Source organism: Dactylosporangium thailandense, assembly GCF_059739745.1.
Genome location: NZ_AP029195.1, coordinates 4,958,843 through 5,067,636, shown reverse-complemented (window position 1 = coordinate 5,067,636; position 108,794 = coordinate 4,958,843). Strand labels below are relative to the sequence as shown.

115 protein-coding genes, 1 tRNA gene and 3 pseudogenes (1 of these 119 cut by a window edge) are annotated in these 108,794 nt (G+C 72.1%); 69 read left to right on the top strand and 50 right to left on the bottom strand.

All coding sequences use genetic code 11. From position 1 onward, the window contains the following. Positions 1–934: 934 nt before the first annotated feature. A complete protein-coding gene (locus tag AC6JBM_RS22055; protein ID WP_497985463.1) occupies positions 935–2,443 on the bottom strand; it encodes an MFS transporter in 1,509 nt (502 codons plus the stop codon). 199 nt (positions 2,444–2,642) lie between these two features. Between AC6JBM_RS22055 and AC6JBM_RS22050 the strand changes: the two genes are divergently transcribed. Continuing rightward, positions 2,643–3,353 (top strand): sigma factor, encoded by a 711-nt coding sequence (locus AC6JBM_RS22050; protein ID WP_497985462.1) that lies wholly within the window; start codon positions 2,643–2,645, stop codon positions 3,351–3,353. A gap of 34 nt (positions 3,354–3,387) precedes the next feature. Here AC6JBM_RS22050 and AC6JBM_RS22045 read toward each other — a convergent pair whose 3' ends face one another. Both AC6JBM_RS22045 and AC6JBM_RS22040 read right to left on the bottom strand, forming a co-directional pair. Continuing rightward, positions 3,388–4,323, bottom strand: a complete 936-nt coding sequence (locus AC6JBM_RS22045) for a leucine-rich repeat domain-containing protein (RefSeq protein WP_497985461.1) — start codon at positions 4,321–4,323, stop codon at positions 3,388–3,390. Between the two features lie 152 nt (positions 4,324–4,475). Next, positions 4,476–4,847: a hypothetical protein gene (locus AC6JBM_RS22040; RefSeq protein ID WP_497985460.1), complete on the bottom strand. Its 372-nt coding sequence runs from the start codon at positions 4,845–4,847 to the stop codon at positions 4,476–4,478. A 327-nt stretch (positions 4,848–5,174) separates the two neighbouring features. On the opposite strand from AC6JBM_RS22040, the gene AC6JBM_RS22035 reads away from it, so the two are divergent. Next, positions 5,175–5,738, top strand: coding sequence for an ATP/GTP-binding protein (locus AC6JBM_RS22035; RefSeq protein ID WP_497985459.1), 564 nt, complete (start codon positions 5,175–5,177; stop codon positions 5,736–5,738). Positions 5,739–5,835: 97 nt separating this feature from the next. On the opposite strand, the gene AC6JBM_RS22030 is transcribed toward AC6JBM_RS22035, so the two are convergent. From AC6JBM_RS22030 to AC6JBM_RS22020, 3 genes are all read right to left on the bottom strand, one after another. Next, a complete protein-coding gene (locus tag AC6JBM_RS22030; protein ID WP_497985458.1) occupies positions 5,836–7,443 on the bottom strand; it encodes a cellulase family glycosylhydrolase in 1,608 nt (535 codons plus the stop codon). Positions 7,444–7,753: 310 nt separating this feature from the next. Further along, positions 7,754–8,824: a PLP-dependent cysteine synthase family protein gene (locus AC6JBM_RS22025; RefSeq protein WP_497985457.1), complete on the bottom strand. Its 1,071-nt coding sequence runs from the start codon at positions 8,822–8,824 to the stop codon at positions 7,754–7,756. Further along, complete coding sequence (locus tag AC6JBM_RS22020) at positions 8,821–9,393, bottom strand: TetR/AcrR family transcriptional regulator (protein WP_497985456.1); 573 nt, start codon at positions 9,391–9,393, stop codon at positions 8,821–8,823. Before AC6JBM_RS22020 ends, AC6JBM_RS22025 begins: the two co-directional genes overlap by 4 nt. Before the next feature lie 73 nt (positions 9,394–9,466). On the opposite strand from AC6JBM_RS22020, the gene AC6JBM_RS22015 reads away from it, so the two are divergent. From AC6JBM_RS22015 to AC6JBM_RS21995, 5 genes are all read left to right on the top strand, one after another. Further along, on the top strand, positions 9,467–9,871 hold the full coding sequence (locus AC6JBM_RS22015; RefSeq protein ID WP_497985455.1) for a nuclear transport factor 2 family protein: 405 nt from the start codon (positions 9,467–9,469) through the stop codon (positions 9,869–9,871). Positions 9,872–9,958: 87 nt separating this feature from the next. Then, complete coding sequence (locus tag AC6JBM_RS22010) at positions 9,959–10,372, top strand: DUF6069 family protein (protein ID WP_497985454.1); 414 nt, start codon at positions 9,959–9,961, stop codon at positions 10,370–10,372. Between the two features lie 28 nt (positions 10,373–10,400). Next, the gene (locus tag AC6JBM_RS22005) at positions 10,401–10,754 is read left to right on the top strand and encodes a YciI family protein (RefSeq protein ID WP_497985453.1); all 354 of its coding nucleotides are present in this window, start codon (positions 10,401–10,403) and stop codon (positions 10,752–10,754) included. Between the two features lie 6 nt (positions 10,755–10,760). Continuing rightward, positions 10,761–11,939, top strand: coding sequence for an RNA polymerase sigma factor (locus tag AC6JBM_RS22000; RefSeq protein ID WP_497985452.1), 1,179 nt, complete (start codon positions 10,761–10,763; stop codon positions 11,937–11,939). Between the two features lie 13 nt (positions 11,940–11,952). Continuing rightward, entirely contained in the window at positions 11,953–12,303 is a 351-nt protein-coding gene (locus AC6JBM_RS21995; protein ID WP_497985451.1) for an MmcQ/YjbR family DNA-binding protein, read from the top strand. Here AC6JBM_RS21995 and AC6JBM_RS21990 read toward each other — a convergent pair whose 3' ends face one another. Beyond that, positions 12,304–13,386, bottom strand: coding sequence for a cellulose binding domain-containing protein (locus AC6JBM_RS21990; protein WP_497985450.1), 1,083 nt, complete (start codon positions 13,384–13,386; stop codon positions 12,304–12,306). A gap of 150 nt (positions 13,387–13,536) precedes the next feature. Here AC6JBM_RS21990 and AC6JBM_RS21985 point away from each other — a divergent pair, with 150 nt between their 5' ends. The 3 genes and pseudogenes from AC6JBM_RS21985 (at position 13,537) to AC6JBM_RS21975 (ending at position 15,848) form a co-directional block, all read left to right on the top strand. Next, positions 13,537–14,373, top strand: coding sequence for a tetratricopeptide repeat protein (locus tag AC6JBM_RS21985; RefSeq protein ID WP_497985449.1), 837 nt, complete (start codon positions 13,537–13,539; stop codon positions 14,371–14,373). 73 nt (positions 14,374–14,446) lie between these two features. Next, a pseudogene (locus AC6JBM_RS21980) lies at positions 14,447–14,794 on the top strand (ADP-ribosylation/crystallin J1); the annotation flags it as partial. Between the two features lie 397 nt (positions 14,795–15,191). Continuing rightward, the gene (locus AC6JBM_RS21975; protein WP_497985448.1) at positions 15,192–15,848 is read left to right on the top strand and encodes a hypothetical protein; all 657 of its coding nucleotides are present in this window, start codon (positions 15,192–15,194) and stop codon (positions 15,846–15,848) included. Between the two features lie 40 nt (positions 15,849–15,888). Here the strand turns inward: AC6JBM_RS21975 and AC6JBM_RS21970 are convergent, their stop codons facing one another. Next, a complete protein-coding gene (locus tag AC6JBM_RS21970) occupies positions 15,889–16,953 on the bottom strand; it encodes a glycoside hydrolase family 43 protein (protein ID WP_497985447.1) in 1,065 nt (354 codons plus the stop codon). Between the two features lie 97 nt (positions 16,954–17,050). Beyond that, positions 17,051–17,635 carry a dihydrofolate reductase family protein gene (locus AC6JBM_RS21965; RefSeq protein ID WP_497985446.1) on the bottom strand — a complete coding sequence of 195 codons (585 nt, stop codon included), beginning with the start codon at positions 17,633–17,635 and terminating at the stop codon, positions 17,051–17,053. A gap of 98 nt (positions 17,636–17,733) precedes the next feature. Here AC6JBM_RS21965 and AC6JBM_RS21960 point away from each other — a divergent pair, with 98 nt between their 5' ends. Continuing rightward, the gene (locus AC6JBM_RS21960) at positions 17,734–18,666 is read left to right on the top strand and encodes an RNA polymerase subunit sigma-70 (RefSeq protein WP_497985445.1); all 933 of its coding nucleotides are present in this window, start codon (positions 17,734–17,736) and stop codon (positions 18,664–18,666) included. Here AC6JBM_RS21960 and AC6JBM_RS21955 read toward each other — a convergent pair. The 3 genes from AC6JBM_RS21955 to AC6JBM_RS21945 form a co-directional block, all read right to left on the bottom strand. After that, positions 18,626–20,371 (bottom strand): glycoside hydrolase family 15 protein, encoded by a 1,746-nt coding sequence (locus tag AC6JBM_RS21955; RefSeq protein ID WP_497985444.1) that lies wholly within the window; start codon positions 20,369–20,371, stop codon positions 18,626–18,628. The two genes, AC6JBM_RS21960 and AC6JBM_RS21955, sit on opposite strands and share 41 nt — an antisense overlap. A 5-nt stretch (positions 20,372–20,376) precedes the next feature. Beyond that, a complete protein-coding gene (locus AC6JBM_RS21950; RefSeq protein ID WP_497985443.1) occupies positions 20,377–20,736 on the bottom strand; it encodes a hypothetical protein in 360 nt (119 codons plus the stop codon). A 145-nt stretch (positions 20,737–20,881) separates the two neighbouring features. Continuing rightward, positions 20,882–21,304: a YkvA family protein gene (locus AC6JBM_RS21945; protein ID WP_497985442.1), complete on the bottom strand. Its 423-nt coding sequence runs from the start codon at positions 21,302–21,304 to the stop codon at positions 20,882–20,884. Positions 21,305–21,474: 170 nt separating this feature from the next. Here AC6JBM_RS21945 and AC6JBM_RS21940 point away from each other — a divergent pair, with 170 nt between their 5' ends. After that, positions 21,475–22,104, top strand: a complete 630-nt coding sequence (locus AC6JBM_RS21940; protein WP_497985441.1) for an LUD domain-containing protein — start codon at positions 21,475–21,477, stop codon at positions 22,102–22,104. A gap of 393 nt (positions 22,105–22,497) precedes the next feature. Beyond that, positions 22,498–22,701: a cold-shock protein gene (locus AC6JBM_RS21935; protein ID WP_350621643.1), complete on the top strand. Its 204-nt coding sequence runs from the start codon at positions 22,498–22,500 to the stop codon at positions 22,699–22,701. 66 nt (positions 22,702–22,767) lie between these two features. Here the strand turns inward: AC6JBM_RS21935 and AC6JBM_RS21930 are convergent, their stop codons facing one another. From AC6JBM_RS21930 to AC6JBM_RS21920, 3 genes are all read right to left on the bottom strand, one after another. Continuing rightward, positions 22,768–23,226, bottom strand: a complete 459-nt coding sequence (locus tag AC6JBM_RS21930) for a hypothetical protein (RefSeq protein ID WP_497985440.1) — start codon at positions 23,224–23,226, stop codon at positions 22,768–22,770. Continuing rightward, entirely contained in the window at positions 23,223–24,551 is a 1,329-nt protein-coding gene (locus AC6JBM_RS21925) for an ankyrin repeat domain-containing protein (protein ID WP_497985439.1), read from the bottom strand. The genes AC6JBM_RS21930 and AC6JBM_RS21925 overlap by 4 nt, the downstream gene beginning before the upstream one ends. A gap of 25 nt (positions 24,552–24,576) precedes the next feature. Continuing rightward, positions 24,577–24,650, bottom strand: a tRNA-Cys gene (locus AC6JBM_RS21920). Between the two features lie 225 nt (positions 24,651–24,875). On the opposite strand from AC6JBM_RS21920, the gene AC6JBM_RS21915 reads away from it, so the two are divergent. Then, complete coding sequence (locus tag AC6JBM_RS21915; RefSeq protein WP_497985438.1) at positions 24,876–26,000, top strand: alpha/beta hydrolase fold domain-containing protein; 1,125 nt, start codon at positions 24,876–24,878, stop codon at positions 25,998–26,000. 313 nt (positions 26,001–26,313) lie between these two features. Here AC6JBM_RS21915 and AC6JBM_RS21910 read toward each other — a convergent pair whose 3' ends face one another. Then, positions 26,314–28,059: a hypothetical protein gene (locus AC6JBM_RS21910; RefSeq protein WP_497985437.1), complete on the bottom strand. Its 1,746-nt coding sequence runs from the start codon at positions 28,057–28,059 to the stop codon at positions 26,314–26,316. A 431-nt stretch (positions 28,060–28,490) separates the two neighbouring features. On the opposite strand from AC6JBM_RS21910, the gene AC6JBM_RS21905 reads away from it, so the two are divergent. Continuing rightward, the gene (locus tag AC6JBM_RS21905) at positions 28,491–28,841 is read left to right on the top strand and encodes a PadR family transcriptional regulator (RefSeq protein WP_497985436.1); all 351 of its coding nucleotides are present in this window, start codon (positions 28,491–28,493) and stop codon (positions 28,839–28,841) included. Between the two features lie 393 nt (positions 28,842–29,234). Next, positions 29,235–29,888 (top strand): hypothetical protein, encoded by a 654-nt coding sequence (locus AC6JBM_RS21900; protein ID WP_497985435.1) that lies wholly within the window; start codon positions 29,235–29,237, stop codon positions 29,886–29,888. Here AC6JBM_RS21900 and AC6JBM_RS21895 read toward each other — a convergent pair. The 3 genes from AC6JBM_RS21895 to AC6JBM_RS21885 form a co-directional block, all read right to left on the bottom strand. Then, on the bottom strand, positions 29,849–30,124 hold the full coding sequence (locus AC6JBM_RS21895) for an NmrA family NAD(P)-binding protein (RefSeq protein WP_497985434.1): 276 nt from the start codon (positions 30,122–30,124) through the stop codon (positions 29,849–29,851). The two genes, AC6JBM_RS21900 and AC6JBM_RS21895, sit on opposite strands and share 40 nt — an antisense overlap. A 23-nt stretch (positions 30,125–30,147) precedes the next feature. Further along, positions 30,148–31,089: an NADP-dependent oxidoreductase gene (locus AC6JBM_RS21890; protein WP_497985433.1), complete on the bottom strand. Its 942-nt coding sequence runs from the start codon at positions 31,087–31,089 to the stop codon at positions 30,148–30,150. Between the two features lie 240 nt (positions 31,090–31,329). After that, a complete protein-coding gene (locus AC6JBM_RS21885; RefSeq protein WP_497985432.1) occupies positions 31,330–31,842 on the bottom strand; it encodes a MarR family winged helix-turn-helix transcriptional regulator in 513 nt (170 codons plus the stop codon). 115 nt (positions 31,843–31,957) lie between these two features. On the opposite strand from AC6JBM_RS21885, the gene AC6JBM_RS21880 reads away from it, so the two are divergent. Further along, a complete protein-coding gene (locus AC6JBM_RS21880; protein WP_497985431.1) occupies positions 31,958–33,163 on the top strand; it encodes an acyltransferase family protein in 1,206 nt (401 codons plus the stop codon). Between the two features lies 1 nt (position 33,164). Here the strand turns inward: AC6JBM_RS21880 and AC6JBM_RS21875 are convergent, their stop codons facing one another. Genes AC6JBM_RS21875 through AC6JBM_RS21865 form a run of 3 tightly spaced genes read right to left on the bottom strand, consistent with a single transcriptional unit; the run spans position 33,165 to position 35,521 of the window. Next, positions 33,165–33,902 (bottom strand): hypothetical protein, encoded by a 738-nt coding sequence (locus AC6JBM_RS21875; protein ID WP_497985430.1) that lies wholly within the window; start codon positions 33,900–33,902, stop codon positions 33,165–33,167. A gap of 36 nt (positions 33,903–33,938) precedes the next feature. Then, positions 33,939–35,072: an FAD-dependent monooxygenase gene (locus AC6JBM_RS21870; protein ID WP_497985429.1), complete on the bottom strand. Its 1,134-nt coding sequence runs from the start codon at positions 35,070–35,072 to the stop codon at positions 33,939–33,941. After that, on the bottom strand, positions 35,069–35,521 hold the full coding sequence (locus tag AC6JBM_RS21865) for a GbsR/MarR family transcriptional regulator (protein WP_497985428.1): 453 nt from the start codon (positions 35,519–35,521) through the stop codon (positions 35,069–35,071). The genes AC6JBM_RS21870 and AC6JBM_RS21865 overlap by 4 nt, the downstream gene beginning before the upstream one ends. Before the next feature lie 54 nt (positions 35,522–35,575). On the opposite strand from AC6JBM_RS21865, the gene AC6JBM_RS21860 reads away from it, so the two are divergent. The 12 genes from AC6JBM_RS21860 to AC6JBM_RS21805 all read left to right on the top strand — a co-directional run bounded on the left by AC6JBM_RS21860 (position 35,576) and on the right by AC6JBM_RS21805 (position 48,333). Continuing rightward, complete coding sequence (locus tag AC6JBM_RS21860; protein WP_497985427.1) at positions 35,576–36,838, top strand: alpha/beta hydrolase; 1,263 nt, start codon at positions 35,576–35,578, stop codon at positions 36,836–36,838. A gap of 19 nt (positions 36,839–36,857) precedes the next feature. Next, on the top strand, positions 36,858–37,532 hold the full coding sequence (locus tag AC6JBM_RS21855) for a TetR/AcrR family transcriptional regulator (protein WP_497985426.1): 675 nt from the start codon (positions 36,858–36,860) through the stop codon (positions 37,530–37,532). A 221-nt stretch (positions 37,533–37,753) separates the two neighbouring features. Continuing rightward, a complete protein-coding gene (locus AC6JBM_RS21850) occupies positions 37,754–39,697 on the top strand; it encodes a methyl-accepting chemotaxis protein (RefSeq protein WP_497985425.1) in 1,944 nt (647 codons plus the stop codon). A gap of 29 nt (positions 39,698–39,726) precedes the next feature. Then, positions 39,727–41,280, top strand: a complete 1,554-nt coding sequence (locus AC6JBM_RS21845) for a chemotaxis protein CheW (protein WP_497985424.1) — start codon at positions 39,727–39,729, stop codon at positions 41,278–41,280. Positions 41,281–41,290: 10 nt separating this feature from the next. Further along, positions 41,291–42,352, top strand: a complete 1,062-nt coding sequence (gene cheB, locus AC6JBM_RS21840; RefSeq protein ID WP_497985423.1) for a chemotaxis-specific protein-glutamate methyltransferase CheB — start codon at positions 41,291–41,293, stop codon at positions 42,350–42,352. A 21-nt stretch (positions 42,353–42,373) separates the two neighbouring features. Then, a complete protein-coding gene (locus tag AC6JBM_RS21835; protein WP_497985422.1) occupies positions 42,374–42,985 on the top strand; it encodes a HEAT repeat domain-containing protein in 612 nt (203 codons plus the stop codon). Continuing rightward, positions 42,982–43,857 (top strand): CheR family methyltransferase, encoded by an 876-nt coding sequence (locus AC6JBM_RS21830; RefSeq protein WP_497985421.1) that lies wholly within the window; start codon positions 42,982–42,984, stop codon positions 43,855–43,857. Before AC6JBM_RS21835 ends, AC6JBM_RS21830 begins: the two co-directional genes overlap by 4 nt. Next, on the top strand, positions 43,854–44,255 hold the full coding sequence (locus tag AC6JBM_RS21825) for a response regulator (protein ID WP_497985420.1): 402 nt from the start codon (positions 43,854–43,856) through the stop codon (positions 44,253–44,255). Before AC6JBM_RS21830 ends, AC6JBM_RS21825 begins: the two co-directional genes overlap by 4 nt. Then, on the top strand, positions 44,252–46,612 hold the full coding sequence (locus AC6JBM_RS21820; RefSeq protein ID WP_497985419.1) for a chemotaxis protein CheA: 2,361 nt from the start codon (positions 44,252–44,254) through the stop codon (positions 46,610–46,612). The genes AC6JBM_RS21825 and AC6JBM_RS21820 overlap by 4 nt, the downstream gene beginning before the upstream one ends. Then, positions 46,596–46,883 (top strand): hypothetical protein, encoded by a 288-nt coding sequence (locus AC6JBM_RS21815; RefSeq protein WP_497986507.1) that lies wholly within the window; start codon positions 46,596–46,598, stop codon positions 46,881–46,883. The genes AC6JBM_RS21820 and AC6JBM_RS21815 overlap by 17 nt, the downstream gene beginning before the upstream one ends. Further along, positions 46,861–47,232: a response regulator gene (locus AC6JBM_RS21810; RefSeq protein ID WP_497985418.1), complete on the top strand. Its 372-nt coding sequence runs from the start codon at positions 46,861–46,863 to the stop codon at positions 47,230–47,232. The genes AC6JBM_RS21815 and AC6JBM_RS21810 overlap by 23 nt, the downstream gene beginning before the upstream one ends. A 36-nt stretch (positions 47,233–47,268) precedes the next feature. After that, on the top strand, positions 47,269–48,333 hold the full coding sequence (locus AC6JBM_RS21805; RefSeq protein WP_497985417.1) for a methyl-accepting chemotaxis protein: 1,065 nt from the start codon (positions 47,269–47,271) through the stop codon (positions 48,331–48,333). A gap of 7 nt (positions 48,334–48,340) precedes the next feature. Here AC6JBM_RS21805 and AC6JBM_RS21800 read toward each other — a convergent pair whose 3' ends face one another. Genes AC6JBM_RS21800 through AC6JBM_RS21790 form a run of 3 tightly spaced genes read right to left on the bottom strand, consistent with a single transcriptional unit; the run spans position 48,341 to position 49,399 of the window. Then, positions 48,341–48,613 carry a YciI family protein gene (locus AC6JBM_RS21800; RefSeq protein WP_350621582.1) on the bottom strand — a complete coding sequence of 91 codons (273 nt, stop codon included), beginning with the start codon at positions 48,611–48,613 and terminating at the stop codon, positions 48,341–48,343. Then, positions 48,610–49,083: an SRPBCC family protein gene (locus AC6JBM_RS21795; protein WP_497985416.1), complete on the bottom strand. Its 474-nt coding sequence runs from the start codon at positions 49,081–49,083 to the stop codon at positions 48,610–48,612. The genes AC6JBM_RS21800 and AC6JBM_RS21795 overlap by 4 nt, the downstream gene beginning before the upstream one ends. Position 49,084: 1 nt before the next feature. Next, entirely contained in the window at positions 49,085–49,399 is a 315-nt protein-coding gene (locus AC6JBM_RS21790) for an ArsR/SmtB family transcription factor (RefSeq protein WP_497985415.1), read from the bottom strand. 314 nt (positions 49,400–49,713) lie between these two features. On the opposite strand from AC6JBM_RS21790, the gene AC6JBM_RS21785 reads away from it, so the two are divergent. Next, positions 49,714–50,523, top strand: coding sequence for a hypothetical protein (locus tag AC6JBM_RS21785; RefSeq protein ID WP_497985414.1), 810 nt, complete (start codon positions 49,714–49,716; stop codon positions 50,521–50,523). 97 nt (positions 50,524–50,620) lie between these two features. After that, on the top strand, positions 50,621–51,265 hold the full coding sequence (locus tag AC6JBM_RS21780) for a hypothetical protein (protein WP_497985413.1): 645 nt from the start codon (positions 50,621–50,623) through the stop codon (positions 51,263–51,265). A gap of 13 nt (positions 51,266–51,278) precedes the next feature. Here the strand turns inward: AC6JBM_RS21780 and AC6JBM_RS21775 are convergent, their stop codons facing one another. Beyond that, the gene (locus AC6JBM_RS21775) at positions 51,279–51,653 is read right to left on the bottom strand and encodes a hypothetical protein (RefSeq protein ID WP_497985412.1); all 375 of its coding nucleotides are present in this window, start codon (positions 51,651–51,653) and stop codon (positions 51,279–51,281) included. Between the two features lie 117 nt (positions 51,654–51,770). Between AC6JBM_RS21775 and AC6JBM_RS21770 the strand changes: the two genes are divergently transcribed. Both AC6JBM_RS21770 and AC6JBM_RS21765 read left to right on the top strand, forming a co-directional pair. After that, positions 51,771–52,532 carry a polysaccharide deacetylase family protein gene (locus tag AC6JBM_RS21770; protein ID WP_497985411.1) on the top strand — a complete coding sequence of 254 codons (762 nt, stop codon included), beginning with the start codon at positions 51,771–51,773 and terminating at the stop codon, positions 52,530–52,532. Then, entirely contained in the window at positions 52,529–53,761 is a 1,233-nt protein-coding gene (locus AC6JBM_RS21765; protein WP_497985410.1) for a YncE family protein, read from the top strand. The genes AC6JBM_RS21770 and AC6JBM_RS21765 overlap by 4 nt, the downstream gene beginning before the upstream one ends. Before the next feature lie 26 nt (positions 53,762–53,787). Here AC6JBM_RS21765 and AC6JBM_RS21760 read toward each other — a convergent pair whose 3' ends face one another. Then, positions 53,788–54,636: an MmyB family transcriptional regulator gene (locus AC6JBM_RS21760; RefSeq protein ID WP_497985409.1), complete on the bottom strand. Its 849-nt coding sequence runs from the start codon at positions 54,634–54,636 to the stop codon at positions 53,788–53,790. A gap of 101 nt (positions 54,637–54,737) precedes the next feature. Between AC6JBM_RS21760 and AC6JBM_RS21755 the strand changes: the two genes are divergently transcribed. Together AC6JBM_RS21755 and AC6JBM_RS21750 are read left to right on the top strand one after the other, a co-directional pair. Then, positions 54,738–55,481, top strand: a complete 744-nt coding sequence (locus tag AC6JBM_RS21755; protein WP_497985408.1) for an SDR family oxidoreductase — start codon at positions 54,738–54,740, stop codon at positions 55,479–55,481. A 10-nt stretch (positions 55,482–55,491) separates the two neighbouring features. After that, entirely contained in the window at positions 55,492–55,704 is a 213-nt protein-coding gene (locus AC6JBM_RS21750; protein ID WP_497985407.1) for a tautomerase family protein, read from the top strand. Between the two features lie 155 nt (positions 55,705–55,859). On the opposite strand, the gene AC6JBM_RS21745 is transcribed toward AC6JBM_RS21750, so the two are convergent. Together AC6JBM_RS21745 and AC6JBM_RS21740 are read right to left on the bottom strand one after the other, a co-directional pair. Then, a complete protein-coding gene (locus AC6JBM_RS21745; RefSeq protein WP_497985406.1) occupies positions 55,860–56,393 on the bottom strand; it encodes a hypothetical protein in 534 nt (177 codons plus the stop codon). 256 nt (positions 56,394–56,649) lie between these two features. Then, complete coding sequence (locus tag AC6JBM_RS21740; RefSeq protein ID WP_497985405.1) at positions 56,650–57,477, bottom strand: DeoR/GlpR family DNA-binding transcription regulator; 828 nt, start codon at positions 57,475–57,477, stop codon at positions 56,650–56,652. Positions 57,478–57,815: 338 nt separating this feature from the next. On the opposite strand from AC6JBM_RS21740, the gene AC6JBM_RS21735 reads away from it, so the two are divergent. The 11 genes from AC6JBM_RS21735 to AC6JBM_RS21685 all read left to right on the top strand — a co-directional run bounded on the left by AC6JBM_RS21735 (position 57,816) and on the right by AC6JBM_RS21685 (position 69,004). Further along, the gene (locus AC6JBM_RS21735; protein ID WP_497985404.1) at positions 57,816–59,063 is read left to right on the top strand and encodes an ABC transporter substrate-binding protein; all 1,248 of its coding nucleotides are present in this window, start codon (positions 57,816–57,818) and stop codon (positions 59,061–59,063) included. Between the two features lie 64 nt (positions 59,064–59,127). After that, a complete protein-coding gene (locus tag AC6JBM_RS21730; RefSeq protein ID WP_497985403.1) occupies positions 59,128–60,060 on the top strand; it encodes a carbohydrate ABC transporter permease in 933 nt (310 codons plus the stop codon). Positions 60,061–60,071: 11 nt separating this feature from the next. After that, the gene (locus AC6JBM_RS21725; protein WP_497986506.1) at positions 60,072–60,911 is read left to right on the top strand and encodes a carbohydrate ABC transporter permease; all 840 of its coding nucleotides are present in this window, start codon (positions 60,072–60,074) and stop codon (positions 60,909–60,911) included. A 33-nt stretch (positions 60,912–60,944) separates the two neighbouring features. Further along, positions 60,945–61,808, top strand: a complete 864-nt coding sequence (locus AC6JBM_RS21720) for a ketose-bisphosphate aldolase (protein WP_350621550.1) — start codon at positions 60,945–60,947, stop codon at positions 61,806–61,808. Between the two features lies 1 nt (position 61,809). Beyond that, a complete protein-coding gene (locus AC6JBM_RS21715; protein WP_497985402.1) occupies positions 61,810–63,006 on the top strand; it encodes an ADP-dependent glucokinase/phosphofructokinase in 1,197 nt (398 codons plus the stop codon). Further along, entirely contained in the window at positions 63,003–63,953 is a 951-nt protein-coding gene (locus tag AC6JBM_RS21710; protein ID WP_497985401.1) for a class I mannose-6-phosphate isomerase, read from the top strand. Before AC6JBM_RS21715 ends, AC6JBM_RS21710 begins: the two co-directional genes overlap by 4 nt. 208 nt (positions 63,954–64,161) lie before the next feature. Further along, complete coding sequence (locus AC6JBM_RS21705) at positions 64,162–65,340, top strand: PQQ-binding-like beta-propeller repeat protein (protein ID WP_497985400.1); 1,179 nt, start codon at positions 64,162–64,164, stop codon at positions 65,338–65,340. 46 nt (positions 65,341–65,386) lie between these two features. Beyond that, positions 65,387–65,947 (top strand): hypothetical protein, encoded by a 561-nt coding sequence (locus AC6JBM_RS21700; RefSeq protein WP_497985399.1) that lies wholly within the window; start codon positions 65,387–65,389, stop codon positions 65,945–65,947. Between the two features lie 10 nt (positions 65,948–65,957). Further along, positions 65,958–66,830: a diacylglycerol/lipid kinase family protein gene (locus tag AC6JBM_RS21695; protein ID WP_497985398.1), complete on the top strand. Its 873-nt coding sequence runs from the start codon at positions 65,958–65,960 to the stop codon at positions 66,828–66,830. Then, complete coding sequence (locus AC6JBM_RS21690; RefSeq protein ID WP_497985397.1) at positions 66,827–67,630, top strand: metallophosphoesterase family protein; 804 nt, start codon at positions 66,827–66,829, stop codon at positions 67,628–67,630. The genes AC6JBM_RS21695 and AC6JBM_RS21690 overlap by 4 nt, the downstream gene beginning before the upstream one ends. Positions 67,631–67,705: 75 nt before the next feature. Continuing rightward, positions 67,706–69,004, top strand: coding sequence for an ArsB/NhaD family transporter (locus AC6JBM_RS21685; protein ID WP_497985396.1), 1,299 nt, complete (start codon positions 67,706–67,708; stop codon positions 69,002–69,004). A gap of 62 nt (positions 69,005–69,066) precedes the next feature. On the opposite strand, the gene AC6JBM_RS21680 is transcribed toward AC6JBM_RS21685, so the two are convergent. Next, the gene (locus AC6JBM_RS21680) at positions 69,067–69,474 is read right to left on the bottom strand and encodes a VOC family protein (protein ID WP_497985395.1); all 408 of its coding nucleotides are present in this window, start codon (positions 69,472–69,474) and stop codon (positions 69,067–69,069) included. 104 nt (positions 69,475–69,578) lie between these two features. On the opposite strand from AC6JBM_RS21680, the gene AC6JBM_RS21675 reads away from it, so the two are divergent. From AC6JBM_RS21675 to AC6JBM_RS21665, 3 genes are all read left to right on the top strand, one after another. Next, positions 69,579–70,067, top strand: coding sequence for a DivIVA domain-containing protein (locus AC6JBM_RS21675; protein ID WP_497985394.1), 489 nt, complete (start codon positions 69,579–69,581; stop codon positions 70,065–70,067). Between the two features lie 19 nt (positions 70,068–70,086). After that, a complete protein-coding gene (locus tag AC6JBM_RS21670) occupies positions 70,087–70,740 on the top strand; it encodes a DUF6304 family protein (RefSeq protein WP_497985393.1) in 654 nt (217 codons plus the stop codon). A 480-nt stretch (positions 70,741–71,220) separates the two neighbouring features. Next, positions 71,221–72,018, top strand: coding sequence for a hypothetical protein (locus tag AC6JBM_RS21665; RefSeq protein ID WP_497985392.1), 798 nt, complete (start codon positions 71,221–71,223; stop codon positions 72,016–72,018). A gap of 1,257 nt (positions 72,019–73,275) precedes the next feature. On the opposite strand, the gene AC6JBM_RS21660 is transcribed toward AC6JBM_RS21665, so the two are convergent. Next, a complete protein-coding gene (locus tag AC6JBM_RS21660; RefSeq protein WP_497985391.1) occupies positions 73,276–74,295 on the bottom strand; it encodes an NADPH:quinone reductase in 1,020 nt (339 codons plus the stop codon). Positions 74,296–74,393: 98 nt separating this feature from the next. Between AC6JBM_RS21660 and AC6JBM_RS21655 the strand changes: the two genes are divergently transcribed. Then, on the top strand, positions 74,394–74,747 hold the full coding sequence (locus AC6JBM_RS21655; RefSeq protein ID WP_497985390.1) for an ArsR/SmtB family transcription factor: 354 nt from the start codon (positions 74,394–74,396) through the stop codon (positions 74,745–74,747). A gap of 150 nt (positions 74,748–74,897) precedes the next feature. Here the strand turns inward: AC6JBM_RS21655 and AC6JBM_RS21650 are convergent, their stop codons facing one another. Further along, positions 74,898–75,689 carry an SDR family NAD(P)-dependent oxidoreductase gene (locus tag AC6JBM_RS21650; protein ID WP_497985389.1) on the bottom strand — a complete coding sequence of 264 codons (792 nt, stop codon included), beginning with the start codon at positions 75,687–75,689 and terminating at the stop codon, positions 74,898–74,900. Between the two features lie 41 nt (positions 75,690–75,730). On the opposite strand from AC6JBM_RS21650, the pseudogene AC6JBM_RS21645 reads away from it, so the two are divergent. Further along, positions 75,731–75,940, top strand: a pseudogene (locus AC6JBM_RS21645) (NIPSNAP family protein); the annotation flags it as partial. Between the two features lie 181 nt (positions 75,941–76,121). Here the strand turns inward: AC6JBM_RS21645 and AC6JBM_RS21640 are convergent. Together AC6JBM_RS21640 and AC6JBM_RS21635 are read right to left on the bottom strand one after the other, a co-directional pair. Continuing rightward, a complete protein-coding gene (locus tag AC6JBM_RS21640) occupies positions 76,122–76,709 on the bottom strand; it encodes a DUF6892 domain-containing protein (RefSeq protein WP_497985388.1) in 588 nt (195 codons plus the stop codon). Between the two features lie 110 nt (positions 76,710–76,819). Further along, positions 76,820–79,030, bottom strand: a complete 2,211-nt coding sequence (locus tag AC6JBM_RS21635) for an MMPL family transporter (RefSeq protein WP_497985387.1) — start codon at positions 79,028–79,030, stop codon at positions 76,820–76,822. 183 nt (positions 79,031–79,213) lie between these two features. Between AC6JBM_RS21635 and AC6JBM_RS21630 the strand changes: the two genes are divergently transcribed. Together AC6JBM_RS21630 and AC6JBM_RS21625 are read left to right on the top strand one after the other, a co-directional pair. Further along, positions 79,214–80,368: a sensor histidine kinase gene (locus AC6JBM_RS21630; protein ID WP_497985386.1), complete on the top strand. Its 1,155-nt coding sequence runs from the start codon at positions 79,214–79,216 to the stop codon at positions 80,366–80,368. Further along, positions 80,365–81,039, top strand: coding sequence for a response regulator (locus tag AC6JBM_RS21625; protein WP_497985385.1), 675 nt, complete (start codon positions 80,365–80,367; stop codon positions 81,037–81,039). Before AC6JBM_RS21630 ends, AC6JBM_RS21625 begins: the two co-directional genes overlap by 4 nt. 133 nt (positions 81,040–81,172) lie before the next feature. Here the strand turns inward: AC6JBM_RS21625 and AC6JBM_RS21620 are convergent, their stop codons facing one another. The 3 genes from AC6JBM_RS21620 to AC6JBM_RS21610 form a co-directional block, all read right to left on the bottom strand. Further along, positions 81,173–82,066: an aminoglycoside phosphotransferase/kinase family protein gene (locus AC6JBM_RS21620; protein WP_497985384.1), complete on the bottom strand. Its 894-nt coding sequence runs from the start codon at positions 82,064–82,066 to the stop codon at positions 81,173–81,175. After that, entirely contained in the window at positions 82,063–82,230 is a 168-nt protein-coding gene (locus tag AC6JBM_RS21615) for a hypothetical protein (protein ID WP_497985383.1), read from the bottom strand. The genes AC6JBM_RS21620 and AC6JBM_RS21615 overlap by 4 nt, the downstream gene beginning before the upstream one ends. 243 nt (positions 82,231–82,473) lie before the next feature. Next, positions 82,474–82,689: a hypothetical protein gene (locus tag AC6JBM_RS21610; protein WP_497985382.1), complete on the bottom strand. Its 216-nt coding sequence runs from the start codon at positions 82,687–82,689 to the stop codon at positions 82,474–82,476. Between the two features lie 83 nt (positions 82,690–82,772). Between AC6JBM_RS21610 and AC6JBM_RS21605 the strand changes: the two are divergent. Both AC6JBM_RS21605 and AC6JBM_RS21600 read left to right on the top strand, forming a co-directional pair. Then, positions 82,773–82,931 (top strand): annotated as a pseudogene (locus AC6JBM_RS21605) (nitrilase-related carbon-nitrogen hydrolase); the annotation flags it as partial. Next, positions 82,911–83,885 carry a nitrilase-related carbon-nitrogen hydrolase gene (locus tag AC6JBM_RS21600; protein ID WP_497986505.1) on the top strand — a complete coding sequence of 325 codons (975 nt, stop codon included), beginning with the start codon at positions 82,911–82,913 and terminating at the stop codon, positions 83,883–83,885. The pseudogene AC6JBM_RS21605 and the gene AC6JBM_RS21600, both read left to right, overlap by 21 nt. 52 nt (positions 83,886–83,937) lie before the next feature. On the opposite strand, the gene AC6JBM_RS21595 is transcribed toward AC6JBM_RS21600, so the two are convergent. From AC6JBM_RS21595 to phnD, 6 genes are read right to left on the bottom strand one after another with little or no spacing between them, the layout of a single operon-like run. Next, positions 83,938–84,984: a zinc-binding dehydrogenase gene (locus AC6JBM_RS21595; RefSeq protein ID WP_497985381.1), complete on the bottom strand. Its 1,047-nt coding sequence runs from the start codon at positions 84,982–84,984 to the stop codon at positions 83,938–83,940. 13 nt (positions 84,985–84,997) lie between these two features. Next, positions 84,998–85,666 carry an HAD-IA family hydrolase gene (locus AC6JBM_RS21590; RefSeq protein WP_497985380.1) on the bottom strand — a complete coding sequence of 223 codons (669 nt, stop codon included), beginning with the start codon at positions 85,664–85,666 and terminating at the stop codon, positions 84,998–85,000. A 10-nt stretch (positions 85,667–85,676) separates the two neighbouring features. Then, a complete protein-coding gene (locus tag AC6JBM_RS21585) occupies positions 85,677–86,801 on the bottom strand; it encodes a TIGR03364 family FAD-dependent oxidoreductase (protein WP_497985379.1) in 1,125 nt (374 codons plus the stop codon). Further along, positions 86,798–88,522, bottom strand: a complete 1,725-nt coding sequence (phnE, locus tag AC6JBM_RS21580; protein WP_497985378.1) for a phosphonate ABC transporter, permease protein PhnE — start codon at positions 88,520–88,522, stop codon at positions 86,798–86,800. The genes AC6JBM_RS21585 and phnE overlap by 4 nt, the downstream gene beginning before the upstream one ends. After that, complete coding sequence (phnC, locus tag AC6JBM_RS21575) at positions 88,519–89,301, bottom strand: phosphonate ABC transporter ATP-binding protein (RefSeq protein ID WP_497985377.1); 783 nt, start codon at positions 89,299–89,301, stop codon at positions 88,519–88,521. Before phnC ends, phnE begins: the two co-directional genes overlap by 4 nt. A gap of 10 nt (positions 89,302–89,311) precedes the next feature. Next, positions 89,312–90,244, bottom strand: coding sequence for a phosphate/phosphite/phosphonate ABC transporter substrate-binding protein (gene phnD / locus AC6JBM_RS21570; protein WP_497985376.1), 933 nt, complete (start codon positions 90,242–90,244; stop codon positions 89,312–89,314). 158 nt (positions 90,245–90,402) lie between these two features. Here phnD and AC6JBM_RS21565 point away from each other — a divergent pair, with 158 nt between their 5' ends. Beyond that, positions 90,403–91,149, top strand: coding sequence for a GntR family transcriptional regulator (locus tag AC6JBM_RS21565; protein WP_497985375.1), 747 nt, complete (start codon positions 90,403–90,405; stop codon positions 91,147–91,149). Between the two features lie 141 nt (positions 91,150–91,290). After that, on the top strand, positions 91,291–91,776 hold the full coding sequence (locus AC6JBM_RS21560) for a hypothetical protein (protein ID WP_497985374.1): 486 nt from the start codon (positions 91,291–91,293) through the stop codon (positions 91,774–91,776). Here the strand turns inward: AC6JBM_RS21560 and AC6JBM_RS21555 are convergent. Genes AC6JBM_RS21555 through AC6JBM_RS21525 form a run of 7 tightly spaced genes read right to left on the bottom strand, consistent with a single transcriptional unit; the run spans position 91,773 to position 96,248 of the window. Then, positions 91,773–92,033: a hypothetical protein gene (locus AC6JBM_RS21555; RefSeq protein WP_497985373.1), complete on the bottom strand. Its 261-nt coding sequence runs from the start codon at positions 92,031–92,033 to the stop codon at positions 91,773–91,775. The genes AC6JBM_RS21560 and AC6JBM_RS21555 overlap by 4 nt on opposite strands. Further along, entirely contained in the window at positions 91,991–92,464 is a 474-nt protein-coding gene (locus AC6JBM_RS21550) for a hypothetical protein (RefSeq protein ID WP_497985372.1), read from the bottom strand. Before AC6JBM_RS21550 ends, AC6JBM_RS21555 begins: the two co-directional genes overlap by 43 nt. Beyond that, complete coding sequence (locus AC6JBM_RS21545; RefSeq protein ID WP_497985371.1) at positions 92,461–93,114, bottom strand: hypothetical protein; 654 nt, start codon at positions 93,112–93,114, stop codon at positions 92,461–92,463. The genes AC6JBM_RS21550 and AC6JBM_RS21545 overlap by 4 nt, the downstream gene beginning before the upstream one ends. Then, the gene (locus tag AC6JBM_RS21540; RefSeq protein WP_497985370.1) at positions 93,114–94,007 is read right to left on the bottom strand and encodes a hypothetical protein; all 894 of its coding nucleotides are present in this window, start codon (positions 94,005–94,007) and stop codon (positions 93,114–93,116) included. Before AC6JBM_RS21540 ends, AC6JBM_RS21545 begins: the two co-directional genes overlap by 1 nt. Next, on the bottom strand, positions 94,004–94,858 hold the full coding sequence (locus tag AC6JBM_RS21535) for an ABC transporter ATP-binding protein (protein ID WP_497985369.1): 855 nt from the start codon (positions 94,856–94,858) through the stop codon (positions 94,004–94,006). Before AC6JBM_RS21535 ends, AC6JBM_RS21540 begins: the two co-directional genes overlap by 4 nt. Further along, positions 94,855–95,697, bottom strand: a complete 843-nt coding sequence (locus tag AC6JBM_RS21530) for a zf-HC2 domain-containing protein (protein ID WP_497985368.1) — start codon at positions 95,695–95,697, stop codon at positions 94,855–94,857. The genes AC6JBM_RS21535 and AC6JBM_RS21530 overlap by 4 nt, the downstream gene beginning before the upstream one ends. Further along, positions 95,694–96,248, bottom strand: coding sequence for an RNA polymerase sigma factor (locus tag AC6JBM_RS21525; protein ID WP_497985367.1), 555 nt, complete (start codon positions 96,246–96,248; stop codon positions 95,694–95,696). The genes AC6JBM_RS21530 and AC6JBM_RS21525 overlap by 4 nt, the downstream gene beginning before the upstream one ends. Positions 96,249–96,579: 331 nt before the next feature. On the opposite strand from AC6JBM_RS21525, the gene AC6JBM_RS21520 reads away from it, so the two are divergent. The 12 genes from AC6JBM_RS21520 to npdG all read left to right on the top strand — a co-directional run. Beyond that, positions 96,580–97,533 (top strand): ABC transporter permease, encoded by a 954-nt coding sequence (locus tag AC6JBM_RS21520; protein WP_497985366.1) that lies wholly within the window; start codon positions 96,580–96,582, stop codon positions 97,531–97,533. Between the two features lie 177 nt (positions 97,534–97,710). Next, the gene (locus AC6JBM_RS21515) at positions 97,711–98,502 is read left to right on the top strand and encodes an ABC transporter ATP-binding protein (protein WP_497985365.1); all 792 of its coding nucleotides are present in this window, start codon (positions 97,711–97,713) and stop codon (positions 98,500–98,502) included. Beyond that, positions 98,502–99,311 carry an ABC transporter permease gene (locus AC6JBM_RS21510; RefSeq protein ID WP_497985364.1) on the top strand — a complete coding sequence of 270 codons (810 nt, stop codon included), beginning with the start codon at positions 98,502–98,504 and terminating at the stop codon, positions 99,309–99,311. Before AC6JBM_RS21515 ends, AC6JBM_RS21510 begins: the two co-directional genes overlap by 1 nt. 51 nt (positions 99,312–99,362) lie before the next feature. After that, entirely contained in the window at positions 99,363–100,514 is a 1,152-nt protein-coding gene (locus tag AC6JBM_RS21505; RefSeq protein WP_497985363.1) for an ABC transporter substrate-binding protein, read from the top strand. 122 nt (positions 100,515–100,636) lie between these two features. Beyond that, a complete protein-coding gene (locus tag AC6JBM_RS21500; protein WP_497985362.1) occupies positions 100,637–101,428 on the top strand; it encodes an IclR family transcriptional regulator in 792 nt (263 codons plus the stop codon). 50 nt (positions 101,429–101,478) lie between these two features. Continuing rightward, the gene (locus tag AC6JBM_RS21495; protein WP_497985361.1) at positions 101,479–102,963 is read left to right on the top strand and encodes an NAD-dependent succinate-semialdehyde dehydrogenase; all 1,485 of its coding nucleotides are present in this window, start codon (positions 101,479–101,481) and stop codon (positions 102,961–102,963) included. Continuing rightward, on the top strand, positions 102,960–103,787 hold the full coding sequence (locus AC6JBM_RS21490; RefSeq protein ID WP_497985360.1) for a nitrilase family protein: 828 nt from the start codon (positions 102,960–102,962) through the stop codon (positions 103,785–103,787). The genes AC6JBM_RS21495 and AC6JBM_RS21490 overlap by 4 nt, the downstream gene beginning before the upstream one ends. Positions 103,788–103,877: 90 nt before the next feature. After that, positions 103,878–104,441, top strand: a complete 564-nt coding sequence (locus AC6JBM_RS21485) for an amino acid synthesis family protein (protein WP_344513343.1) — start codon at positions 103,878–103,880, stop codon at positions 104,439–104,441. Beyond that, positions 104,438–105,805 (top strand): aminotransferase class III-fold pyridoxal phosphate-dependent enzyme, encoded by a 1,368-nt coding sequence (locus AC6JBM_RS21480; protein WP_497985359.1) that lies wholly within the window; start codon positions 104,438–104,440, stop codon positions 105,803–105,805. The genes AC6JBM_RS21485 and AC6JBM_RS21480 overlap by 4 nt, the downstream gene beginning before the upstream one ends. 15 nt (positions 105,806–105,820) lie before the next feature. Next, on the top strand, positions 105,821–107,239 hold the full coding sequence (gene hydA, locus AC6JBM_RS21475) for a dihydropyrimidinase (protein ID WP_497985358.1): 1,419 nt from the start codon (positions 105,821–105,823) through the stop codon (positions 107,237–107,239). A 21-nt stretch (positions 107,240–107,260) separates the two neighbouring features. Further along, a complete protein-coding gene (locus tag AC6JBM_RS21470) occupies positions 107,261–108,268 on the top strand; it encodes an LLM class flavin-dependent oxidoreductase (protein ID WP_497985357.1) in 1,008 nt (335 codons plus the stop codon). After that, positions 108,265–108,794 carry the 5' portion of an NADPH-dependent F420 reductase gene (gene npdG / locus AC6JBM_RS21465; RefSeq protein WP_497985356.1) on the top strand. The gene runs 187 nt beyond the window's last position, so 530 of the gene's 717 nt are visible here — the first part of the coding sequence; the start codon lies at positions 108,265–108,267; its stop codon lies off the right edge, out of view. Before AC6JBM_RS21470 ends, npdG begins: the two co-directional genes overlap by 4 nt.

The following is a 108,794-nucleotide window of genomic DNA, read 5'->3' as shown; positions in this document are numbered from 1 at the left end:
CGATGGCAGGTCCTGCGCGAGCCCCGAGGCTGACATCACAGCGACCCAGCGCGCGTATCAGATCGCATGTGCTGTCATCGGCAGGACCGGAAGCCCTTGCCGCTCCCGGCCAGTCGCCGTCCGTGAGGAGCACCGGCCCCGCGGCGCGCACCAACGGCGGCGTATGCGTGCACCCGATCGAGTCGCTGTAAACGGCCGTGACGCTCGATCGGCGGCATTCGGGTGCGCAACGCGGCATGACAGTACCGTTCGGTCTGCTACGCCGGCGGTAGCGTGCGCGCGGTTAGCGCCTTGTTCAGTCCCTGGCGCATGCGCCGGGATGCGCCTGTGAGTCCGCCGAGCGGGCGAATCTCTTCCGGTCGCAGCTCCGGTCGCTCGGCCAGCGCCAGGACCGCGGCATACGGTCGGGCGCCCGCGCGCAAGAGCTCTGCCCAGCACCGCAAGCAGCACCGGACGGTCAGCGCGAGCGTGGCGGGCGACGAGCAGCAGCAGCGCGTTGTAGTCCCAGTCTGCGTATTCGCCGTCCAGGAGGCGCAGCAGATGCGCTGCGCTCGTGCGCCCGTGCCGGGCAACGGCAAGCCGAACGAAGGAGTACGGACTGCCCGCCAGCACACCGAGCCCGCCGTCGTCCAACCGTGGATCATCCACGACCCGCAGATAGTCTGCCGGCGACCGCGCGGCAGGCAGCAATTCGTCAACGTCCACCCCGGCATCCTGTCAAGCGCCGTCACCGCCAGCCAGCCAAATCTCCCATCTGCCATCAGCGGGGTCATCAGGCCATGTAGGCGGCGAGGATGTGGGTCGGCGAGGCGTGCGGCCCCCACGGTGTCTGCTTCGGCGGTAGCGCAGACGGCGGCGGCCCCGACCCGTCCGGGCCACGGCCGCCGACGTCCCCGCGGTTGAGCGCTGCCGCCGTGGACCTCCGCAGGAGGGGTCAGGGGTGAGCGAGCACTGGCTCGGCACCCCCCGCGCTCTCGGCGTCCTCGGTGACGGCCTGACGTTTGGGGCGCGGGGTGTTCATCAGGACAGCGACGGTCAGCGCGCCGACCAGGAGGATCCCCGCGGCCCAGGTGCCGGCTGTCGCGAAGCCTTCCAGCATCGCCTTCTTGGCGACGGCCGGGCTGTGGCCCTGCGTGGCATGCGAGGCCAAGTAGTTCACGGTCGCGCTGGTGGCGATGGTGTTGAGCAGCGCGGTACCGATGGAGCTGCTGATCTGTTGCGCGGTGTTGACGCTGGCCGACGCGACGCCCGCGTCGCGCCGGTCGACGCCGTGGGTGGCGTAGTTGAAGGCCACCGGCATGATAATGCCCGTCCCGAAGCCGAGCAGGAGTCCCGAGACCAGCACGCCCTCGACGTAGGCGGTGTCGGTCTCCATGGTGCGCAGCCACAGCATGCCGGAGGCGATGAGCAGCATGCCCGGCACGATCAGCATCCGCGGCGGGACCTTGGGCAGCAGCCGGGTGGCGAGCCCGCCGGCCGACATCAGGACCGCCACGGTCATCGGGAGGAAGGCCACGCCCGTCCTGATCGGCGAGTATCCCTTGACGACCTGCAGGTAGTAGGTCATGAAGAGGAACGCCCCGAACATTGCGACCATGGCCAGTCCCACGCTCAGGTAGGCACCGCCCCGGGTTCGGCTGGCGATCAGGCGCGGCGGCAGCATTGGCTGCGACACCCGGCTCTCGACGAGGGCGAACGCGGCGAGCAGTACCGCGCCGGCGGCCAACAGGCCGATGACCTCCGCCGAGGCCCAGCCGTCGGACTCGGCCCGGCCGGTGGCGTACACGATCGCGACCAACCCGCCGGTAACCAGCAGTACGCCGGGGATGTCGAACCGGGCCGTGCCCTCGCGCCGTGACTCGGGCAGCAGCGCGTATCCGCCCACCACCGCGATCAGGGCGATAGGGACGCTGACGTACAGGCACCAGCGCCAGTCCAGGTAGTCGGTCAGTGCCCCGCCGGCCAGCAGCCCGATCGCGCCGCCCACCGCGGTGATGGCGCCCCAGATCCCGAACGCCTTGGCGCGCTCCTTGGGCTGCGTGAACGTCACGGTCACCAGTGACAGCGCGGACGGCCCGAGCAGCGCGGCGAACCCTCCCTGCAGGGCACGGGCGCACAGCAGCATCTCGAAGTTGTCCGCCGCGCCGCCGAGCGCCGACGCCCCCGCGAAGCCGAGCAGTCCGATCAGGAAAGTCCGCTTGCGGCCGGTGTGGTCGGCGATCCGGCCGCCGAGTAGCAGCAGGCTGCCGAACGCCAGCGTGTATCCGGTGATGACCCACTGCCGGTCGCCGTCGGAGATCCCCAGGTCCCGCTGGAGCGACGGCAGCGCGATGTTCACGACTGTCCCATCCAGAACGATCATGAGCTGGGCCAACCCTATGAAGAACAGCGCGGCCCAGCGGCGCGAGTCGGCTGGCGGAGGCGGCGCGTTCGTGGTTGCCATGACTTCGTCCTCACTCATGGTGTTGCGTGCCGCCCGGATTGTTCGCGCGGCGTCCTGACGATCACAGGACGCCGACGACCCGGGTCCTGTAACAGCGCGGGTGTATGACGTGGGTCATCGCTCGCGGGTGTTACAAAGCGGTGACGAGCGGCGTCTAGTGCGTGTGGCGGGACGAAGGTCGAACAGGCAGGAGCCAGGCATGAGCCAGAGCAGCGAACGAACGACGGGCACAGCCAGGTCGCTCGATCGTGGCGACGGGGTGGACTCCGTGGATTCAGCAACCGAGGTGTTCGTTGCCTATCGCAACCTGTTGTTCACCGTCGCCTACGAGATGCTCGGCTCGGCCTCCGACGCCGAGGATGTCCTGCAGGAAGCCTGGCTGCGATGGGTGGGCGTCGACTTGGCCACGGTCCGGGAGGAGCGCGCCTACCTGGTGCGGATCGTCACCCGGCAGGCGCTGGACCGGCTGCGGTCCGTCAGGTCGCCTACCGGGCGCGGGCGCCCGTCGCCGCGCGCCGGCCGCGCGGCGTCGTCTCCCCGGCCCAGACCCGAGCCGCACTCGGTGCTTTCCAGCGCGCGATTGAAACCGGCGACCTGCAGAGCCTGCTCGACATCCTGGCGCCGGACGTCGTCGCCCTCAGCGACGGCGGCGGTGTCAAACGTGCCCTCCTTCGTCCCATCGTGGGGGCCGGCAAGGTGGCTCGCCTGCTGGCCGCCGGCTGGTGGAAGCGCGACGCCGAAAGGTCGGTCGAGGTCGTACAGATCAATGGTGGTCCGGGGCTGCTGGTCCGAGTCAATGGGGAGATCGACGGCGTGCTGGCGGTGCGGGTCGAGAACGGCTATGTCGCCGGCGCCTACCACGTGCGCAATCCCGAGAAGCTGTCGCGTGTGGAGCGCGAGACCGCCGTGAGTCGCTGAGGCCGGCCGGATCGTGGTACCGAAGGTCAGGCGATGACGTCGCAACCGGCTGGAATGTTGGCCGGGATCGCCGTGAACTCGTTGCCGGTCAGGTGCAGCACGGCGAGGCCGGTGAGGCTGCCGATGGTGTCCGGCAGGGCCGCGAGCCGGTTGCCGCGCAGGCCCAGCTCGGTCAGGCTCGCGAGGTTGCCGATCGCGTCCGGAAGGGCCGTGAGCTCGTTGCCGCGCAGGTCCAGCCAGACGAGGCGGGTGAGGTTGCCGATGGTGTCCGGCAGCGCCGTGAGGTGGTTCTCGTCGAGGTCCAGCCTGATGAGGTTTTCGAGGTTGCCGATGGTGTCGGGCAAGGCCGTGAGCTGGTTGCCGTACAACTCCAGGCGGGTGAGCTCGGTGAGGTTGCCGATGCTGTCCGGCAGCGCCGTGAGCCGGTTGCCGCGCAGGTTCAGCGTGGTCAGGTTGGTCAGGTTGCCGATGCTGTCGGGCAGGGACGTGAGCTGGTTGCCGTACAGCGACAGGTCGGTGAGGTTCACGAGGTTGCCGATCGCCTCTGGCAGCTGCGTGAGCTGGTTGGCATCCAGCTCCAGGCGGGTGAGGCCGGTGAGGTCGCCGATCGCGTTGGGCAGCGCGGCGAGCTGGTTGTTGTTCACGTTCAGCCAGGTGAGGCCGGTGAGAGTGCCCAGCGCCTCCGGCAGTGTCGTGAACTGGTTGCTGTACAAGTGCAGCGTGGTAAGGCTTTTGAGGTCGCCGACGGTGTCCGGCAGCGCGGCGAGCTGGTTGTGGCCCAGGTGCAGCCACTGGAGGGTGGCGAGCTCGCCGATCCAGTCCGGTACGGCGGTGATGAGGTTCCCGGACAGGTTCAAGCCGGTCACCCCGGGCAGGCGCCGGACGGACGGCCGTACCCGAGTCAGCCGGCGCAAGGACAGGTCCAGCCGGCCGCCGCCCGCGGCCCGGACCGCCTCGATCACCTGATCACTGGTCCCGCGAAGCACCGCGCACCCCCGTGTCCCGGCACCAAAACCGACGCCGCCTGCCCGGGAAGGTACAACACCCGCACCGACCGGGAGCCGCCGGCGCATACATCGGTGGCGGCAAGGCGCCCGGGTTGCCGCGGCTCGGGTCAGGAGTATGGATCTGGTACCAGCTCGGTCGAGCGACCGCCGTCGAGGGCGACGGGCTGCAGGTGCTGCGTCAGCGTTTGGATGTCGGGGGCGAGCGGCGTCAGCAGTTCCGCGCAGATGTGCTCTTCCGGGCTGGTGTAGCCGGCCTGTTCGTAGCTGGCGCGGTGGTGTGCCTGCTCGTCCTCGAGCGCGACGATCAGGTCTTGGTGCGGCGGGGTGGTGCGCACGGCAACGTGGCCGTAGGGGAGTTTGGCGATGACGAGGAAGTCGTCGGTGAACAGTCCTGCGCCCAGGCGCGGTCCGTGGCGGAGGTCCGGGTAGCGGTGGTCGGCAGTGATGCGCAGAACCGGTTGCATCGGACCGAACAGCACGGTGCGGCCTGGAATTCGGCAAATCACGGACACGGTGAAGCCGTTCGTCTCGGCGAGCCATCGCGAGTATGCCGGCCCAGCAGATCACCGAGCGCGAGACGCAGCACCGACCAGCCTACGGACGTGGAACGCAGGGCGATGGGGCGGAGTTTCTTGTGGGAATGCGGTCCTGCTCGGCATCACGTGAAAGCCTCGATCCGGTATCCGCTCATCGGCTACTTGCCTCCAGGCGGCGGCTCGGTACGCGACAGTCTGCGGTCTACGGGGGCGCGGGCCATCGCCGTGGCTATGATCGCCCGGGTTGGTCGAGCTGGGTGGGGAGTGCGGATGCGGGTCGGGATTTCCGGGACGCACGGAACCGGGAAGACGACGCTGGTCGAGGCGTTGTCCGCACACCTTCCGGGCCACGTCGTCGTCGACGAGCCGTACTACCTGCTCGAAGAGGAGGGCTACGAGTTTCAGTTCCCGCCCTCGCCCGAGGATTACCGGGCCCTGCTGGCCCGCTCGGTGCAATGCCTGTGCTCGCCGCCGCCCCCGGCCGGTGTGATCTTCGATCGGACGCCGCTGGACTATCTCGCCTATCTGGTGGCGTCTGGTGCGGACCCCGCCGAGGAGGTCGACGGTGCCGTGTTGCGGCGGGCGTTCGCCGGTCTGGACCTGCTGGTCTTCGTGGTGATCACACCGGGGACGGAGCGGATGCTGCCGGCAGCGGAGTTGCCGGGCCTCCGCTCGCGAGCGAACGCTGTGATGCTGGAGCTGGTGTACGACGACCCGTTGGACGCCTGGGCGGACACGCCGGTGCTGGAGCTGAACGGACCGCTCGACAGCCGGTTGCACACGGTCCTCAACGCGTTGCACCAGATTCCGAAGCAGGGTTCAGGTCAGGCCTGACAACGCTCCGGTGTCGGGAGCCGCCGCGCACCCGGCCGGTCTCGGTCCGCCCGATCGGGCGGACCGAGACCGGGTCACGGTGCCGGCGACCGGGGGTTCAGCCGCAGGTGGAGCCGTTGAGCTTGAAGCCGGTGGGGGCGGCGGCGTTGCCGGTGTGGTTGGCCTGGTAGCCGATGGTGGTGGAGGCGCCCGGGGCGAGAGTGCCGTTGTAGCTGACGTTGGTCGCGGTCACCGTGCCGCTGGTCGGGGAGTAGGTAGCGCTCCAGCCGCCGGTGATGGTCTGCCCGGCGGGCATGGTGAAGACCAGGTTCCAGCCGTTGATGGTGGTGCTGCCGGTGTTGGTGATGGTGATGTTGTTGGTCAGGCCGGTGTTCCACGCGCTGACCGCGTTGACGACCCGGCAGGTGGCGGTGCCACCCGGGCTGCTCGTCGTCTTCGAGGGCGACGGCGAGCCGGCCGTCTTGGTCGGGGACGGCGTGACGGGCGGGGTGGTGGGCGACGTGCCGCCGGCGGCGGTGATGATGGCGCTGATGATGCCCTGCTGGGTCACGGTGTTGGAACTGCGGTTGAACAGGCCGAACCCGTACTGGCCGTTGTAGCCGTTGTCCCAGTAGGCGCTCGCCCCGCCATACTTCTTCACGGTGCTGACCAGCGCCTTGGCGAAGTTCGCGCGGTAGGTGTTGTTCGCCGGGTCGGCCGACGTTTTGTCGATCGAGCCGTACTCACCGACGAAGAACGGATAGCCCTTGGCGACGAAGGTGTCGTACACCTTCTTCAGCATGAGGTCCATGTAGTCTTCCTGGCCCCAGGTCGACTTCTTGGCCGAGTTGGTCGCGGCCGCACCCCACTGCGTGATGTTGCCGTCCTCCTGGCCCGCGAAGTCCCACGGGTCGTAGTAGTGCACGGAGATCATGAGTCGCTGCTCGCCGCTGGGGATGGAGGACGACCGGTAGGCGTCGGTGGGCAGCGAGAAGCCGTAGCTGCCCGTCGTGTACTCGATGTTGGTGTTCCAGCCCGGGATGAGCAGCCATCGCGAGGCGTTGGTGCCGCCGGTCCGCCGGACGGTGTCGACGAAGATCTGGTTGTAGGCGACGATGTTCGAGTAGCACGGCTGGGTGGGGTTGCCGTACTGCCCGTCGAACTCCTCGTTCATCGACTCGAAGATCAGGTGATCGTTGTAGCTCGCGAACTTCGTCGCGACCTGTTGCCAGACCTTCTGATACTTGGCCTTGATCGTGGTCTGGTCCGATGCGTCGCAGATCAGCCAGGAACCGGTCACGCTCTTGTAGCCGTCGCCGTGCATGTTGATCAGCACGTACAGGCCGGAGTTGTAGGCGTAGTTGACGACCTCCTGGACCCGGTTCAACCAGGCCGAGTCGACGGTGTAGTTCGGGCCGGCCCCGATCTTTCCCAGGTACGAGATCGGGATGCGGATCGTCTTGAAGCCCGATGCCTTCACCCGGTCGATGAGGGCCTGGGTGATGACCGGGTTGCCCCAGGCCGTCTCGCTGGGAATGCCGTTGGCGTTGGCCTCCAGCTGATTGCCGAGGTTCCACCCGGCGCCCATGTCGGCGACCAGCTGCGGAGCGGTCAGCTGCACCGCGGCGTTGGCCGCGGTTGACCTCGTCACGCCGTACGCGGCTCCGGCGAGGGCCAGGGCGGCGGCAAAGACTGCGAGCCCGGCCCTCCTGACTGTCGAACTCATGAGGCTTCCTCTCCTACGGTCTCGAGCGCCGGACGTGGCGGCGTCTTCGGTCCGAACCTGGCGAGGAGTGTTGCCACGGGCGCGAGGGGTGTCAATCGACGCGCTTCGACGAACATGTTCGGCGGGTCGGTGCGGGCCGCGGAGCAGCCGGTTTGCCGGCGACGGCCGCAAACCGGCTCTGCATCTTTCGGCAACGAGTGGCCGCAGGGGCGGGAAAGTTACCTCGGCGGAGGGGGCAGTTGGTCGCCCAGCGCCAGTGGCATATTCCAGGACCTCACGCAGGACCTCACGCAGGACCTCACGCAGGACCTCACGAAGGTTCGGTCCACTCCTCGTGGGTAAGGAAGCGATCGATCACCGCGGTGTACGGGCTCGGGTCGAGCTGCTTCCCCTCGGCCCAGGCGTCGTCGTAGTAGGTGTTGCGGTAGGCGGCGGCGCCGTCGCAGATCAGGGTGGCGATGCTTCCCGTCTCGCCGCGCCGGCGCATGCCGTGGGCGATGCGCAGGGCGCCCCAGAGATTGGTGCCGGTCGACGGGCCGACCGACCAGCCGGTGGTGGCCGCGAGATGGCGCATGGCGGCCAGGCTCGCCGCGTCGGGTACGGGCATCATGAGATCGACGACCGCGGGCAGGAACGCCGGTTCGACGCGGGGCCGGCCGATGCCTTCGATCCGTGACGGCATCCCGGTTCCGTATCCCGGATAGCCGGTGACCCAGCTGGGCCAGTATGCGGAGTGCTCCGGGTCCACCACCGCGAGTCGCGTGGGATACCCGTGATACCGCAGGTGCCGGCCCAGGGTCGCGCTGGTCGTCCCAGTGCCGGCGCCCACCACGGCCCACGCGGGCGGCTCACCTTCGCGCGCGATCACCTGGGCGGTCAGGGTGGCGCCGACACTGTCGAAGCCGCGCCAGTCCTCGGCATGCGCCGCGGACGTCAGGTGGTCGAGGTAGTGGCCGCCGAGTTCCGCCGCGAGCCTGGCGGCCTCGTCGTAGATGGCGACGGGCGGGTCGAACGGGTGGCAGCGGCCACCGTGCCGCTCGATGCGCTCCCGTTTCGCCGCCGCCGTCCTGCCCGGCACGACGGCGACGAAGGGCAGGCCCAGCACGGCCGCGAAGTAGGCGGTGGCGACCGCCGTGTTGCCCGCCGTCGCCTCGACCACGGTCGTTGCATCGCCGATGTCGCCGCGGGCGATCGCGTCTTCCATCAGCCGACGGACCAGGCGGTGCTTGAGGCTTCCGGTGGGACGCTGCGACTCGTCCTGGAAGTACAGCGAGATGCCCCACGACTCCGGAAGCGCGTACCGGCGCAGTGGTGGCGGTGTCTCCGCGGCCGCCTCGGCACGCAACCGCTCCAGCGCCTGCTGCGCCCACAGCCGTGTCACGAGAGCATGCCGGGCTGATCCGACGCGGCGGCCAGCGGCGCCAGGCCGGCGAAGACGATGGCCAGCATGCGCGCGCGGACCTCGTCGTCCAGCGCGCTCGTGCGCGAGGTGGCGACGAGCAGCGCGTAGACCTCGGGCAGCTCGACGTCGTCGCGGACCGCACCGGCCGATTGGGCGCGCCGCAGCAGTACACCCACGGCACCGCGCAAACCGTTGGCGGCTTGGTGGGCCTCGCCGCCGGTGTCGCCGCCGGCGTCGAGCAGGGCCTCGCCGATCGTGATCTTCGCGGGCGCGTCGGCGACCAGGTGGCGGAAGAAGCCGTAGAACGCCGCACCCGGGTCGCCGGTGTCGTGCAGCGCCTCGGCCTCGGCGCGCAGCCGATCGTACCGACGGATGAGCACGGCCTGCAGGAGCACCGCCTTGGTGGGGAAGTGGCGGAAGACCGTGGCGATGCCGACCCCGGCCAGCCGGGCCACCTCCTCCGTGGACGCGGTCGCGCCGCCGCGGCCGAACACGTCCTCGGCGGCGTCCAGGATGCGGTCGCGGTTCGCCTGTCCGTCGCTGCGCATGCCCACCCTTGCTAAACGAAGTCGGGACTCCGTAGCATCGGAGTCGTCACTTCGGATAGTACAGGAGGCTGTCATGACCCCTCGTGAGGTGTTCCTCGCCCTCGTCAACGGCGTCGCGGACGAGCGCTGGGACGACCTGCCCGGCCTCTACGCGGAGCGGACCGACGTCGTGCACCCGTTCCACCCGCGGCGCGACCCGGCCATGCGCACCCGCGCCGAGCTCGCCGAGCACTTCCGCCCCACCGGTGAGGGCCCGCGGCTGCGGCGCCGGGTCACGGACGTCGTCATCCACGAGACCGTGGACCCGGAGGTGATCGTGGCGGAGTTCGCGTACGCCGGCGTCAACGAGGACACCGGCGAGCCCTTCCGGACGCCGGGCATCTTCGTGCTGCGCGTGCGCGACGGGCAGATCGTCGAGTCCCGCGACTACTTCGACCACCTCACGTCCGCGCGGATTCGCGGCCAGAAAATTTCTTAGCGGACCTGTCGATTGGCGTGGGGGTGGTTCGTAGCCCTGGTGAGAGCCCGGCACACACGGCCGGTCCGGACACCACTGGAGGGCATCATGACCACCACGCTTCCCACCACCCGCACCGCGACGTCGAGCATCCCCGCGCTGATCGGGCACGGCGTCGCCGCCACGGCCGCCGCGAGCGCCGCGACCATGGCCGTCGCCGCCGGTGGGCACGCCGCCGGGATCAGCCTCGACATGGCCGGCCAGCCGATCCCGGTCGCCGGGTTCGGGACGCTGACCGCGATCTTCTCGCTGGTCGGCGTGGTGCTGGCCGCGGTGCTGGCCCGCTTCGCCCGGCGGCCGCGGCGCGTGTTCGTCCGCACGACTTTGGTGCTGACGGTGCTGTCGCTGGTGCCCGACGTGCTCGCGGACTCCGCTCCTGGTACGAAGGCGCTGCTGATGCTCACGCACCTGGTCGCCGCCGCGATCGTTGTCCCGCTCGTCGCCCGCCGCCTGTCCGCCTGAGCTTCCTGCCGAGAAGGGAACAACCGTCATGAAGCAGTACCTGCTGGCCGTGCACCACGTCGAGGACGCCCCCGCGATGTCCGACGAGGAGACGCAGCACATGTTCCGCGAGACCGGGCGGATCAACCAGGAGATGGTGAAGACCGGCACCTGGGTCTTCGGCGGGGGACTCCTGCCGCCGGAGAGCTCCACCGTCGTGCGGACCGGCCAGGGCGGCACCACCATGACCGACGGGCCGTTCGCCGAGACCCGCGAGCACCTCGCCGGCTTCTGGGTCATCCGCTGCGCGGACCTGGACGAGGCGCTGGCCTGGGCCGAGCAGTGCTCACGGGCCTGCGGACCGATCGAGGTGCGACCCTTCGACGAGCTGTCCCAGGGCTGAGCCCGCGTGGACCTGGCGGAGATCTACCGCGCGGAGTACGGCCGCTGCGTCGCCACCCTGGCCCGCTTCCTCGGCGACATCAACCTCGCCGAGGAGGCGGTCCAGGACGCCTTCGCCACGGCCGTGCAGAAATGGCAGGACCCGCCGCCGAACCCGGGCGCCTGGATCGTGACCACCGCGCGGAACCGGGCCATCGACCGGCTCCGCCGCGAGTCGACCCGCGAGGCCCGGCACGCCGAGGCCCTGCTGCTGCACCACCAGGACGAGCCCGAGGAGGTGGGACCCGTGCGAGACGACCAGCTGCGCCTCATCTTCACCTGCTGCCACCCGGCCCTCGCGCCCGACGCGCGGACCGCCCTCACCCTCCGGCTGCTCGGCGGCCTCGAGACGCCCGAGATCGCCCGGGCCTACCTCATCCCGGAGGCGACCGTCGCCCAGCGGATCGTGCGCGCCAAGAAGAAGATCCGCGACGCCGGCATCCCCTACCGGGTCCCCGCCGCCCACGAGCTGCCGGACCGGCTGCCGCCCGTGCTCACCGTGCTCTACTTGATGTTCAACGAGGGCTACGCGGCCACCGCCGGTCCGCTGATCCGCACCGACCTGTGCGCCGAGGCGATCCGGCTCGCCCGCGAGCTCGCCGCGCTGATGCCCGACGAGCCCGAGGTCCTCGGCCTGCTGGCCCTGCTGCTGCTCACCGAGGCCCGCCGCCCCGCCCGCCTGGGTCCGGACGGCGAGCCGGTGCTGCTCGCCGCGCAGGACCGGACGCGGTGGAACCGGGCCCTCATCGCCGAGGGCCACGACCTCGTCCGCCGGTGCCTGCGGCGCAACCGGCCCGGCCCGTACCAGATCCAGGCGGCGATCAACGCGGTCCACACCGACGGCGACGCCACCGACTGGCCGCAGGTCCTGGCGCTTTACGACCAGCTCTACGCGCTCACGCCCACCCCGATCGTCGCGCTCAACCGTGCGGTCGCGGTCGCCGAGGTGCACGGGCCGGCGGTGGCCCTCGCCGTGCTCGAGGACGTCGACCTGCCGGGGTACCACCGGCTGCCCGCCGCCCGCGCCGAGCTGCTGGCCCGCCTCGGACGGAACACGGAGGCCGTGGAGGCCTACGACCAGGCCATCGCGCTGGCCACCAACGAGACCGAGCGCGCGTACCTGCGCGGGCGCCGGGCCCGGACGTAGATAGGGTGCACACATGGTCGGGGTCGACGACATCCGCGCGATCACCAGGACACTCGAGCGCGCCTACGAGGTCGTCGTGCGGGACCGCATCAAGTGGCGGGTCGGGCAGATCGTCTTCGCGGCCCTCTCCCGCGACGAGACGATCATGGGCTTCGGCTACCCGAAGGAGGGCCGGGACGCGCTCGTCGCGGGCGAGCCGGACAAGTTCCTGCTGCCGCCCGAGTCGGACCTGCGCTACAACTGGGCGTGCGTGCGGCTGGCCGCCCTCGACACCGACGAGCTCGAGGAGCTCGTGGTCAACGCCTGGATCATGACCGTGCCGAAGAAGGTGTGGATGCCGTACCTCGCCGCCCGCGGGCGCTGATCAGGCGACGGTGCAGGCCGTGCCGTTGAGTGAGAACGCGGTCGGGGCGGAGGCGTTGCCGGTGTGGTTGGCCTGGAAGCCGATGCTCGTCGAGCCGCCCGCCGGGATGCCCGCGTTGTAGCTCACGTTGCGCGCCGTGACCGCTCCGCTCGCCGGTGCGTAGGTCGCGTTCCAGCCGGAGGTGATCGTCTGGCCCGCGGGGAGCGTGAAGGTCAGCGCCCAGCCGTTGACGGCGGCCGCGCCGGTGTTCGCGATCGTGACGTTGGTCGTCAGGCCGGTGTTCCAGGCATTGATGCTGTACGTCACCTTGCACCCTCCCGGCCCCGCGCCGGACGGCTTCGGACCGGCCGAGGACGCGCCGGGAGTGGGTGACGTACCGCCGGCATTGCCGATGCTGCCCGGCACCGACAGCAGCGCGTTGTACCAGACCGTCGCCATCTTGCCGTAGCCCACCGGCCCCGGGTGGATGCCGTCGAGCAGGTCGGCCGTCGTCAGCGCGCTGTACATGTCGACGAGGTGCAGGTGCTTGCCGGCGTTGACACGGGACTGCACGATGCCCGGAATGGCGGCGTTGTACGTGCGTACCGTCGCGTCACAGCACTGCACCGGAATGATCTGGGCCACGAAGACGTCGGCGTTGGGCGCGAGCGCCGTGATGTGGTCCAGCAGCGTGGCCAGCCGCGCCGGGGCGCCCGCCGGGTCGCTGCCGTAGATGTCGTTCGTGCCGATGTGCAGCAGGATCGTGCGCGGGGTGTACGCCGGCAGCCAGGTGCCGACGTTGGCGTCGATCTGCGCGATGGTCCAGCCGGAGTGCCCCTCGTGGTCGTGGTCGCCGAGACTCGACGGGCCGTTGGACATCGACCCGACGAAGTCGACCTTGTAGCCGCCGGCCACGAGCTTGCTCCACAGGTCGATGCGGTAGCCACCGGCGACGCTCAGCCCCTCGGTGAGCGAGTCACCCAGCGGCATGACCCGCACCCCGCCGTTCGATTCGGCGCTGGCGGTGCCGACGGCGAGTACCGTCGCCGCAGTCAACGCGGCCAGGGCGGACACCATCGCGAAGAGGCGCTTGGCACTCGGCATGCCCCGACCCTGGCACGGTGTCCCGGGACGGGGCCAGGAAGCGCTTCGACAGTGGCCGAACCCCCTGCTCGCCCCATGAAAGTTGCGGCACCCGATCATGGTTCCAGGGCCTGCGGTGTACGCTCGCCGTCCGGTCGGAGGGAAATGGTGATGGACGAGCTTGTCCGCGAGGCGCGGGACGCGTGGTCGGCGCAGGACTGGGAACGGTCGGCGGCGCTGTACGAGCAGCTCGCCCGTCAGGCGCCGGACGACCCACGGGTCGGCGACTGGTGGTACGACGCCGCGCTGGCGTACAAGTTCCGCCGTAACTGGGCGCAGGCGTACCGGCTCGGCATCCAGGCCGCGGCCCACGCCCCGCGCGGCCGGCAGGACCCGGCATTCTGGAATCTCGGCATCGCCGCGACGATCCAGCGCGACTGGGCAACGGCCCGCGACGCCTGGTCGTCGTTCGGCATCGAACTGCCGCCCGGCGACGGCCCCATCGTGGGCGACTTCGGTCGTGCGTGCGTGCGGCTCACCGGCGCCGAGGGATCCGAGGTCGTCTGGGTCCAGCGGCTGTGCCCGACCCGGGCCCAGGTGATCAACGTGCCGTTCGACACCTCTCGGCGGTACGGAATCGTCGTTCACGACGGGGAGCCCAAGGGCGATCGGGTGGTCGGCGACCGAACCTACCGGGTGTTCGACGAGCTCATGCTGTTCGAGCCGTCCGACCTGCCGACACTGGCCGCGACCGTGACCGCGGAGCCGGCCGCCCTCGAGGCGCTGTCCGACCTGTTCGACGCGAACGGCTTCGGCTTCGAGCCGCTCCGCAACGGTTACGCCCTGTGCAAGTGCTGCAGCGAAGGCTCGGTCACGCAGGAGGCCCGAGCACTCGGCGGCGAACAGCGGTGCCTCATCGCCGCCCCGCCGGACCGGGCCCGCGAACTGCTCGACGGCTGGCGGAGCGCGACCACCGGCACGTGGGCGGACCTGCACATCGCGACTTGAGCGGGCCTCGCGGCGTAGGGTCGCGTAACGTCCGGGGCCGACAGCATCAGGCAACGTTGCAGGGAGCAGAACCATCGACGCCTCCGACACGATCACCCTGTGGCGACCCACCGGGCAGGCCGAGCTCGATCTGGTTGCGGCGTCCGGGTGGCGGGCCTGGCCGCCGCGCCTGCCGGACCAGCCGATCTTCTATCCGGTACTCAACCGCTGGTACGCGACGAAGATCGCCCGCGAGTGGAACGTCCCGGCCGGTGGCGTCGGCTACGTGACGCGGTTCGAGGTCGAGCGCGCGCACCTGGACCGGTACGAGGTTCAGCAGGTCGGTGGCCGCGACGTGCTGGAGTACTGGATCCCCGCCGAGGAGCTTGCCGACCTCAACGCCCACATCGTCGGCGCGATCATCGAAGAGGCCGACTACCGCGGCCCCGTGAGCGACCAGGAGTTCACCGACGCGCGCGACGCGCTCGGCACAGAACTTCCAGCCGGGTGGCGGGCCTACTTGCAAGGCGCGTCGTGGTTGCGGCGGGGATGGATGACGAGCGGGGCCTACGTGTGGCTCAACACGCCCCGCGAGATGCTTGAGCTGCACCACGCGTGGGACGAGAGCGCCGATGCCCATCCCGGCATCGCGATCATCGGCGGTGACGGGTCCCGCGAGCAACTCGTGCTCGACCTGCGCAGCGACCCCGCGCCGGTGCTGCTGGTCGACATCACCAGCGGCGGATGGGACGACGCCATCCGGCAGGCCGACGATGTCGGCGAGCTCGTCGACCGCATCGAGGCGGGCACCTTCGCGTTCGACTTCGGGGATTCGCATCGTGCGGCCTGAGGGCGTCGCGCTGCCGCGGACGCACGGCCCGCTGCAGAATCGCGTGCTGCCGACCGGGGAGATCGTGGCCGACCCGGCCCGGGGAACGCTGATGGGCAATCGGGGCTGTCTGCACGGCTCCGGCCGGGAGCTCGGGGTCGCCCGCTGGCGCTCCAAGCTGTGGATCTGCTGCACGCTGACCTGGAAGGACGTTCGCCGGGACCCGATGCCGCCGGGGCGCTGGACGGCGTTGTTCTTCCTCGACGAGGCGACCGCGCTGGCCGCCGGGCACCGGCCGTGCGCGTACTGCCGGCGCGCCGACTTCCTCGCCTACGCCGAGGCGTGGCGCGAGGCGGAGCACCTCGCCCGGCGACCGTGGGCGCACGAGATGGACGCGCGCCTGCACGACGAGCGGGTCGAGCCGCGGACCCGCCGGCAGATCACCCGGCCGGCCCGCTGCGCCGACCTGCCCGCCGGCGCGATGGTCCGGCTCGGCGACGGCACCGTCGGCCTGGTGTCGCGGCGGCGGTTCCTGCCGTGGGCCGCCACCGGGTACGGCCCGTCGCGGCCGCTGCCGGAGCGGGCCGACCTGCTCACCCCGCCCGCGTCGGTGGCGGCGCTGCGGGCCGGCTACCGCCCCGCGGTCCACCCGAGCGCCGGGCGGTGAGCGCCCGGGCGGCCGGGCCGCCCGGGCGCGAGCGCATCGGCTACTCGAAGAACTTGAGGCCGAAGCCGGTGTCGCTGGTCGCGCCGGGGACGTTGGCCCGGCGGTACGTCACGCTGCCCCACCAGACGGCCGTGCCGGTGTACCAGTAGCGCGCCGACCAGGAGTACGGCGTGCCCTTGGCGACCGCGTGGTACATGGTCGGGAAGCGGTTGCCGGACGGCGGGCTGGTCGCGATGTCACCCCGTTCGAGGACGAACGAGTGGTGGCCGGGGCCGTCGACGTACAGCGTCGGGTCCCATCCGGACATCATGTTGGGCGCGTACGAGCCGAAGAGGCAGCCGTTGCTCTTGTACCAGTCCCACACGTACGTCGGGTCGCCGCCCGCCCGCAGGCGCAGGTCGGCGAGGCAGTACTTGCTGCTCCAGCTGCCGTTCGCGGAGTACACGATGTGCAGCTGGCCCTTGGGGTCGAGGATCGGCTCGGGGGCCTCGTTGATGTAGGGGTTGCCGACCGTGCGCTCCCACGACTCGCGCGGCTGGGAGATGACGTACCGGGCGCCGGTGGCCGTGGTCGCGTTGGCCATCCGCGCGATGTAGAGGTTCTGCTCGACGTTCGTGTCGCCCGACCAGCCGGACCACACGAACCAGCGCTGGCCCTGGAACGTGAACGGCACGCCGTCGATGGCCCACTTGTCGTTGGGCAGCGCGACCTTCACGGCGGCCGTGTAGCCGGAGTCGGGACTGGCCGAGTCGATGTGGTACATCCGGTGCGCGGCACCGGTGCCGGCGGAGAAGTAGACGTGATAGCGCCCGTCCTGGTAGACGATCTCGGGCGCCCACACCTCGCCGAGGCCGGTGTCCTTCCACACCTGCTTCTTCGGCGCGGAGGCGATTCCGGCCAGGGAGGTGGCCGTGCGGATCGCCACGCCGCCGTCGACCGACTTGGCCGCGACGTAGAGTCCGTTGACCTTGATGACGCTGGGGTCGGCGCCACCGAGCGTGGTGGCACCGGCGTTGGCGGTTCCGGCAGTGGTGAGCGCCGGCACGAGGGCGAGGGCGCCGGCGATGACGAGGGCGGCGGCACCGGAGCGGCGAATGCGGGGCATGGTTCGCAACATCTCCCAGCTCACGCGCGCCTGTCAATAGAAGGACACCAAATTGTAAGCTTCCCTTAAAGTATCTTCGCCGGCGTGTTCTGCCGGCTCACCGGGCTGCGGCGCTGCCCCGGTCGCCGGCCCGGCGCAGGACGGTCAGCACGGCCGCGCCGATGGGCTCGGCGAGGGTGAAGCGGAAGTCCGCGGGCACACCGTCCGTGAAGAGCCGGTCACCCTCGCCGGTCACCACCGGGAAGGTGATGAGCCGGTACTCGTCGACGAGGCCGGCCGCCGAGAGCGCGTGCGCGAGGCTCAGGCTGCCGATCACGACGATGTCGCGCCGCTCGCGTTCCGCCCGGGCCCACGCGACCGGGTCGCCGTCGATCGCTTCCGAGTTCGGCCAAGTGGACGCGTCGATGGCGCCCCGCGTGGCGACCCGCTTCGGCACGGCGTTCATGAGCTTGGCGTAGTCGTCGTCCCGACCCGGCCACAGCCGTGCGAACGCCTCCCAGGTCTTGCGGCCGTACAGCTGCACGCCCGTCCGCATCAGCTCGCCCAGCCGGAACTTGTCGTCGCTCACCGGCCCCGAGCCGAAGCGGAACGCCCATCCGCCGTAGCCGGTCCCGGCCCGCCCGTCGGGGTCGGACACCACGCCGTCGAGCGTGACGAACTGTACGACGATGATGTCACCCATCGTGAAACTCCCTTGCCCGGTGGCGACCCGTCCGGCCGCCCTCACGAACACATACCGGTGGCGGCGGCCGGACTCATCGCTCAGTACGCTGCGGCTTTGTGGAGGACTTCGAGGCGTTCCGCGGCGACCTGCTGGTGCACTGCTACCGGATGCTCGGCTCGTACCACGAGGCCGAGGACCTGGTGCAGGAGACGCTGCTGCGAGCCTGGCGGGCGGCCGACCGCTACGATCCGCGGCGCTCCTCGCCGCGCACCTGGCTGCACCGCATCGCCACGAACGCCTGCCTCACCGCGCTCGAGGGCCGGGCCCGGCGGCCGCTGCCGAGCGGGCTCGGGCCGGCCGGAGACGATCCGCTGGTACCGCTGAAGCCCGACCCTGACATCGCGTGGCTCCAGCCGTTTCCGGACGATCCCGCCGCGGCCGCCGAGCAGCGCGCCGGGCTCCGGCTCGCCTTCGTCGCGGCGCTGCAACTGCTGCCCGCCCGGCAGCGCGCGATCCTGCTGCTGCGCGAGGTGCTCGAGCTGTCGGCCGCCGAGGTCGCCGAGGCGCTCGGCACCACCGTCGCCGCCGTGAACAGCGGCCTGCAGCGGGCCCGGGCCGCGCTGCACGCCGCCGCGCCGGCGCTCGAGGACCTGCGCGACCCGGCCGACCCGGGGGAGCGGGCCGCGATCGAGCGGTACCTGACGGCGTTCGAGGCGGCCGACGTGCCCGGCCTGACGAGGCTGCTCGCCGACGACGTGATCCTGGAGATGCCGCCGGTGCCGCTGTGGCTCGTGGGCCGCGCCCACTACGGCGCGTTCATGGAGCGCGTCTTCGCGATGCGCGGCCCCGGCTGGCGCCTGCGTGTCGTGGCGGCCAACGGCGGCCCGGCGCTCGCGACCTACGCCCCCGACCCGGCCACCGGCGGCGTCCGGGCCCACTCGGTGCAGGTCTTCGCCGTGCGCGACGGCCTGATCCGGCACAACGTCACCTTCGCCGACCCGGCGGTCTTCACCCTGTTCGGGCTCCCGACAGACACCGTGCCGCGTTGACGAGACCGACGAGGCTGAAGGCCTGCGGCGTGTTGCCGAGGTGCCGGCCGGTGGCCGGGTCGCACTCCTCGGCCAGCAGCCCCACGTCGTTGCGCAGCGCCAGCAGCCGCTCGAACAGCTCGCGGGCCTCCTTGCCGCGGCCGATGCCGTCGAGCGCCTCGACGAGCCAGAAGGAGCAGGCGACGAAGGCGCCCTCGTGGCCGTCGCCGTAGCGCATCAGCAGCCCGTCGCGGCTCAGATCGCGCTGGATGGCGTCGATGGTGCCGACCACCCGCGGGTCGTCGTAGGGCAGGAACCCGGCCCGCGGGATGAGCAGCAGCGCGGCGTCCATCCTCGCCGAGCCGTAGCACTGGGTGAAGGTGTTGCGCTCGGGGTCGTAGCCGCGCTCGCACACCTCCGCGTGGATCGCGTCCCGGGTGCGCCGCCACGCGTCCACCGGGCCCGGCAGCCCGAGCCGCTCCACGGTCCGGATCGCGCGGTCGAAGCCGGCCCAGGCCATCACCTTCGAGTGCACGTACTGCTGCCGCTCGCCCCGGACCTCCCACAGGCCGCTGTCCGGCTCCCGCCAGGTGCCCTCGAGGTGCTCCAGGAGGTCGCGCTGGCGGTCCCAGGCGTCGTCCGTCGCGACGATCCCGGACTCGCGGGCGAGGTGCAGGCCGTCTAGCACCTCGCCCCACACGTCGAGCTGGCGCTGCCCCGCGGCCGCGTTGCCGATGCGGACCGGCGCGCTGCCGCGGTGGCCCGGCAGCCAGTCCACAGTGGACTCCGGTACCCGGCGGGTGCCGTCGAGGCCGTACATGATCTGCAGGTCGGCGGGGTCGCCGGCGATCGCCCGGAGCAGCCATTCGCGCCAGGCCCTGGCCTCGGTGACGTGGCCGGTGCCGAGCAGTGCCTGGAGGGTGAAGGTGGCGTCGCGCAGCCAGCAGTACCGGTAGTCCCAGTTGCGGCTCCCGCCGGGCTCCTCGGGCAGCGAGGTGGTCGCGGCGGCGACGATCCCGCCGGTCGGCGCGTAGGTGAGGGCCTTGAGCAGGATCAGTGAGCGGCGCACGGGCTCGGCCCACGGCCCGTCGTGCATGCCGGACTCGATCCAGTCGGACCAGAACCGGTGCGTGTCGCGCAGCGCCTGCTCGGGATCGACCCGCGCGGGCACCGGCCGGTGCGAGCGCTGATACGTGAGCACGAACGGGATCCGTTGCCCGGCGCCGACGGTGAAGTCGGCCGAGACGGTGCCGTCGGCGGAGTGTTGCGGCACGCCCGCGGACAGCCAGGCCGCGTCCGGCCCGGCGATCGCCCGCATGCCCGAGTCGGAGCTGCGCAGCCACGGGGTCACGTGGCCGTAGTCGAACCGCAGCACGAGCTCGGTGTGCATGCGGACCTGGCCCCGGACCCCCTCGACGATGCGGACCACGTCGGCGGCCTCGCCCCGCGGTGGCATGCAGTCGATGACCCGGACCTCGCCGTCGCCGGTGTCCCACTCGGTGTGCAGCACCAGGCTGTCGCCCGCGTAGGAGCGCCGGGTCGCGGCCCCGTGCCCGGCCGGGGCGATGCGCCACCGCCCGTGCCGTTCGTCGCCGAGCAGCGCGGCGAAGCACGCGGGCGCGTCGAAGCGGGGCAGGCACAGCCAGTCGATGGAACCGTCGCGCCCGACCAGCGCGGCGGTGTGCAGGTCGCCGATCAGCGCATAGTCCTCGATGGCCGACGGCATCGGCGTCAGCGGCCGGCCTGGTCGGCCGCGGCGTGGGCGGCCCGGCGCGCGTCGAGATAGGCGCGGCGGCAGCTGCCCGGGTCGCGGTAGATCGGCGGCGAGGAGACGATCGGCGCGTCCCCGATGTCCGCGAGCGTCCACTGCCAGTGGTGGTCGAGGGTTTCGGTCATGGCGAGGGTACCGTCGCCGTCGCCCAGCCGCCGTAGCCCCCGTCGCATGGTCTCGGTGCTCGTCCCGGCGCTGTTCTCGGCGCTGGTGGCCATGACGTCGGCGCCCGTCGGCGTGCGGTGGACGAGCCGCCACCCCGCGGCGTTCCTGAGCGGGATGACCGTGATCGCCGCCTCCCGTTCGCTGTCCCGGCGCATCGTCCGCTCCCTTCACGCTTCGTCTCCCTGATGCCCGCCTCGCACGCGAGTAACCATGCCGCTCGCGCGAGGCGTCCACGCCCGATCGGCTCACCCGTCCGGGGCGCCGCGCTCGCCCTCGCCGCGGCCGGCAAGGGCTTCGCCGTCATCGCCGGCCGGGGGTGTCGCGCAGGCCGGCGAGGCGGCACACCGCGGCGAAACCGTCGTCGGTGCCGGGCCAGTGGGCGCGCACCGCCTCGAGGCCGGCCCGGCGCACGGTCGAGCGCAGCACGGCGACGACGATGATGGCGTCGTCGGCGTAGCCGAGCACCGGGATGAAGTCCGGTATCAGGTCGATCGGGACGGCGAGGTACACCAGCAGCAGCCCGAGCCGGGCGCGCACACCGCGCGGCAGGCCCGGGTCGGCGGCCAGGCGGCGCAGCAGCCGCAGCAGGTCGGGCAGCAGGCGCAGCGCTTCCCGCAGGCGCACCTTGTCGGGCTTGGCCACGAGCAGCACGACGACCAGCGCGAGCCAGACGACCACGAGGGCGATCGCCAGGCCGATCAGGGTCTGCAGCCACCACGGCATCGCGGCGCCCCCGTTCTCGCGCGCACCTGCGCCGGCAGCCCATGGACGAGTCGGGCCGTGGACACGCGACGAACGTAGCATTCGGGGGCAACGATCGTTACGGCGAGGCTATCGACGGTCACGGTGTGTTCCGGCCTGACATTCCGCCGGGCTGTGGCGTCGGACTCGGCATGACGACTCAACTGCCGGCGCCCTCGTTCGCCGACCCGGCGTCCGCGCAGCGCCTGGAGCGCGCGGCCACGGCCCTGACCGCCCACGGCTTCACCGTGGAGATCCTCGACGGCGCCGCGGCGGCGCGCGCCCGGGTCGGGGAGCTGATCCCGCCGGGGGCCAGCGTGTTCACCGGCTCCAGCGAGACCCTTCGCCGGTCCGGCATCGAGGAGGACATCAACGCCAGTGGCCGCTACGAGGCCATCCGGCCGCGAGTCCTGGCCATGGACCGGGCCACCCGGATGGACGAGATCCGCCGCCTGCTGGCCGGGCCGGACGTCGTCGTGGGCAGCGTGGCCGCGTGCACCGAGACGGGCTGCCTGGTGGCCGCCTCGGGCAGTGGCAGCCAGCTGCCGAGCTACGCCGGCGGCGCCGCCCGGGCCATCTGGGTCGTCGGGGCGCAGAAGGTGGTACCCGACCTGAGCACGGCGCTGCGCCGGGTCGAGGAGCACTGCCTGCCGCTGGAGAGCGCCCGCACCCAGGCGGCCCACGGCTGGCCGAGCGCCGTCAACCGCCTGCTGATCCTCAACGCGGAGCCCTATCCGGGTCGCGGCACGGTGCTGCTGCTGCGCGAGGCCATCGGATTCTGACGCATCGGGAGCAGGCCGACATATCATGGTGAACGGGACGAGGTCGCCGGGCATGCCGACGTTCACGTTCAGGGTCGGCCGACCGATCCACATTGCGGCGACGACGCCGGACGAACCCGGCGCGCCGCGGGCCGCTCCTTCGCCGGAGGAACGTCGCGAAACGCCTGCCTGCAAGGGATTGGCGCGTTCGGGCAGATGGCCGGGGAGGGGTTCGGCCGCGGCGGGGAACGGTTGCCGCGGTGCGACTCGGCCGGGAGTTCCCGGGCCTGACCTCGGTCGAGGGTACCTGCGGTGCGCGCGATCGGGGTGGGAGCGGGTATGGTTGCGCGCGGGGACCGGTTGTTCACTGCCGACGATGGGCAGGGGACCGGCCGCCGCAAACAGGAGGAAAGTGTGGCTAGCGGTACTGTCAAGTGGTTCAACTCCGAAAAGGGCTTCGGCTTCATCCAGCAGGACGACGGCGGTGCGGACGTGTTCGTCCACTACTCCGCCATCGCCAGCACTGGTTACCGTGAGCTGACGGAAGGCCAGAAGGTGGAGTACGAGGTGACCCAGGGCCAGAAGGGTCCCCAGGCGGAGAACGTCCGCGGTCTCTGACGCGATCCTCGCACGGAGCTTGGGCACCACCGGAGCGCCGCGCCGTCGCGCGGCGCTCCGGCCGTCTCAGGGTGCCAGCTGCTGCTCCAGCCGCTCCAGGCCGCTTTTGATCAGGCGCCCGTAGTCGTCGTCGCCGAGCGCGCCGATCGTGTCCCGCGCCTGCCGCAGATGCGCGCGGGCCCGGTCGAGATCGCCCAGCCGGCGGTAGCAGTCGGCCAGGTTGAGGTGCAGCGACGGATACAGGCCGGCCACGGACAGGGTCACGCCCGCCCGCGCCGCCCGGTCGTCGGTGAGCCGGTCGGCCGCCGCCAGGGCCCGCCGATCCCAGAGCAGCTCCTCGCGGACGTCGTCCTGCACGTCCGCCATCGAGTGCGCGAGCACGCTGACGTGCAGCGCATCGCCCTGCTCCCCGCCGATCTCGGCCCAGATCTCCGCGAACATCCGGCGGGCGGCGTCGCGCTGCCCCTGGCCGTGGTGCAGCGCCACGGCCTCGCCGATGCGCACGAGCACCGGGTCGGTGATCACGGGGCACCTCCGTCTGCGAGCCGGGGTATCGCGCCGGCCTCGTTCAGGGCCAGCACGAGGTCGTACGGCGCCTCGTGGGCCAGCACCTCGCACATCGGGGTGTAGCCGCCCCGGTTCACGGCGTTGACGTCGAGGCCCGCGGCGAGCAGGCGCGGGAGCAGCTCGGCGTGCTCGAACTGGTGCATGCGGTGCAGCAGGGTCCGGCCGTGCTCGTCGCGCAGGTGCGGGTCCAGGCCGGCGTCGAGCAGCGCGAGCACCACCCGGCTGCCGCCGTGCTCCATGCGCCGCCACAGGTCGCGCCGGTACTCCCGCAGCCGCCGCGGCAACCCCGCCCCACCGCCGAGCCAGGCGGACTCGGCCCGGAAGCAGTCACGCATCTCGCCGCCGAAGGCCCGCAGCGCGTGCTCCCGCCGCCGCTCGTCGTCGGTGTGATCGAGCAGCTCCAGCCGCCCGCCCCGCACGGCGATCCGGTGCCAGTCGGCCCCGCACCGCACCCGGACGTGCTCCTGCGCGGCGAACCCGTCGGGCACCACGGACGCGAGCGGGACGAGATCGTCGACGGGCGGGCGCAACAGCGGCGGATGCAGGCAGAACCCCGTCGGGTCCGGGCCCTGCCGGCCCCAGGTGACCCGCAGCCCGCCGTCGGCCAGCTCGAGCCGCAGGTGCCACTCCGGGATGGCGGAGTCGCGGCCGCCCAGGTCGCGCCGCAGCGGCCACGACCGGTGCCCAAACTGCCCGGCGACGCGCCGCAGCTCCCGCGCCGCGAGCCCCGGATCGACGCGCAGCAGCAGGTCCAGCCCGGACCGCGACCAGTAGGACTCCTCCACCCTGTCCAGCGCCCACCCGGCCGCGGCCCACGCCTCCAGCGTCCAGGCGCCGTCGTCCGCCGCAGCCGTGACGGCCCGCAGCTCCTCGGCCCGGCGGGCGTCCCACAGGTACGGCGGCAGCGGCACGACCCGCCCCTCGCCCAGCGCCCCGGCGCGCACCGCGTCCAGGGTGAGCCGCTGGGAGCCCGTCGTCCACGGCGAGGTCCGCAGCTCGAGCACCATCGTGTCGGCGGTGACCGGCCCGTCGGGCGCGAGGACGTACCGCGCCCCGCCAACCAGCGTCCCCGTCCCGGCCCGCGACCGCGGCAGGTGCCGGCGCACAAGGTCGGGCGCGAACCCGGCGAGCAGATCGGCGACCGGCCCGGCGTCCGCGAACCCGACCGTGACCCGCGCCGCCGCGCATGCGGCCCGCCAGTCGCCGCGCTCCCGTGCCGCCGTGCACTCGGCGATCATCCAGGCGGGCACGGTGTACTGCCGGACTCGGCGCGAGTCGCCCACGGCACCCCCATGCGGCTCAAGACGGCGAAGCCGACCGGATTCGAACCGGCGTCCTCCTGATGTGCTGTCACAGCGCGACGACCTCTGCGCTACGGCTCCGCCGGGCCGGATCTTACGGCAGACCGATTCCTTTCGCGGCCCGGCCGGTCAGTACCGGCATGGACGACATCTACTCGCTCAACGCCTTCTACCGCCGCAGCAACGCCCTCTCCCAGGCCGACCCGCCGCTGACCGTCGAGCAGCACCGGGTCGTCGACTCGCACTGGGGGGGACGTCACGGCCGAGCCCGGCGGCGTCGACTACCTCGAGCGCGAGATCGGCGGCGTGCCCGTGCTCTGGGCGGTGCCGAAGGACAGCGCCGACCGGGTGCTGCTGTGCCTGCACGGCGGCGGATACGTCGGTGGCTCCGTGCACACGCACCGCAAGCTCTACGCCCACCTGGCCAAGGCGGCCGGCGCCCGGGCCGTGCTGGCGTCCTACTCGCACACGCCGGAGCGTCAGTACCCGACCCAGCTCGACGAGGTCACCGCCGTCTACCGGGCGCTGCTGGCGCAGACGCGGCCGGAGCACCTCGCGGTCACCGGGGACTCGGCCGGCGGCGGGCTGACGGTCTCGCTCATGCTGCGGGCCCGGCCCGAGGGGCCGGCACGGGGTCGAGGCCGTGCTCGACGTGACGCCCGGCGAGCAGCACACGTTCCAGATGGGGGCCGGGCACGCCGCGGCGGCGTATGCGGCGATCGCTCGCGCGGCCGCGTGGCTGCGGGAGAAGCTGGCACGGTGACAGACCCGCTGCCCTCCGGCCTCGGGGCGCCCGCGGACGACCCGCACGCGCCGCCCGGCGGGGCCGACCTCGAGGTGCCGTGGCTGCGCCCGATCGCCGACACGCTCGTCACGCCCGGGTCGGCGGACCCGGCCGAGGTCGCCGCGACCCGGGACAGCCTGCGGCTCGCGCTCATCGCCGGGCTGCAGTACCTGCCGCCGCGGCAGCGGGCCGTGCTCATCCTGCGCGAGGTGCTCGGCTCGTCCGTCGCCGGGGTCAAGAGCCTGCTGCAGCGGGCCCGGGCCCGGCTCGAGGACGTCGCGCCCTCGCCGGACGGCGGCGACCTCGCCGAGCCGGGCGAGCCGGCGGCGCGGGCGCTGCTGGAGCAGTACATCGCCGCCTTCGAACGCAGCGACGTGACGATCCTGGAGCGGGCGCTGCGCACGGACGCGTCGCTGGAGCTCGTGCCGTCGCGGACCTGGTTCGCGGGCAAGGCGACCTGCGTGCCCTACCTGCGGCTGGTCATGGGCGCGGCGGGGGAGTGGCGGATGGCGCCGCTGTGGATGAACGGGCAGCCGGGGGTGCACGTGTGGTACCGAGGCGAGCCGTTCGGGGCCGCGGTGCTGACCGTGACCACGACCGGCATCCGGCGGATCATCGTGTTCGGCTTCCCGGAGCTGATCCCGTGACCGCGTGCTCCTCCAGCAGGGCCCGCATGCGCAGCGGCATCTCCTCGTTGAGCGAGATGACGGTGCTCGTGCGCACGATGCCGGGACGGCGAACAGCGCGTCCAGCCCGCGCCGCTGGTCGGCCGCCCGCAGATCGTCCTCGGCGAAGCCGTCGCCGTCGCCGATCGGCTCCGCGTAGCCCTCGGCGAACCGGCGGATGAACCGCCAGGCACCGTCGGCGTCGCGCACCCCGGCCGCGAGGTCCGCATGCAGGTCCAGCACGCCAATACCCTTGCGGAACGGCGTGCGCGCACCCGCCGTCCGTCGTGCGGAGTCATCCGGCGATGCGTTCGCGGGCCGCGATGGTCGCGGCCAGCAGCATCTCGTCCGCGCGCATCTCGGTGTCCTCGTCGCCGAGGTTGAATGCCGCGCGGCGCCGCAAGGCGATGAACCGGTCCAGCCGGTCGAGTACCGGCCGCGCATGTGACCCCATCGCGGCGAACACCTGGAGCACCTTGGGCCTGTGCAGGTCGTCGGACAGGGAGTTCGGCAGGACCGCCAGCAGCTCGTCGGCGACCGCGGGACCTTCGTGCAGCCACAGCGCGCCCGCCGACTCGACCTGCTCGAATCCGGGAACCGTGAACAGGCTCCGCAGCTGCCGGTGCTGCCGGACGGTGAGCCCGCCGTGCTCCGCGAGCCAGGTGAGCAGCTGCGACGCGAGGCGGTCACGGCGGAGTTCTTCCGGCCGTCCGGCGAGGTACCGCTCGGCCTCGGCCCGGTCCGGCGCGATCCTGAACAGGGCGGACATCGCGCCTCGGCTCCGGTACTGCCGTAGTTGCGGGACCGCGCCGACGGCGGCCGGGCCGATCTGTCCCAGGACGGAGAACGCCAGGTCCGGCGTGTCGTTCTCGGCCCCTTCCAGCCTGGCGATGAGCTCGGGCACGGCCGCGGCCGCAGCCGGCCCGAACGCGGCCAGCACCAGCATCGGCAGCTCGGGCGCGCACGAATCCGGAACCGCGGCCAACATCTGGCGAGCGGCGGCCACCGGCGCCTCCGGGTCGGCGCCCGCCCGAGCGACGGCCCGGAACGCCTCCACCAGCCGGGGCTCGTGACTGTCCGCGAGCATCAGCCGTACCAGCTGCGGCACCGCACGATGGTCGCCGACACAGCCCAGCGCGGTGGCGGCCGTCGCGCCGGCCTCGGGGTCGTCCATCACCGCCGCGAGGCCGTCGGCGCCGAGCCGGGACGCGGTGAGCGAGGACGCTATCGCGCGCAGGGCCTCCGACCGTACCTCGGAAGGCTCTTCCCCGAGGAGGCCGGTCAGCATCGACGTCAACCGGCCGGGCGCGGCGCGCCACGCACGCATCGCCGCGACCGCCATCCGCACGCCATCGAGCCTTCGCCGCTGACGTTCGGCCGGGTCCGCCAGCCGTTCCGCCCAGCCGCAGCAGTCCTGCTCCCGGTCCAGGCCGGTCAGCGCGCGGGCCCAGAGCTCACCCGCATCGGCGGAGGCATCCAGGTCGGCAAGGATCGCGGCGTCCAGTGCCGGCCAGGCGGACGGGTCGTGGCTGCTGTACGCGGCGATGCCCGCGAGCAGCCGGATGGTGGGCTCCGGGTCGGACCGCAGGCGATCGAGCATCGCCCGGTGGTCCGGGGCCGTGCGCCAGGATATCGCGTGCATGAGGGCGATCCGGACGACCGGATCGGACGAGGCGGTCAACGCCGCCACGGCTCGATCGGTGCCGCCGGCGCGGACCAGTAACGCCGCTGCGGTAAGGCGTACCAGTACGTCCTCGTCGCTCAGCGCCGACTCGGCGGCATCTGCCACCAGGGGCCACCCGCCCGGATGTAGCCAATACAGCTCGGCCAGCAACTCGAACACCGTCCGGCGTACCGGCACGCGACCGTCGTTCGCCAAGGCGAGCAGCCGGTGGGTCGTCGGCCCGTCCCGGTCGGCCTTCATCGTGTCGAAGACCCAGGACCGCGCGTGATCACCCGGGACCAGGAGTTCGCCCGAGACGATGCCCGCTTCCAGCCATCCCCAGTCGTCCAGCGATGCCGCTGGGACGAGGCGGCTCACGCTGCGAGGCGCTGGGCGCCCTTTCCGTACGTCATGCGCTCGATCCTGCCACAGGTCTGAGCGTTCGCGCCGCCTTCACGAGCCTGCGACCGATCAGCGCGTCCATCTGTTCCGCGCCGTCAGCAGATCCGCACCAGAAGGACGCGGTCGTCGCTGAGGCGCTCCACATGGTCGTGGAGGAGCTGCAACGACTCCAGGCCGGCTTGCCTCGTCCAGCCGGCGGTCGGGCATGCCGCTGGAGGGGATGCGCGATCTCGGCCGGGTGCCGCTGGCCGGGTTCCGATTGGGGGTAGCGAACCAGGACGGTTGGGGCGACCGCCACTGGGAGCAGATCTGTGTGTAGCGGAAGAGTTCCCGCGGGCGGGGGATGTCGGTGAACGCCGGCGGTGGGGATGTGTCGCCATACCTTCGCAGCCGATATATTGGTCGGCGTGGAAACCCCACTGCGCGAACCCACGTTCCTGATCCTCACCGCCCTTGCCGGCGAGCCGATGCACGGCTACGGACTGATCGCCGAGGTGGCCCAGCTCTCCGGGGGACGCATCTCGCTGCGGCCCGGCACGCTGTACGGCGCGCTGGACCGGCTCGTCGACGCGGGCCTGGTCGGCGTCGACCACGAGGAGATCGTCGACGGCCGGCTGCGCCGCTACTACCGGCTCACCGAGCCGGGCGGCGAGCTGCTGGCCGCCGAGACCGAACGCATGCGCCGCAACGTCAAGGCGGCAACCGCCCGGCTGCGCGCCGCCAAGGCCGCGCCCCGCCCGAGCCGAGGATTCGCATGAGCCTGCCGGAAAGCCAGCCGGACCGCCCGGAAGGGCACGACCAGGAACGCCCGGCGATGACCGATCTCGAGCGGCGCTATGCGCGCTGGACGGCGCTGTTCTATCCGGCCGACTATCGGCGGACGCGTGGCTCGGAGCTGATGGACACCTACCTGTCCCTGGCCGCGCCCGGCCGTAGGCGACCCTCGCCGGCGGACATCGCGGACCTCGCGGCCGGTGGGCTGCGCCAGCGCCTGCGGACCGCGCCCGGCCTCGGGCCCGGCTTCCGGCCTGCTCGCACTGACGATCACCACCGCGCTCGCGAGCTGGTGGGCGATGCTCCTGGCGCTCGCACCCACAGTGCCCCGGCATACGCCTACCGGCCCTGTCCTGTTCCTCGGGGTGGCGGCGTGGGTGGTCTGGTTGCTGACCGCCGTCGTGCACGCCGTCGCTCCCGGCCGGTGGTTTCGCCGCGTGGCGGTCCTCGCCGTGCTGGTCACCGCGGGTGTCGTGCCGGCCGCGATGCTGACCGGAATACCCCGCCCACCGTTGAGCGTCCTGGTGCCCCAGCTCGTCCTCGGGGTCGTCGCGCTCGGCGCCGCCGGCCCGCACCGCTGGTGGGTTCGGTTGACGCCGCTCGCCGCCGGGGCAGTGACCGTGCCGCTCGCCGTGGCCGCCGGGCCGCGCTACGGCGGTTACTACATCACCGCCGCGACCACATTGCCGGCCGCCGGGGTGGCGCTGCTGATCGGCGTGACGCTGCTCGCGCTCGGCCTGGCCGCCCGGCACGACTTCCGCGGGGTCTGGGCGCTGCTGATTCTGCTCACGCCGATCGGCATGCTCGCACTGAACCCGCTCGGTGCGATGTTCGACAACGCCGGCCCCGGGCGGCCCCTGATCCCGGAGTGGTCAGCCATGGCTGTCGCCGCGGTCCTGGTCGCCGCGGCGGGACCCGCACTGCTGACCCTGGCCCTCGCCGCAACGGGTCGACGCTCGGCAGGAGGCCGGTGGCTGCCCGCTTCGGGTGCTCATTGCCCGACCTGCGGCGCCCCGTCAAACTCCGCGTGATCCACCGTGGCGCCGATCGTCTCCGAGGGCTGCTGCAACACCCGGCCGATGTCGTCCGAGGCGACGCCCGCGACCACCTGGGCGTCGAATCCGGCCAGCGCCCGGGCCTTGGCCGACGCGGCGTTGCGGGTCACGGCCCGTACGCCGAATTCGCCGCCGGCCAGCAGCGCCCGCGCGACCGCGCCGCCCTGGGTGCCGGTCGCGCCGAGCACGGTGATCACCTTGTCGTGAGACATGTCGGATGCTCCTGTCGCGGGGTTCAGGCGGTGGGGGCGAGGATGACGGTCTTGCCGGGCAGCGCGCCCGTGGCGGCCTGGGTGTGCACGGCCGGCAGGTCGGCCAGCGGGACCCGCTGGGCGACGTCGATGCGCAGCTCGCCGGAGTCGACCAGCGCGACCAGGCGCGACAGCTGGGCGGCGTCGCTGCGGACGAACAGGTCGATGCCGCGCACACCGCGCTGCTCGTCGGTGGGCGCGGGCATCCACACCGTGGTGTTGACCAGCACGCCGCCCGCGCGGATCAGGTTGAGCAGGGCGGCCAGCCGCGCCGGCTCGATCGGGGCCAGGTTGAGGGCCACGTCGACCGCGGGTGTCACGGCCGGAGCCGCGGTGGTGGTGTAGTCGATGACCTCGTCGGCGCCGGCCGCCTTGACCCGGTCGACGGCGCTCGGGCCGGCGATGGCGATCACGTGGGCGCCGGCGTTCTTGGCCAGCTGCACGGCGTAGCCGCCGACCGCCCCGCCCGCGCCGTTGATCAGCACGCGCTGGCCCGCGGTCAGCTTCGCGTGGTCGAACAGCGCCTGCCACGCGGTGAGGCCCACGGTCGGCAGCGCCGCGGCGTCGGCCAGGGGAGCGCTCGTGGGGGCCGGCGCGAGAATCTCGGCCGGGGCCACGACGTACTCGGCGGCCGCGCCGTCGGCCGCCATCGGCAGGAATCCGACGACCCGGTCACCGACCTGGACGGCGTCGACGCCCTCGCCCAGCGCGGCAACCGTGCCGGACACGTCGATGCCGGGCGTGTGCGGCAGCGTCACCGGGATCGGCCCCTGCATGAAACCGCCGCGAATGTTCCCGTCGACCCCGTTGAACGACGTCGCGGCGACCCGGATCAGCACCTGGCCGGCGCCGGGCTCGGGCCGCTCGACGTCCTCGTACCGCAGGACGCCGGGGTCGCCGTACTCGTGGAAACGCACTGCCTTCATCACAAGCCCTCGCTTCTTCGGTACCTTATGCTTCGCATTCGAAGCACTTTTTGACCATAACACGCTTCAGATTCGAAGCAACGAGTTCAAGGTGTGAGCCGGCCGACAGCCGTCACAGGTCGTCCACGGCCGCGAAGATGAGGATCATCCGCTGCCCCTCGGGTCCACCGGAAGATCGTCAACCCGGGCGAACTGGGGGAGGTCGCCGAACAGCGCAGTCGCCGGACGGCGCGCTCCGCCTCAGCCGGTCCGGTTGCGGCCGGCCCGAGGCTTGGCGGACCGCGGCGGGGTCGCGCGCATGTGGTCGCGGACGCGGCCGAGCACGGTACTGAGCGCGGCGAGGTCGTTGCCCGTCATCGGCTCGAACAGCAGTTGGTGCACCCGCTCGACATGCCCCGGCAGCACACGGGCGATCAGATCCCGGCCGGCGTCGGTGACGGTCGCGATGACACTGCGCTCGTCGTCCGGCGAGGGCGCCCGGGTGATCAGGCCGCGCTTGTCCAGCAGCCCGGCCTGATAGGTGAGACCGCTGCGGCTGTACACGACACCGTCGGCCAGGTCCGTCATGCGCAGCTTGCCCTCGGGCGCGTCCACCAGGCGGGCCAGGATCTGGAACTGCACGTAGCTGAGATCACCGTCGGCGCGCAGGTGCTCGTCCACCGCGTACTGCAGCAGGCTGCTGACCTCCATCAGCGCGAAGTACGCACCGAGCTGCTCCGAGTTCAGGCCGGGCGCCGGGGTCGGGTCACTCACGCCGTGATCCTACTTGCTTTGAATTCAAACCGTGCCCGCCGCGCACCACCTTGAGGGCACCTGGGAACCCCCGTATGCTCCCGGGGCCTTCAAGACCAGAACGGGGACGAGTGGCATGTCAGAGCCGACGCTGGCCGAGCTTGATCCAGGCCGGGACGCCAGCGGGGTGGCCCAGAGCAACGAGCCGACGATCGAGACCGGCCGCCCCGAACCGGCTCGGGCGGCGCGCCCGTCCCGGATTCACGCGCTCGACCTGCTCAGGTTCGCGTGCGCGCTGATGGTCGTGGCGTTCCACCTCACCGCCGCGGCCGCCTTCTACGAGGGCGTGGACCCGAACCAGGCGTTCACCCGCCCGGTGTACCAGGCCACGCGGTACGGCTGGGTCGGCGTCATGATCTTCTTCATGATCAGCGGCTTCGTGATCTGCATGAGCTCGTGGGGCCGGACGGTGGAGCAGTTCTTCACGTCCCGCGTGGTGCGGCTCTACCCGGCGTACCTGTTCGCGGTGCCGCTGACCGCGATCGCGATCTGGTGCTTCCACCCGGCCGGCGCGACGCAGCCGCTCACGCTCATGCAGGTGCTCGGCAATCTGACCATGATGCACCAGTTCGTCGGCATCCAGTCCGTCGACGGGGTCTACTGGTCGCTGTTCATCGAGCTGAAGTTCTACATCATCTTCGCCCTTGTCGTGCGGGCCGGTCTCACGTACAGGCGCGTGCTCTGGTTCAGCATCGCCTGGCTCGTCCTGGCCGCCTTCGCCCACGGTGCCAACGACAGCTTCGTCGTGGCCGTCATCGAACCGCGATTCGCGCCCTACTTCGTCGTCGGCATCATGCTCTACCTGATGCACCGCTTCGGCCCGAACCTGGTGCTCTGGTGCGTGCTGGGCGTGGCGTTCATCTTCGGCGCACAGACGCTCGACGACCTGCGACGCGAGTCGCACGCCGACACCGGGTTCTCCACCCTGCTCATCGTCTACGCCGTCGGGACCCTCATCCTGGTCGGCGTCGCGCTGGGCTGGTTCGACTGGGTCCGCTGGCGCGGCTGCGCCGTCCTGGGCGCCTTGACATTCCCCCTCTACCTGCTGCACAACGAGATCGGCAGCTCGCTGATGCACCAGCTCAGCGAGCCCATCCCGCGCATGAAGCCGATGCTCGCCCTGGTTCTCGTCATCGTCTTCGCATTGGCCTACGGCACCCACCGCCTCGTCGAGCGCCCGGTCTCCCGCCTGCTGCGCGACGGCCTCAAGCGCGGCTTCGCCGCCATGCACGCCGCGACCGACGGTGCACGGCCCCGGCCCCGCACCGGCGAGCGCGGCTGACTCAGGCGACCACGGCCACCCCCGACTGGGACTCGCCGAACTCCCAGCCCGCCACCAGCCTGCGCCGGCCGTCGAGGGCCTCGGTGCCCGTCGGCCACTCGTCCGCGCCGAGGTAGCGGGCGCCCGCGGCCCGCGACGAGGACGGCTCCAGGCAGTGCAGGCGCAGGTGGTCGCGCAGCTGCGGCGGCTCGACCGCGGCCAGCGCCGTCTCCCACCCCTCCTCGACCCGGCGCGAGCCGCCCGAGCCGAACGAGACCAGCGCCGGCAGGCGGTGCGTGAACGTCGCCATGCGCATGGCGTCGTGCAGGGTGCCGTCCGTGGCCAGGCGCAGCAGTGCCGAGATGCGATAGTTCAGCCGCTTCGCCGACGGGTCTGTCAGGTCGAGGCCGTGGCGGGCGAGCAGCGCGCCCAGGTCGGCGCCGCGCACGAGCATGTCGGCATCGGCCGCGCGCACGTCGGCGAGGAACGCCGCCGGCAGCACGTCGTCGGCCCACTCGACCGCGAACAGCGAATCGGCCAGGTCGAACTCCCAGGCGAGGGCCTGATGGTCCTCGTCGAGGAAGCAGCCGTCGACGTCCGGTAACGCGACCGGGGCGGACGACGCGAGCGCGGCCGGGGTGAGCCAGGGGGCCGGGAGCAGGAACTCGTCGAGGGTGTCGCCGCCGTAGTACGCGTCGTAGGAGCCGGCAGGGAAGTCGGACCGCCCGAGCAGAGCGGCGAACGCAAACGTCAGGTCCACGCGATGCAGTCTGCACCAGGGGTACGACAAAAACGCTCACCGCGTCAGGCGGGGCGGCCGCCAGCGCCAGGTCTTGTTGGCGTCGGGGGCGATACTCCTGCTCCACAGCCCGGCGGGAGTCAGCCGGATCATCGCCGTGAGCGGGCCGTGGAAGCGGCGCGAGGTGTTGACCCGGCCGTCGACGGCGGCGCTGCGCGCGGTCGCCTGGCTGCGGGGCCGGCGCTCGGTGTCGTAGCGGCGCAGGGCGGCCTCGACGGTCGGCTCCTCCGCGAGCGCCGCGGCGAGCACGACGGCGTCCTCGATGCTCTGCCCGGCCCCCTGGCCGCGGTCGGGGCTCATCGCGTGCGCGGCGTCGCCGAGCAGGGCCACGCGGCCGTTGACGAAGGCCGGCAGCGGCGCCAGCTCGCGGATGTCGACGTGGATGACGGCGTCCGGTGGCGTCGCCGCGATGAGCGCCGGGATCGGGTCGTGCCACTCCCGCACCCGCCGGGCCACCTCGGCGTGCTCGTCCTCGAAGCGGATGCCCGGGGCGTCGGAGGTGGTCACGTACGCCCAGTACGCGCGCCCGCGCGAGAGCGGGTGGATCAGGAAGTACCCCCCATTGCCGAGCGTCACGCTGCCCGGCTGATCGGCCACGGGCGCCACGCCCAGCCACGCGGTGCGCCCGAGGAACCGGGGTGCGGGCGCGTCCGGCCACAACAGCCGCCTGGTCGCGCTGCCGATGCCGTCCGCCGCGACGACCAGGTCGGCCCGCAGCTGCCCGCCGGCGAACGTCACCGTCCCGTCCGCGCGCACGCCGGTGACCTCGGCGCCGGTGCGCACCCAGTCCGGCGGAACCGCGTCGAGCAGCACCCGGTGCAGGTCGGCCCGGTGGAACGCGAGCAGCGCGGGCGCGTCCCCGGCCCGGGCGCGCTGCAGGAAACGGCCGTCGGGGGTGCGCAGGTTGCCGGTCGCCCGGGACGGTACGCCGGCCTCGCGGGCCCGTTCGCCGACGCCGAGCTCGTCCAGGGCGGCCAGCGCGTTCGGCGCCTGGGACATCCCGGCCCCGATCTCGCCCAGCTCGCCCGCGCGCTCCAGCACCGTGGCGTGCCAGCCGATCCGGTGCAGCGCGACGGCGGCGGCGAGCCCGCCGATGCCGGCCCCGATGACCACCGCGTGTCCGGTACTCATGGCTTCTCCTCGAGGGGCGGGGCGTTGTCGAATACGTGGGCCATCCAGTCGAACGTGGCGCGGGCCTGCCGAATCCGGCCCGCGCGGTCGCCGTCGGGGCCGATGAGGTCGAGCCCCTGGCGCGTGATGTCGAGGAAGGCCGCGATCCCGGCGATCTGCCGGCGCACGACGGTCTGCCAGGCATCGTCGGCCATGCGGTAGTACATGGTCCGATCGCCGGGCCGGGTGCGCCAGCTGAGGAAGCCCATGCCGGTGAGCAGCCGCAGGTTCACGGTGAGGGAGGCGCGGCTGGCCCCGATGGCCTCGCTGATCTGCGCGGCCGACTGCTCCGGCGGGTCGCAGATCATGAGCCACCCGAGCACCCGCCCGGCGATCGGCGAGACCCCGTCGCGCGCGAGGTACATCGCGATCTGATCCACCCAGGCGAGCGCCCGCTCGTCGTCGTTCACGAATTTCAGTATAAGCTGAAACTCGTGTACCGCAATCCACGATAGGCTCGCGCCGTGCCGATTGCCCAGCGGCTGCTGGAACTGCTCCAGGCCGGCCGCTACGCCGAGATCCGCGACCTGTTCGCCCCGAATCTGCGCCCGATGGTGACCGAGGATTCGCTGCGCGCCGCCTGGGAGGCCGAGCTCGACCGCCACGGCCCGCTGACCGGCGCCGGCGAGCCCCTCACCGAGGCGGCCCTCGTCAAGCTGCCGGTCCTCTTCGCTCACGGTGCGGCGACGGTACTGCTCTCGGTCACCGAATCCGGCTGGCTCACCGGCCTGCAGATCGCCGCGGCGGAGGCCGCCCAGCCGACGCTGCCCTGGCAGCCGCCCGGCTACGCCGAGCCGGACGCGCTCGCCGAGCACGACGTGACCGTGGGCTCCGGCCCGCTGGCCGTGCCCGGCACCCTGACGCTGCCGGCCGTCCCGGGCCCGCACCCCGCGATCGTCATGCTCGCCGGCTCCGGCCCCAACGACCGCGACGAGACCATCGGGCGCAACAAGCCCTTCAAGGACCTCGCGTGGGGCCTGGCCGCGCGGGGCATCGCGACCCTGCGCTTCGACAAGGTCACCCACGCTCACGGCGCGAGCGTCAAGGCCCTCGCGGACTTCACCGTCGACGACGAGTACAAGCCGCATGCCCTGGCCGCCGTCGGGCTGCTCCGGCAGCATCCCGCGGTCGACGCCGGCCGGGTCTTCGTGCTCGGCCACAGCCTCGGCGGCACGATCGCCCCGCGGATCGCCGCGGCGGAGCCGGCCGTGGCCGGGCTCGTCCTGCTGGCCGGCGGGGCGCAGCCGCTGCACTGGTCCGCGGTCCGCCAGTTCCGCCACCTGGCGTCGCTGAACCCGGCGACGAGCGCGTCGTACGACCAGATCATCGAGGCCGTGACCCGCCAGGCGCACGCGGTGGACAGTCCGGACCTGTCGGCGGCCACGCCCACCGAGGACCTGCCGTTCGGCGTCCCCGCGGCGTACTGGCTCGACCTGCGCGCCTACGACCCGGCCACGGCCGCGGCCGGCGTCGACCGGCCGATCCTGATCCTGCAGGGCGCCCGCGACTATCAGGTCACCGTGGCCGACGACCTCGCCCGCTGGCAGGCCGCCCTGGCCGGGCGCCCCGACGTCACCGTGCGCGTCTACGACGCCGACAACCACTTCTTCTTCCCGGGCGAGGGCCCGTCGACCCCGGCCGAGTACGAGCCCGTCCAGCACCTCGACCCCGCCGTCGTGGCCGACATCGCCGCCTGGGTGCTCGACGGGCGGGGCGACACGAACTAAGTTCGTTACCGTGAGCCGCATGTCGGAGGACCCGAAGGGGCGCCGGGCCGCGCGGCAAGGCACGAGCGCCCCACCGGCCCCGCGCAAGGCGCCCATCACGCTGGACCGGATCGTCGACGCGGCGCTGCACGTCGTCGCGCACGACGGCTACGACGCGCTGACCGTGCGCAGCATCTCCGCGGTGCTCGGGACCGGGCCCGCCTCGCTGTACGCCCACGTCGTGAACAAGGCCGACATCGACGAGCTGATCATCGGCCGGCTCTGCTCCGAGATCGTCCTGCCCGAGCCCGACCCGGCGGCCTGGCGCGAGCAGATCGCCGGCGTGTGCGCGCAGATCCGCGACCAGTACCTGCGCTACCCCGGCATCTCCCGCGCCGCGCTCGCGATGGGCCCCACCAACCTCGAGACGCTCCGGGTCAACGAGGGCATGCTGGCCATCCTGCTCGCCGGCGGCGTCGAGCCCCGCGCGGCGGCCTGGGCCATCGACGCCCTGTCCCTCTACGTGAGCGCCTACGGCCTCGAGAGGTCCCAGCGCCGCGGGTCCGGCGGCGACGAGCTCGCGCACCGGCTCGTCGAGCTGCCCGCCGACGCCTTCCCGCGGATCCGGCACCACGCGGAGGAGTTCACCGCGGACACCGCCCACGAGCGCTTCGACTTCGCGCTCGCCCTGATGCTGGACAGCCTCGGCGGCTGAGGATCGCGCCGCACCGCCGGCGACCGAGCCGGTGACGTTGGCTCAAGCGGCCGCGACCCGCGGCGACGAGCGCGTCGGGCATCCGTGTTGTCCGATAAACGCACAAACGTGATCACCAGCCGTGCGAAGCTGATCATGGAGCCGCCCGAACACCGGTGACGCGGCCCGAATCACGTGATATCGGCGTCCCGCCGGACGCCGTGGGAGATCGAGGACCGACCATGCCGTTGACCACCAGCGCGCCGAACGGTCGCGCTACCGACGTCCCCCGCCGCCCGAACGTCATGAAGGGCGGCCAGAGCACTCGGGGCGGGCAGCGCCCCGCCGACAACGAGGCCAGCCGCCGCCAGGCGCGATCGGTGGCCAAGCAGCAGCAGGCGGCCGAGCGCATCGCCTCGGCCACCGCCGAGATCTCGGCCCAGAACGCCGAGGCGTCCGAGGCCTCGCGCCAGCTGAGCGACGCCATGCAGCAGATCTCCGCGGGCGCCGAGCAGGCCTCGGGCGCCACCCAGGAGAGCCTGGCCGTCATGACGCAGGTCGAGGAGCGCGTCGGCCAGCAGCAGACCGTCACCCGGCGCGTCGCCGACCTCAGCCAGGCGCTGCAGACCCTGCTGGTCGAGACCCGGGTGGGGATCAGCGGCCTGCTGAGCAACGTGGACCGTGCCTCGTCGCGGCAGACGGCCTCGGTGGCGACCATCTCCGAGCTGGAGAAGCAAGCCGACGAGATCGGCGAGATCGTCAAGACCGTCGCGCACATCGCCGACCAGACCAACCTGCTGGCCCTCAACGCGGCGATCGAGGCCGCCCGGGCCCGTCAGCACGGCAAGGGCTTCGCGGTCGTCGCCGACGAGGTCCGCACCCTCGCCGAGACCAGCGAGCGCAGCGCGCGGCAGATCCGCGACCTCATCGACGAGGTTCGCACGAGCGTGACCAGCATCGCCTCGGGTGTGCAGCAGTCCGCCGAGACGGCTCGCAGCGAGGTGGAGAAGGGCAACGAGATCACGCAGCAGCTCGAGACCATCCGCGACGGCATGGTCTCGATCATGACCGGGGCGACGGAGATGGCCGCCGCGGCCGTGCAGGCCCAGCGCGCCACGCTCGAGGCCAAGACCCGCTCGGAGGAGATCGCCGCCGCGGCCGAACAGCAGTCCGCGGCCTGCGAGGAGTCGCTGCAGACGGTGGGCCAGCAGAGCCAGGCGCTCCAGCAGAGCGAGCAGGCGGCCGAGGTGCTCGCCGAGGTCGCCGAGGGGCTGCGCACCAGCACCGACATCAGCAAGAGCGCCGAAGAGGTCGCCTCCGCCGCCGAGGAGCTCTCCGCCGCGGTCGAGGAGATCAACCGCGCCGCCGGGCAGATCAGCACCGCGATCAACGAGATCAACACGGGCGCCCGGACCGCCGCCGAGAAGGGTTCGCAGACCGCCGAGGCGATCACCCAGATCGAGGTGGGCGCCCAGCTGTCGGCGACGCGGGGCGCCGCCGCGGTGGAGAAGGCCGAGACCATGCTCACCCAGCTGGCCGACAACAAGGTGTCGGTCGACTCGATGATCGAGGCGATCGAGCAGGCGGCCCGGGGCGGAATGGAGAACGTGCGCAAGGTCGGCGAGCTCGAGCAGATCTCCCGGCGCATCGACAAGATCGTCGACGCGATCGCGAACGTCTCGATCCAGACCAACATGCTCGCGGTGAACGGCTCGGTCGAGTCGGCGCGGGCCGGCGAGTTCGGCAAGGGGTTCGCGGTCGTGTCAACCGACATCCGCAACCTGGCCCGCGACTCGGCCGAGAACGCCGACCGGATCAAGGATCTCGTGAAGGCGGTGCAGGACCGCATCGTGGAGGTACGAGCCGATCTGGACGAAACCAGCCGGCAGGCGCTGGCCGAGGTGGAGGCGGCCCGGGCCACCACCGCCCGGCTGGTGGAGATCGAGCGGGACATGAACGAGGTGCGGGCTGGCAACGCCGACGTGCGCGACTCGGCCGAGCAGATCTCCACGGCGCTCGGCCAGGTCAAGACCGGGCTCGACCAGATCTCCTCGGCCGCCAACCAGGCCGAGCAGCTGGCGACGCAGGCCTCCACCGCCGCCCGCGAGCAGGCCCAGGGCGCCGAAGAGCTCGCGGCCGCGGTGGAGGAGATCGCCGCGCTCGCCGACGAGCTGCAGAACGCCTGAGCCGGTGTGCCGTGGACGACACGACGCTCATGCGTGAACAGGATCCGGCCGACGCGGCCGTGGACGGCGACAGTGCGGACTTCGTCACCTTCGACATGTCCGGGGAGCGCTACGCGTTCCCGATGAGCCGGGTGCAGGAGATCATCCGGATGCCCGGGGTGGTCAAGGTGCCGCTCGGCCCGCCCAGCCTGGAGGGGCTGGCCAACCTGCGCGGCCGGGTGCTGCCGGTGGTCAGCCTGCGGCGCTGCTGCGACCTGGAGCAGACCGAGCACGACGAGACCACCCGCGTGGTCGTCGTCGACAGCGGCGTGCCGCTGGGCTTCGTCGTGGACCGCGTGGCCAGCGTGATCAGCGTCGACCCGGACGCGGTCGAGCCGGCCGAGTCGGTGCAGGCGACGGTCAGCTCCGAGGTGCTCGTCGGCGTCATCAAGGGCGACGACGGCACGATGACCTCGATCCTCGACGTGGACGAGCTCATCCGGGCCCAGTTCTCCCGGATCGTCACCGCGGGCGGCGGGGTCGACGCGATGGCCGCCGCCGGGCCGGCGGGCGGCGAGACCGTCGCCGAGGACGACGCCGACGACACCCTCGAGCTCGTCAGCTTCGCGGTCGAGGGGCAGGAGTACGCGCTGCCGATCGACCAGGTGCAGGAGATCGTGCAGGCGCCCGAGGCGGTCAGCCACGTGCCCAACGCGGCCTCCCGCGTGCTGGGCGTCATGGACCTGCGCGGGCGGCTGCTGCCGGTGGTCAGCATGCGCCGGGTCTTCGGCCTGCCCGTCGCCGACCTGCAGCCGCAGAACCGCATCGTCGTGGTGTCGCTGGACGGCGGCGTCGTCGGCGTCGTGATGGACACCGTGCGGCAGGTGCTGCGCGTGCCCTACGAGCTCGTCGCGCCGCTGCCCCCGGTCGTCGCCGCGCGCGGCCGGGCCACCGAGGTCGAGTCGGTCTGCCGGCTGGAGGGCGGCAAGCGGCTGGTGTCGGTGCTGAGCGTCGAGCGGATGTTCGACTCGCCGGAGATTCGCCGGGAGCTGCGCGAGCAGCTCGACGGCGAGCCGGCCGCGGAGGAGACCGAGGAGCGGGAGATGGCCGATGACGGACGCGGCGACGAGGAGCTGTTCGTCGTCTTCCGGCTCGACGAGGAGGAGTACGCCGTCGACGTCGACGCGGTGCAGGAGATCATCCGTGTACCGGAGACGCTGATCCGGGTACCGAAGACCTTCAGCTTCGTCGAAGGACTGGTGAACCTGCGCGGCACGGTGCTGCCGGTGGTGGACCTGCGCACCCGGCTCGGCGTGCCGAAGGCGCCCCGCGACGAGCGGCAGCGCATCATCGTGCTGATCCTCGGCGGCGTGCGCACCGGCTTCATCGTCGACTCGGTCGCCGAGGTGGCCCGCGTCAGCCGGGCCGCCCTGGAGCCCGCGCCCGAGCTCTCCGACGAGCAGGCCAAGGTCGTCTCGCGGGTGGCGAACCTGCACCAGCAGCAGCGGATGCTGCTGCTCGTCCAGGTCGACCAGCTGCTCGGGGCGCAGGACCGGGCGGCGCTCGGCGATGTCATCGCCGAGCGGGACCTGGCCGCCGTCTGAGGTCCGCACCGTGCCCGCCAAGACCGTGCTGGTCGTCGACGACTCGGCACTGATGCGCAAGATGCTCAAGCAGATGCTCCTCGACGCCGGCGGCTTCGAGGTGCACACCGCACGCAACGGGGTCGACGCGCTCGAACAGATCGAGCGCGTCGAGCCCGACGTGGTGACGCTCGACATCAACATGCCGGAGATGGACGGGCTGACCTGCCTGTCCGAGATCATGCGCCAGCGGCCCCGCCCGGTGGTCATGGTGTCGTCGCTGACCGAGCACAACGCGCTGGTCACGCTCGAGGCGCTGGAGCTCGGCGCGGTGGACTACGTGCCCAAGCCGGGCGGCACGGTCTCGCTCAACCTCGGCGACGTGCAGCAGGAGCTCGTCGGCAAGATCACGGCGGCGGCGAGCGCGCGGCCCAGCCGGGCGCACCATCTCGGCCGGCGACTGCAGGCCCAGCGGGAGCGCGCCGCCACCGCGCCGCCGCCACCGCAGGCGCGGACGGCACGGGCCGAGCTCATCGTCATCGGCTCGTCGACGGGCGGCCCGGCGCTGCTGTCGGAGCTGCTGCCGCGGCTGCCCGGGAGCCTCCCGGCCCCCGTCGTCGTCGCCCAGCACATTCCGGCGAGCTTCACCGCGCCGCTGGCCCGCCGCCTCGACGAGGTCTGCCAGCTGCGCGTGCACGAGGTCGACCGGATCATCCCGGTCCGGCCCGGCAACATCTACATCGGCCGCGGCAACGCCGACGTGCTGGTGGCCCGGCGCACCGACGGCCTCGTGGTGAAGTCGGTGCCCGAGAGCTCCGACTACCGCTGGCACCCCAGCGTCGACCGGCTGGTCGCCTCCGCGCGGCGCAGCTGCGATCCGGCCCGCCTGATCTGCGCCCTGCTCACCGGCATGGGCGACGACGGCGCGGCCGAGATGGCCGCCGTCAAGCAGGCCGGCGGCCGCACCATCGCCGAGGCCGAGGAGACGGCCGTCGTCTGGGGCATGCCGGGGGAGCTGGTGCGCCGGGGCGGGGCCACCGAGACCCTGCCGGCGCACGCCATCGTCGAGCGCATCGTCGCCTGGGCCGGCTGAACACCCGGAGGGGGACCAACCATGGGACTGGTACGACGCCAGGCCGCCGACGCACCGCCTCCGGCCGAGGAGGGCACGGCGCGGCAGCGCCTCGAGGACGCCGATCCGGAGCGCCGCCGCCGCGCGGCGCTCGACCTGGAGGGCGACGCCGTGGCGGCGCCGGCGCTGCTGGCCCGGGTCCCGGCCGAGCCCGACCCCGCGGTCCGCGACGCCGTGCTGACCACCCTCGCCGCGCTCGACCACGCCGACGTCGCGGCGGGGCTCGCCCCGCACCTGCGCAGCGACGACGCGGCCCTGCGCACCGCGGTCGCCGGCGCGCTGGCCGCGATGCCGGCCTCGGTGCCGGCGCTGCTGCCCACGCTGCTGGCCGACCCGGATCACGACGTGCGCATCATGACCGCGATGATCCTGGCCGACCTGCCGCACCCGGGCGCCGCCGAGTGGCTCGCCGAGATCGTCGCGGCCGACCCCCACCCCAACGTCGCGGCCGCCGCGATCGACGCCCTGCTGCCGATGGCCGGCCCGGAGCACGCCGACGTGCTGCGCGCCGCCCGGGACCGGTTCCCGGACGATCCGTTCCTGCGCTTCACCGTCGACGCCGCGCTGCCCGACCTGCAAGAGGCCGGCACATGACCAGCACAGCCACGGAGCCGTTCCGGCTCAGCGACGCCGAGTTCGAGCGCTTCCGGGAGTACTTCTACAAGCGCACCGGCATCCAGTTCACGCCGGGCAAGCGGTACTTCGTGGACAAGCGGATCGAGGCCTGCGTGCGCGCCTCCGGCCACGGCACCTTCGGCGCCTGGTTCGGCGCGCTGCGCGTGGGCGACCGGCCGCAGCTGCTGCAGGAGCTGACCAATCAGCTCACCGTCAACGAGACCTACTTCCTGCGCGAGGACTACCAGTTCGACGCGCTGCTCGACCCGGTGCTGCCGCGGGTGCTGGCCGAGCACACCCGGGCGGGCCGGCCGAGCGGTCCGGTGAAGATCCTGTCGCTGCCGTGCTCGACCGGCGAGGAGCCGTACTCCATCGCCATCCGCCTGCTGGAGGAGTGGCCGCAGATCGACCGGGTCGACGTGGAGATCCACGCCGCGGACATCGACAGCGACGTGCTCGACCGCGCCCGGCACGGCAGCTACGGCGCCCGATCGCTGCAGCGGGTGCCCAAGCCCTGGCTCGAGCGGCACTTCCACGCCGCCGGGGCCGGGCGCTACCAGATCGACGAGGGAATCCGCGGCGCGGTGACGTTCCACCGCGTGAACGTGTGCGACACCCAGGCGATGCGCAAGTTCATGGACTTCGACGTGGTGTTCTGCCGCAACGTGCTCATCTACTTCGACGAGCTGTCCAGCCGCCGGGCGGCCGAGAACCTCTTCGGGGTGATGCGCCCGGGCGGGTACCTCTTCCTGGGCCACGCGGAGTCGATGAGCCGCATCTCGCCGATCTTCGTCCCCGAGCGACTGCCGCAGGGCATCGCCTACCAGCGACCGACTGGAGCCCGCCCATGACCGAGACCGAGGGGGCCCGCGTGCTGGTGGTCGACGACGCCGCCACGGTCCGGATGTACCACAGCCGGCTCCTGCTCGACGCCGGCTTCCGCGTCGAGCAGGCCGCGAACGGGCTCGAGGCGGTGGAGGCGGCGCTGGTCGACCCGTTCGACCTGTTCTTCGTCGACGTCAACATGCCCCGGATGGACGGCTACGCCTGCGTCGAGGCGCTGCGGGGCGATACCGTCACCACCTCCGCGCCGATCGTCATGATCAGCACCGAGGACCGGCCCGGCGACGCCGAGCGCGCCTACCGCGCCGGGGCGAACCTCTACCTGGTCAAGCCGGTCGACGCCGAACGGCTGGTGCGGGTCGCCACCATGCTCGCCGGTGCGCCGGCCGAGGCGGGCGAGCGATGAACCCACTGCTCGCCCAGTTCCTCGCCGAGGCCGACGACCTGCTCAACCAGGTCGGTGAGGGCCTGCTGCAGCTGGAGCTGGACCCGGGCGACGCCCAGCGCATCAACGAGGTGTTCCGGGCCGCCCACACCCTCAAGGGCTCCTCCGGCCTGTTCGAGTTCCCCGAGCTGACCGCGCTCACGCACGCCGCCGAGGACCTGCTCGACGCGGTCCGCGCCGGCCGCCTGGCGCTGGACTCCGCGCTGACCGACGACCTGCTCGCCGCGTTCGACCTGATCCGCGGCTGGCTGGCCCACGTCACCGTCACCGAGCGGCTGCCCGGCACCGCCCACGACGACGCCGCGGTGCTCATCGTCCGGCTGCGCGCGCCGATCGGCGGCGCGACCGGGCCGGCCGCCGGGCCGGCCGCCGGGCCGGCCCGGGCCGCCACGGTCGCCGACCACGCGCCCGAGTGGGTGGCCGAGCTCGGGGCCCCGGTCGTCGCGGAGCTCACCGAGTGGCTGCAGACCACGTCCGCGGCCCTGCGCTTCGTGCGCTACCGGCCGGACGAGGGCTGCTTCTTCCGCGGCGAGGACCCGCTGCTGTTCGTGCGGCAGGTCCCGGCCCTGGCCCACCTGGCGGTGGTGCGCCCCGACGCCTGGCCGGTCCCGGACGAGTACGACGAGTACGCGTGCCGGCTCGGCTTCGTCCTGGCCACCCGCGCCTCGGTCGCCGAGCTCGAGTACGTGCTGCGCTACGTCGCCGAGCAGGTCGAGATCGTCGAGCTGGACGCGGCGGCGCTGCGCACGCCGGCCCCACCGCCCGGGGAACCCGCGACCGCCGGGCCGGCCGGACCGCTCGCCGGCGAGCACCCCGAGACCGCCGCCGACGCCCTGGGCGTGCTCGAGGCCGCGATGACCGCCCTCGTGCCCGCCGACGGCCCCTCGCCGGCCGGCGCCCACCTGCAGTCGATCGCCCGGGTGGTCGCCGGCGCGGCCCGGGCCCTCGGCGCCGCCGTCGACCTCGACGACGCCGGCGCCCCCGAGCTCGCCGCCATCGTGCGCGGGCTCGTCGACCGGCTCCGGCTGGCGGCCGCGCCGGGCGGCGGTGACGAGCGCCCCGTCCCGGCCGAGCGGCGCGTGGGGGAGCCGGACCGGCGCGCGGCGGAGCCCGAGGCCGGCCCGGTCGGCTCCCGGGTGCTCAAGGTCGACCAGGCGAAGGTCGACCGGCTCATGGAGCTCGTCGGAGAGCTCAACGTGGCCAAGAACGGTCTGACGTACCTCGCCGAGTCGGCCGAGGAGGAGTTCGGCAACCGGGCCCTCGGCCGGCGGATCAAGGACCAGTACGCCGGACTGCACCGCATCGCCGAGGAGCTGCAGGCGGCCGTCATGGACGTCCGGATGCTCCCGTTGTCGGTGTCCTTCTCCCGGTTCCCGCGGCTCGTGCGCGACCTCGGCCGGCGCCTCGGCAAGCGCATCGAGCTCGTCACCGAGGGCGAGGACACGATGGCCGACAAGGACGTCATCGAGGCCCTGGGCGACCCGCTGGTACACCTGGTGCGCAACAGCCTCGACCACGGCATCGAGCCGCCCGAGGAGCGCACGCTCGCGGGCAAGCCGCCCCAGGCCTCCATCACGCTGTCCGCCGTCGCCGACGGGGACGCCGTCGTGGTGGAGGTCGCCGACGACGGCCGCGGCATCGACCCCGCGCGCATCCGGCAGAAGGCGTACGAGCGCGGGCTCATCGGCGAGGAGCAGCTGGAGGTCATGCCGGACGGCGACGCCGTGAACCTGATCTTCCAGCCGGGCTTCTCCACCGCCGACGAGGTCTCCGACCTGTCCGGCCGCGGGGTCGGGATGGACGCCGTGCGGGCCAGCGTCGAGCGGCTCGGCGGGACGGTGACGATGCGCTCGCAGCCGGGGTCGGGCACCGTCACCCGGCTGCGGCTGCCCCTGTCGATGGCCGTCACCCAGGTCATGGTGATCAGCGTCGCCGGGCAGCGCTTCGGGGTGCCCGTCGACCTCGTCGTGGAGACCGTCCGGGTGCCGGCCGCCGACGTCGGCCGGGTGCTGCACCAGGACGTGGTCGTGCTGCGCGACGAGGTCGTGCCGGTCGTGGACCTCGCCGACGCCCTCGGCCTGCCCCGGGAGCACGATCCCGAGGGCGACCGGGCCGTGCTCGTCGTCAACGTCGGCGGCGACAAGGCCGGCCTGCTCGTCGAGCGCTTCCACCGCGAGGTCGACGTCATCCTCAAGCCGATGGAGGGGCTGCTCGGCGGCGCCGCGCACTTCGTCGGGACCGCGCTGCTCGGCGACGGGCTGGTGCTGCTGGTACTGAACCTCAAGGAGGTGCTCAGCCTTGGTGCTCGAGTTGCATGAGCGCACCGCCGTGCTCAGCTCGGCGGTGACGGTCGAGGAGGTAGAGGAGTTCGTCGCCTGGCTGCGCCGCACGCCCCGGGCCCGGGTCAACCTGCGCAACTGCAACCATCTCCATACCGCGGCTTTCCAGGCGATCCTCGCGTTCCGGCCGAAGATAAGCGCGGCACCGGTGGACGCGTTCCTCGCCACGCAGCTCCTGCCGGTGCTGAGCCCGCACAAATCCTTCGCCGCCCCCGAGGAGACCCACGATGACGACCGTGATGCTGGTTGACGACTCCGCCACCATGCTGATGAGCCTCAAGACCATCCTGACCAAGGCCGGCTACCAGGTCGAGACCGCCGGCCACGGCCGCGAGGCGCTGGACAAGCTCAACACCGGCCTGCGCCCCAACCTCATCATCAGCGATGTCAACATGCCGCACATGGACGGCATCTCCTTCACCCGTGAGGCGCGCAAGGCGGCCGGCCTGCGCTTCACGCCGATCCTCATGCTCACCACCGAGTCGGAGCAGGCCAAGCGAACCGAGGCGAAGACCGCCGGGGCCACCGGCTGGCTGGTCAAGCCGGTCGCCCCGGACCAGCTGCTCGGGGTCATCAAGCAGGTCGTGCCCGGCTCGTGACCGGGCCGGCATGACGTCCGCCAAGGGAGTGCTCACGTGACATCGCTGCGGGACCGGCTCATCGCCAGGCGCCCCGCCGACGACCGCGCCGGCGACCACGAAGTCCGGCACGTCGCCGGCACCGCGCTGGCGCCACTGCCGGCGTACTGCGACGTGATCAACGCCCACCTCGACGACGTCGTCGGCCACACCGCCGAGGCCGCCGAGTCCATCGTCGCGCAGCTGGTGCGCGTCGACGATCTGGCGGAGCAGACGGCCGGCAAGGTCGGCGGCCTGGCCGAGGCGCTGGAACAGACCCGGCGCCAGGTCGGCGAGGCCGGTGAGGCCAACGCCCGGCTGGTCGACCGGCTCGTGCGGTACTTCATCGAGCGCGACCGCCAGGTGCGCAATCTCGTCGAGCAGATGCGCGACCTGCGCAGCCACGTCGTGGCCATCGAGGAGGTCGCGCGGGCCACGAACATCCTCGCCCTCAACGCCATGATCGAGGCGGTGCGCGCCGGCGAGGCGGGTCAGGGCTTCGCCGTCGTCGCCGACGAGGTCCGCAAGCTGGCCGAGCGCTCCGCGGGGGCGGCCGGCGGCATCGGGGTGAGCCTCTCCGACCTCACCGCCCGCCTCGACGCGGTGCTGGAGGACGACAGCGGCTTCGACCGGGTCGCCGACGCGCCGGCCGAGAGCACCGGGGCGACGAGCGCCATCGCCCGCCGCCTGGCCGAGATCGCCGCGGCGCAGCGGGGCGTCGCCGCCATGATGGAGCGGGCCCTCAACGACACCGTGCAGGCCGCCGACCAGGTCCGCTACAGCTCCGACGCGCTGACCGCCGAGACCACCGGCGCCGTCGGGCACGTGCAGTTCCAGGACATCAGCCGCCAGATGATCGAGCACGTGGCCGGAGCCGTGGCCGACGTGCGGCGGGCCGCCGACGACGTGCATCGGTACCTCAACGACGAGCTGCCCGCCCAGGAGGTGCTCGGCCACGTCGTCGACGTCGACGACCTGCGGCACCGGCACGTCATGGCCCAGCAGCGCTCGACGCACGGCGCCGCGGTGGGCGGCGCCGCACACGACGCGGACGCGGCACCCGCCGCGATCGAGCTGTTCTGAGCCGCCGCTACGGCGTCAGGATCTCGTGCCAGTCGCGGATCTCGTAGGCGGCGACCACGCCGTGCACCACGAACGGGTCGCCGGCCACGAACTCCTCGGCGCTCTCGCGCGTGCGGAAGACGGCCATCGAGCCCTGGGCCTGCGGGTCGCCGAACGTGCCGACCATGAGCAGGTCGCCGCGCGCGTGGAAGGCGTCGAGGCGCTGCTTGTGCGCCGGGAAGTGCGCGGGCGCCGTGGCGGCCACGTCCGGCGCCGAGGTGTAGAGCACGACGTACTTCACGCCGCCACCCCCAGCCGCGCCGCGTAGGCGTCCAGCGTGCCGGTCCAGGCGCCCGGCTCTTCGAACGTCGCGCGCATCGCGGCCGCGTCGGCGCCGTAGGCCTCGAGGCCGCGGTGCTCGAGCCGGACCCGGGTCCGCCGCTCGGCCTCGGCCACGAACAAGACCTCGATCGTCGTCACGAGATCGTCGTGGTACTTCCAGTCGGCCCCGATCTGCCAGGTCACCTCGAACCGGCCGGGCGGCTCCCACGCCGTGACGACGCCGGTCGACGTCTGGGAGCCGTCCTGGTGTCTGGTGTACCAGCGGCCGCCGACCCGCGGCTCGATGACGACCTCCTCGATCGGCGCCGACCCGATGTGGTGCCGGGCCGGCCACCAGGAGGTCATGTCCGCCGTGAACACCTCGAACGCCCGCTGGGCGCTGACGCCGACGACGATCTCGCGCCGGATGGGCTGGACGGTCCGCAGCATGTCAGTGCTCCTCCTCCTCGATGGCGAGCCGGTCGCCGAACGCCCGCAGGGCCCGCGCCCACACGCCGTCCAGGTGCGCCCGCAGCAGCGCGAGGCCCTCGGGGTCGGCCTGGTACAGCCTCCGCGTGCCCTCCTGCCGGTCGAGCACGAGCCCGACGTCCTTGAGCACCCTGAGGTGCTGGGACACCGCGGGGCGGCTGATCGGCAGCGCGTCCGCGAGCTGGCCGACCGGCATCGGCCCGTGCGAGAGCCGGTCGAGGATCGACTGGCGCATCGGGTCGCCGAGCGCGGTGAGCATCGCCGTTATGTTCGTCATGGCGAACGGTAAGCTACCACTTACCGAATTGGCCGGTCAAACCCCGTTGCGCCCGGGTGCCCGGCCGGGGCACGATGTGCCCGCACACCCGGTGCGCAGGCAACCGTTACTTCCGCTGCTAACGGGGAGACGCGGGTTCGAATCCCGCCACCGCCCTCGGGCGGTGTCGACCAGCGGCCCAGGTCACCTAGGCCGAAAGGCCAGTCACGGCTGCCGCTTCGACCTCGGGGGTGCACCCGGCGGTGCGGTGTAGCGTGACACCGTTACCCTCGCCGGGGGGCGACAAGGAGCCGCCCACCTGGAGGAATACGAACATGAATGCCAGCCGTCGGGTGCTGCTCGCGGTTCTCGTGTCCAGCTCGCTCGCGTTCACCGCGGCCTGCAGCGACGACAAGGCCGACAAGAGCGACAAGGGCGGCACTCCCGCGGCGAGCGCCAACGCGGCGGCGGAGAACGCGAAGGACCCGCGCGCCGCGCTGACCGACGCGTTCAACAAGCTCGCGGGCGGCCCGGCGGGCTACACGACGTCGATCCAGACCCCCGGCAACGCGGGCAGCAAGCTGACCGGCTCGACCGACCCGTCGAAGAAGTCCCACACCGCGAAGATGACGGTGACGTCGGCCGAGCTGCAGACCAACGCCGAGGTCATCATCGTCGGCACCGACCTCTACGTGAAGATCAGCCGCCAGGTCCCCAACGTCGACCCGAAGAAGTGGATGCACGTCGACGGGGCGAAGACCTCGCTGGCCAAGCTCGGCCTGGGCAACCCGGAGGACCCGGCCAACGTGAAGGGCTTCGCCGACGCGATCGTGTCGGCCGAGCGGACCGGGACGGACGCGTACAAGGGCACGTTCGACCTGACCAAGCACCCGCTCCCGACGCTGACGACCGAGATGGTCAAGCAGATGGGCGACGCCGCGAAGTCCGTGCCCTTCGAGGCGACCGTCAAGGACGGCTACCTGGCCACGCTGTCGTTCAAGACCCCGGCCGTGGGCCGCCAGGTCCCGCCCGTGACGTCCTCGACGACCTTCAGCGACTTCGGCAAGGCCGTGAAGATCGCCAAGCCGGCCGCGAACGAGACCCAGGCCGCCCCGGCGTCGTTCCTGTCGCAGTTCGCCGGATAGCCGGCGCACGCCGTAGCGCGCCGCGGCCCGGCACCTGCGGCGCTCCTGACGCCGGGCGGGCCACATGCCGCAGGGCCGAAGCATGTGAGATGCACGGATGGCTGTCTACATCGCCCACGGCGGCAAGGACACTAGCGTCAAGAAGTCCGTGAACGACGACCTGGCGACCTACTTCCGCGACTTCGGCGCCTCCGTCCGCTACGACACCGCCACGCCCGCCGGGCACGCCTGGGTCACGCCGTACGGCCCCGTCGCGTGCGCGTCGACCGCCTCGCCGTACCTCAACGCCTGCGGCACCGACCCGCAGCGCGACCTGCTCGGCAAGCTGTTCGGCACGGTGGCCGGGCCGAACACCGGCCCGCTGCGCGGCACGCTGGTCAAGTTCGGGCAGAGCGCGTACGCGGTCAACGGCTACGCGCCCGGGCTGAGCATGGACGCGTCCGGCTTCGCGTACGTGCCCGTGTCCTGCGCGGCCGGTCAGAGCTGCCGGCTGCTGGTGGCCCTGCACGGGTGCGTGCAGGGGTACGGCGCGGTCGGCACGGCGTTCCTGGACCGGGCGAACCTGAACCAGTACGCCGACACGAACAACACCATCGTGCTGTACCCGCAGGCGGCGGCCTCCGGCGTGAACCCGAACGGCTGCTGGGACTGGTGGGGCTACCTCGGCGCCACGAACTACCCGATCAAGGGCGGCGCCCAGCTCGAGACCATCATGAACATGGTGCGCCAGCTCGGCGGCTGACCGCCGGGCCGGCTCACCGAGTCGGCGACCCGGTGCGGCCGGCGTCGAGCGCGATGCCGTAGTTCTGGCCCTTCTTGCGCACGACCCAGGTGCCGGAGACCTTGCCGAGCCGCACCGTCACCAGCGGCAGCATCGCCGTGAGATCGGAGATGAACATCGGGTAGTGGTGCCCGTGCTCGTCCCGCCAGATCAGGTACTTCGCGGACCGCCCGGTCCGCATCGAGTCCACGGTCAGCGTCGCGCGGAACGGGTCGTTCGGGCGCATGGTGTACGGCACGCTGCGCTCGCCGTCGAGGTACGAGTAGCCGAACCGCTCGTCGACGTAGAACAGGAGGTTCCCGCGCTCGTCGTACGGCACCTCGGTGATGGAGCTCTTGCTTGCTGGCACGGCGGGGAAGCCTACCCGGGCCCCGCCGCCGGGCATTCGGCTGGTTCTCAGGTTCCGCCGGGCACGATGTGGCCGGTCGTCCGAAGATGACCGTCACGTGGCGAAAGGACCATCCGCATGGATCGGCGGACCCTCCTGCTCGCGGCCGGCGCCGCGGCCCTGAGCGGCTGCGGCGGCCCCGACCCCGGCCCGGCGGCGGCGCCGGCCCCGGGGCCCAGCGGCCAGGGGAGTGCGAGCGGCCCGGCCCCGAGCGCCGCCGGCCGCCCGTCGCCGAAGGCCCTGCCCGCCGAGGTCGGCAGCGGGCCCCGGGACGTGCCCGCGGTCGCGCTGACGTTTCACGGGCAGGGTGAGCCGGGGGTGGTCGGCGGGCTGCTCGACGCGCTGGCCGCCGAGCACGTCAAGGTCACCGTCCTGGCCGTCGGGGCGTGGGTGCGCCAGCAGCCCGGGCTGGCCCGCCGGGTGCTCGCCGACGGCCACGAGCTCGGCAACCACACCCTGAACCACGCGGACATCAAGGCGATGAGCGACGACCGGGCGTACGCCGAAATCTCCGGCTGCGCGGAGGCCCTGCGCGAGGTCAGCGGCTCGATCGGGCGCTGGTTCCGGCCCTCGCAGACGCAGCACAGCACCCCGCGGATCCAGGCCCAGGCCGAGCGGGCGGGATACGCCACCTGCCTGTCGTACGACGTCGACTCCCTCGACTACACGGACCCCGGCGCGGACAAGGTCGTGCGGACCACCCTCGACAACGTGCGCAACGGCTCGATCGTCAGCCTGCACTTCGGGCACGCGGGCACGGTCACCGCGATCCCGAAGCTCCTTGCCGGCCTGCGCGAACGCGGCCTGCGCCCGGTCACGGCCACGGAGCTGCTCGCATGACCGCCCGTCTCGTCACCGGCCGCATCGTCGCCGTTTCGGTACTGCTCGGAGCCCTCGTCGCCGCCTGTACCTCGACCAAGGGCCAGAGCGAGCATCCGGCCGGCCCCGGCGACGACAACGCCCCCGCCAACATGGCCGGCATGCCCGGCATGAGCGGCGGCCCGCAGCCCAGCGGCAGCGCCGCCACCAGCCCGGGCCCCGGCCTGCCGGGCATGCCGCCGCTGCTCGACCCGCACGACGTCTACGCCGCCGACCGCCCCAACGCGTTCGCCGAGCGGGTCCGCAACGACCCGGCCCGCATCTACGTGCCCAACCTCGGCAGCAACACCGTGTCGGTCATCGACCCGGCGACGTTCAAGGTCACCCAGACCGTCAAGGTCGGCGGTGGCCCGCAGCACGTGGTCCCGTCGTGGGACCTGCGCACCCTGTGGGTCAACGACAACACCGGCAACTCGCTCGTGCCGATCGACCCGGCGACGGGCACGTTCGGCAAGGCGATCCCGGTCGACGACCCGTACAACCTGTACTTCACCCCGGACGGCAAGTACGCGATGGTCATGTCCGAGGCGCGGCACAAGATCGTGTTCCGCGACCCGCACACGATGGCGATCGTGCGCGAGCTGACCGTGAACTGCTCGGGCGTCAACCACGCCGACTTCTCGCCCGACGGCCGCTACTTCATCGCCACGTGCGAGTTCTCCGGCGACCTGATCAAGGTCGACGTCGCCAGGCAGGAGGTCATCGGCCAGCTGCACCTGCCCGGCGACCACGCCATGCCGCAGGACGTCAAGATCTCGCCGGACGGCGGCACCTGGTACGTCGCCGACATGCACACCTCCGGCGTGTGGATCCTCGACGGCGACCAGTTCAAGGTGCGCACCTTCCTGGCCACCGGCGCCGGCGCGCACGGGCTGTACGTGAGCCGCGACTCGAAGTACCTCTACATCGCCAACCGCGGCGAGGGCTCCGTCTCGCTGCTGGACTTCGCGACGGGGACGCTGGCCGCGAAGTGGAAGATCCCGGGCGGGGGCAGCCCCGACATGGGCGGCGTGTCGGCCGACGGCACCGTGCTGTGGCTGTCGGGCCGGTACAACGGCGAGGTCTACGCGATGTCCACCACCGACGGCCACCTGCTGGCGAGGATCAAGGTCGGCACCCAGCCGCACGGCCTGTGCATCTGGCCCCAGCCCGGCCGCTACTCCCTGGGGCACACCGGCATCCTGCGCTGACCCGTCCGTCCGGCGGACCGCTGAGGTCAGACGTGCGGGAGCAGGTCCTGGTGGCCGACGACGCCGAGGAGCTCGAGCTGCTCGGCGGCGTCGGTGCCGACCGCCGGGGCGAACCACAGCAGGCGCTGGCGGCCGTCCTCGGAGAACAGGTTCAGGCAGTTGACCTCGATGGTGCCGAGCGTGGCGTGGACGATCCGCTTGCGCTCGTCACGGCGCACCGCGACCTCCCGCTGCTGCCACCGTTCGGCGAACTCGGGCGAGCGGTCCAGCAGCGCGGCCACCAGGTCCTGGGCCTCCCGGTCGCGGCTGTCCCGCCGGGCCACGGCCGCGCGCAGGTCGGCGGTGAACGAGCGGGACTGGTAGTCGTGGTCCTGCTGCGGGTACAACTCCCGGGAAACCGGATCCGTGAACCACCGGAACACGAAGCTGCGGCTCGGGCCCTCGAAGTGCAGCTGATCGCCCAGCAGCGCCGTCGCGAGGCGGTTCTGCACGAGGGTGACGTGCAGGTCCGTGATGACCTGCGCGGGTGTGGTGGTGAGCCGGTCGAGCAGGTCGAGCATGCCCGGGTGCACGTGGGAGGCGGGGCCGCCCGGCACCGGGATCGGGCGCCCGGCGAGGTGGTACAGGTGGTCGCGCTCGTCGATCGTCAGCCGCAGCGCCCGCGCCAGGGCGGCGAGCATCTGCTCCGAGGGCTGGGCGCCGGCGCCGCGTTCGAGCTCGATGTAGTACTCCACGGAGGCCCCGGCCAGCAGCGCCACCTCGTCGCGGCGCAGCCCCGGCACCCGCCGCCGCGGCCCGGCCGGCAGCCCGACGTCGGCGGGGCGGATGCGATCACGGCGCGACCTGAGGAACGCGCCCAGCTCGGCCAGGTCCATGACTCCAGTGTCTCCCGCGGACCGGCCGCGAGACAGGGGATGGCGTCCCCCCGGTAGACGCCGTCTGTATCCCGGCCCGCCCGGCGCCCACAGTGGTGCCCATGACCACTACGACAACCGGCCGCGTCGCCGTCGTCACCGGCGGCTCCCGCGGCATCGGCCGGGCGGCGGCCGTCCGCCTCGCCGCCGACGGGCTGAAGATCGTCGTCGCCTACGCCGGCAACCACGCCGAGGCCGCGACGACCGTCAAGGAGATCGAGGCGGCCGGCGGCGAGGCGATCGCCGTGCAGGCCGACGTCGCCGACGAGACCGCCGTGGCGACGCTGTTCGACCGGGCCGAGGCGGCCTTCGGCGGCGTGGACGTCGTCGTGCACGCCGCCGGCCGCATGCACCTGCAGACCATCGCCGAGCTCGACCTCGCCGAGTTCGACCGGCTGCACCGCACCAACGTCCGCGGCACCGTGGTCGTCGACCAGCAGGCCGCGCGCCGCGTCCGTCCTGGCGGCGCGATCATCCAGTTCTCGACGTCCATCGTCGGGTTGCAGTTTCCGTCGTACGGCCCATACGCCGCGACCAAGGGCGCCGTCGAGGCGATGACGCTGATCCTGGCCCGGGAGCTGCGCGGCCGCGACGTCACCGTGAACACCGTCGCGCCCGGCCCGACCGCGACCGCCCTGTTCCTCGACGGCAAGGACGAGGCCACGATCCAGCGACTCGCCCAGCAGCCGCCGCTGGAGCGCCTCGGCACGCCCGAGGACATCGCCGCCGTCGTGGCGTTCCTCGCCTCGTCGGCCGGCCACTGGGTCAACGGCCAGACCATCCGCGCCAACGGCGGCATCGTCTAAAGGAGATTTCATGCCATTCGCGAACTTCAAGGTGCCGGCGGGCACGTTGTCCGACGAGCAGAAGCAGCACATCGTGAACACCGCGACGGACCTGTTCGTCCAGCTGTACGGCGAGATCGCCCGCCCGAACACCCTGATCCTCGTCGACGAGGTACCCGACGGCGGCTGGGGCATCGGCGGCCGGGTCCTGACCGCGGCAATGATCAACGGCGACGCGCCCTGATCCAATCGCGCGCGGCGACGGCGTCCGGCCGCTGGTGACGGCCGCGGCCCCAGAAGCTCTGCGACAGTGCGTGATCGTGATTCGGTCCACCGCCGACCCGCCGCGCACGGTCGGCGGCCGAACAGGGCGTTTCAGCGGCGCGAGGCTGACCAGCCCTACCGGTCGTGGGAACCGCCCTCGATGACGCTCTGTGCCCCGGCTGCACGCATCATCCAAGTCAGGGTGCCGACAGCCGTAGGGTCCTCGAACACTTCGACTTCAATCCAGAATTCGGAATCATCGTTGGTCCCGCCGTTCCACCAGCGCCACGGGCGCTGCGGGTCGGATGAGTCGTCAAACCATGCGATCCAGTTGGCGAAGGTCCACGGCTGCTCGGCTTGGTAGCGGAGCTTTCCCGCTTCGTCGAGTGCCCTCCAAGCCTGTAGCTCTTCTTCGGCCTGGGCCATGGACATCTCCGGGGCGCAGGCACGCACGAACCAGTCCGGTGTGTGGGCCTTCCAGTCCTCGACGCTGACTGGTAGCGCATCGCGCGGCGGGATCCAGTGCGTGACCGCGATCAGCAACTCCTTACAGCGACCAAGTGAAGCCTGTGAGTGACTCTCGGTCCTGCCGGTGAAGCGTCGGAGCGCGCCCTCTGGATTTCCTTGGGGACCTCGGAAGATGCGGACTCCCTCGACCGTGCGCGTCATGCATCCATTCTCACAGGACGACAAGGCGAGACGAGCGAGTGCCGACCGGGCAGCAGATCCGAACGCCCGGCCATCGGCACGGCAGAACGCCTCGGCCTCGCTGGGCCGGGTCACCGCCGCTGACGTAGGTAGGCCGCGGCGGCTGATGCAGCCCGTGCGTGAGGCGGTGCTGCCCCTGGACGCGACCGAGCTGCAGGTGTCGCTGCTCGCGGCGGTGCCCGGGCCCGCCGCGCAGGACTGGCAGGAGCGCTCGCGCCTACCTTGGAGCCAGGGCCTTGGCCGGGGTCAGCACCTCCACGCCGTTCGCCTTGAGGGCGTCCCGCAGGTCGGACGGCGGCGCGGTGTCGGTGATCAGGTAGTCGGCGGCCGCGAGCTCCGACACCTGGGCGAACAGGCGGCGGCCGAACTTGGAGGAGTCGGCGAGGATCGCCACGCGGGCCGCGCGGGAGATCATCTCCTGCATCATCGCGGCCTCGGCGAGGTTGCTTGTCGTGTAGCCGGCGTCCGCGGCGACCGCGCCGACGCCGATCAGCGCCAGATCGCAGCTGATGTCCAGCTCGGCGCCGGCGGTCGCGCGGAAGCTGACGGGGCCGATCGTGGCGAGGGTGAGCGCGCGCACCGCGCCGCCGAAGACGTAGATGTCGCGGATCGCCGTGGACGGGAGCGCACCCGGCACCAGCAGGTTGTTCGTCGCCACCGTCAGGTCGCGGTGCTGGACGAGGTTGCGGGCGAGCGCGAGCGTCGTCGTCCCGCCGTTGATCATGATGGTCGAGCCGTCCTGGACCAGCCCCGCGGCCAGCGCCGCGATCTTCTCCTTCTCCTGCTCCTGCACGGTGAGCCGCTGGTCGACGGTGCGGTCGACGCGCGAGACCGTGGACAGGCTGACGGCGCCGCCGTACGTGCGCACGAGGATCCCGTCGGCAGACAGCTGGTCGAGATCGCGCCGCACGGTGTCAATGGAGACGCCGAAGCGCTCGGCCAGCTCGCCCACCGTGACCTGACCCGCGTCGGCGACGTACGCGGCCAGCTGAGCCTTGCGCCCCGCAGGTAGATGACGCTGCCGCTCGTCCTTGCCAACGCTCACAGTTCCCCCCTCGTCAGTGCGGGAGTATGCCACATCTGCGGGTCTACTGAGGACATCCGTGCACGGACCCGCGAAGACCCGCAAGGACGGGCAGATCCGGCCAAACCCGGGTGCTGTCTGGGAAAAGTGCAGCCAGAAGCGCGGTTGCCGAGTGCCAGTTTCTGCCTCATGGCGCAATAGTCTGCCATAGTTCGCAGCTTCCTGCGGTTCTTCTCTTGTCCTGATCTGTAACACGCTGCTAACGTGACGCCAACGCGGCATAGAACAGAAGGAACTCGATATAGGAGGAGCGCGCCATGGTGATACGCACATCCCGGCTGAAGCGGGCGTTAGGAGCGGTGACGGCGGCCGCGCTGGTGGCGTTCGTGGGGGCGTGTGGCTCGAGCAACTCGAGCGACACCGCCTCGGATGGCAACGTGACGCTGGAGTTCGCCCAGTGGTGGGGGGCCGAGCTTCCGTCCGGTGAGTTTGACAAGATCATCAATGACTTCACGGCGCAGAACCCGAACATCCACATCAAGCTGCTGAGCGCTCCGTACGCCTCGACGAAGCAGCAGCTGATCACCGGCGCCGCGTCCAAGACCCTCCCCGACGTCGTGGGCCTGGACGGCGCCTGGGTCAACGACTTCGCCAAGCAGGGCGCGATCGCCGACATGTCGAAGCTGATGTCGGACTCGAACTACGACGCCAGCCAGCTCGCCAGCCAGGTGCAGGTCAAGGGCAAGACCTACATGATCCCGGTGGTCAACTTCGTCTACCCGCTCTTCGTCAACAAAGACCTGCTGACCAAGGCCGGCGTCGCCACCGTGCCCGCCACGCGCACCGAGTTCCTCGACGCCGCGAAGAAGATCAGCGCGACCGGCGGCGACGTGAAGGGCTGGGCGCTCCCGCTCGACACGGCCGTGCCCAACGGCATCCAGAACGACGTCATGTCCTGGCTCTGGGCCTCCGGCGGCAGCATGCTCAAGGACGGCAAGCCCGATCTGACCAGCGCGCAGGTCAAGAGCACGGTCAACTACGTGAAGAGCCTGAACGACGCGGGCGTCATCGCCCCGGGCTCGCTCACCATGAAAGAGCAGGACAAGGTCGAGAAGTTCACCAACGGCCAGGTCGGCATGATGATCGACTCGCTCGCGCACATCAACCTGATCAAGAAGAACAAGCCGGACCTGAAGTTCGAGGTTGCGCCCCTGCCGGCCGAGGACGGCTACACCGGCAAGCGCGGCATCCCGTACGCCTCGTGGGGCATCGGCGTCTCCAACTCCACCAAGCACAAGGCCGAGGCGTTCAAGTTCGTCTCGTACCTGATGAGCAAGGAGACCAACGCGAAGCTGAGCACGATCGCGAACGGTTTCCCGGGCAACAAGAACGCCACGCCCGACTTCAGCAACAGTGACCCGATGTTCAAGACGGCCTTCGACATCTACCAGCAGGGCTACCCGGCCAACGAGTTCGTCGGCCTGCCCAAGTCCGAGGACCTGATGCGCACCTTCGACGAGCAGCTCCAGCTCGTGCTGACCGGCAAGTCGACTGTCGACGAGGCGCTGAACAAGTCGCAGCAGTCCTGGTCCTCAGTGATCGAGTAGCCCGCCCGGGCGCCGCGCCGGTCCGCCGGCGCGGCGCCTGTTCTAGGAGACAGCGATGACATCCATGACGGCACCGAAAACTGCGGCGCCCAGCAAGGAGCAGGTCTCGCCCGGCCGGAAGCGCTCCGCGATGGCCCGGCGCCTGATCCCGTACGGCTATCTGACTCCCACGGCGCTGTTGATCGTGGTTTTGATGGTGGTCCCCATCGTCATGGTGATCAGTTACTCGTTCCGGGACAACGTGATCATCCAGGACGACTCGGTGCTCACCGGGTTCGCCAACTACACCAAGGTGCTCACCGACCCGGACTTCCTGACGGCGCTGAAGAACACCGCCATCTTCATCACCGTCAGCGCCGTGGCCCACCTGGTCCTCGGCCTGGGCTTCGCGATGATGCTCAACACCCAGCTGCTGGGTGGCGTCGCCAAGGCCATCTTCCGGATCGTCTACATCCTGCCCTGGCTGTTCACGATCGCGGTGATCGCCGTCATCTGGCGGCTGCTGCTCGACCCGTCCGGCGTGATCAACTACGTGCTGCACACGCTGGGCGTCATCCAGCACGGCGTGGACTGGCTCGGCAGCCCGACCAGGGCGCTCTGGGCGGTCACCTTCGTCAACGTCTGGTCCGGCTACCCGTTCTTCATGATCAGCCTGCTCGCCGGGCTGCAGGGCATCCCCGGCGAGCTCTACGAGGCGGCCGCCGTGGACGGGACCAACTGGTGGCAGCGCTTCGTGCACGTGACGCTGCCGCAGCTGCGGCCGGTGATCATCAGCATGGCGGTGCTCGACCTGATCTGGACGTCCCAGCAGTTCGCGCTGATCTGGATGATGACCGGCGGCGGGCCGCTGCACGCCACCGAGATGCTCAGCACCTACACCTACAAGCAGGCCTTCAGCGAGTACGAGTTCTCGACCGCGTCCGCCGCCGCCGTGATCGTGCTGTTGCTGACGATGGTCCTGGCCTTCTTCTATGTGCGCCAGCAAAGGGAGCGGTGAGACGCGTGGCCATGAACGTCAAGACCCGTCGCACCCTCGCCAAGGCCGGCGTCATCGTCGGGCTCGTCCTCGGCGGGCTGTTCGCCGGTCTGCCGGTCCTGTGGATGCTCTCGACCTCGTTCAAGAGCAACGGTGAGGTGTTCCAGAATCCGCCGCAGCTGATCACCAAGAGCTTCTCGCTCGACGCCTACCGGGAGATTCTGGGCAACGGCGCTCAGCTGCGCTTCTTCCTCAACAGCTACATCGTCGCCTTCGCGGTGACCATCCTGACGCTGCTGGTGGCCCTCCTGGCCGGGTTCGCGTTCAGCCGCTACTCGTTCCCGTTCCAGAAGACCATCAACGCCGTGATCGTGAGCGTCCAGGCCGTGCCGCCGATCACGCTCGTCATTCCGTACTTCGGGCTCGTCGTCGGGCTCGGCCTGTACAACACGTATCCCGGCCTGATCCTCACGCACATGGTGTTCACGCTGCCGTACGCGATCATCATGATCACGGCGTACTTCAACACGATGCCCCGGGCGCTGGACGAGTCCGTCAAGGTCGACGGCGGCACCAGCTGGACCGCGCTGTGGCGGATCCTGGTGCCGATCTCGGTGCCCGGCCTGATCGCGGTCGGCGTCTACACGTTCATGATCTCGTGGAACGAGTATCTGTTCGCGCTCACACTGACCCGCACGGACAACATGCGCACCGTGCCGATCGGCATCCAGATGCTCATGGGCCAGCACTCGTACGAGTGGAACCAGATGATGGCGATGAGCATCCTCGGGTCGATTCCGGTCCTCGTCCTCTTCCTGCTGTTCCAGCGGCGGTTCATCGGCGGGCTCACCGCCGGCGCCGTCAAGGCCTGAAACACCGGCAACACAAAAGGAGAAAGACAGAACATGCTGACCACCGGCAAGGCGATCCTGGACGTCGCCAACGAGCACAGCTTCGCCGTGCCCGCCTTCAACATCAGCGACTGGGCGATGTTCCGGGGCATCGTGGAGATCAGCGAGGAGACCAACGCCCCGCTCATCGTCGGGATCCACCCCGACGAGGTTCGGCACATCGGCCGCGAGATGATCGCGGGCATCATCGAGCGGTCGCACAACTCCAGCGTCCCGATCGCGATCCACTGGGACCACGGCGCCACCTACGAGCAGGTCCTGCAGGCGGTCCAGTACGGCTTCACGTCCGTGATGATCGACGCCTCGCTGAAGCCGTTCGAGGAGAACATCGCGATCACCAAGAAGGTGACCGACTCCGCGCACGTCATCGGCGTGTCCGTGGAGGGCGAGCTCGGCACGATCGGCGGGAACGACGCCTACGCCGAGGGCGGCGCCGCCGAGATCATCTACACCGACCCGGACGACGCGGTCACGTTCGTCGCGCAGACCGGCGTGGACAGCCTCGCCGTCGCGATCGGCACGTTCCACGGCATGTACCCGGCCCACCTCAAGCCGGAGCTGAAGCTCGACCTGCTCAAGGAGATCAAGAGCAAGGTCGGCATCCCGTTGGTGCTGCACGGCGGCTCGGGCAACCCGGACGACGAGATCCGCGAGGCCGCGCGGATCGGCATCAACAAGATCAACATCTCCACCGACATCAAGGTCGCCTACCACGACAAGATGCGCGAGGTGCTGGGCAGCGACAAGAAGGTGCGCGAGCCGAACGCCATCCAGCCCGCCTGCATCGACGCCATGAAGGTCGTCGCCGCCCAGAAGATCGAGCTGTTCGGCGCCGCCGGCAAGGCCTCGCTCTACTGACATGGCAGACGCGTCCCGTGTAGTCCTGGGCCTCGGCGGTTGCGTCGACTACGAGTTGAAGCTGACCGCCGATGTCCTGGAAGAGCTAGTCGCCGAGTACGGCCTCGTCGCCGCGCAACTGACGTCGCCGGCCGCCGTGACCAGTGAGCGGGACCTCCTGGTGTCGATCCTCGGATACGTGGCCCGGGGCGCGGGCGGCGAGCACTTCGTCGCCTCCGCCCCGGCGCTGTCGGCCTTCGCGAACAGGTTTCCGCATCGGGAGACCCTGGGCGGCACATCGGTGCGAGCCGGGATCCTGATGAGCCGGCTCGGTGTGCCGTCGACGCTGCACCTGGTCAGCGTCAACGACACCTTCCGCCGGCTGCTGCCGGCGGACAGCGAATACATCACCAGCGGCAGCGGGGACACCTTCTATCCGCACCTGATCGTTCAGTACGACAAGGGCCTGCGGGTCCGGGCGAACGACATCGACATCGTCGCGCCGTTCCCCAACCGCCTGATCTACGTCAACGACCCGGCGAACAGCACCATGCTGCTCACCGATGGTCTCGGCGACCGGCTGGGCCGGGCGGAGGTCTTCCTGATCTCCGGGTTCAACGCCATGCGCGACGAGGCGGAGCTCGACGAGCGGCTCGCCTCCCTCAAGGAGCACATGCGGCGCCTGCCGCCCGGTGCGGTGACGTACTTCGAGGACGCGGCATACCACGAGCCCGCCTTCAGCCGCCGGGTCCGGGAGGCGCTGCTGCCCGAGATCGACGTGTACGGCATGAACGAGGACGAGCTGCAGTCGTACCTCGGGCGCCAGGTCGACCTGCTGTCGGCCGAGGACGTCGCGGATGCGCTCACTGCGGTGCACAGGCTCATCTCGGTGCCTACGCTGGTACTGCACACGAAGTACTGGGCCCTGGCGCTCGGCCCCGGCGAGTACGCCGGCGCCCTCGACAACGGCACGCTCATGGCCGCCACCCGCTACTGCCACGGCGACGACTTCACCGACGAGGACGTCGAGCGCCTGCGCCGGCAGCCGCGGCGGCCCGAGTCCGTCGTCTTCGCGGCGGCGCTGCGCGCGCGGATGGGCGAGACCGTCGACTGCGTTCCCGGCTTCGAGCTCGACGTCCAGAACCCCACCACCGTCGGACTCGGCGACACGTTCGTCGGCGGCTTCCTCGCCGAGCTGGCTCTGAAGGGACACCGATGACCGTCGAGACACTGTTCGCCAACCAGCCCGAGACGTTCTACCGCGGCGCCGGCCGCATCGCCGAGTTCCGCAACGTTCCGGCGCTGCCCGACCGCCCCGAGGACTGGGTGGGCTCGGTGACCAGCCGGTTCGGGCTCGCCCCGTCCGGGCTCTCCACCCTCGCCGACGGCCGCCTCCTGGCCGAGGCCATCGCCGCGGACCCGCGCTGGTGGCTCGGCCCGCAGCGCGCCGACACCGGCGTGCTGGTGAAGCTGCTCGACGCGGGCCAGCGGCTGCCGCTGCACGTGCACCCGGACCGCGGCTTCGCCAACGCGCACCTCGCCACGCCCTACGGCAAGACCGAGGCCTGGGTGATCGTCTCCGCGCGCCCCGACGCCTACGTCCACCTGGGCTTCGCCCGCGACGTGGATGCCGCCGAGCTGGCCGGCTGGGTGCGGGGGCAGAAGACCGAGGAGATGCTCGCCGCCACCAACAAGGTCCCGGTCGCGACCGGCGACGCGATCCTCTGCCCGGCCGGCGTGCCGCACGCGATCGGCGACGGCATCCTGCTGGTCGAGGTCCAGGAGCCGACCGACTTCTCGGTCCTGCTGGAGTACGAGGGCTTCGGCACCGCCGACGGCCACCTCGGCCTCGGCTACGACCTGGCCCTGCAGTGCGTCGACCGCGGCGCCTGGACGCCGTCGCGCCTCGACGGGCTCCGCGGCACCGCGACCCGGCTCCTGCCCGAGGCCGCCGACGAGTTCTTCGCCGCCCGCCGCCTGCGCGGCGGCGACCGCGTGGCACAAGGCTTCAGCGTGCTGGTCGTGGTCTCCGGCGAGGGCAGGCTGACCGGCGAGCAGGACGACCTGCCGGTGCGGCGAGGAGACACGCTGCTGGTGCCCTACGCCGCCGGCCCGCTCCTGCTGGAGGGCCCGGTCGAGGTCATCCGCCTCTCGGCGTCCGCCTGACCGCCGCGCCTCTCGTCGCTGCGCGACCACCGGGACCGCGCAGCGCGACTGTTCGCCGATGCAACGACGGTCCTGGGGCGGGCGTTGCGGAGACGCCGGTGCTGCCATGCGTGCGGGATCGGTCGATCGGTCAGGGTTGAGAGGTTACGGCATCGATCGATGGATTGTTCGGCGCGCCGAGTGGGGTGTGGCCGCTATGGTCGCCCGCATGCCTTTCGTCCGATTAGCCCGGAACGCGGTGTCGCGTTGGCGGCGAGTGTCGATCCTCGCCGGGGTGCTCGCGGTGTTGTGCGCGGTCCCCGCCGCCGCGGCGATGGTCTCCGGCACGGCGCTCCCGGCGCCCTCGTTTGACGGGCCCGTCTACGCCGTCGCCTACCGCGGCACGACCGTGTACGTCGGCGGTGCCTTCACCGCCGCGGTCGTCGACGGCCACCGCGTGCCCCGCCAGCGCCTGGCCGCGTTCGACGCCCGCACCGGAGCGCTGCTCGGCTGGGCGCCGGCCGCCGACGCCACGGTCCGGGCGCTCGCCGTGGCCGGCAGCACCGTCTACGCGGCGGGGGAGTTCGGCACCGTCGGCGGCGCGGCCCGCTCGCGGCTCGCCGGGCTCGATGCCGAGAACGGCGCGGTCACCGCGTTCCAGCACCGCGTCGCCGGGCAGGTGGCGACGCTCGCGTCCGGGCACGACAGGCTGTACGTCGGCGGAAACTTCTCCACCGTCGACGGGGTCAAGCACGCGAACCTCGCGGCGTTCACGCTCGCCGACGGCGCCCTCGACAACGGGTGGGCCGCGGGCAGCGACGAAGGCGTCACCGGGATCGCCGTCACGAGCGGCCGGGTGTACGCCGGCGGCGGCTTCCACCGCGTCAACGGGCAGTCCGCGCTGCGCCTGGCCGCGCTCGATCCGGCCACCGGGAAGCTCGACCGCGGGTTCCGCCCCAACCCTCCGGCGATCGTGCTCGCTGTCGCCGCCAGCGACGGCACCGAGCCCGGCTCCACGGCGCTGGTCGCGGTCGCGATGGGCGGGCAGGGCGGCCGCGCCGCGGGGTACACGCTCGCCGGTGCCCAGCGCTGGCAGCGGGTCTTCGACGGTGACGCGCAGGCGGTCGCGGTCCTCGACGGGATCACGTACGTCGGCGGGCACTTCGACTCGGCCTGCACGACCACGCGCAACCAGGCGCGCGGCGTGTGCAGCGACCGCTCGGTGAAGCGGGTCAAGCTCGCCGCGATCAGCTCCTCCGGCCAGCTCACGAGCTGGGCGCCGCAGGCCAACGGCATCGTCGGGGTGCGCAGCCTGGCCGCGAGCCCGCTCACCGGCACCGTCACCGCGGGCGGGGAGTTCACGACCATCGGCGGCATCGTGCAGAAGCGGGTCGCCGTGTTCGGATAGGCCGCAACCCGACCGCTGCTCGTCATACCTGATGCAGACTGGGCCGATGGGATTCTTCGACCAGCGGCCCGAGCCGGAGCCCGTGCGCGAGGCGGCCCCGGTGCCGTGGGCGCGGCCCGAGACCGTCCTGCCCGGCATCGCCTCGGACACGGTGATCCTCGCCCGCACCGACGACGTCGTGCTCGCCCTCAGCGAGCTGCGCGCCTACCCGAACGGCTTCCAGCTCGTGTTCACGGCCGTCGTGCGGGAGCCGCTGCGCCGGTCGGGGTTCGGTTCCAACGGGTTCCTGCGCCGGTACGAGCCCGGGCCGGTGCCGGACACGTTCCTGCGGTTCGGGATGCGCTTCGCCGACGGCACGGTGCTGACCAACCTCGACGCCGACCCGGGCGACCCGGGCGAGGTCCGGCCGCGGCTGATGCCGGAGGGCGGGCACGGGGGCCGGCGCCGATATGAGCAGTCGTACTGGGTGAGCCCCCTACCCCCGCCCGGCCGCCTCGACGTGGTCGTCGAGTGGCCCGCGCTCGGCATCGCGGAGACGACCGTCGAGCTCGGCGCCGCCGTCGTGCTCGATGCCGCTCAGCGCGCGGAGGCGCTGTTCGGCCCATAGACTCGGCTCTGTGGATCACGTCTGCGTGGTGTACAACGCGCGCTCGGGTGCGCAACTGGACCGGGACCGGCTCGCGCGGCTGTTCGAACGCCGGGGCGTGAAGGCGCAGTTCCGCGCGTTCGACCCGGACTCGCTCACCACCGACGTGCGCGAACTGCTCGCCGCCGGCCCCGACGCGCTGCTCGTCGCCGGCGGGGACGGGTCCGTGCGGGCGGTGGCCGAGCGCATGCTCGGCAGCGAGGTCCCGCTGGGCATCGTGCCGGGCGGGACGATGAACGTGCTGGCGCGCGATCTCGGCGTACCGAACGATCTCGACGAGGCCGTGGACGCCCTGCTGTCCGCCTCCGTCGCGTGGATCGACGTGGCGACCGTGAACGACCAGATCTTCCTGTGCAGCTCGATGCTGGCGCTCATGCCGCACCTCGGCCGGCTGCGCGAACGTGCACGCAGCTCCGCGCGCGGGCGGCTCGGGCTGCTCCGCAACGGGCTGCGCATCCTGCGGCGGTACCCGCGCATGCGGCTCACCATCGTGGTCGACGGGCAGGAGCACCAGGCCCGCACGCGCGCGGTCGTCGTGTCGTGCAACCCCCTGGCCGCCGGACCGGCGCCGCTGCCCGGCCGCGACCGGCTCGACGCCGGGACGCTCGCCGTCTACGTCACGCACGACCGCACCCGCTGGGACCTGCTCACGGTCGCCGCCCGGCTGTTCGACGGCAGCTGGCAGCGCGACGCGCGCATTCGCACGTACGAGGGCACGAGCGTGCGGATCCGGACGTCGGCGCTGCGGTACCTGAGCGTCATGAGCGACGGCGAGATCGCGCAGCTCGGCGTGCCGCTGCGCTACGAGATCCGGCCGCGCGCGCTGGCGGTGCTCGCCCCGTGACCGTGCGCATCGCGCAGATCTCCGACCTGCACTTCGGTCGCGACGTGCCCGACGTCGTCGCCAGGCTGCTCGGCGAGCTGCGCGAGGTCGCACCGACGCTGGTGGCGGTCTGCGGCGATCTGACGCAGACGGCCCGGGCGGCCCAGTTCGAGGCGGCCCGCGCGTTCCTGGACGCGCTGCCGGCGCCGTCACTGGTGGTACCGGGAAATCATGACCTGCCCGGATGGCGGGTGTGGTCCCGGTTCACGCGGCCGTGGCGGCGCTGGCGTTCGCACATCGGCACCGACCCGCACGGTGCCGTGACGCACACCGCGCCGGGTCTGGTCGCCGTCGGGGTGAACACCGCCCGCGCATGGACCCCGCACACCGACTGGTCCCGCGGCCGGATCGACCGGGCCCAGGTGGCCGCGATCCTCGCCGCGTTCGACGCCGCCCCCGAGGACGCGCTGCGCGTCGTGCTCACGCACCACCCGTTCCTGCTGACCGGGCCGGGCCGGCGCCGCGGGCTCGTCGGGCGCTCGGCCCCGGCGTTGCGCCGCCTGCGCCGCCGCGCCGATCTGCTGCTCGGCGGCCACATCCACCTGGCGTACTCCGGGCTCGTCGACGGCCTGGTCGTGGCGCAGTCGGGCACGGCGGTGTCCAACCGGCTCAAGGGCGAGCCGAACTCGTACAACCTGATCGAGGCGGACGGCGACCGCCTCACGGTGGCGAACCGCCGCTGGGACGGCCGCCGCTTCGCCACCCACGAGAGCGCCGCCTACGTCCGGGACGGCCGCGAATGGAGTGCCGCCGGCCCATGATCGGGTAAGGTCGTCGCCGGAGTGCCGGGAAGCCTGGTCGGCGTGTGTGTCCACGCGCCCACCGAAAGGACCGGCATGAGCCTCACCGCCTGGATCGCCGTCGCGATCTTCGCCGCCGCCTACGTGCTCATCGCCACCGAGTGGGTCCACCGGGTGACCGCCGCGCTCGGCGGTGCGGTCCTCATGCTGGTCATCGGCGCCACCGACGCCGAGCACGCGTTCTTCTCGGCCGACGCCGGGATCGACTGGAACGTGGTGTTCCTGCTACTGGGCATGATGCTCATCGTCGCCGTGCTCAAGCGGACCGGCGCGTTCGAGTACCTGGCGATCTGGGCGGCCAAACGCGCCCGGGGGCGGCCGTTCCCGGTGATGGTCATCCTCGTCCTGGTCACCGCGGTCGCGTCGGCGATGCTCGACAACGTCACCACCGTGCTGCTCATCGCCCCGGTGACGTTCCTCGTCTGCCAGCGCCTCGCCGTGCCCGTCGCCCCGTACCTGATCGCCGAGGCCATGGCCAGCAACATCGGCGGCACCGCCACCCTCGTCGGCGATCCGCCCAACATCATCATCGCCAGCCGCGCCGGGCTGTCCTACAACGACTTCGTCAACCATCTGGCCCCGGTCATCGCCGTTCTCGTCGTCGTGTTCGTGCTCCTGTGCCGGGTCATGTTCCGCTCCGCGTTCCGTACCGATCCCGAGCGGGCCGCCGCCGTGGTGCAACTGCGCGAACGCGACGCCATCCGCGACCCGCGGCTGCTCGTCGTCAGCCTCGCCGTCCTCGCGCTCGTCACCGCCGCGTTCGTCCTGCACTCGGTGGTCCACCTCGAGCCGTCCGTGGTGGCGATCGTCGGCGGTCTCGTGCTGCTGGCCGTGTCGCGGCTCGACGCCGCCGAGGTCGTCGCCGACGTGGAGTGGCCGACCCTCGCCTTCTTCGCCGGGCTGTTCGTCATGGTCGGCGCGCTCGTGCACACCGGCGCCGTCGGTGCCCTGTCCCGGACCATCGCCGACGCCGTCGCGGGCGACCCGCACCTGGCGGCGATGGGACTGCTGGGCGGATCGGCGGTCCTCTCGGCGATCGTGGACAACATTCCCTACGTGGCCACGATGAGCCCGATCGTCGCCGACCTCGCCCACGCCGAGGGCAGCACCGGCGGCCCGCACGTGCTGTGGTGGGCCCTCGCGCTCGGCGCCGACCTCGGCGGCAACGCCACGGCCGTGGGCGCCTCGGCCAACGTGGTCATCCTCGGCCTGGCCGAACGGGCCGGGCAGCGGATCAGCTTCTGGCAGTTCACGAAGTACGGCCTCGTCGCCGCCGGGGTCACCGTCGCGATCTCGGCGCTGTACCTGTGGCTGCGCTACCTCGCCTTCGCCTGACCGCACCGTGCTCCCCAGCGGGAGCCCCGGATGACTCTGCTGCAGGCGGTGCTGGTGTTCACCTATACGGATGCCATGACCTCGTAGAGGTTGCCGGAGGCGTCACGGAAGAACAGCCCCCGGGCGCACAGGGGATGATCGACCCGGCCGTTGCCGGGCGCGGCCGGATCGTTGCCGAACGGCACGCCGCCTTCGACGAGACGGGCCAGGATGGCGTCGAAGGTCGCCGCGTCTGCGTCGAACGCCAGGTGGTGGCCCTCCGCGCCGGGCGCGGTCATGAAGTCGAGGGTGAGTGTCTCGTTGACCCGCACCGGCCGGAAGTGTCCGGCGCGGCCGGCGGGCGGCAGCAGCTCGAAGCCCATGATGCCGGCGAGGAAGCGAGCCGCTTCGGCGTGGTCGCGCGCGGGCACGATGGTGTGGTTGAGGGTCACGGTCATCTCGCGGCACTCCTCGGTCGTGGTCGGGGCCATGCCAACGCTACGGAGTGAGTACTCACTCCGTCAATGGGCCGCGCACGTCGCCGTCCCATCAGCCGTTCCCGGCGCGGGTTTGACAGGGTCGCAACACTGAGCGGATGACCTCCTACGAGTTCTCCGTGGTGCTGCGCGGATACGACCCGCAAGCCGTGGATGCGCTCCTGGCGCCGGCCGCCGCCGCCCTGACGGCCGCCGACGAGCGTGCGCGGGCGGACGCGGTCGCCGGATTGCGCCGCGCGAACCTGCCCGTCGTCCTGCGCGGATTCGACCGGGCGCAGGTCGACGGCGCGATCGCGATGCTGACCGCTCAGCTTGAAGGTGCGACCGGGCCGGAGCCGGAGCCGGACCTCTCGGATGATCGGCCGGGGCACATGGCGGAGTTCGATGTTGTCCTGCGTGGCTACGACGTGGCCGCCGTGGACCGGCTGGTCGAGCAGGTCGGCCGAGCGCTGACATCGGGGAGCGTCACTGCCCGGGCCGCGGCTGCGGCCGCCGTGCGACAAGCGGTCTTCGCGGTCAAGTTCCGCGGGTACGCGCGGCACCAGGTCGATCGATTCCTGCAACAGGCAGCACGGGAACTCGCATAGGCCCACTACCATGTGCCGCATGGTGTCGCTTTGGCTCGGACACTACAGCGACCGACATGGCTCCGAGGCGATCACCATCCAGAACGACGGCCGGACGCTCGCCGTTCGTATCCGCGGAGTGGACTTCCGCGGCGCCGCGTTCGATGTGCTCGACCCCGTCGAGCCGCTGGGGCCGGGCGCCCCGTTCCTGCTGACCGGCGACTCGTTGTGCGCCTGCACCATCGAGTGCGATGTGCCGGTACAGGTAACGGCGGCAGCCGACGCGGTCGAGCCGGCGGTGCTCCGCTGCCGGATTGTCCTCGGCACCCCGGACGACCGAGGCGCCCGCGACCGCGTCGAGCTGGCTCTGCACCACGAAGCCGGCGTGTTCGCGACCGCCGGCGCGCACGCCGACTTCGAGGCGGCCCTGATCGAGGTGCAGCGCGCGCTACCGTCGGGTCTCGGTCTGAGGGCCTGCATCAGCTGCGCCTTCTCCGACTATCATCCCGCCGGCGTCGCGATGTTCGGAGGGCTGGCATGCTTCAGGGACAACAAGGCCGGCTACCGGGCGGTCAACGGTAAACGCGATATTTTCGCGACGTGGGGCACCTTGACGGAGTTTGTCCAGGAGACCTACCTGTGTGCCGAGTACGAGCGCCGGGACAACGAGGGGTACCGCGGGGCGTTCCCCTGATCATGGCGCCGCTGAGTGAGCGATTGGCGTCGGCCGCCGTGCGACCCAGGATTCTGCATCGTTGCCGCCCGCGCCGGCCTCGATGGAGTACCCGGCGAATGGGTCAACGCCCGCGAAGCACTCCCACCGCTGGAGCCGCGCGCCCGTCCGCAAACGGGGAATGCAGGCGGCCGTTATCCCGCGGCTTGACCAGGCGCACGCTCGTGCCGCCGATGGTTGGCGCAAGATGGCGAATCCCGTCGCGCGGCGTGACGAGCATCGGGCGCCGTCCGGTGCGCGGATCTGCCGATGTGCGGGTGTCTCGGCGAGGTCGATGGACGCTGTGCTCGGCCGGGAGGAACCACGGCTGGGCCCATGACTTTGTTGACCTTGTCCGATAAGGTCCGGGACGGGCGGCGGCTCCACGAGGCTAGATGGTCCCCGATCAGCGTGTCCTGCTTGCCCGACCCGATGCCTGACGGCCTACTCAAGGAGTTGACCGTGTCCCGCTGGGACGATCTGCTCGGCCATGCGTTCGGTCTGCTGCTCGGCCGGCCGTTGAGGGAGTTCGACCCGGCGGCGACATACGCGGTCTTCCACTACGACGACGAGACCGCTGGCGAGGCCCTCGGGAATCTTGATCCCGGCAAGCTGGTCGCTGAGGTGGCCGGGAGGTCCGCGGACGAGGGCGGCGAGTGGCTCGGCCTGGAGCGGTGGGTGCCGGACCTCGCCGGGTCGGCGTTCGTGGTGAAGAGCGCGCGGCCGGCCGCGCTCCAGGCGTTGCTCGCCAGTCCGGCCGGCGAAGGCCCCGCCGTAGTATTCGGCAGAGACCTCGGCCGAGCGCTGCTTGACGGCGCTCTGCGCCTCGAGGAACTCAGCCCCGACGCCTTCAGGCTGTATCCCGTACTTCTCCTGCGGCCACGGACGGACGGCTCGCTCCTGGACGCGATGCGGGCAGCGACGTTTACGATGAGCGCCCCGAACGGTCTTGCCGACATCGAAGGGACCCTCACTGGGCGCGGGTACGTGAAGCCCGGCGTGAGTGTGGTGGACCGGCGCTGGGAGCCCGTCCTGGACCAGGTCGACGATGACGCCCTGCGGCAGCACCTGCGCGGGCTGTGCCTCGCCGCGCACTGGGCACGAAGCGCCGGCGCGTACTACCTCGGCCCTGGCGAGTGCCCGGCCGATCTGCAGCCGATCGCTGACCTGCCGGGCAGCACCGTCATTGCAGGCTGGGAGTTCGGTGAGGGCCAGGGCGCGACGCTCGTCGTGGCTCTGAAGGATCCGTACAGCCGGTAGCACCAAGGCCGCGACATCGAAGGCCGGGCACACGTCTGCCGCATCCGCGCCTTGCGCGTGCCGGTGCGAGAGGCCAGAGCATGCCTGACGCGACATACACCGCCGCCTCGACCCGCACACTCGGCCGCACACGACGGTGCCAGCGCTCACCGGAAGGTGAACACTGGGCAGGCGGACGGTCGCAGACTGCGTCGGGCTCCTACGTACTCACGAGGCTTGGCGGCGCTCACCCAGGGTCCCCGCAGTCGCCGGCTGGGTCGGATCCGGCCGAAGACGCCACACTCCGATCAGGCAACCCACGGCTATGGCCGCGTGGATGATCGGGAATGGCCAAGGGCCCCCAGCGATGGTCTCCCGCACCTTCTTGCATGGGTCCGACGCAGAATATCGGAGGCGTGAGTGTCCACCGACGTGGATGTCACGAGGCAGCGGCTTGGAGCCGGAGTCCACATGGGACTCGCACGCATGCCCGGCCACGTCGAACCTGACGTCATACATCCGTCGCCCAGCATCGTTCCATTTGATGCCGACAACCTCTGCGTCGACCACTCCACCGCGCGCTTCGTCCAAGGCAGCCCAGCCGGTCAACAAACCTGCAACCGTCCACCCGACGGCCATGACCAGCAACAGGACGCGGCTTGCCTGCCTGCTTGCCCGACTCCGGTAGCTCCGACCGCGCACCACAATTCAATCCGCGTTGTCGTAGCAGAAAGCGTCTCACGATCTACCAGCAGAAGAACCACCACCTCCAGCAAGTGACACGCTGTCCCCGCCTACAACGCCGGCGTACCCGTCGCACGCTCCCCGGGCCGCGTCAGTGGGGACATGGCAACCACCGTCCCCCGCTTGATGCCTCCGGCGGCCAGGGCATCCCGCCCTGGACCCGACGCTCTGGGAAGACGCTGGGGCGTGGTGCGGTCGTTCTTCCCGTCGCGCACCGAAGGCAGCCGCACCGCCCTGGTGGTCAAGGGGTCGTGGGTTCAAATCCCGCTGTCCCGACGTAGGAAAAGGCCAGCTCGGCTGGCCTTTTTGGTGACATGCCTCGTTGCCTGACCTGCGACTTTGCCACCACACCCGGTACGGCGACACGCGGCGTCCGATCCGCCCGAAACCCCGCCGAACTGCAATTGCACGGTTTCGACGGCCAGCGCGCCGCTCGGCGACCCAAAAACTCGCCTCGTCCGACAAGGCCCATGAGCAAGGTCTACTGTGGATGATCACGAAACACCGCCGGCACGTATGGCTGCTGGCTGAACTTCAGGGCGTGACGTCCACCAGTATCTTGCCAACCGTGCCGGTCGCCAGTGCCCGGTGAGCGTCGGCGGTGCGGTGCAGCGGGAAGCGGACCAGCGGCAGGCCGTACTCCTCGCCGACCGGCAGGGCGCCGTCGCGGACCGCTGCGGCGACGTCCTCGACCGCTGTCGCGCGCGCTTGCGGGCCCGCCGTGTAGAGCACCAGGAACTGCAAGCGTGTGTTCAGCACCATGTTCTGCCCCACGTTCAGCTCGACCGATTGTCCGCCCTCGTTGGCGTAGGTCGCGATCGTGCCGCGTGTGCGCAGCACGGCCAGGTCCAGTGCGAGGTTCGCCCCTAGCGCCACCTCTGCGACGATGTCGACGCCGTCCGGGGCGATGGCACGGATGGCGGCGGCTGGGTCGCCCTCGCGATAGTTGATCACATGGTGGGCGCCGGCCGCGGTGGCCAGCTTCGCCTTCTCCGGGCTGCTGACCGTGCTGATCACGGTGGCGGCGGCCCATCGGGCGAGCTGGATGACCGCGTGCCCGACCGCGCCGGCCCCGGCGGCGGCGAGCACGATCTTGCCGTCGAGTGCGCCGGGATACAGGCGGCGCGGCCCGTCCTCGGCGACGGTCAGTGCGCGGTGTGCGGTGAGCGCGGGCACGCCGAGCGAGGCGCCGACGTCGAAACCGGCCTCGTCGGGCAGCGGCACGGCCTGGTCGGCGGGCACGACGGTGAACTCGGCGGCGGTGCCGGTGGGCCGCCCGGCGGCGGCCATGAACAGCCACACCCGTTGCCCGACCCGGCCTGGGTCGACGCACTCACCGACGGCGTCGATCACGCCGGCGCCGTCGAGGTGCGGGGTGATCTCAGGGAAGAGCTTGCGGTGGGCGATGCCGGAGCGGGCCTGCCGGTCGGTCGGGTTGATGCCGGACACGGCGACCCGGACGCGGACCTCGCCGGGACCCGGCGCGGGCCGGTCACGCTCGACGAGCTGGAGAACGTCGGGGCCGCCGTTGTCACGGTAGATGATCGCCTTCATGATCCGTCCAATGTTCGGTCTGCGTCGTACGGTTCGATCTGAATCGAACAGTACGACGTGGGTCGAACTTTCTGCAAACGTTGGCTAGGCTTCCTCTTGTGACCGAGGTGATCGAACCCGCCCTCGAGACCGTGACGATCGACGTGGTGCTCAGCGCGCTCGCCGACCCGGTACGGCTCACCTTCGTGCGCGCGCTCGACGCCGCCGGGGACTGGACCTGCGGCAGCGACGTCCTCAGCAACACCGGCGTCACCATCGGCAAGTCCACCCTGTCGCACCACATCAAGGTGCTGCGCGATGCCGGCCTGATCCGCACCCGCGTCGACGGCATCCGCCGGCTGGTCACACTCCGGTACGACGAGGTGGAGCAACGCTTCCCCGGGCTGCTGACCATGCTCCGCGACCACGGGCCTGCCCCTGCCGCTGCGGAGGCGCCCGCCTCAACCGCATGACGCAGGCGACACCGTCTGCTGACGGTGTCAATCCGGACCTGCCGCCAATCGGGTCCGACCTCCTGGGGTCCGAATGCGTCCGCGCCGATCCGGTGAGAGCAGCGGGCAATCGTGGGTGGAGCGTCGGCACGGACGCAGGTTGAACGTTCGCTACAGGCCTGTGTACAGGGTGTCGGGCGGGCTCAGGTTGATCGGGTCCGGGCCGGTCAGCACGCCGCCCTCCACGGGCAAGGTGTGGCCGGTGATCCAGGCGGCGTCGTCGGAGCCGAGGAACGCGACCGCCGCGGCGATGTCTTCGGGCTCGCCGACCCGGCCGAGCGGGTACATCGTCTTGAGTCGCTCCAGCTCGCCGGGCTGGGAGTCCCAGTTCGGTGTCCGGATGGTGCCGGGTGCGACCACGTTGAAGCGGACGCCGAGCGGGCCGTACCGGGCGGCGTAGTTCTGCGACATCGCGATCTGGCCGGCTTTCGCAGCGGCGTACTCCACGTTGCCGAACGCCGCGATGCCGTTGACCGAGCCGATCGTGACGACGTTGCCGCGGGTTCTCACAAGGTGTGGCAGGGCCGCCTGAATGCAGCGGGCGGCGCTGACGAGGGTGAAGTCGAGCTGCCGGTGCCAGTCCTCGGTTGAGGTGTCCTCGGGCATTGCGGTGACGATGCAGCCGCCCGCGTTGTTCACCACCAGGTCGAGCCGGCCGAACCGCCCGACCGCCGCGGCGACCGCGGCGTCGATATCGGCGCGTGCAGTGACGTCGACCTTGACCCCGAGCGCGTGCTGCGCGCCGATCTCCTCAACCAGCGCTGCGACCGCGTCCTCCAGCAGGTCAGTGATCACCACGGCACCGCCCTCGGCGGCGATCCGCCGTACAACAGCCTGCCCGATGCCCTGCCCCGCCGCCGTCACCAGCGCGACCTTGCCCTCGAATCGCCGCAGCACCACCACCGTCCGATGATCGCAGACAGCATCCGCATCTGCCGCTGTGGATGCGGCTGGTGACCAAGCACGGCGGGATCCATCACGGCTACCTCCTGCCGGCGGAAGGGGCGAGCGATCGAGCCGAGGCGCTCTTCAGCTTCGAAAGCCTGGCTGCCTACGAACGCTACCGTTCACGGTTCGGCGCCGACCCGGAGTTCATCGCGGCGGACCGGATCCGAGACGAGTCGGGCTGCATCCTCCGATACGAACGGACGCTCATGCGGCCGCTGCTGCCTGACGGAACGACGCACTGGTCTGCCGCGATCCGCGGCGCGCCGTCATGGCGTATCTGGGGGCTCGGCGCGGGGATCTACCGATGCGGCGCACATGATCAGCGTCGGTCGGCCGAGCAGCGAGACCCCGCCACGTCGCTCGTGTGCCTGACCGCGGGCCGGGTGGTCAACGGCGTCTGGGATGGCGGATCGTCACGCCGCGGGCCTCCAGGCGAGGCAGGACGGCCGGGTCGTCGAGGCGGGCCAGGGCGATGTCCAGGTCGCGCAGTGCCGGCAGGGACTCCAGTGCGCCGGCCGCCGTGCAAACGCCGGTGAGGTACAACGTCGTGAGCGCCGGGTGGCCCGTCAGCGGGGTCAGGTCCAGCGGCGCCGGGTGGTAGCCGTGGCCGTCGAGGTTCAGGGACAGCAGGCCCGGCAGTGCGTCGATGCCCTCCAGCGACGTCACGTTGTAGTCGTCGGATTCGCCGCCGGTGTCGATGTCCAGGGTCTGCTCGATGAGCATGTAGATCTCGTTGCCGCCGTCGAAGTCCAGCCGCTCGATCGCCGCCGCCAGGGCTGACGGCACCGCAACGGCGTGCAGGAGGTGCAGTGACGCCGCCAGGCGCGGGCCGGGGCCTGGATAGCCGTCGTCGGGGCCGTCCGGTCCGGTCGACTCGACGATGGCCCTGAGGTCGTCGGCGGCGATGTCGCCGCTGCTCAGAAGGGCGCCCAGGACACCGAGGTGCAGGCCTCGGTCGGCGAAGATGATGGTCACGATCACGAACGTATCGCGTCAGGGTCCCGCCCGTCCGGGTCGACGCAGCCGGGCGTCCAGAACGTCGCCATCATGGCAACGTACTGGACGCCCGGGGGTCGCAGTGCGGATCAGACGCGGGCGGGTTCCGGCCGGTCGACCTCGTCGCGGTCGGCGGTGGTGGCGAGCTGCCGCGTGAGGCGCTCGCCCTCGACGTCGACGTTGGGCAGGAGGCGGTCGAGCCAGCGGGGCAGCCACCACGCGGAGCGGCCGAGCAGCGACAGTACCGCCGGGACGATGGTCATGCGGATCAGGAAGGCGTCGATGGCCACGCCGAAGGCCAGCGCGAAGCCGAGGGACTTGATGATGTCCTGGTCGGAGAGGATGAAGCCGGCGAAGACGGAGATCATGATGAGCGCGGCCGCCGTCACGACCCGGGCGCCGTGGCGCATGCCGGTGACGATCGCCGGGTCCGGGGCGGCGCCGTGGACGTACTCCTCCCTGGTGCGCGTGACGAGGAAGACCTCGTAGTCCATGGCGAGGCCGAAGAGGATGCCGATGAGGAAGATCGGCATGATGGAGATGATCGGGCCGGTGGTGGTGAGGCCGAAGACGTCGGCGAGCCAGCCCCACTGGAAGACCGCGACCAGCGCGCCGAACGACGCCGCGACCGAGAGCAGGAAGCCGAGCGTGGCCTTGAGCGGCACGAGGATGCTGCGGAAGACGAGCATGAGCAGGATGAAGGCGAGCCCGACGACGACCGCGAGGTAGGGCACGAGCGCGCCGGTGAGCTTGCCGGAGACGTCGAGGTTCAGGGCGGTGGTGCCGGTGACGGCGATGGTGGCCCCGGTCCCGGCCTTGATCCCGGCCTCGTGGTCGCGGATGGCGGCGACGAGGTCCTTGGTGGCGTCCGCGGTCGGGGCGCTGCCGGGGATGACGGTGAGGATGGCGGTGTCGCCGGCCTGGTTGACGGTCGGCGGGGTCACCGCCACGACGTCGTCGAGCTTGGCGATGGTCTGGCCGGCCTGGACGGCGGCGGCCTGGGCCTGGCCCTTGCCGGCCTCCACGACGATGAGCAGCGGGCCCTGGAAGCCCGGGCCGAAGCCCTCGGCGAGCTGGTCGTAGGCCTTGCGCTGGGTGCTGGCCGGGTTCGCGGTGCTGTCGTCGGGCAGCGAGAGCTTGAGGCTCATGGCGGGCACGGCGATGAGCAGCGCGACGCCGAGGGACAGCACGAGGGCGGGGACGCGGTGGCGCAGCACGAGACGGGCCCACCGCTCGCCGAACGGGGTCTTCGCGGCCTGCGCGTGGGCCGGGACCGCGCCGCGCTGGCGCCGGGCGAGGACGCGGCGGCCGGCGAAGCCCAGCAGGGCGGGCAGCAGCGACAGGGTGATGAGCACGGCCACGGCGACGGTGCCGGCGGCGGCGATGCCCATGGAGGTGAGGAACGGGATGCCGGCGACGGAGAGCGCGACCAGGGCGATGATGACCGTGAGGCCGGCGAAGACGACCGCGGAGCCGGCGGTACCGACGGCGCGTCCGGCCGCGTCCTCGCCGTCGCGGCCCGCGGCGAGCTCGTGGCGGTAGCGGGACACGACGAACAGGGCGTAGTCGATCCCGACGGCCAGACCGAGCATGGTGGCCAGCGCCGACGTGGAGTTGTTGAGGTCGAAGAAGCCGGTGGCGATCTGGATGCCGAGCATGCCGACCCCGACGCCGAGCAGCGCGGTGAGCAGCGGCAGGCCGGCGGCGACCAGGGCGCCGAAGGTGATGGCGAGCACGATCGCGGCGACGATCACGCCGAGCATCTCGGTGCCGCCGCCCTCGCCGGGCTCCTGGGTGACCGCGCCGCTGAACTCGACCCGCACGCCGTCGGTCTGGCCGGTGCGGCCGGCCGCGATGAGCGCGTCGCGCGCGGCGGTGTCGACGTGGTCGGCCGCCACGCCGTAGGTGACGGTGGCGTAGGCGGTCCGCGCGTCCGGGGCGACGGTCTTGGCCTGGTACGGGTCCACGACCTGGGTGACCTGGGGCGCCTTGGCCAGCTCGGCGACCGCGCGCTCGACCGCGGCCTGCTGGGCGGGGTCGGTGAGCTTCGCGGGGCCGGAGACGGTGAAGACCACCTTGGCGGTGGCGGTGTCGCTCGAGGCGCCGCCGCCCATCTTGTCCTCCATGACCTGCATGGCCCGCGAGGACTCGGTGCCGGGGATGGACAGGGTGTCGCTCAGCGGGCCGGACAGCTTCGCCGCGCCGATGCCGAAGGCGATCAGCAGGGCCAGCCACAGCACGGCCGTCAGGCGGCGCCGGCGGAACGAGAACCGGCCGAGCCGGTACAACAAGGTCGCCACGGGAACAGTCCTTCGCGTGATCGTCGGGTGCGATGCGGTCGAACTTCACGATCGCCGTGATCGGGGCCGAGATCGTCGTCCGCGCGCAGGCCGCGGGTACTGCGAACGCAGTAATCGGGCGGCCGGCGCGCTACTGCGCGCGTACGACGGCACGGCCGATCGGGGTCGCATACCGTCGTGAGGGTGCGACCAAACGCCTTCTTGCCGAACCGCAACCGGCAGCGGGTGCTGGACCTGCTGCTCGCGGCCGCGACCGGCGCGGTGGTGGCGCAGACCGAGTGGCACGCCGGAGCGGTCCGGCCGTTCGCGATCGCCGGGGTGAGCTTCGTGGCGGTCCTGGTGCGGCGGCGGTGGCCGGTCCCGGCGCTGCTGGCCGCGACCGCCCTCACGCTGGCCACCGTCGTGCTCAAGACGCCGTCCGCGGGGCTGGGGCTCGTGCTCAGCGTGCTGATGTACGCCGTCGCACGCTACCCCGCCCGGCCGCGCCCGTGGCCGTTCGCGATCGGCGTCGCCGGTGTCCTGTTCGCCGCGGGGATGGCGGTCGACCCGGTGCACTGGCTGCGGCTGGACACGCTCGGGCTCTTCGCGCTGATCTTCGGCGGGACCGCGGCCGGCGACTCGGCCCGCAACCGGCGCGCCTACATCGCCGAGGTGACCGAGCGGGCCCGGCAGGCCGAGCAGACCCGCGAGGACGAGGCCCGCCGCCGGGTGATGGACGAGCGGCTGCGGATCGCCCGCGAGCTGCACGACGTGGTCGCCCACCACATCGCGGTCATCAGCGTGCAGGCCGGCGCGGCCGGGCACGTGCTGCGCAAGAACCCGGAGCAGGTGTGGCCGGTGCTGGAGCACATCCGGCAGGCCTCCGACACCGTGTTGCGGGAGATCAGGTCCGTGATCGGGGTGCTGCGTGAGCCCGGTGAGGCCGACAGCACCGAGCCGAGCCCGGGCCTGGACCGCGTGCCGGACCTGGTGGCCAACCTGGCCACGACCGGGTTCGGCATCGCGCTGCGCACCGACGGACAGGCGCGGCCGCTGCCGGCGATCGCGGACCTGGCGGCGTACCGCATCGTCCAGGAGGCCCTGACCAACGCCCACCGCTACGGGGACGGCGCCGCCGACCTGACGATCGCCTGGACCGCCGAGACGGTTACGGTCGAGGTGACCAACCGGATCGCGCGGAACCGTCCGGCCGGGGCGGGCGGCTCCGGATTCGGGCTGATCGGCATGCGCGAACGGGCCGCCGCCGCGCACGGCACCGTCACCACTGGCCTCACGAACGACGGCCGGTTCCGCGTCCACGCGACCCTGCCCGCAACCGAAGGAGAACCGCTGCCGTGACGATCCGGGTGCTGCTCGCCGACGACCAGGCCCTCATCCGCGCCGGCTTCAAGATGATCATCGACGCCGAGGACGGGATGCGGGTCGTCGCCGAGGCCTCCGACGGCCGCGAGGCCGTCGACCTCGCCCGCAGCCAGCACGCCGACGTGGTGCTCATGGACATCCGCATGCCCGGCGTCGACGGCCTCGAGGCGACCCGCCGCATCTGCGCCGACGACGGCCTGGCCGGCGTCCGGGTGCTCGTGCTCACCACGTTCGAGGACGACGACAACGTGGTCCTCGCGCTGCAGGCCGGGGCGAGCGGGTTCCTCGGCAAGAGCGTGGCCCCCGACGACCTGCTCGCCGCGATCCGGGTGGTCGCGGCCGGCGACGCGCTGCTCTCGCCGGCCGCCACCCGCGGGCTGGTGACCCGGTTCCTGGCCAACCTGCGCCCGCCCGCGCCGCAGGTGGCCGCCGGGCTCGACGAGCTGACCGAGCGGGAGCGGGAGATCATGATCCTCGCCGCGCACGGGCTGTCCAACGAGCAGGTCGCGGCCCGGCTGTTCCTGTCGCCGCTGACCGCGAAGACCCACGTCAACCGGGCCATGACCAAGCTCGGGGTGCGGGACCGGGCCCAGCTGGTCGTGCTGGCGTACCAGAGCGGCCTGGTTCAGCCGGGCGACCGGCTGTGAGGACCTGCCTCCCGGCCGGCTCGCACGTGCTCGAGGTCGTCGGCCTCCGCCACGCGGACGCTCGCGCTCATGGCTGAGGGCCGCACCAACCAGGCGATCGCCGGCAGACTGTTCGTGAGCGAGGCGGCGGCGCTCACGTACCTCCGCCGCTGACCCGGCGCCTCCGGCCCGCCCCGGCGCGGCGGAGACGCTCGGCGGCCTGGTCCCGCAGCGCGTCGCCGCAGACCGGGGACTGGCCGTGCAGCACCTCCCAGCGGGCGTTGTGGGCGGCGGGCCACAGGCTCGCCGCCCACGCGACCTCCAGCTCGGCCGCGGTGAACCGGCGCCCCCGAACGTCCTGGTACGCCAGGAGAAACGCCTCGGAGCCCTCGATCGGCGCCAGGGTCGGCTGCCCCGAGGCGCGGGGGAACACGCCGCTCGCCGCGCCGGCCAGGGCCGCCTCCGGCTGCCAGGCCAGGCTGTCCCAGTCGTGCACGGCCCACAGCTCGTCGCCGTGCCAGCGAAGGTTCTGCGCCTCGAAGTCCGCGTGCCCGAGCACGCACGGCAACCCCGAGGCCAGGAGCCGCCGCCGGGCCCGCGCGGCGATGTCGAGCACGAACGCCGGCACGGCCCGCTGGTCCATCGCGTCGAGCCGGCCGATCGCCGGCCACAGCGAGGGATCCGAGTGGTCCCACCGCACCCAGCGCGGATTCGGCAGCGGCGGCGGGACTGCGACGTCCTCCAGCGCGGCCATCACCCGGCCGAACGCCGCGCCCAGGCGCTCGGCGCCGACCACGATCTCGCCGCCGGGCCGGTGCTCCTCGACGTGCACGGCGAGCTCGCCGATCCGCCGTACCGCGGTGAGCGGCCGCGCGCACGGGAACCCGCGCGCGGCCAGCTGCGCCTGCGCCTCGACACAGGCCGCGGCCCGGCCGTCGTCGGGCCGCGACTTCACGACGACCTCCGACCCGTCGGCCAGCCGGAGCCCGGTCACCGTCGAGATCTGCTCCAGCCGGAACAGCACCTCGGCGCCTTCGAAGTCCCTCACGTGGCGAGCACGACCGCAGCGGCGAGCAGCGCGAGGACCAGCGCGGCGGCCGTCCAGCGCGGCCAGGCCCGGCGCCACAGCGGCAGACCGGCGACGGGCAGCACCGGCAGCCGTGCCACGTCGGCCCGGACCGGTGCCGCCTCGGATCGGGGCGTGCCGTCCATGAGTCCAAAGTCTAGAGACCTCGGACCGGCGCCCGTACGCCGCGGGGCCATGAGGCGCGACGCCGAGCGCAGCGCCCGTCTCGACCCGGCCGCGTTCTGGTACGCGCGGGCCCGCCGGGCCTGAACCGGCCGCATCCGTGATGGCTCGGGTTCGTCGTGGTGCGGACCGTCGCTCCCGCCAGGGACCGCTGGGCGCTGCGCGCCGACGCTGCCAGGTCCGCGGATGGTCACCCCGATCCAATGTCACTCGCTCGGCGGCGAAACCTCCGGCCGCCGGGCGGGATCGACGGCCTGGCGCAGGGAGGGCGAGTCGGCCGCCGAGGCGATGGCGTGGTCGAGGTCGTGCAGGGCGAAGCGGTCGCCGACGAGTGCGGCGAACGGGTAGCGCTCGTTGCGACCGCGCGCCGGGACCGTACCGAACGCGAACGCGCGGTGCTCGCGCGCATGGCCGAGGTACACGCACACCCCGGGGGCTGCCCTAGCGGCGGTCCGGGGGGCAGCCGGAGTGATCGACCGCGGTCGCGCTCCTACGCCCCGTCGCCGCGGCGCTCGCGGTCCCGGTCGTGTGGGCCGCGGGGGAGTACGGCATCTCGCTCGCCCAGCCCCACGGTGCCTGGCTCAGCCTCAGCTACACCCAGGCGGACGTGCGCCCGGTGATCGGGGTCGCGGCCGCCACCGGCGTGTGGGGCGTGACCTTCCTGCTGACCTTCGCCCCGGCCGCGCTCGCGACGCTGCGGCCCCGCGCGCTGCCCGCGGCGGCCGCGATCCTCGCGCTGGCCGCGGCCGCGAGCCTGCTCGCCCCGGCACCGGGCGGCCGGACGATCCGCATCGCGGTCCTGGGCGGCCCGGCGGATGCCGAGCTGCGCCCGGACAGCCCTCAGGGACAGCAACAGCTGCGGTCGTACCGTGAGCAGATCGCCCACGCCGCGGACGCCGGCGCGGCGGTCGTGGTCCTGCCCGAGAAGGTCTTCGACACCGACGAGCGGACGTGGCCGCTGCTCGTCGGCCCGCTCGCGGAGCCGGCGTCGGACCGGCACGTGACCGTCGTCGCGGGCGCCACCGCGCGCCGCGCCGGTACCGCGACGAACGTGGCGGTCGCGTTCCCGGCGGACGGCGGGGCCGCGGTGACGTACACCAAACACCACCTGATCCCCGGGCTCGAGAGCGAACTCGAGGCGGGCGACGCCCCGCCGGTGGTGCTCCCCGGCGGCCTGGGGCTCATCGTCTGCAAGGACCTCGACTTCCCGGGGCTGGTGCGCGAGAACCGCAACGCGGGCGCGGCGGTCCTGCTCGCCCCGGCCTGGGACATGGGCAGCGATGGCTGGCTGCACGGCCGCATGGCGGTGGTCCGCGGCGTGGAGACGGGCGCCGCCGTCGCGCGCGCGGGCCGCAACGGGCTCCTGACCATCAGCACCCCGGCGGGCGAGGTCCTGGCCGAGTCCGACGCCGTCCGCGACCCGGACACCACGATCATCGCCGACGTGCCGATCGGCGGGACCCGCACGGTGTACGCCCGCCTCGGCGACTGGTTCGCCTGGCTCTGCTGCGCGGCGCTGATCGTGCTGGCGATCGTCGCGGCCCGCCCAGCGGCGCCCGGGCGCTCCGGACGGCCGCTGCCGATCCGGGCCCGGAGTCCGTACGCCGCGGGGTCATGAGGCTGGGCGCCGGTTTCGGGACCTCGCACACCGATGGGCACCCGGTCCGATGTCACCCGCTCGGCGGCGCAACCTGCGGCCGCCGGGCGGGATCGACGGCCTGGCGCAGGGCGGGCGAGTCGGCCGCCGAGGCGATGGCGCGGTCGAGGTCGTCCAGGGCGAAGCGGTCGCCGACGAGCGCGGCGAACGGGTAGTGCTCGTGGTGGGCGGCCAGGAAGTCGACCGCCTTCGTCAGGTGGGCCGGTCGGTAGTTGTGCACGCCCGTCACGGTGAGCCAGTTGCGCACGACCCGTTCGGGGTCGAGCTGGACCGGTGGCCCGGGGGAGACGGAGCCGGCCAGCACCAGGTGGCCGCCGACGCCGAGGGCGGCCAGGGCCGCCGTGACGGCCGCCGCGGAGCCCGACAGCTCGACGGCGACGTCGACGCCGGTCGGCAGCGCGTCCGGGCCGGTCACGTGGGCGGCGCCGAAGCCGGCGGCCCGGCGCCGGCGGCCGGGGTCCGGGTCGCAGACCGTGACCTCGGCCCCGGCGGCCGAGGCCATGGCGGCCGCGGTAACGCCCAGCAGGCCGGCGCCGGTGACGAGCACCCGGCGGCCGGCCAGGGCGGGGACGGCGTCCAGGACCGCGGCGACGGTCGCGGTCGCGCAGGAGGCGGGGGCGGCCACGGCGGCGGGCAGGCCGGGCGGGACCGGCACGATCGTGGTGCCGGCCGGCAGCAGCGCGTGGGTGGCGAAGCCGCCGCTGAGCGTCCAGCCGGCCGCGATCGGCTCGTGCCCGAACTTGCGCAGCCGCTCGCACTTCGGCTCCAGGCCGCGCGCGCAGCGGGAGCAGGCGCCGCAGGAGACGGTCACGGACCACACGATGCGGTCGCCGGGCCGCAGCGGTACACCGGCACCGGCCGCGACCACCCGGCCGACCTGTTCGTGGCCGAGGACGGTGGGGGCCGGGCCGGGGCGCCGGCCGGAGACCGTGTGCAGGTCGCTGCCGCAGATCGTGGCCAGCTCGATCTCGGCGAGCACCTCGCCCGCGGCCACGGCCGGCGGCTCCGCGGTGACGATGCGAAACGGCGCGCCGACGCCGTCCCAGCGGGCGTACCGCACCCCGCCCCCCACCTCAGCGGCTCGCGTCGATGAGCGCCGGCAGCTCCGCGACGCTGCCGATCACCGCGTGGGCCCCGGCCGCCAGCAGCGCCCGCTCCTCGCGGCCGCCGGTGCGCACGCCGACGACCAGCCCGGCCCCGGCGGCCACGCCCGAGGCGGCGTCGGACTCGGTGTCGCCGACCACGACGAGGGCGGACACGGCGCTGGCCCGGGTGCGCAGCAGGGCGGTCAGCGGCAGGTCGGGGGCGGGACGGCCGCGGCCCGCGTCGGCCGGGGTGAGCACCGCGTCGGCGAGCGAGCGCCAGCCCAGGGCGTCGACGACGGCGTCGGCGGTGGCGCGGCCGAAGCCGGTGGTGAAGACGACGGCCAGCCCGCGCTCGCGCAGCTGCCGGACCGTGTCCTCGGCGCCGGGGATCGGCGCGCAGCGGCCCTCGGCGACCTGCTCGGCGTAGGCGTCCTCGAAGGCCCGGTTGAGCCGCTGGGCCGTGTCCTCGTCGGCGATGGCGCGGAAGACCTCGATCTTGGACTGGCCCATGGTGACCCGCACGTGCTCCAGGGCGGCGGCGCGGCCGGGGTCGCCGGGCAGCACCCGGTCGAAGGCGCGCTCGAAGCTCCGCTCCACGAGTCCGTCGTCCACGACGGTCGTGCCGGCCAGGTCCAGTACCACGGTCTCGAATGGCATCTGTTCGTCCTTATCCCAACAACTCGGTGATGACGGCCTCGCCCAGGCCGAGGCCGGTGGTCATGCCGATGCCGGTGGTGACCGACACGATCCGCACCCCGTCGGCCGGGGCGGCGATGAGGAACTCCTCCGGCGCGGAGGCGTAGACGCCCTGCCACCGCTCGCGGATCGGCAGCCGCTCGACGCCGAAGAGCTCCTCGGTGACGCCGGCCAGGGCGGCGAAGGAGGGCTCGGCCTGGAACGGCGCCACCGCGGTGCCGCGGTAGTGGGTGTCGCCGACGACGAGGGTGCCGTCGGGGCGCTGGGTGTACATCTGGTTGAGATCCAGCGCGTAGAGCTCCGGGTGCTCGGTGGCGAGCCGCTCGCGCAGCGCCTTGGCGGCCGGGGTGGCGTTGCTCGCCGAGTACCGCAGCAGCGACCAGCCGGTCAGCACCGGGTGCGGCAGCGGCGCGCGCAGGGCCGCGGGCTCGGCCAGGAGCATGTCGAGGCCGCACCGCACCACGCCGGCCCCCTCGGCGACGTCGGGGTAGAGCTGGTCGACGTCGTGGCCGACGGCGAACACGATCGCGCCGGCGCGGATCGGGCCGCGGGACGTGTGCAGGACGCCGTCGCCGGCGCCGAGGGCCGCCGTGCGCCAGCGGAACCCGGCCCCGGCCGCGGCGAGGTGCCGGGCCAGCGCCGGGGCCGCCTCCCGCGGGTCGACCTGCAGGTCCCGGGGCAGGAAGGCGCCGCCGGTCGCGCCCCGCACCGGCGCGCGCTCGGCGACCTCGCCGGCGTCGAGCAGGGTCAGGCCCGGCTCGTCGCGGCTCCAGTCGTCCAGCACGGCCAGCTCGTCGGCGGCCCGGGCCACGACCAGCGTGCCGGACTCGAGGGCCCAGAAGCCGGCCCGGCGGGCGTAGCGCAGCCACAGCTCGCGGGACCGCTCGGCGTACTCGCGGGCCCGGCCGGTCTGGGCGGTGACGCAGGCGTGCCCGAAGTTGCGGACGCTGGCCCCGGTGATCTCGGTGGCGCGGTCGACGACCACCACGCGCAGGCCCCGTTCGAGCGCGGCGGCCGCGTGCCCGAGCCCGACGATGCCGGCGCCGACGACGGCGAGATCGAAGGGCTCGTCGGACATCGTGAGCGAGCCCGTCACCGCAGCGCCCGGCGGATGACCATGGAGGTGCCCTCGACCACCAGCACGACGAGCACGAGCACGATGACGAACGCGGTCACCTGGTCGTAGCGCGAGACCCGGGTGGCGTCGATGAGGTAGTAGCCGATGCCGCCGGCCGCGACGATGCCGAGCACGGTCGCCGAGCGGATGTTGCTGTCGAACAGGTACAGCGTGTGCCCGACGAGGGCCGGCACGCTCAGCCGGGCGGTGGCGGAGAAGAACACCTGGGTCCGGGTACCGCCGACGGAGCGCACGGCGAGCTGCGGGCCGGCCGGCGTCTCCTCGAGCGAGTCGGCGATGAGCTTGCCGAGCAGCCCCACGCCGACGAAGGCGAGGGCGATGGTGCCGGCCTGCGGGCCGAGGCCGGTGATGATGATGAGCACGATGGCCAGGATGAGCTCGGGGACCGAGCGGATGACGAGCAGCAGCAGCCGGGCGAGCGCGCGCACGACGCCGCCGGGGGCCGCGTTGCGGGCGGCCAGCGGCCCGATCAGCAGCGAGAACACGAGGCTGAGCAGGGTGGCCGCGGCCGCGATCTCCAGCGTGACGAGCAGCGCGTCGAAGACGTTCGTCCAGGTGCGCGGCTCGATCGACGGCGGCCAGGTGCGCTCGAGCAGGAACGGGATCTGGCCCCAGAAGCTGAACAGGTCGAGCCACTTCGCCTCGGACCCGATCACGGCGGCGGCGATGACCACGGCCGCGGCGGTGATCGACGCCGTCGACGCGATCCGGTCGCGGGACCAGGGCCGGCGCATGGCGGCCGCCACGGCGGCGGCCCGGTCGGCTTGCGGGTGCGGCACCGCGGGCGCCTCGCCGGGGTCGCGTGGCGCGCGGGGGAGCCGGCGGGCGAGCCGTGCGCCGAGGCTCCGCCCCGTGGGCGCCGAGCCGAGCAGCCGGGCCCGGATGACCGTCGAGACGATCTCGAACACGACGCACAGCCCGAAGATGACCAGCGCGAAGGCCATCGCGCGGCGGTAGCTCAGCGACTCCAGCGCCAGGCGCAGGTCGTAGCCGAGGCCGATGATGCCGGCGTAGCCGAGCAGCACCGAGCCGCGCAGGTTGATGTCGGCCCGGTGCAGCGTGGTGGCGATCCACGACGGCAGCACCTGGGGGAAGATGCCGGACCAGAACTCCTGGGCCCGGGAGGCGCCGGTCGCCCGGATCGCCTGGCGCGGGCCCTCGTCGATCTGCTCGATGGCGTCGGCGAACAGCTTCGAGATCATGCCGATCGAGTGCAGGGCGATCGCCAGGATGCCGGGCAGCGAGCCGAGCGTGAACAGCAGCACGAACAGCATGGCCAGCACGACGTCCGGCACCGCGCGGGCGACGACGCCGACGGCGCGGCCGATCGGGATCAGCCACGGCGCCGGGCTGGTGTTGCGGGCCGAGATGTAGGCGATCGGCATGGAGATCAATGCCGACAGGACGGTACCGCAGAGCACCACCCCGAGCGTGATCCCGATCGACCGGACCAGCTCCGCCATGGGCGGGAACCGCAGCGGCAGCACCCGGTCGAGGAACGGTCCCACCTTGTCGACGCTCTCGGTGAACGTCTCGGCGGTGAAGCCGATCCGGGCCAGCGACCAGACCGCGAACACGAGCAGTCCCGCCGCGAGCACGCCGGCGACCACGGAGGCCTTCGACGGGCCCGGGCGCCGGGGCGCCCGCCGCACGTCGAGCGAGGGGAGGGTCGTGCTCACTTGGACTCCGCCAGCGACGCCGTCATGCGGCCGTAGATGCGCATCGCCGTCTCGCGGGTGAGGTTCGCGGCCGGCTCGTCGAGCACGACGCCGCCGTTGCGCATGCCGACGATCCGCTGGCCCCAGGCGAGCGCGATCTCGACCTGGTGCAGGCTGCACACGACGGTGAGCTGGTTCTCGGCCGCGATCTCGCGCATGAGCGCCATCACCTGGTCGCTGGACTCCGGGTCGAGCGAGGCGACCGGCTCGTCGGCGAGCAGGATCTCCGGCCCCTGCATGAGGGCCCGGGCGATCGCGACCCGCTGCTGCTGGCCGCCGGAGAGCGCGTCGGCGCGCTGGTAGGCCTTGTCGAGCAGGCCGACCCGGTCGAGCTGGGTGAGCGCCCGGTGGCGCAGCTCGCGCGGGTAGGAGGCGATGCCCAGGCGCGGGCCGCGCAGGCCGGCCAGCGCCCCGGTGAGCACGTTCTCCAGCACCGTGAGCCGGCTGACGAGATGGAACTGCTGGAAGACCATGCCGATGCGGCCGCGCATCCGGCGCAGCTCCCGGCCGTGCAGGCCCGCGAGGTCCTGGCCGAGCACGGCGAGGCGGCCCGCGCTCGGCGTCTCCAGCCCGTTGATGTGGCGCAGGAGCGTCGTCTTGCCCGAGCCCGAGAGTCCGAGCAGGACGACGATCTCACCGCGCTTGACCGTCAGTGACACGTCCCGCAGGGCGGCGACCTGCCCGAAGGTCTTGCTGAGCCCGTGCACCTCGACCGCGGGTGCCGCGTCACTGACCGTCATTGTCGTGTCCTCAGCCGTTGCAGGCCGCGGCCTTGGTCTGCTTGCACAGATCCCGGATGATGTCGTACTTCGCGTCGTCCACCGGCGCCAGCGCGTAGAAGGTCTTCTTGAAGTTGTCGCTGTCCGCCCCGGCGATCCCGGCCGACTTGATCTGGTCGATCGTGACGTTCTGCAGGCCCGAGACGAGCTTCTGCTTGAGGTCGGCCGGCAGGGCGTCCGACAGCGTCATCGGCGCGCCGATGACGAACGTCTTGTTGATGACCTTCAGGCCCTTCTGGGCCTCGACGGCGACGTCCTCGGCGAAGCCGGCCTCGCACTCGCTGCCCTGGGAGACCTTGAGCGCCGACGCGTCGTGCTTGCCCGCGAAGACGGGCGTGACGTCCTTGGTCGGGTCGATGCCGGCCTTGAGCAGGTTGTAGCTCGGGTACAGGTAGCCCGAGGTCGAGGTCTGGCTGACGAAGCAGACCTTCTTGCCCTTGAAGTCCTCGATCTTGCTGATGGACGAGCCCTCCGGGGCGATGGCCTCGGAGTAGTAGCCGGGCTCCTGGCCCTGCTTGGTGATGATGGAGGCGAACGGCGTGATCTTGGCGCCGTTGTTCTTCGCGGTCACGTACGTGAAGCCGGAGAAGCTGGCGATGTCGACCTTGCCGGAGACCGAGGCCTCGATGAGCGCGGCGTAGTCCGACGACTCGCGGTACTCGACCTTGAGCCCGGAGATCTTGGCGATGTAGTCCTGCAGCGGCTGGTAGTTCTGCTGCGTCGACGCGGTGTCGGGCACCACGCCGAAGACGAGCGTGCCGGAGTCCTTGGCGAACTTGCCCGACGCGGCCGAGGAGCCGGCGTCGGCGGAGGTGCTGCTGTCGTCGGAGGAGCATGCGGCGGTGCCGGCCAGCAGCAGTAACGCGGCGGCGGCACCGAGCACGACTCGGGTGAAGATCTTCATGGTCAACTCCTCGTCGATGTCCCCATAGGCGGCCGCCAAGGTAGGGACGGGAGGTGAACGGGCCGGGAACGCGTCGGCCAACGGCGGAAAACGAGTCTCAAAGGTTCGGACCTGTTATGGCTTTGTTATCGAACCGGCGTCGCCTAAGGTAGGACCCCATGTCGGCGTCGCTCCACCGCTCGGGTATTCCGGTTCACGGCCGCGTGCCGAAGTACTACGCCGTCAAGGCCCTGATTCTCGACGAGATCGCCCACCTCGGCGTCGGGGCGCCGCTGCCGCCGGAGCGCGATCTCGCCGGCCGCTTCAACGTCGCCCGCTCGACGGTCCGCCAGGCGATCTCGGAGCTCGTGGTCGAGGGCCGGCTCACCGCCCAGCAGGGCCGCGGGACCTTCGTCGCCCGGCCCAAGCTCATCCACCCGCTCTCGCTGACGAGCTACACCGAGGCACTGCGGGCGCTGGGTCACGAGCCGTCCCGGATCGTCGTCGCGCTCGAGGAGGTCCCGGCCGACGACGAGATCGCCGCGGCCCTCGAGATCGCGCCGGGCGCCCCGATCGTGCGGCTGGAGCGGGTGCTGCGGGCCGACGGGGAGCCGCTTGGGCTGGAGACCACGTACCTGCCCGCGCGGCGGTACCCGGCGCTGCTCGATCGGTTCGATCCGAGCGGCTCGCTGTACCGCTTCATGCAGGACGAGCTCGGCGTGGTCTGGGCCGAGGCGACCGAGCGCATCGAGACCGCGCTGGCCAGCCCGCGTGAGGCGTTGCTGCTGCAGACCAATCCGGCCCTGCCGATGCTGCTCATGCAGCGGCTCAGCCGCGACCCGGCGGGCATCCCGATCGAGCGGGTGCGGTCGTTGTACCGCGGCGACCGCATCGGCTTCGAGACGCGCTTGATCACGCAACGATAAGCGGCCGGTCGCTCACCCGGGGCCGGGGATTCACCTGGAGACCCGACAGTTCCGGCCCGGGTCATATCGACGCATGTTCATCGGTACCGTGGCCGCCGCCGTCGCGGCCGCGGGACTCACCGCCGCGACCGCCCCGCGACGGTGGCCACCCAGAACTTCGACTCGCTCGCCGGGCAGCTGCAGCCGGCGCTGGACGAGTCGATCCCGGCCGGCACCCTCGGCTGGACGCACGCGGCCCGGGCCGGCTGGTCCGTCGCCGTCAAGTCGAGCACGGCCGACGGAGTGCGTGAGTGGCGCGGCCGGTCGTTCACCACGATGCCGTTCGGGACCGCGGCCGACACCCAGGACCGCGGCAACTTCACCCGCGCGAGCGGCGTGTTCGCGGTCGCCGACCCCGACGAGTGGGACGACCGCGGCAACCCGACCGCGAGCACGACCTTCGACTCGATGCTGTCCGGCCAGCCGGTCGCGATCCCGTCGGGCACCAGCGCCCTGTACCTCGGCTTCGCCGGCCACTACCGCCAGGAGGGCAACCAGAAGGCCGACGTCACCGTGTCCTTCGACGGCGGCGCCGCGAGCACCATCGTCCACTATGGACCGAACGTGGCCGACGCCCAGAACGCCTAGGTGACCCGCGCCGTCAACGTTCCCGCCGGTGCCACCACGGCCCGGTTCGCCTGGCGGCTCCACGACGCCGCGAGCAACTGGTACTGGGCCATCGACGACGTCACCGTCGCCGACACGCCGATCAGCGCGCCGCCGCCCTCGGTGCCCAACCCGGTCCCGGCGCCGACGCCCAGGTCGGGCAGCCGTTCACCGCCGTGCGCACCACCCGGGCCACCTACGCCGGCGAGCGCTGGCTCATCGAGGTCGCCACCGACCACGGCCACACCGACGCCGGCGGCCACGGCGGCAACTCGATCCCCGAGCGCCGGACCTTCGTCATCGCCAACGGCCCGGCATCGCGGCCGGCCAGCGCCCGATCGACACCCGGCTCGTCGACGTCGCGGTGATCGCACTCGGCCACGTGGTCGTGAGCGTCAACCCCGCGTGGAACCTGGACGGCCGCTCGCTGTTCACCACCCGCGCCGACGACTTCGACGCCGCCTACCGGGCCCTGTCCGGCCGCGTCGACGAGACCGTCATCCCCGCGGGCGTGCCCGGCTTCGCCCACACCGGCGCGGCCGGCTGGACCATCGACAACGGCCGCATGCCGACAGGCGGCGTGACCGAGCGGCGCGGCTGGGCCCTGACCCGTGACCTTCCGCAGGTACGACGCGAACAACACCTGGTACTGGATGCTCGACGGCGTCACCGTGCGCTGACGCTCCGAGAACGGGGCCGTCCGGCCATCGCGGCCGGGCGGCGCCACGGGCGGCCGTCGCGGATCAGGGCCAGCGCGAGCGCGACGGCCCCGGCCCCACCGGCGACGGCCCACCCGCGGGCGCTGAGCGTCCAGTCGCCGAAGCCGCCACCGAACGCGTACGGGAAGACGGGCACGTGCCGCTCGATCGGCCGGACCAACGCCCAGACCGTGACCGCGGGAACGACCGCGATCGCCCAGCGCTGCCCGGGCGTGGCCTCGCCCCGGGTCCGGCGCCAGGTGACCCACGCGGTCGCGATGATCGCGGCGGCGTAGCCCTGCCCGAGGACGGCCCAGGGGTGGCCGTACAGCTCCGTCCGCGCCCACCACACCGCCGCCGACCAGGCGGCGAGCAGCACCGCGATGCCGCTCGCCCGGGCCAGGGTGCGCCACGCCAGGCCGCGGGGCGCGGGGTCGACCACCGCGGCGGCCGGCTCGTCGAGGCACCAGCCGACCGCGCCGGCGAGCAGGCCGACCGCGGTGCCCTGCAGGGGCCAGAGCGTCCAGTTGTCGTAGCGGACCGCCGCCAGCAGCCCGGCGATGAGCAGGGCGGCGACGGTGACGAGCGGCCAGGGCACGGCCCGCGCGGCGTGGCGCGGCATCAGACGTTCGGGCCGGAGAGCGGGTTGAACGCCGCGTCGGGCAGCCCGAGGACCATGGTGAGCACGAGGGCCAGCACCGCGGCTGCGGTGGCCGCGGCGATCAGCAGGCGCAGCCGCGCACGGTTCGACTCCGGGTCGTGGTAGACCGCGACGAGGAGGCCGAGCCCGCACAGGGCCAGCAGGTAGACGATCCACAGCAGCGGCGAGCCGGGCAGCGCGACCCAGTGGCCGGTGCCGTTGTTCCAGCCGAGGGGGCCGTACCAGTAGGTCCACGGCCAGATCACCCGCCACCGCCAGGTGGACTGGAAGTTGCCCTGCATCAGGATCGTGACCAGCACGACCAGCACGACCGCGAGCGGGGTGACGCCCCGGCCGGGCAGCCAGCGGGCGATGAGCAGGCCGAGCAGCGGCCCGCCGACGGCCGGCACCACGCCGAGCGCGAACATCACCGCGAAGACGTGCCCGGCGCCGAACGGCCCGAACGGCACCGTCGAGGGGGACGGCGGGTTGACCTGGTAGTCGACCAGGGCCGCGGCGTACCACACGAGGGCCGTCAGCAGCGGGACCACGACGGACGCGGCCAGGGCCGCCGTGCGGGTGCGCTCCGGGACGGCGACCGAACCGGCCGCCGCGGCCGCACGGTCGGACCGGCGGGTCAGGCCGGCCATGATGATCAGGCCGAGCACGCCGAGCACCGCGGCCGGCCCGATCATGCTCATGGTCGAGGACTCGCCGCCGCCGGACGCCGCGCCGGGGTCGACGAAGCCGATGACGGTGACGACGGCGAGCAGGGCCGCGCCGAGCCAGTACAGCTTGGCGGTGAGGTAGTGGCGGATCTCCTGCCGGGCCAGGACGCCCAGCATGGGCTCGGTGGGTGTGACGGAAGCGGTCATGCCGCGGCTCCTTCGGGAGTGGCGCTTCTGAGCAACAGGTACGCGTCCTCGACCGTGGGCTCGACGGCGGAGGAGCCGGCGGCGGGCCGGCCGCCGACCGATCGGATGAGCCCGGTGCCGGTCCGCCAGGTCTGCACCGCGCCGGGGCTGGGCGCGGCGCCCTGATGCACCCGGCCGGCGGCCGTGGCGAGCAGCTCCGGCACGGTGCCGTCGAAGCGCACCCGGCCGGCGTCGAGCACGACGACCCGGTCGCACAGCGCCGACACGTCCTCGGTCTGATGGGTCGAGATCAGCACGGTGCCCGGCCGGCCCGAGAGCAGGCCCCGCAGCGAGGCGCGCTGCTCCGGGTCGAGGCCGGTGGTGGGCTCGTCGAGGATCAGCAGCGCCGGATCGCCCAGCAGCGCCTGCGCGATCGCCAGCCGGCGCCGCTGCCCGCCGGAGAGCGCCTTCACCTTGACCGTGGCGCGCTCGCCGAGACCGACCAGGCCGAGCACCCGGCGCACCTCGTCGTGCCGGCGCGCGGTGTCGCCCCACTCCTTGAGCACGGCGATGTAGTCGAGGAACCCGAACGCGGTCATGCCGCGGGGGAAGACGACCTCCTGCGGTAGGTAGCCGATCCGGCGGCGGGCCTCGGTGCGCTCGGCGTGCGAGCCGGTGACGGCGTGACCGGCCACGGTCACCGTGCCGCTGCTCGGCGCGAGCGCGCTCGACAGCACCCGCAGCATGGTGGTCTTGCCGGCGCCGTTGGGGCCGAGCAGCCCGACCACGCCCTCGTCGAGCCGCAGGGTCGTCGGGTGCAGCGCGACGGTCCGGCCGTACTGCTTCGAGACGTCGGTCAGGGTGGCGGTCATCGGGCGGCTCCATGGGTGGTGGTGACATGCACGAGCACGACGGCGAGGACGGCCACGGCGAGGGCCGAGCCGGCCTGGCCGGCGGCGGTCGTCACGGCCTGGATGCCGCCGGCCCCGGCCGCGGCGGAGGCGGCGGCCAGCCAGCCGGCCGCCACGACCGCACTGGCGACCCGGGCGGTGAGCCAGGTCAGCAGGATCAGCGTGGCCACGGTGAGCGCCAGACCCGGCAGCAGCCAGGTGGCGAAGTAGCCGTGCAGCGCCGGGACGGCCAGGGCCGCCGCGACGGTCAGCGGCACCGCCGCGGTGAGCGCGGCCGTGGTGCGCAGCAGGGCGAGCCGCAGCTTGGAGAAGGGTGTGGTCGCGGTGACCTCGCGGAAGGGGTCGGTGGTGTCGTACGTCGCGACCACCGCCAGCACCGGGATCAACGGCGCGAGCAGCAGGAACAGTGCCGGCGGCCCGCCCGGCAGGCGCACCGGCGCGAGACCGGTGAGGAAGGCGCAGCACACCGCGGCGCCGACCGCCACCGACCAGGACAGCAGCAGGTCACGGGCGGCCCCCACGACGACGAGGTCCGACTCCGGCACCCCGAGCCGGGCGAGCACGCGCAGCGGCCAGGGTCGCCGGGGCCGGGTGACCTCGGCGTGCACCGCGGTCCAGAGCGCCCCGGCGTCGGGCACCAGCGGGCGGGCACCGGCGCGGCAGTCCGGGCATGCCGTCACGTGCTGCTCGAAGGCCGTCTCGGCCACCGGGTCGAGCTCCCCGGCCGCATACGCGCGCCAGGCCCGCTCGTCGACGTGCCAGCTCATGCCGCCGCCTCCGCTTCGCTCCGTGACGCTCATGCGAGTCCCTCCATCAGCTGCCGGCGCAGGCGGGCCTTGGCCAGCCGCACCCGGCTCTTCACCGTGCCCTGCGGCACCCCGAGCAGCAGCGCCGCTTCCCGCGTGCTGAGCCCGTCGAGCACGGTCACCTGCAGCGCCTCGCGCAGCTCCGGCGACAGCCCGCGCAGGGCCGCGCCGAGGTCGCCGTGCTCGACGGCGGCCAGCAGCTCGTCCTCGGCGCTGCGCAGGGCCGGCGACAGGGCGGCGACGACCTGCTGACTGACCGGCGTCGGCCCGCGCCGGCCCCGCAGCCGGGAGATCAGCTGCCGGATCGCGATGCCCCACAGCCACGCACCGACGTCGCCGTCGCCGCGGTAGTGCCGCGCCTGGCGCCAGACCGCGACGAACGTGTCCTGCAGGGCGGAGGCGGCGAGCTCCTCGTCGGGGGTGCGCCGCCGCAGCCGCAGCGCGAGCCATGCCGAGTGCCGCTCGACGAGCTCGCGCAGCGCGCGTTCGTCACCGGCCGCGACCTGAGCCATCAGGTCGGCGTCGCTCGGCGGAGGCGTCTGCATGCCTCCACTGTCGCGACCGGCGGCCCGAGCGGATCACCACAGGGGCGACACTCTCCCGGCGGTCGCCGGCCCGTAGCCGTCCGGCCGGGGGCGGGTTCGGCCGTTCGGGCGACGCGAAACCCACCTGAAATGCGCGGAAATACCCAGGTCATCAGCGGTTGGACGGCCCGCCGAAACGCGTGAGATCCGCGTTGCCGGATGCATTGACGTGCCCTGAGTCACGGCTCTATCGTGAACCACCAGTTCACTGAGTGATCCGATCCAACGGTTCACTGAGTGAAACACTACCGCCGGACGACGGCTCCCGAGAGGTTTCGGAGAGTGCCTGCACATGACCGCGACAAAGATCGTTCCGCCGCCGACCTCGGCCGAGACGGGGCGCGCCCAGCGCGGGCGGCAGCAGCTGGCGCAGGGCCGGTCCCTTCGCGGACCTAACGTGAAGAAACACGTCATCAACACCGTCGGCTCGATCGGGGTCGTCGCGCTGCTCGCCGGGCTCTGGGAGGGGTACAAGGCGCTCGGTCAGGCGGTCGGCGACGTCATCCCGGGGACCAAGATCGGCTTTCCGGTGGCCACCGACGACCTGTCGATGCCCCACCTCTCGACGATCCTGCACTCGCTGATCGAGCCGGCCCGGCGCGGCGACTCGATGTCCCTGGCCGCGTACCTGATCGGTGAGACCACGGTGACGCTGCGCGAGGCCCTCTACGGCCTCGTCGCCGGCTCCGTGCTCGGCCTGCTGCTCGCGATCGTGTTCCTCAACGTGGTCCCGATCAGCAAGGGCCTGATGCCGTGGCTGGTGGCCTCGCAGACGGTGCCGCTGGTGGCGATCGCGCCGATGATCGTGATCTGGGGCGGCAAGGCCGGCGCCCCGCCCTGGATCGCCGTGACCGGCATCGCCGCCTACCTGGCGTTCTTCCCGGTCACGATCAACACGCTGCGCGGGTTGAAGTCGCCGCAGAAGGTGCACCTGGAGCTCATGCACAGCGTGGGGGCCAAGCGCCTCCAGGTGCTGTGGTGGCTGCGCGTGCCGGCCTCGCTGCCGTTCGTGTTCGCCGGGCTCCGGCTGGCCGCGACGGCGAGCGTCGTGGGCGCGATCGTCGGCGAGCTGTCGGCCGGCACCGGTCGCGGCATCGGCCGGTCGATCCTGACCTTCGCCTACTACTACTCGAACGGCCCGGAGAAGCTCTACGCGGCCGTCCTCGTCTCCGCGGTCGCCGGCATCGTCTTCGTGCAGCTGCTGGGCCTGATCGAGCGATTCGCGCTCCGGCACCGCCATGCGTGAGCGGTCCAGCAAGAGCCAGAAGCCCATGGCTCGGACCGCGTCACCTGCGGACCGTCGCTCCCGCCAGGACGCCCGGTCTGGGTCGCATCAGCGAAGCCTCGCCGAGCCAGACTGGGCGCACCGGCGTCCGCGGTGGCAAGACCGCACCGAACCTTCGACATGTGCCTGGAGTAGCTGATGACTGAGCCCGCCATCATCTCCGTCCGCGGAGTCAACAAAGAGTTCAACAGCGGCGGCAAGCGCTCGGTGACCGCGCTTCAGAACATCGACCTGACGATCGAGCGCGGCGAGTTCGTGTCGCTGCTCGGCCCGAGCGGCTGCGGCAAGAGCACCCTGCTGCGCGTGCTGGCCGACCTCACCGAGCCGACCAGCGGCACGGTGACGCTCAACGGCAAGACGCCCCGCGCCGCCCGCGGCGACCGCGACTACGGGATGGTCTTCCAGCAGGCCGGCCTGTTCGACTGGCGCAGCGTCCAGCGCAACGTGGAACTGCCGCTGCAGGTCGCCGGGGCCGACAAGCAAACCCGCCGGGCCAAGGCGCAGGAGATGCTGGAGCTCGTCCGGCTCTCCGAGTTCGCCAAGCACTTCCCGTGGCAGCTCTCCGGCGGCATGCAGCAGCGGGTGGCGATCGCCCGCGCGCTCTCCGCCGACCCCGCGATCCTGTTCATGGACGAGCCGCTGGGCGCGCTGGACGAGATGAACCGGGAACGGCTGCAGGGCGAGCTGCTGCGGATCTGGGCCGACACCCGGACCACGGTCGTGTTCGTCACGCACAGCATCTCCGAGGCCGTCTTCCTGTCCTCGCGGATCGTCGTCATGTCGGCCCGCCCCGGCCGGATCGCCGCGAGCATCGACGTGGACCTGCCGTACCCGAGGACCTCGGCCACCCGTACCACCGAAGCGTTCTTCGCCAAGGTGACCGAGGCGCGCACGGCCCTGCACAGCGAGCTCGCCGAGCAGGCCGCCTGATGGCCGTGACCCAGGCCGTCCAGCCGTCCCGGCTGCGGGCCCAGCTCGGCCGCGTCCTGCCGGTCGTCGTCACCGCCCTGGTGATCCTCGGCGCCTGGCAGCTCGCCGTCATCGTGTTCGACGTCCCGTCGTTCATCCTGCCGACGCCGACCGCGATCCTGTCCGCGTTCGCCGGCCAGTTCACCACGATCATGTCGGCCTCCCGGATCACCGTCGAGGCGGTCCTGCTCGGCCTGCTCATGGGCGTGGCCTGGGGCGTCGTGGTGGCGCTGGTGCTGAGCCGGTTCCCGAGCATGTCCGGGCCCGTGCTCACGGTGGCCGTCATCATCAACTGCGCCCCGATCGTGGCCCTGGCCCCGATCTTCAACAACTGGTTCGGCGTCACCAGCCTGGTCTCCAAGGCCGGCGTCGCCGCCGTGATGGTGTTCTTCCCCGTTCTGGTCAACACGACCCGGGGCCTGCTGCAGGTCTCACCCTTGCACCTGGAGCTCATGCAGTCGCTGGCGGCCAAGCCCCGACACGTGGCGCTGATGCTGCGGCTGCCCAACGCGCTGCCCTTCCTGTTCAACGCGCTGAAGCTCGGCTCCACCCTCGCCGTCATCGGCGTGATCGTGACCGAGTACTTCGGCGGCCCGAGCAACGCACTCGGCGTCTACATCGCCTCGCAGGCGTCGCTGCCCCGGTTCGACTACGCCTGGGCCGGAATCCTCGTGGCGAGCGTGCTCGGCCTGGCCATGTTCGGCGTCGTGTCGCTGCTGGAGCGCCTCCTCATGCCCTGGCACTCCTCGCTGCACGACGAGAACCCGTAGGCGTCGCACCCCCGCAAACCCCCCCAAACTCTTCTCTGCTTTGGAGTCAGCATGTTCCTTCGTAGACGGCCGGGCCGGTTAGCAGCCGGTCTGAGCGCCCTCACGGCCACCGCGCTGCTCGCGTCCGGCTGTGGCGGCATGTCCGACAGCGGCACGCAGGCCGCGTCCGACGCCGGCAAGGACTGCACGTCGAAGACCAAGGTCCGGGTCGTGCTCCAGTGGGTCGCCCAGGCCCAGTTCGCCGGCTACTACGCGGCGAAGGACAAGGGCTTCTACGACGCGGCGTGCCTGGACGTGACCATCCAGGAGGGCGGCGTCAACATCGTCCCCCAGCAGGTCCTCTCGTCCGGCAACGCCGAGTTCGCGGTCAGCCACGTCACCAAGACGATGGCGACCCGCGAGCAGGGCGCCGACCTGGTCAACATCGGCCAGGTCTTCCAGCGCGGCGCGTACCTGCAGGTCGCCTGGGCCGACTCGGGCATCAAGACCCTCGCCGACCTCAAGGGCAAGAAGACCGGCAGCTGGGGCTACGGCAACGAGCTGGTGCAGTACGCGGCGATGCGCGGCGCGGGCGTCGAGCCGACCAAGGACACCCAGATCATCCAGCAGCCGTTCGACATGTCGCTGCTGCTCAAGCGCGAGGTCGACAGCGCGCAGGCGAAGACGTACAACGAGTACGCCCAGCTGCTGGAGACCAAGAACCCGAAGACCGGCAAGCTGTACCAGCCCTCGGACTTCACCGCGATCAGCCTGCAGGACGCCGGCTACACCAGCCTCGAGGACGGCATCTACAGCCGCGGGGACTGGCTCAAGGACCAGGCCAACCAGGACACCGCGGTGAAGTTCCTCAAGGCGTCGTACCAGGGCTGGGCCGCCTGCCGCGACGACCTCAAGGGCTGCGTCGACATCGTGCTCAACCACGGCAGCGCGCTGGGCACCGGTCACCAGACCTGGATGCTCACCGAGGTCAACAAGCTGATCTGGCCGTCGCCGAACGGCATCGGCGCGATGGACCAGAAGTCGTGGGACTCCACCATCGACATCGCGATCAAGGGCGGCGTGCTCAAGAGCAAGCCGGACAGCAGCGCGTTCCGCACCGACCTGTCGGACAAGGCCCGCGAGGAGCTCAAGGCGTCCGGCGTGGACGTCGTGGGCAGCTCCTACAAGCCCGAGACGCCGACGATCACCGAGGGCGGCAAGTAGCCGCGCGGGGTGCCGGACGGGGTCACGGCCTCGTCCGGCATCCCGGCGGCCCGCCGCGCCTGCCAGGATGGCATCGAAAGAATTGCCGCTGACGATGACATGCGGATAACGGGAGGTACTCGATGGCATCTGGTGAAGCCGGGCTGGTCCGGCGCACCATCTGGCTGCTGCGCGCGGTGGCCGCCCACCCCGAGGGCGTCGGCCTCAGCGAGGTCGCGCGCGAGGCGGGCATCCCGAAGGCGACCTGCTACCGGGTGCTGACCGTGCTCGAGCGGGAGAGCTGGCTGACCCTCGACCCGGTGACGCGGCGGTACCGCGTGTCCCTCGGCCTGCTGTCCATCGTGGGCGGCCTGCTCGACGGCGGCGGCGCCTACGGCCACATGCGCGACGTCCTGCGCGGCCTGGCGGGGGAGACCCGGGAGACGGCGGGCTTCGACGTCCTGCTCGCCCCGAAGGTGATGGTCGTGGCCCAGGTGCCGGGACCCTCGCTCATCGGCCAGACCCTCAAGCCCGTGCCGCGGACCCAGCCCGTCTGGGCCACGTCCACCGGCAAGGTGCTGCTGGCCGCGCTCGACCCGGCCGAGGTCCGCGCCGACTTCGCCGAGGAGTTCGCCACCCACGCCCCGCCGGAGGTCGGCGACCTGGACGCGTTCATGGACTCGCTGGCCGCGGTCCGCGCCCGCGGGTTCGCGTTCGCCTACGACGAGCTCGAGGTCGGCGCGGCCTCCGTGGCCGCGCCGGTGCGAATCCGGGGCGCCACGCCGTACGCGGTCTGGATCGGCGGCCCCACCTACCGGCTCACCCGCGACAGCATCGACGACGTGGCGGAGTCGGTCATGAAGGCCGCCCGGCAACTCAGCGAGCTGCTCAGCAATACCGACATCGAGCTGCCCAGTGGGCTAGGCCGGCTGTAACGCCGGCGACGGACCGGACCGGCGACGACCGGCCGGTGGAGGAGGAAGCAATGGCCGCATTTGACGAGGCGCTGGCCGCGGCGACGGCGGTGGCCGGCCGGGTGCCGAAGGGCCTGTACATCGACGGCGAGTGGCGGGCGGCCCAGGGCGGCAAGACCTTGGGCGTCGAGGACCCGGCGACCGGCTCGGTGATCGCGGAGGTCGCCGACGCATCCGTCGCCGACGCGCTCGACGCCCTGGCCGCCGCCGACCGGGCCCAGCACGCCTGGGCCGCCACGGCACCGCGCGAGCGCGGCGAGATGCTGCGCCGGGCGTTCGAGCTGATGGTCGAGCGCCGCGACGACCTGGCCCGGCTGATGACCCTGGAGATGGGCAAGGCCTTCGCCGAGTCGCAGGCCGAGGTCACCTACGCGGCGGAGTTCTTCCGCTGGTTCGCCGAGGAGGCCGTCCGCATCGACGGCGGCTACCTGCCGGCCCCGGCCGGCGGCTCCCGGGTGCTGCTCATGCGCCAGCCGGTCGGCCCGTGCCTGCTCATCACCCCGTGGAACTTCCCGATGGCGATGGGCACCCGCAAGATCGGCCCCGCGCTCGCGGCCGGATGCACGGTCGTGGTGAAGCCGGCCAAGCAGACCCCGCTGTCGATGCTGGCGCTGGTGGCGATCCTCGAGGAGGCCGGCGTCCCGCGGGGCGTGGTCAACGTGTTCACCACCGCCCGCTCGGGCGAGGCCAGCTCGGCGCTGCTCGACGACCCGCGGCTGCGCAAGGTGTCGTTCACCGGCTCGACCGAGGTGGGCCGGACCCTGCTGGGCCAGGCCGCCCAGCGGGTGCTGCGCACGTCCATGGAGCTCGGTGGCAACGCGCCGTTCCTGGTCTTCGACGACGCCGATCTCGATCTCGCCATCGAGGGGGCCGTCCAGGCCAAGATGCGCAACGTCGGCGAGGCCTGTACCGCCGCCAACCGCTTCTATGTCCACCGCTCCGTCGCGGAGCGGTTCGTCGGCGGCCTGGCCGAGCGCCTGGGCCGCCTGCGCGTCGGGCACGGGCTCGACCCCGCGACCGAGGTGGGCCCGCTCATCGACGGCAACGCCGTGAAGTCGGTCGGCGAGCTGGTCTGTGACGCGACCGCGGCCGGCGCCCGGGTCGTGACCGGGGGAGCGGCCGTCGCCGGCGACGGCTACTTCTTCGCCCCGACGGTCCTGGCCGACGTGCCCGTCGACGCCCGGACCGTCCGCGAGGAGATCTTCGGCCCGGTGGCCCCGATCGTGGTCTTCGACGCCGAGGACGAGGCGGTCGGCCTGGCCAACGCCTCCGAGTACGGCCTCGCCTCCTACGTCTTCACCGAGAACCTGGCCCGGGGCCTGCGCGTCAGCGAGCGCCTCGAGAGTGGCATGGTCGGGCTCAACCAGGGCGTCATCTCCAACCCGGCGGCGCCGTTCGGCGGGGTGAAGCAGTCCGGCCTCGGCCGCGAGGGCGGGCGGGTCGGCATCGACGAGTACCTGAACATCAAGTACACGGCCGTCCGGGCGGCCTGGTGACCGGCTTCATCCTGGCCGGCGTCCAGTGGGAGCCGGTCCTCGGTGACGTCGAGGGCAACCTCGCGGCCTCGTCGGGCTGGATCCGGCGGGCCGCGGCCGAGGGGGCCCGGCTCGTCGTGCTGCCCGAGGCGTCCTCGGCCGGCTACGTGTTCGCGGACCGGGCGGAGGCGGCGAAGTACGCGGAGCCGATACCCGGCGGTCCCACGAGCACCGGCTGGGCCGCGCTCGCGGCGGAGCTGGGGATCTGGATCGTCGGCGGCCTGACCGAGCTCGACGGGGACCGGGTCTACAACGCCGCGGTGGTGCTCGGGCCGGACGGCCACCTGGGCACGTACCGCAAGGCCCACCTGTGGAACGACGAGAAACGCATCTACGACCCCAACACGGCCGGCTTCCCGGTGTTCGACACCCCGCTGGGGCGCATCGGCGTCGGGATCTGTTACGACGCCTGGTTCCCCGAGACGTTCCGCAGCGCGGCCGTACAAGGTGCGGATCTTCTCGTGCTGCCGTCGAACTGGGTGCCCGTGCCCGGGCAGCCCGACACCGGGCCGGCGATGGCGCACCTGATGTGCATGACGGGCGCGCACAGCAACCAGTTCTACGTCGCCGGCATCAGCCGGATCGGCGTCGAGCGCGGGCAGGAGTTCGTCGGGCGGTCCGTGCTCGTGGGCCCCGACGGCTGGCCGCTGGCCGAGCCCGCGAGCCGCGACCGCGAAGAGCTGGTGCTGGCCGAGGTCGATCTCGTCGGCACCCGTCGCGAGCGCCGGGAGAACCCGTTCAACCAGCCTCTGGCTGACCGGCGCACCGACCTCTACTCGAGCTGAGCTTCGAGTCCTCACGGCTCTTGACAGTCCCCCGCAGTGTCTACAGTATTTGAACCGACGGTTCGTTGAATGAACCACAGAGGAGTGATCGTGATCAGGGTCCGGAAGATCGTTCGCCACCTCGAGGAGACCTGGCTCGAGAACGGTCAGGACGTGCAGCCCCGCCACCGCGTCGCGTTCGTCGGGGTCGTCATCGAGAACCCCTACCCCAGCGAGTACGTGCAGGATCTGGTGACCCTCGCCGACGAGCTGGGCGAGGAGATCGGCAGCCTCATCGGCCCGGCCTGCGTCGAGCTGCTGGGCGACGAGGTCGAGGCCTTCGGCAAGGCGGCGCTCGTCGGCATCGACGGGGAGCTCGAGCACGGCTCGGCGCTCATTCACAACCTGCGGTTCGGCAACATGTTCCGCAACGCGGCCGGCGGCACCGAGCTGCTCCCGGCGGCCGAGAAGGTCGGACTCACCGGCAGCCCGATCGACATCCCGCTCAAGCACAAGCTGGACTCGAAGACCCGCTCGCACCACCAGACGGTGACGCTGCAGGTCGCCGATGTCCCGCGGCCCCGCGAGATCTTCGTGATCGTCGCCGCGGCCAACGCCGGCCGCCCGCTCGCCCGCCTCGCCACGTTCGGCGCCGAGGTCAAGGCCGGCGCATGACCATCACCGAGCACCAGATCGGCACCGACGCCTGGACCGCGGAGCGGGTGAAGGCGGTCGACAAGGAGTACGTCATCCACTCCTGGTCGGTGCAGGGCTCGCTCGACCCGATCCCCGTCGCCGGCGGCTCGGGCTCGTGGTTCTGGGACTACGACGGCCGCAAGTACCTGGATTTCCAGTCGCAGCTCGTCAACCTGAACCTGGGCCACCAGCACCCCCGCCTCGTCGAGGCGATCCGCGCCCAGGCCGAGGAGCTGTGCTACATCGGCCCCGGCTTCGCGGAGCGCTCGCGGGCCGAGCTGGCCGAGATGATCGCGCACCTGACCCCCGGCGACCTGAAGATGAGCTTCTTCACCACCGGCGGCGCGGCGGCCAACGAGAACGCGGTGCGGCTCGCCCGCCACGTGACCGGCCGGCACAAGATCGTCGCGCGGTACCGCTCCTACCACGGCGCCACCGCCGGCGCGATGTCGCTCACCGGCGACCCGCGCCGGTGGGCCGCGGAGCCGGGCATCAGCGGCGTGGTGCGGATGCTCGACCCGTACACGTACCGCTGCCCGGCCGGGCACCCCGACCCGTGCCCGGTCTGCTCGGGCGGGCCGCACCTCGAGGAGATCCTGCAGTACGAGAACCCCGAGACCGTCGCCGCCGTCATCGTCGAGCCGGTCACCGGGACCAACGGCCTGCTCTACCCGCCGGACGGGTACCTGCGGTCGCTGCGCGAGGTCTGCGACCGGTACGGCATCATCCTGATCTTCGACGAGGTCATGGCCGGCTTCGGCCGCACCGGCGAGTGGTTCGCCTGCAACCACTGGAACGTCACGCCCGACATCCTCATCACCGCCAAGGGCCTGAACTCGGGCTACGTCCCGCTCGGCGCGATGACGGTGAACGAGCGGATCTCCGAGTGGCTGCGGACGAACATGTTCTGGGGCGGCATGACCTACGCCGGTCACCCCCTCGCGTGCGCGTCCGGCGTGGCCTCGCTGCGGATCATGCAGGACGAGGGCGTCGTGGACAACTCGCGGGCGATGGGCGAGCGCCTCGGCGCCGGCCTGGCCCAGCTGGCCGAGCGGCACCCGAGCATCGGCGACATCCGCGGCCGCGGGCTCTTCTACGGCGTCGAGCTGGTGAAGAACCGCGCGACCAAGGAGCCGCTCGTCCCGTTCAACGCCAAGGGACCCGCGGCCGCCCCGGTGGGCAAGCTGCTCAAGGCCGCGATGGAGCGGGGCGTGTACCTCACCGCCAACTTCAACGTCCTGCGCCTCACGCCGCCGCTGGTCATCAACGCCGCCGAGATCGACCTGGCGCTCGGCGTGCTCGACGAGGTCCTCGCCCTCGCCGACGAGCACTACCAGGGCTGAACTGGAGAGATGGCTATGGGATCGACACTGATTCGCGGCGGTAGGGTCGTCAACGCCGACGCGGCCATCCGCGCCGACGTGCTCGTGCGCGACGGCCGGATCGTCGCGCTCGGTATCGGTTCGGACTGGACCGCCGACACGGTCATCGACGCGACCGGCATGCTCGTCATCCCGGGCGGGATCGACGCGCACACGCACCTGGAGTACCCGATCGACGGGTTCACCACCAGGACGGCCGACGACTTCTACACCGGGACCGTCGCCGCCGCGCACGGCGGCACCACGACGATCCTGGACTTCGTCAAGAAGGAGCCGGACCGGTCGCTGTACGACACGTACCTGCGCCGCCGCGACGCGGCCCAGGAACGCTCCGTCGTCGACTTCGGTCTGCACGCCATCGTCCCGCCCCGCGCCCAGCAGCCCGACGTGCTCGACGACCTGCGCCGCCTCGCCGGCGAGGGGGCGGCCAGCTGGAAGTTCTTCATGGCCTACCCGGGCACCCAGATGGTCGACGACGGTGAGCTGCTGGAGGGCTTCGACCTCGCCCGCGAGCTCGGCGTGCTGCCGATGGTGCACGCCGAGAACGGGCACATGGTGGCCCGCGAGACCCAGCTGCTCATCGAGCGCGGCGACACCGCCGAGCACTTCCACGCGACCGCGCACGGCCACGACTCCGAGGCCGAGGCCGTGCACCGCGCGATCGTCCTCGCCGAGTCGGTGGGGGCGCCGCTGTACGTTGTGCACGTCTCCAGCGCCGCCGCGGCCGACGAGATCAGCCGGGCCCGGGCCGACGGCCGCCGGGTGTGGGCGGAGACCTGCCCGCAGTACCTGCAGGTCGCCTACGAGGACTACGAGGGCCTCGGCGAGAAGGCCGCCGCCTACCTGTGCTCGCCGCCGATCCGCGAGCGCAGCAACCAGGAGGGCCTGTGGAAGGCGCTCGTCACCGGCGCGGTGGCGACGGTCGCGACCGACCACGCGGGCTTCTGCCTGCACCAGCCCGACGACCTGCCCCCGCAGAAGCTGCGCAGCCCCGGTTACTTCCCCAAGGTGCCCAACGGGGTGCCCGGCATCGAGGACCGGCTCATGGTGCTCTGGGAGGGCGGCGTGGCGAGCGGGCGCTTCGACGCCTGCCGCTTCGTCGACCTGGTGTCGACCCGGCCGGCCAAGCTCTTCGGCCTGTTCCCCCGCAAGGGGATCGTCGCCGTCGGGGCCGACGCCGACCTGGTCGTGTGGGACCCGAACGCCGACCACGTCATCACCACCGAGAACACCCACATGCGCACCGACTACAACCTCTACGACGGGATGCGGGTCACCGGCAAGCCGGTCCACGTCCTGTCCCGCGGCGACCACCTGGTCGGCGCCGACGGCTCCTTCGACGGCGCCGCGGGCCGCGGATCCTTCGCCGAGCGCGGCGCGCCGCACCTCTTCTGAACGGATTCTGAACGGAGCGTTATGAAGATTCCTCTTGGCATCCACGTCGGCGAGCGGCTCAGCCTCGAGCAGACCTACTGGCAGGCCGAGTTCGCCGACCAGAACGGCTTCGAGTCGGTCTGGGTCGCCGAGGGGCGCCTCGCCCGCGACGGCATCGTGCCGGCCGCGATCATCGCGAGCAAGACCCGCCACGTGAAGATCGGCACCGGCGTCGTCAACAACAAGAGCCGCAACGCCTCGCTCATGGCGGTCACCTTCAAGACCCTCGACGAGGTCGCGCCCGGCCGCGCGATCCTCGGCATCGGCGCCTGGTGGGAGCCGCTGGCCACCAAGGTCGGCCAGCCCCTCGTCAAGCCGATCGCGTCGATGCGCGAGTACATCACCGTCCTGCAGTCGTTCTTCCGCAACGAGCTCGTCGAGTTCGAGGGCGACTTCGTGCAGATGCGCGGCGTGCGGTTCGACAGCATGTACCGCGAGAACAAGCCCGTCGACATCCCCATCTACATCGGCGCCGTCGGCCCGAAGATGCTCGAGCTGGCCGGTGAGATCAGCGACGGCGTGCACATGGACTTCCTGCTGCCGCCGTCGTACCTCGTCGGCGCCCGCGCGGCGATCGAGCGCGGCATTGCCAAGCGCACCGACGGCAAGACGTCGATCGACCTCACCCAGATCGTCTCGTGCAGCATCAACGACGACGACCCGCAGGAGGCCATCGACGCCTGCAAGGCCTTCCTGACGCTGTACCTGTGCCAGCAGCCCCACATCGCCGAGCACTGCGGCGTCGAGCGCGAGCTGGTCGACCGGCTCCAGGAGATCGCCGGCTGGCCCGCGACCCCCGAGGACATCAAGCGCGCGATGCAGCTCGTCCCCAACAGCCTGGTCCAGAACGTGACCGCCTGTGGCTCGACGGACGACGCGTTCGAGAAGCTGATGTCGTACCACGAGGCCGGCGTCCGCAGCCCCATCATCTCGACGCTGGGCGACAAGGAGCAGACCCTCACCCGGCTCGCGCAGGCGGCCAAGGCATGAGCCTCACCACGATCGCCGTCATCGGCGGGACCGGTCCCCAGGGCCGCGGCCTGGCCTACCGCCTGGCGCGCGCCGGACACTCCGTCGTGCTCGGCTCCCGAGACGCTTCGCGTGCTTCGTCGGCCGCGGTGGAGCTGGGGCACGAGCTCGAGATCGGCTCCGTGGAGTCGCGCCGGGTGGCCGGGGACATCACCGGCGCGTCGAACCTCGATGCGGCCGCCTCCGCCCCCGTCGTGCTGCTCGCCGTGCCCTACGACGGGCACACCGAGCTGGTGTCGTCGCTGGCCGGTGTCCTGGCCGGGAAGATCGTCATCAGCTGCGTCAACCCGCTGGGCTTCGACAAGCAGGGCCCGTTCGGCCTCGACGTCGCCGCGGGCAGCGCCGCCGAGGAGGCCGCGTCCCTGGCCGGCGACGCCACGGTGGTGGGCGCGTTCCACCACCTCTCGGCACCGCTGCTGCTCGACCCGGACGCGGATCTGAGCCACGAGGACGTCCTGGTGTGCGGCGACGACCGCGAGGCCAAGGA

What these genes read in the sequence shown, in the direction of transcription:
- AC6JBM_RS22055 (WP_497985463.1), bottom strand. Translation starts at nt 2,443, where the DNA reads ATGGCAACCACGAACGCGCCGCCTCCGCCAGCCGACTCGCGCCGCTGG.
- AC6JBM_RS22050 (WP_497985462.1), top strand. Translation starts at nt 2,643, where the DNA reads ATGAGCCAGAGCAGCGAACGAACGACGGGCACAGCCAGGTCGCTCGAT.
- AC6JBM_RS22035 (WP_497985459.1), top strand. Translation starts at nt 5,175, where the DNA reads ATGCGGGTCGGGATTTCCGGGACGCACGGAACCGGGAAGACGACGCTG.
- AC6JBM_RS22030 (WP_497985458.1), bottom strand. Translation starts at nt 7,443, where the DNA reads ATGAGTTCGACAGTCAGGAGGGCCGGGCTCGCAGTCTTTGCCGCCGCC.
- AC6JBM_RS22020 (WP_497985456.1), bottom strand. Translation starts at nt 9,393, where the DNA reads ATGCGCAGCGACGGACAGGCGAACCGCGACCGCATCCTGGACGCCGCC.
- AC6JBM_RS22015 (WP_497985455.1), top strand. Translation starts at nt 9,467, where the DNA reads ATGACCCCTCGTGAGGTGTTCCTCGCCCTCGTCAACGGCGTCGCGGAC.
- AC6JBM_RS22010 (WP_497985454.1), top strand. Translation starts at nt 9,959, where the DNA reads ATGACCACCACGCTTCCCACCACCCGCACCGCGACGTCGAGCATCCCC.
- AC6JBM_RS22005 (WP_497985453.1), top strand. Translation starts at nt 10,401, where the DNA reads ATGAAGCAGTACCTGCTGGCCGTGCACCACGTCGAGGACGCCCCCGCG.
- AC6JBM_RS21995 (WP_497985451.1), top strand. Translation starts at nt 11,953, where the DNA reads ATGGTCGGGGTCGACGACATCCGCGCGATCACCAGGACACTCGAGCGC.
- AC6JBM_RS21990 (WP_497985450.1), bottom strand. Translation starts at nt 13,386, where the DNA reads ATGCCGAGTGCCAAGCGCCTCTTCGCGATGGTGTCCGCCCTGGCCGCG.
- AC6JBM_RS21985 (WP_497985449.1), top strand. Translation starts at nt 13,537, where the DNA reads ATGGACGAGCTTGTCCGCGAGGCGCGGGACGCGTGGTCGGCGCAGGAC.
- AC6JBM_RS21970 (WP_497985447.1), bottom strand. Translation starts at nt 16,953, where the DNA reads ATGCCCCGCATTCGCCGCTCCGGTGCCGCCGCCCTCGTCATCGCCGGC.
- AC6JBM_RS21965 (WP_497985446.1), bottom strand. Translation starts at nt 17,635, where the DNA reads ATGGGTGACATCATCGTCGTACAGTTCGTCACGCTCGACGGCGTGGTG.
- AC6JBM_RS21955 (WP_497985444.1), bottom strand. Translation starts at nt 20,371, where the DNA reads ATGCCGTCGGCCATCGAGGACTATGCGCTGATCGGCGACCTGCACACC.
- AC6JBM_RS21950 (WP_497985443.1), bottom strand. Translation starts at nt 20,736, where the DNA reads ATGCGCCGGGACAGCGAACGGGAGGCGGCGATCACGGTCATCCCGCTC.
- AC6JBM_RS21945 (WP_497985442.1), bottom strand. Translation starts at nt 21,304, where the DNA reads ATGCCGTGGTGGCTGCAGACCCTGATCGGCCTGGCGATCGCCCTCGTG.
- AC6JBM_RS21940 (WP_497985441.1), top strand. Translation starts at nt 21,475, where the DNA reads ATGACGACTCAACTGCCGGCGCCCTCGTTCGCCGACCCGGCGTCCGCG.
- AC6JBM_RS21895 (WP_497985434.1), bottom strand. Translation starts at nt 30,124, where the DNA reads ATGTCTCACGACAAGGTGATCACCGTGCTCGGCGCGACCGGCACCCAG.
- AC6JBM_RS21890 (WP_497985433.1), bottom strand. Translation starts at nt 31,089, where the DNA reads ATGAAGGCAGTGCGTTTCCACGAGTACGGCGACCCCGGCGTCCTGCGG.
- AC6JBM_RS21880 (WP_497985431.1), top strand. Translation starts at nt 31,958, where the DNA reads ATGTCAGAGCCGACGCTGGCCGAGCTTGATCCAGGCCGGGACGCCAGC.
- AC6JBM_RS21870 (WP_497985429.1), bottom strand. Translation starts at nt 35,072, where the DNA reads ATGAGTACCGGACACGCGGTGGTCATCGGGGCCGGCATCGGCGGGCTC.
- AC6JBM_RS21855 (WP_497985426.1), top strand. Translation starts at nt 36,858, where the DNA reads ATGTCGGAGGACCCGAAGGGGCGCCGGGCCGCGCGGCAAGGCACGAGC.
- AC6JBM_RS21850 (WP_497985425.1), top strand. Translation starts at nt 37,754, where the DNA reads ATGCCGTTGACCACCAGCGCGCCGAACGGTCGCGCTACCGACGTCCCC.
- AC6JBM_RS21845 (WP_497985424.1), top strand. Translation starts at nt 39,727, where the DNA reads ATGCGTGAACAGGATCCGGCCGACGCGGCCGTGGACGGCGACAGTGCG.
- AC6JBM_RS21835 (WP_497985422.1), top strand. Translation starts at nt 42,374, where the DNA reads ATGGGACTGGTACGACGCCAGGCCGCCGACGCACCGCCTCCGGCCGAG.
- AC6JBM_RS21830 (WP_497985421.1), top strand. Translation starts at nt 42,982, where the DNA reads ATGACCAGCACAGCCACGGAGCCGTTCCGGCTCAGCGACGCCGAGTTC.
- AC6JBM_RS21825 (WP_497985420.1), top strand. Translation starts at nt 43,854, where the DNA reads ATGACCGAGACCGAGGGGGCCCGCGTGCTGGTGGTCGACGACGCCGCC.
- AC6JBM_RS21820 (WP_497985419.1), top strand. Translation starts at nt 44,252, where the DNA reads ATGAACCCACTGCTCGCCCAGTTCCTCGCCGAGGCCGACGACCTGCTC.
- AC6JBM_RS21810 (WP_497985418.1), top strand. Translation starts at nt 46,861, where the DNA reads ATGACGACCGTGATGCTGGTTGACGACTCCGCCACCATGCTGATGAGC.
- AC6JBM_RS21795 (WP_497985416.1), bottom strand. Translation starts at nt 49,083, where the DNA reads ATGCTGCGGACCGTCCAGCCCATCCGGCGCGAGATCGTCGTCGGCGTC.
- AC6JBM_RS21790 (WP_497985415.1), bottom strand. Translation starts at nt 49,399, where the DNA reads ATGACGAACATAACGGCGATGCTCACCGCGCTCGGCGACCCGATGCGC.
- AC6JBM_RS21785 (WP_497985414.1), top strand. Translation starts at nt 49,714, where the DNA reads ATGAATGCCAGCCGTCGGGTGCTGCTCGCGGTTCTCGTGTCCAGCTCG.
- AC6JBM_RS21780 (WP_497985413.1), top strand. Translation starts at nt 50,621, where the DNA reads ATGGCTGTCTACATCGCCCACGGCGGCAAGGACACTAGCGTCAAGAAG.
- AC6JBM_RS21770 (WP_497985411.1), top strand. Translation starts at nt 51,771, where the DNA reads ATGGATCGGCGGACCCTCCTGCTCGCGGCCGGCGCCGCGGCCCTGAGC.
- AC6JBM_RS21765 (WP_497985410.1), top strand. Translation starts at nt 52,529, where the DNA reads ATGACCGCCCGTCTCGTCACCGGCCGCATCGTCGCCGTTTCGGTACTG.
- AC6JBM_RS21760 (WP_497985409.1), bottom strand. Translation starts at nt 54,636, where the DNA reads ATGGACCTGGCCGAGCTGGGCGCGTTCCTCAGGTCGCGCCGTGATCGC.
- AC6JBM_RS21755 (WP_497985408.1), top strand. Translation starts at nt 54,738, where the DNA reads ATGACCACTACGACAACCGGCCGCGTCGCCGTCGTCACCGGCGGCTCC.
- AC6JBM_RS21750 (WP_497985407.1), top strand. Translation starts at nt 55,492, where the DNA reads ATGCCATTCGCGAACTTCAAGGTGCCGGCGGGCACGTTGTCCGACGAG.
- AC6JBM_RS21745 (WP_497985406.1), bottom strand. Translation starts at nt 56,393, where the DNA reads ATGACGCGCACGGTCGAGGGAGTCCGCATCTTCCGAGGTCCCCAAGGA.
- AC6JBM_RS21730 (WP_497985403.1), top strand. Translation starts at nt 59,128, where the DNA reads ATGACGGCACCGAAAACTGCGGCGCCCAGCAAGGAGCAGGTCTCGCCC.
- AC6JBM_RS21725 (WP_497986506.1), top strand. Translation starts at nt 60,072, where the DNA reads ATGAACGTCAAGACCCGTCGCACCCTCGCCAAGGCCGGCGTCATCGTC.
- AC6JBM_RS21720 (WP_350621550.1), top strand. Translation starts at nt 60,945, where the DNA reads ATGCTGACCACCGGCAAGGCGATCCTGGACGTCGCCAACGAGCACAGC.
- AC6JBM_RS21715 (WP_497985402.1), top strand. Translation starts at nt 61,810, where the DNA reads ATGGCAGACGCGTCCCGTGTAGTCCTGGGCCTCGGCGGTTGCGTCGAC.
- AC6JBM_RS21710 (WP_497985401.1), top strand. Translation starts at nt 63,003, where the DNA reads ATGACCGTCGAGACACTGTTCGCCAACCAGCCCGAGACGTTCTACCGC.
- AC6JBM_RS21705 (WP_497985400.1), top strand. Translation starts at nt 64,162, where the DNA reads ATGCCTTTCGTCCGATTAGCCCGGAACGCGGTGTCGCGTTGGCGGCGA.
- AC6JBM_RS21700 (WP_497985399.1), top strand. Translation starts at nt 65,387, where the DNA reads ATGGGATTCTTCGACCAGCGGCCCGAGCCGGAGCCCGTGCGCGAGGCG.
- AC6JBM_RS21685 (WP_497985396.1), top strand. Translation starts at nt 67,706, where the DNA reads ATGAGCCTCACCGCCTGGATCGCCGTCGCGATCTTCGCCGCCGCCTAC.
- AC6JBM_RS21680 (WP_497985395.1), bottom strand. Translation starts at nt 69,474, where the DNA reads ATGGCCCCGACCACGACCGAGGAGTGCCGCGAGATGACCGTGACCCTC.
- AC6JBM_RS21675 (WP_497985394.1), top strand. Translation starts at nt 69,579, where the DNA reads ATGACCTCCTACGAGTTCTCCGTGGTGCTGCGCGGATACGACCCGCAA.
- AC6JBM_RS21670 (WP_497985393.1), top strand. Translation starts at nt 70,087, where the DNA reads ATGGTGTCGCTTTGGCTCGGACACTACAGCGACCGACATGGCTCCGAG.
- AC6JBM_RS21660 (WP_497985391.1), bottom strand. Translation starts at nt 74,295, where the DNA reads ATGAAGGCGATCATCTACCGTGACAACGGCGGCCCCGACGTTCTCCAG.
- AC6JBM_RS21615 (WP_497985383.1), bottom strand. Translation starts at nt 82,230, where the DNA reads ATGGACGGCACGCCCCGATCCGAGGCGGCACCGGTCCGGGCCGACGTG.
- AC6JBM_RS21590 (WP_497985380.1), bottom strand. Translation starts at nt 85,666, where the DNA reads ATGCCATTCGAGACCGTGGTACTGGACCTGGCCGGCACGACCGTCGTG.
- phnC (WP_497985377.1), bottom strand. Translation starts at nt 89,301, where the DNA reads ATGACGGTCAGTGACGCGGCACCCGCGGTCGAGGTGCACGGGCTCAGC.
- phnD (WP_497985376.1), bottom strand. Translation starts at nt 90,244, where the DNA reads ATGAAGATCTTCACCCGAGTCGTGCTCGGTGCCGCCGCCGCGTTACTG.
- AC6JBM_RS21565 (WP_497985375.1), top strand. Translation starts at nt 90,403, where the DNA reads ATGTCGGCGTCGCTCCACCGCTCGGGTATTCCGGTTCACGGCCGCGTG.
- AC6JBM_RS21545 (WP_497985371.1), bottom strand. Translation starts at nt 93,114, where the DNA reads ATGCCGCGCCACGCCGCGCGGGCCGTGCCCTGGCCGCTCGTCACCGTC.
- AC6JBM_RS21540 (WP_497985370.1), bottom strand. Translation starts at nt 94,007, where the DNA reads ATGACCGCTTCCGTCACACCCACCGAGCCCATGCTGGGCGTCCTGGCC.
- AC6JBM_RS21535 (WP_497985369.1), bottom strand. Translation starts at nt 94,858, where the DNA reads ATGACCGCCACCCTGACCGACGTCTCGAAGCAGTACGGCCGGACCGTC.
- AC6JBM_RS21530 (WP_497985368.1), bottom strand. Translation starts at nt 95,697, where the DNA reads ATGAGCGTCACGGAGCGAAGCGGAGGCGGCGGCATGAGCTGGCACGTC.
- AC6JBM_RS21525 (WP_497985367.1), bottom strand. Translation starts at nt 96,248, where the DNA reads ATGCAGACGCCTCCGCCGAGCGACGCCGACCTGATGGCTCAGGTCGCG.
- AC6JBM_RS21520 (WP_497985366.1), top strand. Translation starts at nt 96,580, where the DNA reads ATGACCGCGACAAAGATCGTTCCGCCGCCGACCTCGGCCGAGACGGGG.
- AC6JBM_RS21515 (WP_497985365.1), top strand. Translation starts at nt 97,711, where the DNA reads ATGACTGAGCCCGCCATCATCTCCGTCCGCGGAGTCAACAAAGAGTTC.
- AC6JBM_RS21510 (WP_497985364.1), top strand. Translation starts at nt 98,502, where the DNA reads ATGGCCGTGACCCAGGCCGTCCAGCCGTCCCGGCTGCGGGCCCAGCTC.
- AC6JBM_RS21505 (WP_497985363.1), top strand. Translation starts at nt 99,363, where the DNA reads ATGTTCCTTCGTAGACGGCCGGGCCGGTTAGCAGCCGGTCTGAGCGCC.
- AC6JBM_RS21500 (WP_497985362.1), top strand. Translation starts at nt 100,637, where the DNA reads ATGGCATCTGGTGAAGCCGGGCTGGTCCGGCGCACCATCTGGCTGCTG.
- AC6JBM_RS21495 (WP_497985361.1), top strand. Translation starts at nt 101,479, where the DNA reads ATGGCCGCATTTGACGAGGCGCTGGCCGCGGCGACGGCGGTGGCCGGC.
- AC6JBM_RS21480 (WP_497985359.1), top strand. Translation starts at nt 104,438, where the DNA reads ATGACCATCACCGAGCACCAGATCGGCACCGACGCCTGGACCGCGGAG.
- hydA (WP_497985358.1), top strand. Translation starts at nt 105,821, where the DNA reads ATGGGATCGACACTGATTCGCGGCGGTAGGGTCGTCAACGCCGACGCG.
- AC6JBM_RS21470 (WP_497985357.1), top strand. Translation starts at nt 107,261, where the DNA reads ATGAAGATTCCTCTTGGCATCCACGTCGGCGAGCGGCTCAGCCTCGAG.